We start from the raw sequence: 112,011 nt of genomic DNA on the forward strand, positions 1-112,011 counted from the left end.
GACAGTCATGTCGGAATAAGACCGACCGTCCACTGCGTCCTCGCTGTGTAATTGCCTGCAAGCACCACAGCCGAAGCCGCGACCTCACAGGTCTTTTTCAAAGGAACCTCATCCACCGAAATGGACGGGGTATCAACTTTTGGCGTTGATTTTTGGCACGCTGTTGAGTTCTCAAGGAACGGACGCTTCCTTTGTACTCACCCTCTCGGGCTTTCCTCCGGGCTTTCGTTCTGTTCTGTTCTTGCGTTTCAGACTCTATCAGAGTCTGTCTCGCTTGTTTTTCGCCTTCCGGGTCATCCGCTTTCGCGTTTTCCCTTTCCGGCGATTCCGACTCTATCAGATCCTTTCGGGCCTGACTCCCAGTCAACGGGATTTGCCGTTTGGGCTGTTGGGCCCTTGCGACGAGTGAGACAGTAGCGGATTCCTTGCCCCCGAACCTAATCGGCGGCCGCGTCCGTGGACGCGGATTCCTCATTCGCAAATACGCATGAAAACGGGACGACAAAGTGAGTCGTTCGTTCGAATGTGTAGTGCGGGATGGCTGTCCGGGGACCGACCGGGGTCGGTTGCTCACTTCGGACAACTCGAAGAACCTTACGGATCCGGCACAGGTGTGTCAACCCCAGGCTGACCGGCCTCACCCCGTCTTCATCCCTCAGGGTCTAGCGTCTCTGATCGGCATAGCGATCCCACGTAAGACGTGGTGTCTTGCATAAGTGCTTCCCATCGTGGAGGGGTGGCGTGGGTGTGCAGGTGGAAGCCTGCGCCCAGTGCTGCTCCTCGTGGCCGGTGTCGGCAGGTGGTGGGTGCGCTGATCGTCGTCACGTCCTGGTGCCGGTGGGCTGCGCGGGGCAGCCAGGTCCGGCCCGTTGGTACGTGTCCCTCCGGACGCTTGCCCGTCGGCCCCTGGGAGCCGGCGGGGGAGGGTGCCCTGCGTCGCCTGGGCGCGGGGCGTGTGGTTGACGGCCGGGTGGGCCCGGTCTTGGACCGGTCCCACCGGCTGGTGGTGGCCGTCGCTGTGATCACGGCGCGGGTTTCGAGGATGTCCACGACCGTGCGGATGGCCATGGTGCCGGTGGTGCGGTCGGTGACGGTCCTGGCCTGGTGGGTGAGGCCGCGTGCGGCGATGCGCTGCCACGCGCCGTGGTCGCGGTCACCCTGGTATCCGCAGGATCCGCAGATGGCCCATTTCCATCCCGGGGTGGTGGGCCTGTCCGGGGCCGTGCGGTGCCGCAATGGGAGAAGACACCGCGGGCAGTGCTTGGAGGTGTTCCTCGCGGGCACGGTGACGACAGCGATGCCGCTCTCGGCGGCGAGGTGCCGCATCCGGTCCACGATCCGCCCGCGCACCGCCTGGGAGAGGCGGGTGTTCATCGTGCGGCCCATGCCTCGGGCTTCCATCGAGCGGAGGTCCTCGACGTAGATGACGGATGCTCCGGCGGCCATGGCCTGATCGACAGCCCAGCGTGCGGCCGCCCGGGCGAGCGCGTCGTTGAGGTTCGACCGCCGGGCGCTGACGCGCCGGATCTCCTCGGCCAGCACCGCGTGCTTGGCTGTCAGGGGGTGTCCGGTGCCGCACCCGGTGAGCCTCTCGTAGTGGTCCGCTTTGGTGTGCAGGTGCTCCGACAGACGCCGCAGCCGGTGCTGTTTGGCCAGGACCCCGCCGGTACGGAACATGGCACCGGTTCCGAGGGCGGTGATCCGCCCGTCATCGTGCAGCCGGGCGGCCCCGGCGGACAGCAGGGTGTTCAGGCCCCAGTCCACACCGAGCGCGACCGCATGTCCGGCCAGCCGGGCCTTGGGAACGGAATGGGTGTAGGCGAGATCGGCCCGCACCCTTCCCTGGTGGATGCGCAGGGTGGGCAGGTGCAGTACCGCGCCGGCGGGGATCGTGGGCGACAACGTGATCGGGCAGGCCACCCACGTCCAGTCCCGGTACGACCGGGGGTCGGGCCGGGTGGGGAGCTGCAACCTCAGCATCGCCCGGCCCGGGCCATCCGCCCGCTCGATGGTGGCCTGCTGCCCGTCGCATGCCGACAGCAGCAGCATCCGGCCCGTGTGGGGTGCGGCTTCCAGCTCGAAGACGTCGGCCGGAAGACGGCCATGCTTCCGGAGGAACGCGGCTATCTGCCGGGTCCGGGCTTTGATCACACTGGCCGGCAGGAACTGTCCGCCTGGGACGGCTTCGCGGACCCGTTCCCATTCCTCGGGTGTGCGTTTGCCGGGATCGGCGGGCCAGGACGCGAGGACCCCAGCAGTCAGATCCGCCCGCCACTTCACCGACCGCAACGTCCGCCCAGCCGCCTCTTGCGCCATCCGGACGATCCGGTCGTTGACCTTGACACCCTCGGGGGCCGCGGCGGTCCAGCCAAGGCGGCGCAGTGCCATCCACGCGTTCGACGCAGCTTGCGGCCCCCGCCATCCTGACCGGAGGTAAGCACATCCACATCAGCGGCATTCCAGTGCTCGGCCACCAGCGAGGAGGCCATGGCGGCCACCAGAGCCACGGCCCAACCGACCCGATCCGATCCGCCAGCACAGCGCCGGACAGAAGTTCGCCGGTCTCCTCATCCACACCGGACCGCAATGGGCCACGGGCACAAGCAGTCCGAGCGCTCTGCCCCTCAGCGAGCGACACCTTCCGACTCACGCCCCACCCCCTTACCGCCCGGTCCTGTCATCCGATCCACGACACCCGAGGCGAAAAGTCACCCTTTCGTACCACGAACTCCCATCCGGTATGTGCTCCAGACGGACACCCCGACCAGAGCGCAACTCCACCCAAGGAAAGGCGTAATCTCTACTCCATGACTACGCGTGCGCTCACGCTCGACCTTCGCTGGTGGGCCGCCTGACGGCGGCCGACCATCCACGCGAGCACGCACGCGCTCGACGGCCGCCGATCTCGGCGGCCGTTTCTGTTTCTCCCCTCCCGGGAGTGGCTCGGTCGCCCGACGCGGTGGCGTCGACGCCCACACCGACACGAGCAGGGAGCAGGGACATGACGAGGATCTTCAGTGGGGTCAAGCCGACGGGGCATCTGACGCTGGGGAACTACCTGGGGGCCGTACGGCAGTGGGTCGCCGCCGAGCAGGAGCCCGACGAGGCGCTGTTCTGCGTGGTCGATCTGCACGCCCTGACCGTCGAGCACGATCCGGCCCGGGTGCGCCGGCTCAGTCGGCAGGCGGCGACGCTGTTGCTCGCCGCCGGGCTGACTCCCGAGAAGTGCACGCTGTTCGTGCAGAGCCACGTGGACGAGCACGCCCGGCTCTCGTACCTGCTGGAGTGCACGGCTTCGGACGGGGAGCTGCGGCGGATGGTGCAGTACAAGGAGAAGGCGGCGAAGGCGCAGGGCTCGGGGGAAGGCGTGCGGCTGTCGCTGCTCACCTATCCCGTGCTGATGGCCGCCGACATCTTGGCGTACCGGACCGGTGAGGTGCCGGTCGGGGAGGACCAGCGGCAGCACGTCGAGTTGACCCGGGATCTGGCGGTGCGGTTCAACCAGCGGTACGGGTACACCTTCACCGTGCCCAAGGCCACGCATCCGGTGGTGGCGGCGCGGGTCATGGACCTGCAGGACCCGCGATCGAAGATGGGGAAGTCGGGCGACGCGGGGCCCGGGGTGGTGTTCATCCTCGACGAGCCCGAGGCGGTGCGGAAGAAGGTGATGCGGGCCGTCACCGACAGTGACGGCGGGGTCGTCTACGAACCCGCCGCGCGTCCCGGGGTCGCGAACCTGCTGGACATCCTCGCCGCCTGCACCGGGGGTGAGCCGGCCGCGCTCGCCGACGGGTACACCGGGTACGGGGCGCTCAAGCGGGACGTGGCCGACGCCGTCGTGGAGCTGCTGCGGCCGGTCCGCGTACGGCATGCGGAGCTGGCGGCCGATCCGGGGACGGTGGAGGCGGTGCTGCGTGCGGGGGCCGGGCGGGCGCGTGCGATCGCGCGGCCCGTCGTCGATTCGGCGTACCGGGCCATCGGGCTGCTGGAGCCCTGAGGGGAGAGGGCCGGGCCGTCGTTACGGGGCTGCGCGCGCAGCCCCGTAACGGCCGGCGGGTGTCAGCTGTTGCCGGAGGCGAGTTCGCGGCTGCGGTCGCGGGCCGCTTCGAGGGCGGCGATCAGGGCCGCTCGTACGCCGTGCTTCTCCAGCTCCACGATCGCGTTGATGGTGGTGCCGGCCGGGGAGGTGACGGCCTCGCGGAGCTTGACCGGGTGCTCGCCGCTGTCGCGGAGCATGACGGCGGCGCCGACGGCGGCCTGGACGATGAGGTCGTGGGCCTGGGCGCGGGGCAGTCCGAGGAGGATGCCGGCGTCGGTCATGGCTTCGACGAGGTAGTAGAAGTAGGCCGGGCCGGAGCCGGAGAGGGCGGTGGCCGCGTCCTGCTGGGATTCCGGGACGCGCAGGGTCTTGCCGACGCCGCCGAAGATCTCCTCGGTGTGCGCGAGGTGCTCGGCGGTGGCGTGGCTGCCGGCCGAGATGACGGACATGGCCTCGTCGACGAGGGCGGGGGTGTTCGTCATGACGCGGACGACGGGGGTGCCCGGGGCGAGGCGCTCCTCGAAGAAGGAGGTCGGGATGCCGGCCGCGCCGCTGATGACCAGGCGGTCGGCGGGGACGTGCGGGGCGAGCTCTTCGAGGAGCTTGCCCATGTCCTGCGGCTTCACGGTGAGGATGAGGGTGTCGGCGCGCTTGGCGGCCTCGGCGTTGGTGACGGCCTCGACGCCGTAGCGGGTGCGCAGTTCCTCGGCGCGTTCCGGGCGGCGGGCGGTGACGAGGAGTTTGGAGGCGGGCCAGCCGCCGCGGATCATCCCGCTGAGCAGGGCCTCACCGATCTTGCCGGTACCGAGGACTGCGACTGTCTGGGTCATGCCCGATTCACCTCGCCGAACTGTTCGTGCGTATACGTCGTCTGCGTGGCCATCCTTGCACCCGCGCGGGGAGTGGCGGTGTCGTGTCCGGACTGCGGTCAGGCGGCTCCGGTCAGGGCGTGCGGCGGCGGAGGGTGGCGGCGCCGAGGGTGAGGACCAGGAGGGCGCATCCGGCGACGATGACGGCGTCGCGGACGAAGTCGGCGGTCATGTCGGTGTGGGTGAGGACCTGGCTCATGCCGTCGACGGCGTAGGACATGGGCAGGACGTTCGAGATCGCTTCGAGGACGGGCTGCATGGTGTCGCGGGCGGCGAAGAGGCCGCACAGCAGGAGCTGGGGGAAGATCACGGCCGGCATGAACTGGACGGCCTGGAACTCGGACGCCGCGAAGGCGGAGACGAAGAGGCCGAGCGCGGTGCCGAGCAGGGCGTCGAGGAGGGCGACGAGCAGGAGCAGCCACGGGGAGCCGATGACGTCGAGGCCGAGGACCCAGAGGGCGACGCCGGTGGCGAGCAGGGACTGGACGACCGCCATGGCGCCGAAGGCGAGGGCGTAGCCGGCGATGAGGTCGCCCTTGCCGAGCGGCATGGCGAGGAGGCGTTCGAGGGTGCCGGAGGTGCGTTCGCGCAGGGTCGCGATGGAGGTGATCAGGAACATCGTGATGAGGGGGAAGATCCCGAGGAGGGACGCGCCGATGCTGTTGAAGGTCCGCGGGTCGCCGTCGAAGACATAGCGGAGCAGGACCAGCATCAGTACGGGGACCAGCAGCATCAGCGCGATGGAACGCGGGTCGTGGCGGAGCTGGCGCAGGACGCGGGCGGCGGTGGCGGTGGTGCGGGCGGCGCTCATCGGGTGCTCCCGTGGGGGGCCGGGGTCGTGGCCGGGGTCGTGGCCGGGGTGGTGGCCGCGTCGGCGGCCTTGGCTTCGGCGTCGGCGGCGTCGACGAGGTGGAGGAAGGCCTCTTCGACGGTGTCGGTGTGGGTGCGGGTGAGCAGGGCGTCGGGGGTGTCCTGCGCGAGGATGCGGCCCTCGCGCATGAGGAGGAGGTCGTGGCAGCGCTCGGCTTCGTCCATGACGTGGGAGGAGACGAGGAGGGTGGCGCCGCGGGTGGCGGCGATCTCGTGGAAGAGCTTCCACAGGTCGCGGCGCAGGACCGGGTCGAGGCCGACGGTCGGCTCGTCGAGGACCAGGAGCTCGGGGCTGCCGAGCAGGGCGACCGCGAGGGAGACCCTGCTGCGCTGGCCGCCGGAGAGGTTTCCGGCGAGGGCGGTGGCGTGGGTGGTGAGGTCGACGTCGGCGATGGCCCGGGTGACGGTCTCGCGGCGGCGCTCGGCGGCGGCGGCGCGACCGGGGTCGAGGATCGCGGCGAAGTAGTCGAGGTTCTGCCGGACGGTGAGGTCGTCGTAGACGGATGGCGCCTGGGTGACGTAGCCGATGCGGGAGCGGAGCTCGGGGTGGCCGGCGGGTCGGCCGAGGACGTCGAGGGTGCCGGTGACGTGGGCCTGGGTGCCGACGACGGCGCGCATCAGGGTGGACTTTCCGCAGCCGGAGGGGCCGAGGAGGCCGGTGATGCGGCCGGTGGGGACGTCGAAGGAGAGGGCCTCGAGGACGGTGCGGGGGCTGCGGCCGGTGCCTCGGCGGACGGTGAGGCCGTCGGCGTGGACGGCGGCGGCCGCTCGGTTATTCATCATGTGATGAATAATGCTCCCGGCTTTGCCGCGGCGCAAGGCTCGCGGAGGTGGGGCGGGGGCGGGGGCAGGGGGCGGTGCGTGCGGGGGCCGGTGCCGGGGGGGCTACTTCTTGCGCTTGGGGCGTCGGGCAGACGGGTTGCCGGTGCGGGAGCTGCGCCGGCGGTTGAATTCGGCCGAGGCGCGCTCGTACTCGGTGCGGAGCCGCCTCTCGCCGGGGGCCTCGACGAAGCAGCGCAGGAAGTACGCGATGAGGCTGCCGATGAAACCGATCGCCTTCAGGCCCTTGAGGGCGGTCTCGTCGGAGGACGGGGCCGGCCGGCGGCTGAAGGACTCCCAGGTCTTGACGAAGGCGATGGAGCTGGCGATCGCGAAGAGGATGACGACCGAGATGCTGAGGAAGGGGCCGACGTTGCCGATCTCCAGGCCCTCGTAGGAGAACCGGAGCAGGAAGGCGCTGAGGACGGCAAGGGTCAGCGCGATGAGGGCCGCGCCGACGCGGCGTGCGCCGTAGCCGCCGTCGTGGTTCACCCAGGTGGTGCCGAAGAACCGGATCGGCTCGGGCTCGGGGCCGGTGGGCTGCACGGGGGTCGCCTCGGCGGGGGTCTGGTCTCGCTGGTCGTCGCTCACACCAGCGATTATCCCCCGCCGGGCGGGGTCGGCCCGGGGTGTCTCACGGGGCGGGGCCGCGGGATGGGCCGGATGGCGTCAGCCGCAGCGGCTGGTGATGTAGCCGTCGCTGCCCGTCTTCACGTAGGCGTCGGAGATGAACTCACCGTTGCCGATGTTGTCCCAGATGGACGTCGTGCCGTACGGGCCGGTGACGGTCGTCCCCTCGGTCTGGCAGCGAACGCCGACGGAGGCGCCGAGCGGCAGGACCCGGAGGACCGCGTAACTGGTGCCGGGACCGCGGCGGACGTTCACGTTGTAGCCGGGCGCGACCGGGAACGTCGGGAATCCCGACCCCCCTGCGGCGGCTGCCTCGCTCGCCCCCGCGAGCATGATCGCCGGCACTGCGGCGACTATGGAGCTGCCCAGACCGAGCATGCGGCGTCTGGTGATCATGTCGTTCCCCTTGTTCCTGGTCAGGCGCAGCGGGTGGCGACGTAGCCGTCGCTGCCCGTCTTCACGTAGGCGTCGGCGACGAACTCGCCGTTGCCGATGCAGTCCCAGATGTCCGACGTGCCGTAAGGGCCCGAGACGTTCGTTCCCTCGCACTGGCAGCGAATCGAGACGTACGCGCCGAGCGGCAGGACTCGGATGACCGAGTAATTGGTACCGGGACCTCTGCGGACGTTCACGCGATAGCCGGGCGCGACCGGGAACGTCGGGAATCCCGACCCCGAGGTCAGGCTCTCTACTTGGCTTGAATCGTTCTCAACGGACATGTGAAAACTCCCCCCTTGGACGTTGCCGTGCGCAACCCGCGCAGGGTAGCAAGACCTTGGAGATTCGCACGGGCCATCGACTAGGCTCCGGCGGGGGTGGTGAGCGGTGCGTTCAGCGCGGGCGGACTACGCGGGTTTTCCGGAGTACGCCGGGCAGTACCGGCTTGAGTCCGTGCTCGGTTCGGGCGGCATGGGTGTCGTCCATCTGGCCACCTCCGAGTCGGGGCTGAAACTCGCCGTCAAGATCGTGCATCCGCAGCACGCCGTGGACCCGGAGTTCCGGGCGCGGTTCCGGCAGGAGGTCGCGGCCGCCCGGCGGGTGAGCGGAGCGTTCACCGCGCCCGTTGTCGACGCCGATCCCGATGCCGAACGGCCCTGGATGGCCACCCTGTTCATCGATGCCCCGACGCTCTCCGAGCGGGTACGGGACGAGGTGCTGGAGGCCCGGGAGCTGGCGCGGCTCGCCGCCGGGCTGGCGGAGGCCCTGCGGGACATCCACCGGGCGGGCGTCGTGCACCGGGACCTGAAGCCCAGCAACGTGCTGATGGCCCCGGACGGGGTGCGGGTCATCGACTTCGGGATCTCGCGGCCGGCCGACAGCGATCTGCGCACCGAGACGGGGAAGCTGATCGGGACCCCGCCGTTCATGGCGCCGGAGCAGTTCCAGCGGCCGCGGGAGGTGGGGACCGCGGCCGATGTGTTCGCCCTGGGCGCGGTGCTCGTGTACGCGGCGACCGGGCGGGGGCCCTTCGACTCCGACAGCCACTACCTCGTGGCGTACCAGGTGGTGCACAGCGAGCCCGACCTGACCGGTCTGCCGGAGCGGCTCGTGCCGCTGGTCGCGCAGTGCCTGGCGAAGGATCCGGCGGAGCGGCCGAGCGCGGACGCGCTGATCGTGGCGCTGCGGGCGGTGGCGTACCCGACGGATCTGGATACCCAGGCCTTCATCCCGCGGCCGCGGCAGCCGGTGGCCGACGAGGAGGTCACGCATCGGCGGGAGCGAGTCGCCACCCCGGCCAAGGCTCCGGAACGCAGACGGCGGACCCGCGCGGCCGTCGCGGCGGGGGTCGGTCTGCTGCTGGCGGGTGGGTCCGTAGGCGGCTACCTATGGTCCGCATCCGGCGGCGACAAGCCTGCGAAACAGGCCGTCTCTCCGGGGGTACCCACGCCACAGCGGGTCCTGCCGTGGACAGTGCCGCTGGGCGCATACGGCGCGGCATGCTCCTGGCAGGCCTCGGCCCTGTACTGCTCGGGGCCCGAGTCGGCCGCGATGCGGCTCAGCCCCAAGGACGGGTCGACGCTGTGGTCCGTACGGGCGGCCGTCCCGGGCTCCCGGCCCGCGGCCGACAGCGCACCCCTGCCCGGGAGTGGGCTGGTGCTCGCGGTGGCACCGGGAAGCAAGAGCGAACTGCTCCGGGCACTGGATCCGGCGACGGGCACGGAGCGCTGGAAGCGGACCCTGCCGAGTGGCGCGCATGCCCTGCCCGCCGGCGGGAGCGTACTGATCACGGCGGTGGACGGAACGGTCACCGCGCTGGATTCCGCGACCGGTGCCCCGCGCTGGACGAAGAAGATCGGCGGGGTCGGCTCCGAGTGGTGGAGCGGCCCAGAGGAGTCGGGGGAGCCCGCCGCGCTGTACGTGTCGACGCCCGACAAGGACGGCAGAGCGACGCGGCTCTCGGCGGTGGACCCGGCGACCGGGGTGCCCCGCTGGCAGGTCCGGTCTCCGGGGGTGCTCCATCCCGTCGGTGCGGCGGGCGGCGGAATGTACCTGCTGGACAGCGACGTAGGGGCCAGAACGGACACGGTCGTACGGGTGGACCTGGCCACGCGTGCCGTAGGGCGGGTGCGGCTGGCCTCGCCGCTGTACGAGGCCCAGGCGACCGTGGGGCCGGACGGGATCGTGTACGCGTTCGGGGCCTCGGGCGCGCTGGCGGCGATCGGCGCGGCCAAGGAGGAGTGGCGACTGGAGACGGGTGTGGCGGTGGCCTCCCGGCCCGTGTTCGCCGACGGGCGTGTCTACCTGAGCGCCTCCGACGGGCGGCTGCTCGCCGTCGACGCGGGTGCGGGGCGGCTGCTGGGACAGACCAAACCCCGGATGGGCACCGGGAAGGACACCTTCGCCGCGAGTCTGCCCGCGCCCGTGGTCGGGGACGGGCGGGTGTACGCGTCGGCGCCGGACGGGAGTGTGTTCGCCGTGGCGGCGGGGGATCCCGCCGGGTGGTGAGACGCGGACGGCCCCGCCCGAGGGTGTCGGGCGGGGCCGGTGCCAGAAGTGCTGGGGTCAGCGCTCCAGGAGGCTGACGTCGCGGACCGCGCCCTTGTCGGCGCTGGTGGCCATCGCCGCGTAGGCGCGCAGGGCCGCGGAGACCTTGCGCTCGCGGTTCTTCGGGGCGTAGACGCCGCCCAGGGCCTCGTGGCGGGCGGCCAGCGTGGCTTCGTCGACCAGGAGCTCGATGGAGCGGTTCGGGATGTCGATGCGGATGCGGTCGCCGTCCTCCACGACCGCGATGGAGCCGCCCGAGGCCGCCTCCGGGGAGGCGTGGCCGATGGAGAGGCCCGAGGTGCCGCCGGAGAAGCGGCCGTCCGTGACCAGGGCGCAGACCTTGCCGAGGCCGCGGCCCTTGAGGAACGACGTCGGGTAGAGCATCTCCTGCATGCCGGGACCGCCGCGCGGGCCCTCGTAGCGGATGACGACCACGTCGCCGGCCTTGATCTCCTTGCGGAGGATCTTGTCGACGGCCTCGTCCTGCGATTCGCAGACCACGGCCGGGCCCTCGAAGGTCCAGATCGACTCGTCGACACCGGCGGTCTTCACGACGCAGCCGTCGAGCGCGATGTTGCCGCGCAGGACGGCGAGGCCGCCGTCCTTGGAGTAGGCGTGCTGGACGGAGCGGATGCAGCCGCCCTCGGCGTCGAGGTCGAGGGTGTCCCAGCGCTCGGACTGGGAGAAGGCGGAGGCGGAGCGCTGGCAGCCGGGGCCCGCGTGCCACAGCTCCATGACCTCGTCCGGGGCCGTGCCGGAGCGGGCGTCCCACTTCGCGAGCCAGTCCTCCAGGTTGGCGGAGTGGACCGTGGTGACGTCCTTGTTCAGCAGGCCGCCGCGGTGGAGCTCGCCGAGCAGGGCGGGGATGCCGCCGGCCCGGTGGATGTCCTCCATGTAGTACGTGCCGCCGGGCGCCACGTTCGGCGCGACCTTGGCCAGGCACGGGACCCGGCGGGAGATCTCGTCGATGTCCGTGAGGTCGTACTTCAGACCGGCTTCCTGCGCGGCGGCGAGGAGGTGCAGGATCGTGTTGGTGGAGCCGCCCATGGCGATGTCGAGGGCCATGGCGTTCTCGAAGGCCTGGCGGGTCGCGATGTTGCGGGGCAGGACCGACTCGTCGTCCTGCTCGTAGTAGCGCTTGGTGATCTCGACGATCGTGCGGCCGGCGTCCTCGTACAGGGCGCGGCGGGCGGTGTGCGTCGCGAGGACCGAGCCGTTGCCGGGGAGGGCCAGGCCGATGGCCTCGGCGAGGCAGTTCATCGAGTTGGCGGTGAACATGCCGGAACAGCTGCCGCAGGTGGGACAGGCGTTCTCTTCGATGCGCAGGACGTCTTCGTCGGAGACGCTGTCGTTGGAGGCGTCCACCATCGCGTCGATCAGGTCGAGCTTGCGGACGGTGCCGTCGACGAGGGTGGCCTGACCGGCCTCCATCGGGCCGCCGGAGACGAAGACGACCGGGATGTTGAGGCGCATGGCGGCCATCAGCATGCCGGGGGTGATCTTGTCGCAGTTGGAGATGCAGATCAGCGCGTCGGCGCAGTGCGCCTCGACCATGTACTCGACCGAGTCCGCGATCAGGTCGCGGGAGGGGAGGGAGTACAGCATGCCGCCGTGGCCCATGGCGATGCCGTCGTCGACCGCGATGGTGTTGAACTCGCGGGGGACGGCGCCGGCGGCCAGGATCGCGTCGGAGACGATGCGGCCGACCGGGGCCAGGTGGGTGTGGCCGGGGACGAACTCCGTGAAGGAGTTGGCGACCGCGATGATCGGCTTCCCGATGTCCGCGCTCGCTACGCCCGAGGCGCGCATCAGCGCACGTGCGCCTGCCATGTTGCGGCCGTGGGTGACGGTGCGGGACCTCAGCTCGGGCATCGGGTTCTCTCCCCATGTGTGCGGTGGCGCGAGCGCCGGCCGCGACTGTGGATATGGCTCGGTTACGAGGCTACGCCCCCTGCCCGGGATCCGGACGCGCTGTCCGGATCCCGGGACGGGTGGCTCAGTAATTGAGCACGGGTGCGGGGGGGGGTGCGGAGGGGTGCGGGGCTACGGGGCTGCGCGCGCGGGTGCCGTCATTCCTCGGTGAGGTAGCGCTGGAGGGTGGGGGCCACCAGCTCGATGATGGTCTCCGGGTCCGCGGATGCGAGGGGCTCGACCTGGACGACGTAGCGCAGGATCGCGATGCCGACCATGTGGGAGGCGGCGAGCTCGGCGCGGAAGGTCGGGTCGGGGACGTTGAGGTCGGCCGCGATCCGTTCCAGCAGGCGGTGCAGGATCAGCCGCCGGAGCACTTTCGCGGCGGCCTCGTGGGTGAGGGCCGAGCGGATCACGGCGAGCAGCGGGGTCCGGGTGACCGGGTTCTCCCAGACGCCAAGGAAGTAGCGGGCCAGGCGCTCGCCGATGCCGTCGGGGCCCGCGCCGAGGATCTTCGGGAGGACGAGGGCGGGCTCCATGCTGAGCTCGATCGCGGCGGCGAAGAGGTCGTCCTTGCTGCCGAAGTAGTGGTGCACCAGGGCCGGGTCCACGCCGGCGGCCTTGGCGATCCCGCGGACGGAGGTCTTGTCGTAGCCGCGCGCGGCGAACTCGGCGCGGGCCGCGAGGCGGATGCGCTCCTGGGTGCCGGGGCCGTCGTCGGCCTCGTCCTGGCGGGGGCGGCCGGGGCCGCGGCGGGGCTTCGCGGGGGCGGGGGCGGGGGCCTGGGCCTGGGCGGGGGCCTGGGCCTGGGCCGGTGTGGGGTCCGGGACGGGGTCCGGCAGGGGCTCGGTCACGGGTGCGGGGTTCCGGGTAGCGGGCCGGGGGCGGTCGCGAGGTGGAGGCGGGTGAAGGCCAGGGCCTCGGCGAGGTCGGCCTCGCGCTCGGCGGAGGACATCGCACGGCGGGTGTTGACCTCGATGACGACGTGCCCGTCGAAGGAGGTGGCGGCGAGCCGCTCCAGCAGCTCGGCGCAGGGCTGGGTGCCGCGGCCGGGGACGAGGTGCTCGTCCTTCGCGGAACCGTTTCCGTCGGCGAGGTGGATGTGGGCGAGGCGGTCGCCCATCCGGTCGATCATCGCGGTCGCGTCGGTCCGGGCGGTCGCGGTGTGGGAGAGGTCGACCGTGAAGTGGCGGTAGTCGTCCTTGGTGACGTCCCACTCGGGCGCGTACGCGAGCACCTCGCGGTCGCGGTAGCGCCAGGGATACATGTTCTCGACGGCGAAGCGGATGTCCGTCTCGTCCGCCATCCGCCAGATCCCGGTCACGAAGTCGCGGGAGTACTGGCGCTGCCAGCGGAAGGGCGGGTGGACGACGACCGTGGACGCGCCGAGCTTCTCGGCTGCCGCCTGGGCGCGCTGGAGTTTGGTCCACGGGTCGGTGGACCAGACGCGCTGCGTGATGAGGAGGCAGGGGGCGTGGATCGCCAGGATCGGGACCTGGTGGTGGTCGGAGAGGCGGCGCAGGGCGTCGATGTCCTGGCTGACCGGGTCCGTCCAGACCATGACCTCGACGCCGTCGTAGCCGAGGCGCGCGGCGATCTCGAAGGCGGTCGCCGTTGACTCCGGGTAGACGGAGGCGGTGGAGAGGGCGACTTTCGCGGTCGGGATCCGGACTGGTTTTGCCACGGGGACAGGGTATCGGGGTCGCCGTGGGGGCGTGGCGTCCTACGAAGCCCTGGCCTGGCGGGGGCGGGCCACCCTGCGTGGCCCTGGCCGGGCGGGGCGCGGGCCGTCCCTGCGAAGCCCCGGGCCGGGGGGCGCGGAGCGGGCCGTCCCTACGAAGGCCCGGGCCGGGGGCGGAGCCGGCCGTCCTACGAAGCCCCGGCCCGGCGGGCGGAGCCAGCCGTCCTACGAAGCCCCGGCCCGGCGGGCGGAGCCAGCCGTCCTACGAAGCCCCGGCCCGGCGGGAGCGGCGGACCTGGGACGTGGGGCGGCCGCCCCGGGGGATGCCGCTGCGCGGGGCGAAGTCCCCTACCCGCCCTTCCACCGTTCCCCGGGCCGGCCCGGACCCCCGGTCCTCAAACGCCGGACGGGCTGGGAACGGGTACCGGCTGCGCCCGGACCCCCTGGGGCGAATCCAGCCCCTCCGGCGTTTGAGGAGCGGGGGTCCGGGGGCTGGTCCCCGGCAACGGCGGCGCGCGAGGGGCGGTCAGGGCGTGCGCCGGGCTTCGAGTGGACGGCCGGTCCCGGCGGTCGGGGCGGGCCGCTTCTCACACGCCCGCGGGGCTGGACTTTCCGAGGTGGTCCAGGCGGCGGAGGATGACGCCTTCGCGAAGGGCCCAGGGGCAGACTTCCAGGGAGTCCACGCCGAGGAGGTCCATCGCTCCCTCCGCGACCAGCGCTCCGGCGAGGAGCTGGTTGGAGCGGCCCTCCGAGACGCCGGGGAGGGCGGAGCGCTGGGCGGTGGTCATCGCCGCCAGTCTCGGGACCCACTCCTCCAGGGACTTACGGGTCAGGTCCCGCTGGATGTAGAGGCCTTCACCGGAGCGGGCCGCGCCCGCGATCCGGGCCAGTTGTTTGAAGGTTTTCGAGGTGGCCACCACCCGGTCCGGCGCGCCGAAGCGGCTGAACTCGCCGACCGTGCGGGCGATCTGGGCCCGTACGTGGCGGCGCAGGGCCCGTACGTCCGCCTGGTCCGGCGGGTCGCCCGGGAGCCAGCCCGCCGTCAGGCGTCCGGCGCCCAGGGGGAGCGAGACGGCCGCGTCCGGGTCCTCGTCGATGCCGTACGCGATCTCCAGCGAGCCCCCGCCGATGTCGAGGAGCAGGAGCTTGCCCGCCGACCAGCCGAACCAGCGCCGCGCCGCGAGGAACGTCAGGCGGGCCTCGTCGTCGCCGCTGAGGACGGGGAGGTCCACACCCGTCTCCGCCTTGACCCGGGCGAGGACATCGTCGGCGTTCGTGGCCTCGCGTACCGCGCTCGTCGCGAAGGGGAGTACGTCCTCGCACCCCTTGTCCTCGGCGGCCTGCACCGCGTCCCCGATGACGGAAACCAGCCGCTCGACGCCCTCGGGCGTCACCGCGCCGTATTCGTCGAGCAGCTCCGCCAGCCGCAGCTCCACCTTGTGCGAGTGCGCGGGCAGGGGGCGCGCACCGGGGTGCGCGTCCACCACCAGCAGATGGATCGTGTTCGAACCCACATCAAGGACACCGAGTCTCATGAGGGGAAACGCTACTGGTCCAAAGGCGTAGGGGTGGAGTAAGGGGCGCTTAGGCTGGGGTTTGTGCCAAATACGAAGAAGGCCAACAAGTCCAAGACCAAAGCCGGCAAGGACGCCAAGGGCGCCAAGGGTGCCAAGGCCGCCCCGGCGGACGAGAAGGGGCTCGACTTTCCGCGGGCCTGGGTGGAGTTCCCGGACCCCGCCGACGAGGAGCAGGTCTTCCGCTGCGACCTGACCTGGCTCACTTCCCGCTGGACCTGCATCTTCGGCAGCGGCTGCCAGGGCATTGCGGCCGGCCGCGCGGACGACGGCTGCTGCACGCTCGGCGCGCACTTCTCCGACGAGGACGACGAGAAGCGGGTCGCCGAGAACGTGGCGCGGCTGACGCCGGAGCTGTGGCAGTTCCACGACGTCGGCAGCGAGACCGGGTGGACGCAGCACGACGACGACGGGGAGAAGCAGACCCGCCGCTGGGACGGTGCCTGCATCTTCCTGAACCGGCCCGGTTTCCCGGCGGGGGCCGGCTGTTCCCTTCACATCCTGGCGGTCCGCGCCGGCCAGGAGCCGCTGGAGACCAAGCCGGACGTGTGCTGGCAGCTCCCCATCCGGCGGACCTACGAGTGGATCGACCGGCCCGACGACACCCGCGTCCTCCAGGTGTCGATCGGCGAGTACGACCGGCGCGGCTGGGGCCCGGGCGGCCACGACCTGCACTGGTGGTGCACCTCGGCCACGTCCGCACACGGCGCCGGCAAGCCGGTGTACGTGTCGTACCGCGCCGAGCTGACGGAGCTGATGGGCAAGGAGGGGTACGAGGAGCTCGTACGGCTCTGCGAGGCGCGGCTCTCCTCGCTGCTGCCGATGGCCCCGCACCCGGCCGACCCCGACCCCGGCCCCGTGGCGTAAGCAGTAGGCCGAAGGCCGTATGCCGCACCGGGCTACTCGGCCGGCGCCTGGGTCGGCTCCGGCGTGGCTCCGTCCGAGGGGCTCGGAGTCGGCGTCGGAGTGGGCGTGGGTGTGGGTGTGGGAGTCGGGGTGGGCTCCGGGGTCGGCGTCGGCGTCGGGGTGGGTGTCGGCGTGGGGGGCGGCGTCGGAGTCGGCGGCGGGCCGGGCGGGGTGGGTGCCGGGCGGCCCCGGCCGCGGATGGAGATCACCGCGCCGCCCGGGTCCACCCCGACCCGGGCTCTCCAGGCCCCTACGGGCTGGGCTCCGGAGTCCACGGTGATCCGTAGGGTGACCGATTCTCCTGGCGCCAGCCGGCCCGAGGTCGTACTGGCGCGGAGCCACGGGGCGTCGGACCACAGCCGCCAGTCGACCGGGGCGCCGCCCGACGCGGTGAGGGTGAGCAGGGTGGTCGTTCCGTGGGTGGAGGCGGCCGCGGTCAGCCGGCCCGGGGCGCCGGGTGCGGAGCTCGGCGGCGCGCCGCTGCTGATGACCTCCACGGAGACGTCGGGGGCGGCGGCGGACGGGGCGAAGCCGGGGCCGTCGGTGGTGACGGCGGCGTTGCCCGCGTTCTCGTACGCCGTCAGCGGGCGGCCGTCGGTACGGGCCTGCGGGAGCTCCGCTTCGCTCGCCGAGATGCGCGTGGAGCCGTTGCCGACGGGTTCCCCGGTGCTCGGGGCGCCCCGGTAGGCCGCCCACAGTGCCAGCACCGGGGCCGCGACGACGGTGGCGACGACGGTGGTGGTCACGGCGCGGGCGCGCAGCCGCTCGCGGCGGGCGGCGCGGTCCTTGGGGTCCATCGGGAAGCCGGTGCGGTCGAAGCGCGGGCCGGTGCCGGCGCCCCGACGGCCGCCGGAGCGCAGCATCGCGGCGTGCACGGCGGTGCGCGGGGCCGGGACCAGCGGGAGGGCGGCGGTGTTGACGCCGCCCGAGCCGGGCCAGGGGCCGCCGGCCCCGACGCGTTCGGCGACGCGGCGGCAGCGCGGGCAGTCGTCGACGTGGCGGACGAGCTCGGCGCGCAGGGAGGAGGAGAGGAGGAGGTTCCCGTCTCCTCCTCCGCCCTCCCCGTCGTCTCCGGTGAGCCGGGACACGGTCGGGCAGTTGCCCGTCTCCACGACGGCGAGGGCGGCGCGGGTGCGCTCCACCTCGCAGGCGGCGCCGGTGAGCAGCTCGCGGGCGGCGGCCGGGGGCGTACCGAGGACGGCGGCGAGTTCGGGGACGCCGAGGCGGTGGCGGACGGCGAGTTCGAGTGCTTCACGCTGCTCGGGGGTGGTTCCGGCGGCCTCCGGCCAGGCGAGGCGGGCGAGCTCGGTGCGGCGGTAGGCGTACACGTCAAGACCGCCGGGGCCGGCGGGGCCGGTGGGGCTGCTGTGGCCGGTGGGGCCATCGGGGCCGCCGGGACCCCCGGGGCCGCCCGAGCTGCCCGCAGCCGCGGCGTTTGCGGCGGCGCTCGCCGTCACGGGATCCGGCGCACGGCCGGCGTCCGTGTGCTCCGGTGCACGCCGGGCGGAATGCGCTCCCCCGTACCCGTAGCGCGTACGCCGTCGCTCGGCCAGCCTGCGCAGGCAGGCCCAGCGCGCGAGGGCGTACAGCCAGGCCCGCCGGTCCCCCTCGTCGGGGCAGCGGCCGGGGTGCCGGTCGGCGACGGCGAGGACGTCGCCGAGCACATCGGTGGCGGTGTCGTGGTCGCACAGGACCGAGAGGCAGTACGTGAACAGCCCGTCCAGGTAGGGCTCGTACCGGAACGGTGGCGGCTGCTCCACCCTGGTCCCCTCGGGGGGCGTGCGCCCGTGCGCCCGGTGTGCGCCGGTGCGCGGTGCGGGGTGTCCCTGGTTGCTGCTGGTCACTCGGTGACCGTAGGCGGCGCGCCGGTGGCGCTCCGGAAGCCTTCACCACTTTTAGCCCTTACGGGTGAACAGATCGGCGCCGTGCTGACGGCGGCCCTGACGGTGCACGCCACGGCGTGCGCGCAGGACCGATCGCGGGACCGGTCGCGGGATCGTCCCGAGGCCATCGCGAGGCCGTCGCGAGGCCGTCGCGAGGCCGTCCGGTGAGGGCTGTCGGTGGCGGCGGCTACCGTGGGCCGCATGGCTGCCCGTACATCTCGTTCATCCGCAAAGGACCGGCCGTCCTACCGCTGTACCGAGTGCGGGTACTCCACCGCCAAGTGGCTCGGCCGGTGCCCCGAGTGCCAGGCCTGGGGCACCGTCGAGGAGCTCGGCGGCGCCCCCGCCGTGCGGACCACCGCGGCGGGCCGGGTCACCACGGCCGCCGTGCCGATCGGGCAGGTCGACGTCCGGACGGCGACCGCGCGCAGCACCGGTGTGAGCGAGCTGGACCGGGTGCTCGGCGGCGGGCTCGTCCCCGGCGCGGTCGTCCTGCTCGCGGGCGAGCCGGGCGTCGGCAAGTCGACGCTGCTGCTCGACGTCGCGGCGAAGGCCGCCTCCGACGAGCACCGCACGCTCTACGTCACGGGCGAGGAGTCGGCGAGCCAGGTGCGGCTGCGGGCCGACCGGATCAGCGCGATCAGCGAGCACCTCTACCTGGCCGCCGAGACCGATCTGTCCGCCGTGCTCGGGCACCTCGACGCCGTGAAGCCGTCGCTGCTGATCATGGACTCCGTACAGACGGTCGCCTCCCCCGAGATCGACGGTGCGCCCGGCGGCATGGCGCAGGTCCGGGAGGTCGCCGGGGCGCTGATCCGCGCCTCCAAGGAGCGCGGGATGTCCACGCTGCTGGTCGGCCACGTCACCAAGGACGGGGCGATCGCCGGTCCCCGGCTGCTGGAGCACCTGGTCGACGTGGTCCTGAGCTTCGAGGGCGACCGGCACGCGCGGCTGCGCCTCGTACGCGGGGTGAAGAACCGGTACGGCACCACGGACGAGGTCGGCTGTTTCGAGCTCACCGACGAGGGCATCAACGGACTCGCCGACCCGAGCGGGCTGTTCCTGACCCGCCGCGCCGAGGCCGTCCCCGGCACCTGCCTGACGGTGACCCTGGAGGGCAAGCGCCCGCTGGTCGCCGAGGTGCAGGCGCTGACGGTGGACTCGCAGATCCCCTCGCCCCGCCGCACCACCTCCGGGCTGGAGACCTCGCGCGTCTCGATGATGCTGGCGGTGCTGGAGCAGCGCGGGCGGATCACGGCGCTCGGCAAGCGGGACATCTACACCGCCACCGTGGGCGGGGTGAAGCTGACCGAGCCGGCCGCCGACCTGGCCGTCGCGCTGGCCCTGGCCTCGGCCGCCAGCGACGTACCGCTCCCGAAGAACCTGGTCGCCATCGGGGAGGTCGGGCTCGCGGGCGAGGTCCGGCGCGTGACGGGCGTACAGCGGCGGCTCGCGGAGGCGTACCGGCTGGGCTTCACGCACGCGCTGGTCCCGGTGGACCCGGGGAAGGTCCCGGCGGGCATGAAGGTGACCGAGGTCGCCGACATGGGCGACGCCCTGCGGGCCCTGCCGCGCGGGCGGTCGCGGACGCCGGCGAAGGGGCAGCAGCCCACCGACTAGGACGGCCCAGCCGCAGGTCAGCGGGCCCGGACGGGGTGCTCCCCGGCCCGGCCGGGCCAAGGCACGTCGGGCGCCGGGGCCGCGCCGGTAGACTTCGGGATGGTCCGCCCGGCCGTACGCAGGCGGTACATCCCGCGACCGGAGGAGTGCAGTGGCAGCCAAGGACGGGGCAGCAGCATCCGGAAAGTCGGGCGCGAGCTCCAAGCAGGAGGCCATGATGCGCGCCTCGCTGAGCGCGGTCGCACCTGGTCAGCCCCTGCGCGACGGGCTCGAACGGATCGTTCGCGGCAACACCGGAGGGCTCATCGTCCTCGGCATGGACAAGTCGGTCGAGGCCATGTGCACGGGCGGTTTCGTCCTGGACGTGGAGTTCACCGCGACCCGGCTGCGCGAGCTGTGCAAGCTCGACGGCGCGCTGATCCTGGACAAGGACATCACCAAGATCCTGCGGGCGGGCGTCCAGCTGGTGCCCGACGCGTCGATCCACACGGAGGAGACGGGCACCCGGCACCGGACCGCGGACCGGGTCTCGAAGCAGTGCGGTTTCCCGGTGGTGTCGGTCTCGCAGTCGATGCGGCTGATCGCGCTGTACGTGGACGGCGAGCGGCGCGTGCTGGAGGAGTCCGGGGCGATCCTGTCGCGGGCGAACCAGGCGCTGGCCACGCTGGAGCGGTACAAGCTCCGCCTGGACGAGGTCGCCGGGACGCTGTCCGCGCTGGAGATCGAGGACCTGGTGACGGTCCGCGACGTCACGGCGGTGGCGCAGCGGCTGGAAATGGTGCGGCGCATCGCGACGGAGATCGCGGAGTACGTGGTGGAGCTCGGCACGGACGGCCGGCTGCTCTCGCTCCAGCTCGACGAGCTGACGGTCGGGATCGAGCAGGAGCGGGAGCTCGTCATCCGGGACTACGTGCCGGAGCCGACGGCGAAGCGTTCCCGCACGGTGGACGAGGCGCTGCCGGCGCTGGACGCGCTGACGCATCCGGAGCTGCTGGAGCTGGCGATCGTGGCGAAGGCCCTGGGGTACACGGGCTCGCCGGAGACCCTGGACTCGGCGGTGTCCCCGCGCGGGTACCGGCTGCTGGCGAAGGTGCCGAGGCTGCCGGGGGCGATCATCGAGCGGCTGGTCGAGCACTTCGGCGGGCTGCAGAAGCTGCTCGCGGCGTCGGTGGACGACCTCCAGACGGTCGACGGCGTCGGCGAGGCGCGGGCGCGCAGCGTGCGCGAGGGCCTGTCCCGCCTGGCGGAGTCCTCCATCCTGGAGCGGTACGTCTAAGCTGCGCCGCGGCTCCGGGGGTCTGGCTGAGCGCCGCTCCTGGGGCTCAGCCCCAGACCCCGCTCCTCAAACGCCGGAGGGGCTGGATTTGCCCTGGTGCGCTGCGCGGGCAATGGATTTGCCCTGCGGGCAACCCAGCCGCTCCGATCCGCACAGTGCGCTGCGCGCACGTGCAGGCCCACGTCGGCCAAAATCCAGCCCCACCGGCGTTTGAGGCGCGGGGGTCCGGGGGCAGTGCCCCCGGCAACGGCGCCGCGCCGACTACTCCGGCTTGAGCACGAACGAGGTTCGCGCCACCGGCATGCCGGGGGACTTGACCTCGACCACGTACGTGTCCGCCGCCGCCACCCCCGCCGGAGGCGACTGGCACTGGGTCGCCTCGCTGAAGTGGCGGTCCCACTCCAGGGCTTGCTTGGTCTCGCCCTGCGAGGGCACGCGGTAGAAGACGTTGCCCGCGCCCTCCGGGCAGTCCGCCGAGGACCAGACCGGCTTGGCGTTGCTGGCCTGAGTAATCGTCAGCACCGCCTGCTTCGGGCCGAGATCGACCTTGCAGGTCGTGCCCGAGACATTGCGCGCGACGAGTTCGAGGCGCGGCTTCTCGCTCGCCTCGTACTCGTTCTTCACGCTCTTGACCTCCCACTGCAGCGCACCGGGCGCGCACGTGGGCACCGGCGAGTCCCCCGGGACGATCTGGCCCGCACCGGAAGCACCCGAACCGCCGGAGCCGTTCGTCCCGCCCTGGTCCGCGGCGCCGGGCTCGGCGCCCGGTTCGCCGTTCTTGCCGGTGCCGGGGCTGGCACCGGGATCGGAGCCCGTGCCGGTGCCGGCGCTCGCGCCGGAGCCGCCGGAGCCACCGGAGCCGCCCGAGCCCGACTCCCCGCGCCCGCCCGGGGCCTGACTGATCGCCGGGCCGGAGCCCGAGGGCCCCGGGGTGATCTGGGTGACGGGACCGGAGCCGCCCTGACCCTTGCCGTTGGTACTCGACTTGCCCGCACCGGAACTGACGGTCCATACGGCGAGCATCGCGAGGAGCGCGGCAACGGACGCCAGCACGGCCCTCCGTCGCCAGTAGATGGAGGAGGGGAGCGGCCCGACCGGATTGCGCAGAGATCCCACGGACGGAACCTTACGAGAGTTCCCGGCACGATCAGTGCCCCACATGCCGCGCACTCGGCTTGTTTTGCCGATGATCATCCTGCGGGGTGATCCGGGGCGCCGGAAATCGGCCGGGAGGCTGATGAGGACGTTATTCCGATTTAGGTACCTTCAGTCACCATGGACAGCTCCGGCCTCTACCTCGACGTCACCGATTTCGCCCACTCGACCCCCGCCTGGGTGCAATCGGCGTTCGAGTTCTGGACCGAGTACGGGCTGCTCGTCTTCGGCGCCCTCTTCATAGCCGTGTGGTGGCGATCACGCGGCGCCCGCGACCCCCGCACGGTGGCCCTCGCGGTGCTCGCCCCCTTCGTCACCGCCCTGGCCTACGTCGCCTCCGAGCTGGTGAAGTCCAGCGTCGACGAGGAGCGCCCCTGCCGGGCCGTGGCCGGAGCCGCGGCCTCGCTGATCACGTGCCCGCCCACCGGCGACTGGTCCTTCCCCAGCAATCACGCCGCCATCGCGGGCGCCGCGGCCGTGGCTCTGGCGCTCGCCGCCCGCACGCTGGTGCTGCTGACCCTTCCGCTGGCCCTCCTGATGGCCTTCTCCCGCGTCTTCGTCGGCGTCCACTACCCGCACGACGTGGCCATGGGCCTGCTGCTGGGCGCGAGCCTGGCCGCGCTCGCCGTCCTCGCGCTCGCAGGCCCGGCGACCAGGGTCGTCGCCGCCGTACGGACGAGCGGCGGCCGCACGGCCGTCCTGATCACCGGCCCGGACCCCGCCCGCTGACATCCGCGCCGCCCGGGCCAGGCAAGATCCGAAAGAGACGGCCTGGGCGCCGGGGATCGACACGGCACCCCGCGGGCCCGAAACGTGCCAGGATGCCGTCTGCCATGACTGCAACCATTCCCGCCACCGCGCTGCACTCCCCCGTCATCGCGTGGTTCGAAGCACACGCCCGTGACCTGCCCTGGCGCCGCCCCGAGGCCGGCCCCTGGGGGGTGATGGTCAGCGAGTTCATGCTCCAGCAGACCCCCGTCAACAGGGTGCTGCCGGTCTACGAGCAGTGGCTCGCCCGCTGGCCCCGGCCCGCCGACCTCGCCGCCGACGCCCCGGGCGAGGCCGTCCGCGCCTGGGGCCGCCTCGGTTACCCGCGCCGGGCCCTGCGCCTGCACGGCGCGGCCGTCGCCATAACGGAGCGGCACGGGGGCGACGTACCGCGCGAGCACGCGCAGTTGCTGGCCCTGCCCGGGATCGGGGAGTACACGGCGGCCGCCGTGGCCTCCTTCGCGTACGGGCAGCGGCACGCGGTCCTCGACACCAACGTGCGCCGGGTCTTCGCGCGCACCGCGACCGGGGTCGAGTACCCGCCGAACGCCACGACCGCCGCCGAACGCCGTCTGGCGCGGGCCCTGCTGCCTGAGGACGAGGACACCGCGGCCCGCTGGGCGGCGGCCTCCATGGAGCTCGGGGCGCTGGTGTGCACGGCCAAGAGCCCGGACTGCGGGAGCTGTCCGGTGGCGGGGCTGTGCGCGTGGCGGCTGGCCGGGAAACCCGCTCACGAGGGACCTCCGCGGCGCGGGCAGACGTACGCCGGGACGGACCGGCAGGTGCGCGGCAGACTCCTCGCGGTGCTGCGCGAGGCGGTCGGCGCCGTGCCGCATTCCCTCCTCGACACCGTCTGGGAGGAGCCCGTGCAGCGGGCCCGCGCGCTCGACGGGCTGGTGTCGGACGGGCTCGTGGAGCCGCTGCCCGGACTCATGTACCGGCTTCCGGCCGCCCCCGCGAAGGCCGCCACCGACACCGCGTCCAACACCCCCTGAAGCTGACTCAGGAATTCCGCTTGTCCGGAGAAACCGCAGCTCACGGGCGCTGTTACACAACCTATGGGTGTCCGTGCGCCCACCGAAGGCTGACCCGCACAGGGCCGTGACAACGCCTCCGTACCGTCGAATCCGTAAGGCAGCGGATGAGCGGTTGGTCGGAACGGAGGCGGTCTGAGATGGCGCACGGCGAGGTACTCGAATTCGAAGAGTACGTACGCACCCGGCAGGACGCGCTGCTGCGCAGTGCCCGTCGCCTGGTTCCGGACCCGACCGACGCACAGGACCTCCTGCAGACCGCGCTCGTCCGCACCTACGGCCGCTGGGACGGCATCGCCGACAAGTCCCTCGCCGACGCCTACCTGCGCCGTGTCATGATCAACACCCGCACCGAATGGTGGCGGGCCCGCAAGCTCGACGAGGTTCCCACCGAGCAGCTCCCCGACGCCTCCGTCGAGGACGGCTCGGACCAGCGCGCCGACCGCGCCCTGCTCATGGACATCCTCAAGGTGCTCGCGCCCAAGCAGCGCAGTGTGGTGGTGCTGCGACACTGGGAGCAGATGAGCACCGAGGAGACGGCCGCGGCGCTCGGCATGTCGGCGGGAACCGTGAAGAGCACTCTGCACCGCGCGCTGGCCCGCCTCCGGCAGGAACTGGAGAACCGGGATCTGGACATGCGCGCGCTGGAGCGTGGGGACCACACCATCCGGTACGAGGGGCGTGAGCGGTGCGCGGCCTGATTGGCCAAAGACTGAGCGGCAAGAGCTCGGTGGTACTGATGTCGGCGGGGACGGTCGTCCTCGTCGGCACCGTGCTGTTCGCGGTCGGATGCTCGACGGGGGGCACGGGGCTGCGGGACGGCGGCCCGGCCCGTACCGAGTCGGTGGCCAAGACCGGACCACCCTCCTCGGCGCCGTCCCAGCACGACGCGGACAGCGCCGCTCCCCTCACCCCCCAGGCCTCCGGCAAGCCGTCGGCCAAGGTCGACCCGATCGCCCTGATCAAGGCGGACCCCAAGGTCAGCGCCGAGATCAAGCGGGACCTGAAGCCCTGCTCCGGCAAGGAGTACCCGGTGGACGTCAGCTACGGGAAGGTCACCGGCGGCCCGGCGGTCGACATCGTGGTCAACGTCCTGTCCTGCGCCGACGCGCTGGGCCGCGGTTCGTTCGTGTACCGCGCGGACGGGAGCTCGTACGAGAATGTGTTCTCGGACGAGCAGCCGCCCGTCTACGCCGAGATCGACCGGGGCGACCTGATCGTCACCAAGCCGGTCTACGGGAAGAGCGACGCGCTCTCCTATCCCTCGGGCGAGGACCTGATCACGTACCGCTGGAACGGGGAGCGGTTCACCGAGCAGGACCGGGTGCACACCGACTACAGCAGCGTGGTCGACGGCGGGACTGCCCCCGCCCCGGCCGTCAGCCCGAAGAACTGAGCACCCGAAAGACCGAAGCACCGAGTACCGAGGCGAGGCGAGGCTCCCGATGGCCGAGACCCATGTGCTGTTCGTGGAGGACGACGACGTCATCCGTGAGGCCACGACCCTGGCGCTGGAACGCGACGGGTTCGTGGTCACGGCCATGCCCGACGGGCTGTCCGGCCTGGAGTCCTTCCGGGCGGACCGGCCCGACATCGCGCTGCTCGACGTGATGGTGCCGGGGATGGACGGCGTGAGCCTGTGCCGCCGCATCCGCGACGAGTCCACCGTTCCCGTCATCATGCTGTCGGCGCGCGCCGACAGCATCGACGTGGTGCTGGGCCTGGAGGCGGGCGCCGACGACTACGTCACCAAGCCCTTCGACGGCTCCGTCCTCGTCGCCCGCATCCGCGCGGTGCTGCGCCGCTTCGGCCACGCCGGCGGCCCGCAGGGCGGGGGGTCCGAGGACGACGCCTCCGGCGAGCGCGGGGTGCTGCTCTTCGGCGACCTGGAGGTCGACACCGAAGGCATGGAGGTGCGCAAGGCGGGTACCTCGGTGGCCCTGACCCCCACCGAGATGCGGCTGCTGCTGGAGTTCTCCACCTCCCCCGGCACCGTGCTCTCGCGCGACCGGCTGCTGGAGCGGGTCTGGGACTACGACTGGGGCGGCGACACCCGCGTCGTGGACGTCCACGTCCAGCGGCTGCGCACCAAGATCGGACAGGACCGGATCGAAACGGTCCGGGGATTCGGATACAAGCTCAAGGCCTGATGCCTTGAGAGGAACGAGCACGGGGGACGAGCGCGGGAATGAAAGCTGAATGAAGCGGTTCACCCTGCGGACCGGGATCCGCTGGAAGATCACGCTCGCCATCGCGTCCGTGGGCGCGCTGACCGCCATCGCACTGAGCCTGGTGGTGCACAGCGCTGCCCGCGTCTCGATGCTGGAGAGTGCGCGCGAGGTGCAGCTCGACCGGGTGCAGTTCATCTCCCGCAACGCCGAGGCCGGCCGCAAGCCCCCCATGGGCGCCAAGCTCAACGACCCGGACCTGCCCGGTGAGCTGCGCGAGAAGGCGCGGTCGGGACGGCGCGGCACCTACATCCAGGACAACCCGCGCGGGCTCCCCGAGGTGTGGGCGGCCGTACCGCTCGGCAACGGGCAGGTGCTGTCGCTGCACACGCAGTTCCGGGAGAGCGCCAACATGGTGCGCGACCTGGACCGGGCCCTGGTCGTCGGCTCCCTGGCGGTGGTGGTCGGCGGCTCCGCGCTCGGCGTGCTGATCGGCGGCCAGATCTCGCGCCGGCTGCGCAAGGCCGCGGCAGCCGCGCAGCGGGTGGCGCACGGGGATCCCGGCGTACGGGTGCGGGACGCGGTCGGGGGCGTCGTACGCGACGAGACCGACGACCTCGCGCGGGCGGTCGACGCGATGGCGGACGCGCTCCAGCAGCGGCTGGAGGCGGAGCGGCGGGTGACCGCCGATATCGCGCACGAGCTGCGCACACCGGTGACGGGCCTGCTCACGGCCGCGGAACTGCTGCCGCCGGGCCGGCCGACCGAGCTCGTACGGGACCGCGCGCAGGCGCTGCGTGCGCTGGTCGAGGACGTGCTGGAGGTGGCCCGGCTGGACAGCGCGTCCGAGCGGGCCGAGCTCCAGGAGGTGGCGCTGGGCGAGTTCGTGCACCGCCGGGTCAGCTCGCTGATGCCGGAGGCGAGCGTACGGATCGTCGCGGACGAGATCGTCAGCACCGACCCGCGCCGCCTCGAGCGGATCCTCGGCAACCTCCTCGCGAACGCCGCGCGGTACGGGCGGGCGCCGGTCCAGGTCGATGTCGAAGGCCGGGTCGTACGGGTCCGGGACCACGGGCCGGGCTTCCCCGAAGCCCTGCTCAAGGAGGGCCCGAGCCGGTTCCGGACCGGGTCGACGGACCGGGCCGGGGTGGGGCACGGGCTGGGGCTGACCATCGCGGAGGGGCAGGCGCGGGTGCTGGGCGCCCGGCTGACGTTCCGCAACGTGGCGGGGCCCGGCGGCTCCGTCCACGGCGGCGCGGCGGCGGGGGCGGTGGCGGTGCTGTGGCTGCCGGAGCACGCGCCGACGGCGACGGGGAGCTTCCCGACCGTCCGCCGGGAGGACTGAGCGGTTCCGGGCGGGGGGAAGGGGGGACCGGACCGGCCCGGGCGGGGGGACCGGACCGGCCCGGGGCCGGCCTCCGTACCGCCCGCGATCGGTATCGGTGTCGTATCGCGACCCTCGGCTGTTCGATCGCGGACGCCGATGTTTTAGCATCCGAACCATGACTGACGGTACGGATCGCCCGCACAGCCCCCAGCCCGAGCCCGCCCCGGAGAGCGGTGGCTACGGGTTCCCGCCGGGGATACCCGCGCCGGGCGGCTACGGGTTCCCGCCGGGCCGGCCCGAACAGCACGACCAGACCGCGTCGGGCGACGACCACGGCTCCGGCTCCGGCTCCCCGCAGGGCGGTGGCTACGGCTACCCGCAGGGCGGTGGTGGCTACGGCTATCCGCAGGGCGGCGGCTACGGCTACCCGCCGAGCCCGCCCGAGGCCGGCGTCTTCGGCCCCCCGATGCCGTTCCCCGAGGAGCCCGGCCCGCACGGACCGGGCCCGCACGGACCCGGCCCGGACCTGCCGCCCGTGGCCTTCGGCGAGCAGCCCGACTGGCAGGCGTTGGCCGACCGGACGGCCTCGGAGCGGCGCAGGAAGCGGCTGTGGATGGTGGGCGGAGCGGTGACCCTCGTCCTGCTGCTCGCCGGCGGCGGAACGTTCTTCCTGCTGCGGGACGGCAAGCCGGGCACGAACGACGTGGCCGACAACGCCCCCTCCACGTCCGCGTCCCCGTCGGGGTCGCCCGGCCCCGACAACTCCCCGTCGAAGAGCTACTCCCCCACCGTGTCGAGCGACGTCTCCCTGCTCAGGGACAGCGTCGGCAGCACCAGCATCCGCATGGGCCCCGATGCCTCGGTGCCCAAGGCGAAGACGCGCTACGAGCTGACCTTCAGGGGCACTCCGAACTCGTACGCCCAGGCCACCGAGCAGGGCGTGGACCCGACCAAGAGCTTCACCCTCGCGGCCCGCGTCAAGAACAACTCCACGGCCAAGGGCCCGCACGTCGTGATGAGCCAGGGCACCGGGGATTCGTTCGCCCTGGAGCTCGGCGCCGACGAGGTGAACGGCTCGCAGGCCTGGGTGTTCCGCGTACGGACCAACGAGAAGGGCGCCACGCCCACGATCGTGACGGTCGCCGCCGAGGGGAAGAAGACGGTCAAGAACTGGACGATGCTGACGGCCGTCCACGACGCCGAAAAGAAGATGATCTCCCTCTACGTGGAGGGCGAGAAGGCCGGCGAGGCCCCGATCCCGGGGATCGGGAAGAGCACCGGCCCCCTGAACCTCGGCCGGGCCCGCCACCAGGACGCGTGGGCCGGCGCGTTCAAGGGCGCGATGAACGACATCCGGATCTACGAATCGGCCTTCACGGCCGAGCAGGCCGCCGCCTACCGCAAGGGGGAGCTGGATCCCGCGGGCCGCGCGAGCGCGACCCACGCCTGGGTGATCGGCTGATCAGATGGTGACGCCGACCGTGCGCAGGAAGGACACCGGGTTCACGGCCGAGCCGTAGTTCGGGGTGGTCCGGATCTCGAAGTGGAGGTGCGGGCCGCTCGAATTGCCGGTGTTGCCGGAGAGGGCGATCTGCTCGCCCTTGGTGACCTTCTCGCCGATCTTGACCTGGATCTTCGAGAGGTGCGCGTACTGCGAGTACGTGTTGTTCGCGTGCTTGATCACGATGGCGTTGCCGTAGGCCGGGCCGTCGCCGCCGCCGTTGGGGCCGGCCTTGACCACGGTGCCCGCCGAGACGGCATCGACCGGGGTGCCGACCGGGACGGCGAAGTCCTGGCCGGAGTGCTTGTGCGACCACATGCTGCCGCCCTTGCCGAAGGTCGCGGAGAGCGTGTACTTCGACACCGGCTTCTCCCACAGGGGGGCCGCGGCCGGCTTCGCGGCGACGGCCGCGGCCTGGGCGGCGGCCTGCTCGGAGACCAGCTGGACGGTACCGGTCAGCTCGGCCTGGGGCACCTCGTCGGCGAAGGCGGCGGTCGTTCCGGCACCGAGGGCCAGGGCGGCACCGAGGGCGGTGGCGCCGATGGCTATACGGGTACGACGGATGCTGACGCGCTTCGCGGACATGAAGGAAACCTCCGGGCCGGGGACGGGGAGAGTGCTGCGGGCAAGAAAGGACCCGGCACGCTGAGCAGGTGCCGGGCTTGCTTGCTCATCCTTGGTAACCCGGGCACCCCGGCTTCCCCAAACCTCCCCGTTACTACCCGGGCTCGTAGGTGAGGAGGGGGCTGTCAGCCCTGTTGACCGCCCCACCACTGGGCCGGCGGTGGGGCAAATCGGACATGGATCTCTACGAATGTTCCTAGTAGGTCCGATTTGCCCTGTGCGGCTTGTCACCGGCTCGGGACCTCTGCCGACCCCGGCCGGGACCAAAGTCCTGCGACCGGCGTCACAGGGGAGCTACGCTCCGCCCGGTGGACGCATCCGTGGTGGGGATCCGGCTGGCCTCGGGGGTCGTGACCCCCCTCGTGAAGAAGCTCTTCCGCGGGGAGGGAGCGGGCGCCGGCCTCGTCGACCGGCCCGTGCGGATCTCGTCGTACGTCTCCCTGCGCGAGCAGCGCGTGCTGTCCCGGGACGACCTGCGCCGGCTCGCCGACAAGCTGGTCGAGGAGGCCTTACGCGCCCCCGGCGAGCGGCCCCTGCCGCCGGGCGAAGAGGTGGGCGTGGCCACGGCGCTGGCCGTCACCCTGTACTCCCTCGGAGACCTCGCCCTGGAGGACGCCCAGGCGGTCGAGATGGGTGCGCGCGCCTTCGCCGCCGAACTGCGCAAGGCCGCGCCGGCCACGGGCCTGGGGCGGGACGCGGAGCTCTTCCACGACCGGCTGCTGGAGACGACCTGCCTGCACGTCCTGCACTTCTTCACGACCCGCTCCACCTACATCCCGGCGGCCCTGGTCGGGCAGGCCCACCGCCAGGCCGAGACGATCGCCAAGATCGACGCCCTGCTCGCCCGGATCCCCCGCCAGGACGGCCGGGACGCGGAGTTCGAGGCGAGGTACCTGCAGTACCTGGTCAAGCGGCACAGCACCCTGACGATCTTCGGGCTCGACCTGCCGCCCGGCTCGGCGCGCTGGCCGCTGGAGGCGGCGTACGTGAGCCTGGAGGCGGTCTCCCGTCCCCGGCAGGCGGGAGGCACCGGCCGGGGCGGCCCCGACGGCGGCGCCCCGGTCCCGGCGCAACAGGCCCATGCCTTCCTCACGGGCGACGAAGTGCTGGGGTACATGCCCCGCGCGCTGCTGCGCGGCGAGGCCGGCTCCGGCAAGACCACCCTGATCAAGTGGCTCGCCGTCTCCGCCTCCCGGGACCTGGCCGACGCCGTCCCGTACGTACTGCCCCTGCGGACGCTGACCCGGCACGGGGAGCGGCTGCCCGCCGCCAAGGACTTCCTGGCCGCCACAGCGCTCAGTGGGCAGTCGCCGGAGGGTTGGGAGGACCGGGTCCTGAGCGCGGGGCGCGGCCTGATCCTGATCGACGGCATCGACGAGATCCCGGAGGGCGAGCGGGCCCTCGCCCGTGGCTGGCTCACCGATCTGCTCGCCGCCTACCCCGGCAACCGCTGGCTGGTCACCTCCCGCCCCTCGGCCGTCCGGCAGGACTGGCTCGCCGACGAGGAGTTCACCGAGGTGGCCCTCGTCCCCATGAGCCGGGCCGATGTGGCAGCCTTCGTCACCCGCTGGCACCGTGCGGCCGAGGCCGGTGAGGAGCTCCGCAACCAGCTGCTGGCCTCCCTGGCCGCCAAACCGGAGCTGGCCCGGCTCGCCACCAGCCCGCTGCTGTGCGGGCTGATCTGCGCCCTGCACCGCGAGCGCCGGGGCTTCCTGCCCGCGGGCCGCAAGGAGCTCTACACGGCCGCCCTGTCGATGATGCTGCACGGCCGCGACCGGGAGCGGGAGCTGCGCCTGACCCTGCTGGCCGAGGAGCCGCAGCTCCAGCTCCTGCAACGGCTCGCGTACTGGCTCATCCGCAACGGCCGCACCGAGATCGGCTGGGACCGGGCCACCGCACTGATCGCCGACGCACTGCCCGCCGTACCGGCCGCGCAGGCGTTGGGTGACGCCGAGGCCGTCCTGCGGCACTTCCTGGAGCGGACCGGCCTCCTGCGAGCCCCCACGGAGGACACCCTGGAGTTCATCCACCGCACCTTCCAGGACTTCCTGGGGGCCCGGGCGGCCCTGGACGAGGGCAGCCTCGGCGAACTGACCCGGCAGGCGGACGACGACCAGTGGGAGGACGTCATCCGCATGGCCGTCGCCCAGGGCCGCCCCCGCGACCGGGCGGCGATCATCGGCGACCTGCTGGTCCGCGGCTCCGACCGGGCCGTGCTGCTCGCCCTCGCCTCCCTGGAGTACGCCGCGGAGCTGGAGCCCGAGCTGCGCGAGGACGTCCGGACGGCCGCCCAGCGGCTCATACCGCCCGTGAACAAGGACGCGGCCGACATGCTCGGCCGGATCGGGCCGCTCATCCTGGACCTGCTGCCCCCCGGCGAGGACGCTCACGGCGACAGTGCCGCCCTGTCGGTGACCGCGGCCGTGGAGACGGGGGCCGAGGAGGCCCTCGGCTACCTCGCCGGATACTGCCGGCATAGCGACGAACGGGTCCGGGAAGCACTGGTCCGGGGATGGAGGAGGTTCGACGCCCACCTGTACGCCGCCCAGGTGCTCGCCCACATGGAACCGCCGCCCGACCACGTCGTCGTCGACTCCGAAGCCCGGCTGGCCGCGCTGACCTCCTTCACCGGCCCGCCCGGCCTGTTCTTCGGCCGCGACGTCGGCAGGGAGGCCCTGGCGGGCTTCCTGGCCCGCCAGCCGGTGTCGGGGCTGACCCTGTGGAGCTTCGACGGCGGGACCGACGCGGAGTTCCTGCGCGGGCACACCTCGCTGCGGCGGCTCCAGATCAACGGCTGGCCGGAGCTGGCCGACCTGAGCCCCCTGTACGGGCTGCCCGTGGAGGAGGTCTCCCTCTACCTGGGAAACTCCACCCCGCTCGGCCCGGCCATCGCGAGCTGGCCCCGGCTGCGCATGCTCGTCCTGACCGGCAGCAACGGCCCCTGGTCCTTCCGGGACTTCTCCGGGGAGTGCCGGCCGGAGCGCCTCGAACTGACCGGTGTCGCCCCGGACCTGGCCGGCCTGGGACGCCTGCGGAGCCTGCGGGTCCTGGCACTGGGCTTCGACTGGCGGCCCTCCGGGGCGGCCGCGTGGACGGAGCTCTCGGCCCTGCGGGATCTGGAGGTCATCGAGCTGCACCCCGACGTGCTGGAGGGCCTCGCCGAGTTCGCGGACCTGCCCTCACTGCGGGAGGTGCGCTACTACGACGACGACAAGGAGCTCGATCCGGAGGTCGAGGAGCGGGTGCTCCGCCGCTTCCCGCGGGCGCGGATGCACTTCCTCGCCGCGATGTACGACATCTGACCGCCCGCCGCCCACGGCGAAGGGGCGGCCCCGGAACCTCTCGGTCCCGGGGCCGCCCCTTCGTACCGCTGTGAGCGGCTAGCGCTTACGCACCCTTGGTGAGGTCCGGGCCGGAGCCCGTCGCCTCGATGGGGGGAAGGTCCGAGATCGGAGTCTTCTCCTCACCGCGGAAGGTGAACTTGGCTTCGTCGCCCTCACCCTCCTTGCCGACGACCACGATGTGACCGGGGCGCAGCTCGCCGAAGAGGATCTTCTCCGACAGGATGTCCTCGATCTCGCGCTGGATCGTGCGGCGCAGCGGGCGGGCACCCATGATCGGGTCGTAGCCCTTCTTGGCCAGCAGTGCCTTCGCGTCCGCGCTGAGCTCGATGCCCATGTCGCGGTCCTTCAGGCGGTCGTCCACCTTGGCGATCATCAGGTCGACGATCTGGACGATGTCTTCCTCGGTGAGCTGGTGGAAGACGACCGTGTCGTCGACACGGTTGAGGAACTCGGGCCGGAAGTGCTGCTTGAGCTCTTCGTTGACCTTCGCCTTCATCCGGTCGTATCCGGTCTTGGTGTCTCCCTGGGCCGCGAAGCCGAGGTTGAAGCCCTTCGAGATGTCCCGCGTACCCAGGTTGGTCGTCATGATGATGACCGTGTTCTTGAAGTCCACGACCCGGCCCTGGGAGTCGGTCAGGCGACCGTCTTCCAGGATCTGGAGAAGGGAATTGAAGATATCCGGGTGCGCCTTCTCGACCTCGTCGAAGAGGACGACGGAGAACGGCTTCCGGCGGACCTTCTCGGTCAGCTGGCCGCCCTCTTCGTAGCCCACGTAGCCGGGGGGCGAACCGAAGAGACGGGAAACCGTGTGCTTCTCGCTGAACTCCGACATGTCGAGGGAGATCAGCGCGTCCTCGTCGCCGAAGAGGAATTCGGCGAGCGTCTTGGAGAGCTCGGTCTTACCGACACCGGACGGACCGGCGAAGATGAACGAGCCGCCGGGGCGCTTCGGGTCCTTCAGACCCGCACGGGTACGGCGGATCGCCTGGGAGAGCGCCTTGATGGCGTCCTTCTGGCCGATGACGCGACGGTGGAGCTCGTCCTCCATGCGCAGGAGCCGCGAGGACTCCTCCTCGGTCAGCTTGAACACCGGAATGCCGGTCGCGGTCGCCAGGACTTCGGCGATGAGCTCGCCGTCGACCTCGGCGACGACGTCCATGTCGCCGGCCTTCCATTCCTTCTCGCGCTTGGCCTTCGCCGCCAGCAGCTGCTTCTCCGAATCACGGAGGGAAGCCGCCTTCTCGAAGTCCTGGGAGTCGATGGCCGACTCCTTGTCGCGACGCACGTTCGCGATCTTCTCGTCGAACTCGCGGAGGTCCGGCGGCGCGGTCATCCGGCGGATGCGCATCCGGGAGCCGGCCTCGTCGATCAGGTCGATCGCCTTGTCCGGGAGGAAGCGGTCCGAGATGTACCGGTCGGCCAGGGTGGCCGCCTGCACGAGGGCCTCGTCCGTGATGGAGACGCGGTGGTGGGCCTCGTAGCGGTCGCGCAGGCCCTTGAGGATCTCGATGGTGTGCTGGAGGGAAGGCTCCGCCACCTGGATCGGCTGGAAGCGCCGCTCGAGAGCGGCGTCCTTCTCAAGGTGCTTGCGGTACTCGTCCAGCGTCGTGGCACCGATGGTCTGGAGCTCACCACGGGCCAGCATGGGCTTCAGGATGCTGGCGGCGTCGATCGCGCCCTCGGCGGCACCCGCACCCACGAGGGTGTGGAGCTCGTCGATGAACAGGATGATGTCGCCGCGGGTGCGGATCTCCTTGAGCACCTTCTTGAGGCGCTCTTCGAAGTCACCGCGGTAGCGGGAACCGGCGACCAGGGCACCCAGGTCAAGCGTGTAGAGGTGCTTGTCCTTGAGGGTCTCGGGGACCTCGCCCTTGACGATCGCCTGGGCCAGGCCCTCGACGACGGCGGTCTTGCCGACGCCGGGCTCGCCGATGAGGACCGGGTTGTTCTTGGTCCGGCGGGACAGCACCTGCATGACCCGCTCGATCTCCTTCTCGCGCCCGATGACCGGGTCGAGCTTGGATTCGCGGGCAGCCTGCGTGAGGTTGCGGCCGAACTGGTCCAGGACGAGCGAGGTCGAGGGCGTGCCCTCGGCCGGGCCGCCGGCCGTGGCCGACTCCTTGCCTCCGCCGGAGTAGCCGGAGAGCAGCTGGATGACCTGCTGCCGGACTCGGTTGAGATCGGCGCCCAGCTTCACCAGGACCTGGGCGGCGACGCCCTCGCCCTCGCGAATGAGGCCGAGCAGGATGTGCTCGGTGCCGATGTAGTTGTGGCCGAGCTGGAGGGCCTCTCGGAGCGAAAGCTCCAGGACCTTCTTCGCCCGCGGGGTGAAGGGGATGTGGCCGGAAGGGGCCTGCTGCCCCTGTCCGATGATCTCCTCAACCTGCTGGCGAACAGCCTCGAGCGAAATCCCGAGGCTCTCCAAGGCCTTAGCGGCGACACCCTCACCCTCGTGGATCAAGCCCAGGAGGATGTGCTCGGTGCCGATGTAGTTGTGGTTGAGCATCCGGGCTTCTTCCTGAGCCAGGACGACAACCCGCCGCGCGCGGTCGGTGAACCTCTCGAACATCGTTTATCGCTCCTCAGAGCGGTCGGGCAGTTCGGGGTCGGTCCCCGCCCTGTCCTTCCGCATGCTAGTCCCGCGGGGCGGGACAGCTCATTCCAACTGCCGACATCCGTCCGCGGCTCACCCTCACGTCCGTGGGAAAACCCGGCTGTAAGTGCCGACAACTGCTCCAACCCGATGGTGCGAGACGATGTTCCCGCAGGCCAGGCAGATACCCGTCACACGTCTACGCCGATGGCGAACGGAAGCCGGTCTCGGACCCTGCAAATCAGCGTGTCGCCCCGATCCACTAGGAATGTCTTACCCGTAAGGGCGGACGGCTCACGCCGATGGACGACTGTTCCCTCCGCTACGGGCGAACACGGTTCCGTCCTGAATGTGAGACTCCGGCCGCTCGGACGTTTACGTTCCGCATTGATACGGGTGCCCTGCGTCACCTCGCGCGTCACCTCACGCGTAACTCCGGAGCGTTTCCGCAGTTGCTCCGGACATGGCACTCACCGCGCCGCCCGTCACCGTCCCGGTCCCCCGCGCTCCGATCGGAACCCCCGAGGCCGAAGCCGTGGAAGCCACCGGTGCGCCGGCGGACTGGTACGCCCGCGTGCTCGGCTGGCCCGTGGCCGGCGGACCGCCCGCGCAGCTGGTGACCGGGGTGCGGTTCGACGTACTGGAGCTGCCGGCCGATGCCGGTGCCGCGGTGCTGCGCGGCCCCTGCCGCGGCGCCACGGGTCCGGTGGCCCTCATGGGGCGCAGGATGCGGTTCCTGGTGGCCCCGGGGAGCGCCGACGAGCTGGAGGGGCTGCTCGACTGGCTGGAGTGGGGCGGGGTGGCCCTGGATCTCGCCGCCCTGGGTGCGGGTGGCCGGATCACCGCTCCGACGCCGCCGGGACACCTGGTGGGGCCCGGGGAAAACCCTCGGGGGGCCGCCGTGTGGCTGCGGCCCCCCGAGCAGGGGTGTGAGGCACTGCTGCCCGCCCTGCCCGCTGCGGGGCGGGGCTCCGGGCCCGGTCGTGGCGAAGACGCCGCCGGGCCCGGTCTCGTACGCCTGGTCGCGGCGGCGGCGACGGAATGCCACCGGGCGCGGCTGCGGCGGCGTACGGCCTCTGCACATCGCATCGGCACCGCGGTGGTGACCGGAGGTCAGCCGCGGTTCTCGTAAGCCTCGCGGATGTCCTGCGGAACGCGGCCGCGATCGTTGACGCTCATGCCCTGGGCCTTGGCCCAGGCGCGGATCTCCGCGGTGTCCGGGTTGCCGGACGTCGCGGCGGCGCGGCCGCCCTTGGTACGACCCGCCGCGGCACGGCCACCGGTGCGGCGACCGCCCTTGGTGAACGGGTCGAGGAGGCCGCGGAGCTTTTCAGCGTTGGCGGTGGTGAGGTCGATCTCGTAGGTCTTGCCATCCAGAGCGAACGTCACCGTCTCGTCCGCCTCGCCGCCGTCGAGGTCGTCGACAAGAAGGACCTGAACCTTCTGTGCCACCGGGATTTCCTTTCATCGAAAAGCAGTACGCGGAAAGGAAACCGCTTTTGCCTGGAAAACACAAACCCCCCGTCACGGGTTCGGGTCCGCAACGGGTCGGGAAACGTGCGCGATTCGGACATAGGCCACGGAGCGGGGGCTCCGTGAAATCCCCGCCGCGATCGATCAGAGGTGCAGAAGCATCCGGCTGTTGCCCAAGGTGTTCGGCTTCACTCGTTCGAGACCGAGGAACTCGGCGACGCCCTCGTCATAGGAACGCAGCAGCTCCATGTACACATCGGTCTCGACCGGGGTCTCGCCGATCTCGGTGAAGCCGTGCTTCGCGAAGAAGTCCACTTCGAAGGTCAGGCAGAAAACCCGGCTGACACCCAGCCTCCGGGCGGTCTCCAGCAACTTGTCGAGCACCAGATGACCGACTCCGACGCCCTTCAAGTCCCGGTCGACTGCAAGAGTGCGGACTTCGGCCAGGTCTTCCCACATCACGTGGAGCGCACCGCAGCCGACCACCTGGCCATCGGAGTCGCGTTCGGCGACCCAGAACTCCTGGATGTCCTCGTAAAGGACGACCGGCGCTTTGTCCAGCAGGATCCGCTGCTGCACGTACTGGTCGAGCAGGCGGCGCAGCGCGGGAACATCACCGGTGCGCGCTCGGCGGATCGTCACTGTTTTTGCATGTGCAGCGGAAAACTCACCCATGCCCGGACGTTATCGCCCCGGCTCGGTGCCCGGCGCCGCGGAGTCGCCTCCGGCATCGGGCGGCGCCGCCGGGGAGCCGGCGGTCTCCGGAGCGTCCCCGGAGCCTTCGGGTTCAGCCGGCTGCACGATGCGTACGGCGTCCCTGAGTGCCTCGCGCTGTTCCGCCGACATCATGCCGAAGAAGGCCACGAGGGCGGCTGCGGGGTTGTCGCTCGTCGACCAGGCTTCGTTCATCAGTGCGGCCGAGTAAGCGGCCCGGGTGGAGACCGCCGTATATCGATAGGCGCGGCCTTCCGCCTCGCGGCGGACCCAGCCCTTCTGATGAAGATTGTCCATAACGGTCATGACCGTGGTGTACGCGATGGACCGTTCCTGCTGGAGGTCTTCCAGGACTTCGCGAACGGTGACCGGGCGGTTCCACTGCCACACCCGCGTCATGACTGCGTCTTCGAGTTCTCCCAAGGGGCGAGGCACAGCAGCACGATAGTGCGGGTTGTGGTGAATTGCGCGGCTATCGGGGCGGCAAGGCGCAACAAAATCGGGCGCACGGCCGGGGAGCCGTACGCCCGTCCCCCTCGAGGGGGCCTACTACTGGGGCTGGGACTGCTGAGCGGCCTCGGCGCGGGCGAGCACGGCGTCCACGGCCGCGTCCTCCTTGGCCTTGTTGGCGCCGCCCTGGCTCTTCACGATCGTCACGACGAGCGCGATGAAGAACACGGCCATCACGAAGGGGGGCACGAGCGCGGAAACGTAGTCCATGCCCCCAGCGTCTCAGATGAGCTTAGGTTTTCCTGCGCGGGGGTGGGTGTTCGCCCCGGTGGGAAAATAGTCTCGGGTCGCGCCGTGGCCGCTGTTTGAGCGGGGTGGCGTGGGTGTGCAGGTGGAAGCCTGCGCCGAGTCTGGCCCCGCGTGGCGTGTGCCGGTTGGGGGTGCTCATCGTGTGCGGTGCCTGCCGCCCGCCTCGCCGCCGGGTGCGGTGGGTGGGTGACTGGGGCGGTCGCCCCGCCGGACGCTTTCCACCCGGGCCGGTCGATGCCGGTGTTCCCGGTGGGGCGGGGACCCTGCGTCGCTGCCTGGGCACAGGGCTGCTTCTCATCGGGCCCGCCTTCGTCCGGTCCGCAAAGACACTGCGCGGGCCGAGCTCGGAGGGGCCGGGGTGGGTGGGCTTGGGGTGCCGGACCGGTTGGTCCAGTTCCTGGACGGTGCGCCGGATCAGATAGGTGCCGGTGGTCCGGTCCAGGACGGTCAGGTGCTGATGTTGCAGGCCGCGGGCGCCGATGCGCTGCCAGGCGGCGACGTCCCGGTCCGCGCTGTAACCGCAGTCGGGGTGGGGGCAGGTGGCCCATTTCCAGCCCGGCCGGGTGGAGTCGGGGGCGGTGTGGTGACGGAAAGCGGTCAGGCAGCGGGGACAGTACTTGGAGGTGCCACGCGCGGGGACGATGACCACGGCGATGCCGTGCCGGGCGGCCTGATGCCGTACATCGGCAACGATCTGCCCGCGCACCGAGCCGGAGAGGCGGGTGTTGAGCGTGCGGCCCTTGCCACGGGCCTCCATGTCCCGCAGGTCCTCCAGATAGATCACAGACGCCCCCGTGGCGCGGGCGTGATCGACCATGAACCGTGCGGCTGCCTTGGCGATCTGCATGTTCAGGTGCTGGCGTCGCTTACTGACCCGGGCGTGTTCGGTGCGCAGCAAGGCGAGCTTGGCGGCGGTCGCCGGGTCGAGGCACCGACCCAGAGCCCGTTGGCCGTCCAGGAGTGTCTCCAGGTGTGCGGCCTTCGCCCACAACTGCTCGGCGAGGATGCGGAGCCGGTCGGCTTTGGCCAGTACCCCGTTCATGCGGAGGAAGACGGGCTGCCCGTCGGTCAGGACGCCCGGTTGGATGCCGCCGGTCGGGGTGAGGGTGCCGCCGGTAAGCAGGGTGTTCAGACCGTAGTCGAAGGCCACCGCCCGGCTGTGCCCGGAGCGCCGGGTCGCGGGGACGGCGGTGGTGTGGGCGATATCCAGTCGCAGCCGCCCGCCGCGCAGGCGCAGGGTCGGGGCATGCAGGGCAGCGGTGGCGTCGATGGTGGGCGGCAGGCGGAACCGGATCCGTACCGGACGCCAGTCGGCACGGGTGCGCGGGTCGGGGCGTACCGGGAGCCGTACGGTGAGGACCGCGTAGCGGGCGGGGTCGTCCTCGCACCGGACGAGGGTGGCGAGCTGCTTGTCGGCGGCGGCCAGCACCACCTGACGGCCGCCGCCCGGCGCCGCCTCGAGCTCACACAGATCTGCGGGCAGACGCCGGTGCGCGGTTTCGAAACGCAGTACCTGCCGGGTGCAGGAACGGAAGACGGAAGCGGGCACCGCAGCCCCCTGCGGGCAGGTGTCCCGCAGGGCCGCCCACTCCTCCTCGGTGCGTTTCATCGGGTCAGCGCCAGCCGGCCAGGTGGTCAGGACCGCGTCCACCAGCTCGGCCCGCCATTGGGCCGAGCGCAGCACCCGCCCGGCCTGCTCCTCCGCGACCCGCCGGACCCGGTCAGGCGCATACAGGCCCTCAGGAACGGTCGCGGTCCAACCCAGAGTCCGCAAGGCCATCCACGCGTTCGACGGCAACCGCTCACCCGACGGCGCGATGCCCGAGGAGAGCAGGATCAGCTCCGACCGAGACCAGTGACCGCCGATCACCCCGGCGGCCATCGACTCCACCAGTCCGGTCAGCCAGCCCACCCGCTCACCCAGCGCGGCAGTATTCAGCACCTCACCACTGATCGTGTCCAGGCCCCGGAACGCCATCGCGGGTGCGCACGCCACCCGGCCGGTCTCGCCCTCACCTAGCGCGATCTTCCGCCGCACAGCCACACCCCCGCCCCGCTCGCGACCTACTGTCCGATCATCGGACCCACATACGAAACGAGCCCAACCCGGCAAGGACACGCAACCCGACGAGATCCCGTGCGACACCCAGGAAAACCCGACCAGTCCAACGACTGCGCGCGCGACCCTAGCTACCCGACCGCGCGCCCGGCCTCCGGGGGCGCACTGGGCTTGCGGCGCGGCGGGAAGACCTCGCCCGGGGTCGGGATGGGCCGCGCGGGGCGGTCGTCGGGGCGCGGTTCGGGCTGCGGGCGCGCCGGGTCGTTCTCCTTCTCGGTGCCGCCCTTGCCGGTGCCGCCCGCGTCCGTGCCGCCCGCGAGGGTCAGCAGCCGCGTGCGCGGCGCGGGCGCCGTGGACAGCCTGCGGCGTACGGAGCGCTCCGCGATGGTCTGGGCCCGCTCCAACAGCGCGGCGGCGACCGGGTTGGCGCGCAGCGCCCGCAGGGCCGCGAGGTCGTCCGGCACCGGTTCGTAGCCGGCGGCCAGGGCGTCCTGGAGCAGCTCCAGGTAGCCGGAGAGGCTGCCGGGCAGGGCGGCTCTGTACCGCGCCAGGTCGGCCAGGAGGAACGCTCTGAGCCTCCCCGCCTCCTGGACCGCGTCGTCCACCGACGCCGCGAGGCGCAGGCAGTCCTGGACCTCGACGGCCGTCAGTGGGGCCGTAGAGGACTGAAGGGCGTGAGCGAGCGAGCGCCTGAGCACGTGAAGCTCATCGGCGCCGAACGCCATGCCGCCGCGGGATCCGTAGGGCGTGGGCATGGGCCGAAGATACGCGCTAATCGGACAAAATCCCCTGAGGGGGACACGTACACGGCGCGTGTCCCCGTGGGAACGAACCGGGAAAGGACCGGGGAAGGACTCAGCCCGAGGCTTTGACCACGCGCAGGAAATCGGCCCAGGCGGCCTGGGTGGTGGCGAGGACGAGGTGGGCCGGGTCGGCGCGGTCGGCCACGCGGACCAGGGTGCCGGGGGCGGCGCTGACGTACACGCAGTTGTCCCCCTCGCCGCAGAACGAGGACTTCTGCCAGGCGGGCCGAGCGGTCATGACGTCTCCTCCGGACACAGGCGCTGTAGCGCCGGGGACGGGCTCGCGGTACATGTCGTGGGGCGAAGGTATCCCCGCGGTGGCCGTGGTCCGGCCATTTCCGGGGAAATTGTCATGGCGGGCGTCAGGACGCGGTAAGCGCCGGGCGGTCCCCTGGGGGGCCTGGCCGCCCGTGGGACGCGAGCGGCCCCCGCCTCCGGAGGGAGGGCGGGGGCCGTCGGGGCGGCCGGTTCGATCAGGGCACCCGGTGCGATCGGGTCAGCCGAAGGCGGGTGCGTTGCGCTCGTAGACCAGCCGCAGGCCGATCAGGGTGAGCCAGGGTTCGTGGTCGTCGATGGCCGCGGCCTCGCCGAGGACGATCGGGGCCAGGCCGCCCGTGGCGATGACGCGGACGTCGTCCGGGACGCCGTTCGGGCCGGCCAGCTCCTTGGCCATGCGGTTCACGATCCCGTCGACCTGGCCCGCGAACCCGTAGACCACGCCCGACTGCATCGCCTCGACCGTGGACTTGCCGATGACGTTGCGCGGGCGGGCCAGCTCGATCTTGCGGAGCTGGGCGCCCCGTACGCCGAGGGCCTCCATGGAGATCTCGATGCCCGGGGAGATGACGCCGCCGACGTACTCGCCCTTGGCGGAGACCGCGTCGAAGGTGGTCGCCGTACCGAAGTCGACGACGATCGCGGGGCCGCCGTAGAGCTCGGCGGCGGCGACCGCGTTGACGATGCGGTCCGCGCCGACCTCCTTCGGGTTGTCCATCAGGATCGGTACGCCCGTCTTGGTGCCGGGCTCCACGATCACCGCCGGAACGTCCCCGTAGTAGCGGCGGGTCACCTCGCGGAGCTCGTGCAGCACCGCCGGCACCGTCGAGCAGATCGCGATGCCGTGGATGCCGTCGCCCAGTTCGTTGCCGAGCATCGGGTGCATGCCCATCAGGCCCTGCATCAGCACGGCCATCTCGTCGGCCGTGCGGCGCGGGTCGGTCGAGACGCGCCAGTGCTCGACGATCTCGTCACCGTCGAACAGGCCAAGGACCGTATGGGAGTTGCCCACGTCGATGGTGAGGAGCATCGGTTACACCGCCTCGCGCAGATCGAGGCCGATGTCCAGGATCGGGGAGGAGTGGGTGAGCCCGCCGACCGCGAGGTAGTCGACGCCGGTCTCGGCGTAGGCGCGGGCGTTGTGCATGGTGAGGCGGCCCGAGGACTCCAGGACCGCGCGGCCGTGGACCAGCGCCACCGCCTCCTCGGTCTCGATGGGCGTGAAGTTGTCGAGCAGGATCAGGTCCGCGCCCGCGTCCAGGGCCTCGCGGACCTGCTGGAGGGTGTCCACCTCGACCTCGATGGAGAGGTCGGGGAACTGCTCGCGCACGGCCTTGAACGCCTCGCGGACGCCGCCCGCCGCGATCACGTGGTTGTCCTTCACCAGCGCCGCGTCGGACAGCGACATCCGGTGGTTGACGCCGCCGCCGCAGCGGACCGCGTACTTCTCCAGGCAGCGCAGGCCCGGGGTGGTCTTGCGGGTGTCGCGGACCTTGGCCTTGGTGCCCTCCAGCTCGTCGGCCCAGGTGCGGGTGGCCGTGGCGATGCCCGACATCAGGCAGAGCAGGTTCAGCGCGCTGCGCTCGCCGGTGAGCAGGTCCCGGGTACGGGCCCGTACGGACAGCAGCACCTGGCCGGCCTCGACGCGGTCGCCGTCCTCGACGTGCCGCTCCACCTCGAAGGTGTCGGTGCAGACGACGGAGAGCACGGCCTCGGCGACGCGCAGGCCGGCGACCGTGCCGGCCTCGCGCGCGGTGAAGTCGGCCGTGGCGACGGCGTCCTCGGGGACGGTGGCGACGGTGGTGACGTCGACCCCGCCGTCGAGGTCCTCGGAGATCGCCATGTGCGCGATGTCCTCGACCTCGATCGGGTCCAGGCCCGCGTCCACCAGGAGCTGGGCGAGCGCCGGGTCCAGGCCGGTCTCCTCGCCCTCGCCGCAGGCGCAGTCGTCGCCGCAGCCGCCGCCCTCGCTCTGGTCGAGGATCGGGAGCTCTTCGTGCGGGTGGGTGTGGTCGTGCTCGTGCGTGCTCACGGTTACCGCTCCAGGCTGTCGGTGCTGCGGGTGCTGTTGCTGCTGGCGTTGCTGCTGGTGTTGCTGGTGTCGCTGCTGTTGCTGTTGCTGCTCAAGGGGATCCGTACGGACGGGAAGTCCGCCGAGTCCGTCGGGGTGACGACCAGGGCCCGGCGCTCGGTCTCCGACAGGCGCACGACCAGGTGGCGCCGCCACTCGGTGTCGTCCCGGTCCGGGTGGTCCTCGCGCCAGTGGCAGCCGCGGGTCTCCGCGCGCCGCTGGGCGGCGGCGACCAGCACCCGGGCCACGCACAGGAGGTTGGTGGCCTCCCAGGTCTCGGTACCGGGGACGGCCGTCTTGCCCCGGGTCTCCAGCTCCGTCAGCGCCGTCGCGTACAGGGCTTCGAGCGCGGCGGCGGCCCGGCGCAGCGACTCGGCGGAGCGGAGCACGCCCGCGCCGTCGGTCATGATGCGCTGGATCTCGTAGCGCGCCTCGGCGGGCTGGAGGGGGCCGGTGGCCGGGACGGGTATGCCGGGGCCGGTGCCCGCGGGCGGGTTCCCGATGATGTCGTCGGCGATGCGCTCGGCGAAGACCAGGCCCTCCAGGAGGGAGTTGGAGGCCAGCCGGTTCGCGCCGTGCACTCCGGTGCAGGCGACCTCGCCGCAGGCGTACAGCCCGGGGACGGTGGTGCGGCCGTGCAGGTCGGTCCGTACGCCGCCGGAGGCGTAGTGCGCGGCCGGGGCGACCGGGATCGGCTCGGTGACCGGGTCGATGCCGTGCGAGCGGCAGGCGGCCAGGATGGTGGGGAAGCGCTGCTCCCACATCTCGGCGCCGAAGTGCCGGGCGTCCAGGTACATGTGCTGCGTGCCCTGCTCCTGCATGCGGCGCATGATGCCCTTGGCGACGATGTCGCGGGGGGCGAGCTCGGCGAGCTCGTGCTGGCCGGTCATGAAGCGGACCCCGCCGGCGTCGACGAGGTACGCGCCCTCGCCGCGGACGGCCTCCGACACCAGGGGCTGCTGGCCCTCGGCGTCGGCGCCGAGGAAGAGCACGGTGGGGTGGAACTGCACGAATTCGAGGTCGGAGACCTCGGCGCCGGCGCGCAGCGCGAGGGCCACCCCGTCGCCGGTGGAGACCGACGGGTTGGTGGTCGCGGAGAAGACCTGGCCCATGCCGCCGGTCGCGAGGATCACGGCGGGCGCGTGGACGGCGCCGACCCCGTCGTGCTGGCCCTCGCCCATGACGTGCAGGGTGACGCCCGCGGTACGGCCCTCGGCGTCCAGGAGCAGGTCCAGGACCAGGGCGTTCTCGACGGTCTCGATGCCCGCGGCCTGGACGGCCTCGACGAGCGCCCGGGAGATCTCGGCGCCGGTGGCGTCCCCGCCGGCGTGCGCGATGCGGCGGCGGTGGTGGCCGCCCTCGCGGGTCAGCTCGATCTCGCCGGTCTCGGCGGAGGTGTCGAAGACGGCGCCGGTCTCGATGAGGCGGCGTACGGCGTCGGGGCCCTCGGTGACCAGGAGCCGGACGGCGGCCTCGTCGCACAGGCCCGCGCCCGCGACGAGGGTGTCGTCGAGGTGCTGCTCGGGGGTGTCCCCGTCGCCGAGGGCGGCGGCGATGCCGCCCTGGGCCCAGCGGGTGGAGCCGTCGTCGAGCCGGGCCTTGGTGACCACGACGGTACGGCGGCCCGCGGCGGCGCAGCGCAGTGCGGCGGTCAGTCCGGCGACTCCGGATCCGACGACCACGACATCGGCGTCCACGGACCAGCCGGGCGCCGGGGCGTGGAGCCGTATGCCGGTGCTGGTGCCCGCTGCTGCGGGGCCTCTGCCTGGGGTGCTCACGGTTGTGCTCCGAACTCCAATGGGATGTTGTCGATCAGCCGGGTCGCGCCCACTTTCGCGGCGACGGCCAGCACGGCCTGACCGGTGAAGCCGTGACCGGCCTCGGTGAAGTCCTGTGGGTCCACCAGCGCCAGGTAGTCCAGGACGAGCGGCGGATCGTGACGGCCCGCCTCCTCCAGGACGTGCCGCGCGGCGGCCCGTACGGCCTCCGGCAGCCCGGCGCCCGCCGCGGCGACGGCGTGCGCGTCGGCGGAGGCGCGGATCTCGCCGAGCCGGGCCAGGCCGGTGGCCCGCTCGTCGCCGGCCGGCGGGGCCTGCGCCTCGGCGCGGGCCCGCAGCGCGGCCTGCGCGGCGAGCCGGTCGCGCCCGGCGAACAGGGCGCGGGACAGGGCGAGGGCGGTGCCGCGCTCCTTGGCGGAGAGGTAGCGGTTGCGGGAGGACAGCGCGAGCCCGTCCGTCTCGCGGACGGTCGGTACGCCGACCACCTCCACCGGGAAGTTCAGGTCGGTCACCATGCGCCGGATCAAGGCCAGTTGCTGCGCGTCCTTCTGGCCGAAGAAGGCCAGGTCGGGGCGGGTGAGGTGGAGCAGCTTGGCGACGACCGTCAGCATGCCGTCGAAGTGGCCGGGTCGGGTGGCGCCTTCGAGGCGGCCGCCCATCGGGCCGGCGGTGATCCGGACCTGGGGGTCGCCGCCGGGGTAGACCTCGTCGACGGCCGGGGCGAACACGGCGTCGGCGCCGGCCTCTTCGGCGATCGCCAGGTCGGCGTCGAGGGTGCGGGGGTAGCGGTCGAGGTCCTCGTTCGCCCCGAACTGGAGGGGGTTGACGAAGACCGTGACCACGACCTGGCCGGTGGGGCCGACGTGCTCGCGGGCGGTGCGGACCAGGGTGGCGTGGCCCTCGTGGAGGGCGCCCATGGTCATGACGACGCCGCGGCGGCCGGCCGCCGCGGCGCGGGGCAGGGCGTGCAATGCGTCTGCGGTGTCGAGGAGGATCACAGGTCGCCGCCTTCGCGTCCCTCGGGGCCGGGGCCGGGGATGGTGCCGGGACCGGGGCCGATGCCGTCCGCGCCATCGGCGAGTACACCGAGGAGGTCCTCGGCCAGTTCGGGCTTGAGCAGACCGTGCGCGAGGGCCCGGTCGGCGGTCGTACGGGCCATCGCGAGGTACCCGGCGACCGTGCTCGGGGCGTGCTTGCGCAGCTCCGAGACGTGCGCGGCGACGGTACCGGCGTCACCGCGGGCCACCGGGCCGGTCAGGGCGGCGTCACCGGAGCGCAGGGCGTTGTCGAGGGCCGCGCCGAGGAGCGGGCCGAGCATCCGGTTCGGGTGTTCGACGCCCGCCTTGGCCAGCAGTTCCATCGACTGGGCGACCAGGGTGACCAGGTGGTTCGCGCCGAGGGCGAGGGCCGCGTGGTAGAGCGGGCGGTTCGCCTCGGCGATCCACTCGGGCTCCCCGCCCATCTCGATGACCAGGGCCTCGGCGGCGAGCCGCAGCTCGTCGGGGGCGGTCACCCCGAAGGAGCAGCCCGCGAGGCGCTGCACGTCGACCTCGGTGCCGGTGAAGGTCATCGCGGGGTGCAGGGCCAGCGGGAGCGCGCCCGCGCGGCGCGCGGGGTCCAGCACGGAGACCCCGTACCGCCCGGAGGTGTGCACCAGGAGCTGTCCGGGGCGGACCGCACCGGTCTCGGCGAGGCCCTCCACCAGGGACGGCAGGGCGTCGTCGGGGACGGTCAGCAGCACGAGGTCGGAGACCTGCAGGACCTGCGCGGGGGACACGACGGGCACGTCGGGCAGCATCCGCGCGGCGCGACGGCGCGAGGCATCGGAGACACCGGACACGGCGACGGGCCGGTGCCCGGTCTGCTGCAGGGCACAGGCCAGCGCCGGGCCGACCCGGCCGGCTCCGACGACACCGACGGAGAGCCGGGCGGGGCGCTCCGCCTGGGGGGCTGTGTTCACGCGGGGGAGGCCTTCCGTTCCGTTCCGGTCCGCGGGGGGTACCGGACGATACGTCGCCATGCTAGCCCCTGGTGTGTGGGCCGGTCGGCGATGATCGGGGCATGAACCAGGACACGGAGCGGGCGGCGGCCCCGGGGCCGGACTCGGAGCCCGGCACGGGTACGGGGGCAAGCTCGGGGTCGGACTCCGGCCCGGGGGCGGGGGCGGCCGCGGGGTCGGGGGCGGCCGCGGGGTCGGGCTCCGGCCCGGGGGCGGGGCTGGGTACGGGGGCAGCCGCGGGGTCGGGCTCCGGCCCGGGGGCGGGGCTGGGTACGGGGGCAGCCGCGGGGTCGGGCTCCGGCCCGGGGGCGGGGCCGGGCGCGGGAGCGGAGCCGGGCGCGGGTACGGGGGCGGCCGCGGGGGCGGAGCCACACCCTGGGACGAGTGCGGAGCCACACCCGGGTACGGGTGGCAGCAGGGGCAAGCAGCGGATCGCGGAACCGGACGCAGCAGCGGAACGTGTCGCGGGCCCGGAGCGGATCGCGGAGCCGGACGCGGCGGCGGAACGGGCCGCAGCCGCGCGAGTCCCGGACGGGACCTGGGAACAGACGTCCGGGCGGGTGACGGACGTCAACGGGGAACCGGAGGCCGGGCAGATGACGGAGGCGGACCCCGAGCGGATCCCGGAACCCGACGCCGACCGTGTCGCAGAACCCGACGCGGCGGCCGACCGGACCACAGCCGCGAACCCGGACGCACAGCGGGTCCCAGATGGGGCCGGGGAGCGGGCGGCCGGGCAGGTGACGAGCGCGGACGCCGAGCGGATCCCGGAACCCGACGCGGAGCGGGTCGCGGAACCCAACGCGGCAGCCGACCGGACCACAGCCGCGAACCCGGACGCACAGCGGGTCCCGGACGGGGCCGGGGAGGTGGCAGACGCGGGCGAGGCCGCCGAACCCGACGCGGCGCCGGTACCGAACGAGGCCGGGGCACCCGGCGGGGATGACGTAGCAGAGCGGGCCGCAGACCCGGTGGCGGCACAGGCAGCCGCAGAACGGGCGGAGGCACAGAGCGCGGACGAGGCCGCGGACCAGGTGACGCGGCAGAGCACGGCAGCGGGTGCGGACACGGACACCGCAGCGGACGCGGTAACGGGCACGGGTGCAGGTACGGACACGGAAACGGACGCGGTCACACGCAGGGTCACGGAAGCGGAGCAGGCCGCGGAAGCGAAGCAGGCCGCGGAGCAGGCCGCGGACGACGTTGCGGCGCGGGCCCCCGACGACGTTGCGGCGCAGACCGCGGACGACGTTACGGCGCAGACCGCCGACGACGTTACGGCGCAGACTGCCAACGACGTTACGGCGCAGGCCGCCGACGACGTTACGGCGCGGATGGTGGTTGCCGGGCGGGCGGCCCAGCGAAAGCTGTCGGACAGTCTGCGGGAGGCCACGGTCGGCGAGCTGCTCGCGGAGCTGGGCGGGCTGGCCCCGGACCCCGACGAGCCGGGCGACATCTACGGCAACGGCGTCGTGGAGCGGCTGGAGCAGCGGGTCACGGAGCTGCTCGGCACCGAGGACGCGGCGTTCTTCCCTTCCGGGACCATGGCCCAGCAGATCGCGCTGCGCTGCTGGGCCGGCCGGACCGGGAACCCGGTGGTCGCCCTGCACCCGATGAGCCATCCGGAGCGGTGGGAGGGCGGCGCGCTGTCCGTCGTCTCGGGGCTGCGGACCGTCCACCCGACGGGCGAACCGCGCCAGCCGACCGCGTCGGAGCTCGCCGAGCTGCCGGAGCCGTTCGGGACGCTGATGCTGGAGCTTCCGCTCCGCGACGCGGGCTTCCTGCTCCCGACCTGGGAGGAGCTGTCGGCCCTGGTGGACACCGCCCGCGACCGGGACGCGGTGGTCCACTTCGACGGGGCCCGGCTCTGGGAGTCGACGGTCCACTTCGGCCGGTCGCTGCCGGAGATCGCGGCGCTGGCGGACTCGGTGTACGTCTCCTTCTACAAGTCCCTCGGGGGCCTCAGCGGGGCCGCCCTCGCCGGATCGGCGTCGCTCGTGGCGGAGGCGAGGGTCTGGCGCCACCGGTACGGGGGCCAGATCTTCCGCCAGTTCCCGGCCGCTCTGTCCGCCCTGGCCGGGCTGGAACGGGAGCTGCCGGAGCTGCCCTCCTACGTGGCCAAGGCGCGGACGGTGGCGTCCGCGATGTCCTCGGCGTTCGCCGCGGCCCCGGAGGTGCCCTGGTTCCGGGTCCACCCGGAGGTCCCGCACACCCACCAGTTCCAGGTGTGGCTCCCCTACGACGCGGACCGCCTCACGGAGGCGGGCGTCCGGCTGGCGGAGGAGACGGGCACGGTCCTCTTCCGCCGCTGGTCCCCCGACGGCCCGCCGGGCCTGTCGGTGACGGAGGTCGAAGTCACCCGCCCGGGCCTGTCCTGGACACCCGCCGAAGTCACCACGGCAGTCACAAACTTCGTGGCCCGCCTGTAGCCCGGTAGCCAACCCCCGCCCTCTACTCCGGACGATTGGAAACCCCCTCTGCCACCCCCGTCGGCGGGGCCGGGAGCGGCCCGGGCCGGGGACGGGGGCGGGGTGGGGTGTCGGCCTGGACGTAAAGCGTGATTTGTGGCGCAAGCACACCCCACAACTGTCGAAGCAGAGCACAGGGCGCCTAAATCATGCAGTCCAGGCCGACACCCCACCCCGACCCCGGCACCGGCCCCCACCCGCAGCCACGCCCCCACCGACCACACCCCAGCCCCGCCGGCGTTTGAGGCGCAGGGGCCCGGGGACTGGTCCCCGGCAACGGCGCCGCACGAGGCGGCCGCCCCCGGACCGCCCCCGCATCGGCCGCCCGGGCGAAGGCCGCGTGGCCTGCCAGCCGCAGCCCCACCGCGGCGGCAGAATGATCCGATGAGCGTCACCATCGACATCACCGGGCTCCCCGCGGAGCGGATCGGCTTCGCGCCGTCCCCCCTCGCAGAGCTCTGCATGGCGTTGCACGCGCTCTCCCAGCCCGGCCATCACCCCGGGCTCGCCTCCTGGAGCTCCACCACCACCGCCGCCCTCGACCCCGGCCTCGCGGACCGGCTGCTGGAGGGCGATTTCATGTGGCGCAGCTCCTTCGCCGACCTGTTCATGGCCTTCGCCGGGATTCCCGGCGGCTCCGGCCTGCCGGCCGCCACGCTGGCCGCCGAGCTCGACGTACTCGACCGGCTGGACGACGAGCGGTTCGTGACGGCCGCCCTGGAACACTGCCGGCTGGCCCTCTACAACGACGACGGCGGCCCGTCCCCTCTCTCGGATCCGCTCGCCCGGGCCAAGGCCCTGGAGACGGCCTCCGCGCGCGGTCCGCAGCAGCTGGCCTTCGCCGTACGCGTGCTCGACGACACCGCCGGTGTCCGGGTCTGGCTGCGCCGGCTGCTGGAGGACTGCGACGACGCCTTCTTCGCGGAGACCTGGCGCCGGGTCGAGCCCCGTCAGAGCGCGGACGTCCGGCACAAGACGGAGGTGCTCCGGCGCAAGGGGCTGCCTGCCGTGCTGAAGGAGGTCTCCTCGGCGCTGAGCGTCGACGAGCGGCTGACCACGGTCACGGTGGACAAGATGGTCCACGGGTCCACGACCGCCACCGATCCCCGAATAGGCGACGGCCTGCTGTTCGTGCCCACGAACTTCGGCTGGCCCCACCTGCTGGTGCTGCACGCCCCCGGCTGGCGCCCGGTGATCCACTACCCGCTCGGCTCACCCGAACTGGCCTCCTCCCCGGGGTCGTTGGAGCTGATGCAGCGGCGCATGGAGGCACTGGCCCATCCGATGCGGATGATGCTGTGCCGCAATCTGGCGCGGGCTCCCTACACGACCGGCGAGTTGGCGGCCGCGCACGGGATCACCGCCCCGGAGGTGTCCCGCCACCTGGCGGTGCTGAAGAAGGCCGGGCTGATCCAGACCCGCCGCCAAGGGCGGTACGTCCAGCACCAGCTGGACCTGGCGGCGGTCGCGCGGATCGGCTCCGACTTCATCGAGGGCATCCTGCGGTAGCAGCGGAAGCACCGCGGGAGCGAAGAGCGGGCACTGGCCTGTTTTCGACGGCTCAGATGATCCGATATACGGATTTCACAAACCGGAATCAGTGAAAACTCTGGCCATGGCCGCCACTTGATGTCTAACGTGCGTCCACGCTCCGCTCCTCCCACTCGGTGCAACGCACCCGACCTGCGTCTGCACCGCGTCCCCGCACCCTCGCACCCTCGCACCCCCGCACGCCACAGCCCGAACGCAGTACGCCCTACGCATGCGCACGCGCATCTGCCGTGGAAGGACTTTCATGCCCTCACGCCGTATAGCCGCAGCCACCGCCGCCCTGGCAGCCGCGGCCCTCGTCTCCCCCCTGCTCCTCGCCGGACCCGCCGGAGCCACCGGCAGCCCGCAGAGCGACGCCGCCCGGGGTGACGCGCTGGCCCGAAAGCTGGTCAAGGACTCCACCGGCAAGGGTGCCAACAACCACCTGAAGGTCTTCCAGGCCATCGCCGACTACAACAACGGCACCCGTGTGGCGGGTTCCAAGGGCCACGTCCAATCGGCCCAGTACGTCGAGGCCGTCATGCGCGCGGCCGGATACAAGGTCACCAAGAACGAGTTCGAGTTCGTGTACGTCGATGCGGTCGCCGAGACCCTGAAGGTCAACGGCGCGGCCGGCCGCGACGTCCCGATCAAGCTGATGACGTACACCGCCAGCGGCCCGGCGGACGGCGTGACGGCGCAGATCGCCGCCGCCCCGGTCGACGCCGACGGCACCAACGGCTGCGAGCCCGCCGACTTCGCCGCGGGCGCCTTCACCGGCAAGGTCGCGCTGATCAAGCGCGGCGGCTGCGCCTTCGCGGTCAAGCAGCAGAACGCGGCGACGGCCGGCGCGGTCGGCGCGGTGATCTACAACAACGTCGAGGGCGCCCTGAACGGCACCATAGGTTCGGCGGACGCGGGGAAGATCCCGACCGGTGGCGTCACGCGGGCCGAGGGCGAGCGGCTCGCCGCCGACGCCGCCGCGGGACCGGTCGAGGTCACCCTCGACATCCGCGAGTTCCGGGAGAACCGCAAGACGTACAACGTCGTCGCGGAGACGCGGGGCGGCGACGAGAACAACACCGTCTTCCTCGGCGCGCACCTCGACTCCGTCACGGATGGCCCTGGCATCAACGACAACGGCTCCGGCTCGGCCGGCATCCTCCAGGTCGCGCAGAGGCTCGCGAGCAGCCAGGGCAAGATCAAGAACAAGGTCAAGTTCGCCTGGTGGTCGGCGGAGGAGTTCGGCCTGCTCGGCTCCGAGGCGTACGTCGCCGGGCTGACGGAGGAGCAGAAGAAGCAGATCAAGCTCTACTTGAACTTCGACATGATCGCCTCGCCGAACGCCGCGTACTTCGTCTACGACGGCGACGACTCGGACAAGGTCGGCGCGGGCCCCGGCCCCGAGGGCTCGGCTCAGCTGGAGAAGGGGATCAACGACTTCCTCGACTCCAAGAACATCCCGCGCGAGGGCACCGACTTCTCGGGCCGCTCCGACTACGGCCCGTTCATCGAGGTCGGCATCCCCTCGGGCGGTACGTTCACGGGCGCCGAGGGCATCAAGACGCCGGAGCAGGCGGCGAAGTTCGGCGGTCAGGCCGGGGTCGCGTACGACGTGAACTACCACGGCAAGGGCGACACGATCGCGAACATCGACCAGAAGGCGCTCGACATCAACGTCGACGTCATCGCGGACGCGGTGGGGCACTACGCGTTCGACCTGGCGCCGCTGGGCCGGCCGGTCGTCTCCGAGCCGACCAACGGCGGGGGCAGTGGGGGTGGCCTCCACGAGGGCCACGACCACGACCACGCCACGGAGTAGTCCGTCCGGGGGGCGGGTCGGGGCCGGTGCAGCCGCTGCGCGGCGCCGAGTCCCCTACCCGCCCTTCCTCCGTTCCCCGGGCTTCGCCCGGACCCCCGCTCCTCAAACGCCGGAGGGGCTGGATTGTCGCCGACGTCGGCCATATCCAGCCCCTCCGGCGTTTGAGGAGCGGGGTCTGGGGCGGAGCCCCAGCTGGGGGTCCCCCGGACGGAGTCTGGGGGATGGTGGAAGGGCGGGTAGGGGACAGGCCCCGCGCAGCGGCTGCCGTCATCCCGGCCAGGGGGCCACGCCGACCGGCTGGACCAGCCAGCCGAAGTCGCCCAGCCCACCCCGGGCGGTGAGTTCCGCAGCTTCCCCGGCCAGAGACAGCGCCCGGACGTACGCCGCCGGGTCGGTGGAGGCCAGGGCCAGCGGGGGCCTGGCCCCCGAGACACCGAGGGCGGCCAGCGCGTCCCGCTGCGTCAGCAGCACCGCGCCCGGCCCCGCGCACGCGTCGAGCGCCACGTGCGCGGTGACGTCGCAGCTCCCGTCCGGCACCGGGGCGGTCTCCCGCCCGGCGCGGAACCCGGTCAGCGTCCCGAAGGGCGGCCGGGCGTCCCGGGTGTGGGCGTAGTCGACGGCGACCGCGAGCCCGCGCTCCACGCTCCCGGCTGCCGCCGCCCAGGCCTCGTCGCGCAGCCTCCCGATCTCCGCCCGGCCCCCGCCCGCAAGCCCGCCCGCATGCCCGCCCGCATCCCCGCCCGCGTCCGGCCACCACCGCTCCAGCCAGGCCCGGTCCGGCCCGTCCAGGGCGCCGCCCGGGCTCTGCGTACCGTCCCGCGCGACCTCCACGTAGCGGCCGTCCTCGGCGAGGTCCAGCGGGACGTTGTCGAGCCACTCGTTGGCGAAGAGCAGCCCCCGGGTCCCCCGGGGCGGCTCGCTCACCCACCGGATCCGCCCGTCGAGCCCGGCGGGCCGCCCCGCGCGCTCCACCCCGTACGGCCGCACCCGCGCGGCCGTCTCCGGCGGCAGCGCCGCCAGCACCCCGGCCAGCAGCTCCCCTCGTCCGGCCCCTACGTCGACCAGGTCCAGCTCCTCCGGACGGCCGAGCTCCCCGTCCACCCACAGGAGGAGCCGGGCCACGGCCCGCGCGTAGAGCGGCGAGGCGTGCACGGACGTGCGGAAGTGCCCCGCGGGGCCGGGGCCGCCGGGGCGGACGTAGAAGCCGTCGGGGCCGTACAGCGCCCGCTCCATCGCGGTCCGCCAGCGGACCGGACCCGCCTGCGCCGTGCCTTCACCCTGAGTACTCATCACTGAAAGGTTATGGTCGCCTCCACCTCCGGTAGTACTCGCCCGTCGCATGGATCGCCCCTCTGGTTGACTCCAGCACCTATCGGCTGTCCCTACTCTGGGTTACGTGCAGCGCCTCTACGATTTCCTCCGCAGACACCCGACGGGCGTCGACAGCTTCTGGGCTGTCCTCTTCTTCGGGTTCTCGATGGCCGTCGTCGCCTCGATGCACCAGACCACCGCCTCCGCGCTGCTCGCCACCCCCTGTGTGGTGGCGCTGAGCAGCGCCGTCGCGCTGCGCCGCAAGTGGACCGTCCCGGTCTTCTGGCTCACCGTCGCCACCGGCCTCTACCAGCTGGCCATCGGCGCGGAGGCGAACTTCTACGACTTCGCGATGCTCGTCGTCCTCTTCACGGTCGCCGCCTCCGACGTGCCGCGCTGGGTCTCGCGCACCGCCCTCGGCTGGGGGCTGCTCGCGTCCCCCCTCTACTTCCTGCGCATCGGCGTGGACAAGGGCGCCACGACCTTCGAGAGCGTCCTCTTCGTCATGTTCCTGATGGTCCCCTTCGCCCTCGCCTGGGTGATGGGCGACTCCCTGCGCACCCGCCGGGCCTATTACGCCCAGCTCGTCGAGCGCAACCAGCGCCTGGAGCAGGAGCGCGCGGCGCAGGCCAAGGTGGCCGTCGCCGCCGAGCGGGCCCGGATCGCCCGCGAGCTGCACGACGTCGTCGCGCACAACGTCTCGGTGATGGTGGTCCAGGCCGACGGCGCCGCCTACGTGATGGACGCGGCCCCCGAGCAGGCCAAGGAGGCCCTGCAGACGATCTCCGGCACCGGCCGCCTGGCCCTGGCCGAGATGCGCCGGCTGCTGGGCGTGCTGCGCACCGGCGAGCCGCAGGAGTCCGAGGACTACGTGCCGCAGCCCGACGTGGAGCAGATCGAAGTGCTCGTCGAGCAGGTACGGGCGGCCGGGCTCGCGGTGGACTTCGAGGTCGAGGGCGCCCCGCGCAAGCTGCCCAGCGGCCTGGAGCTGACGGCGTACCGGATCGTCCAGGAGGCGCTGACGAACACGCGCAAGCACGGCGGCCCCGACGCGAAGGCCAGCGTGCGGCTCGTCTACTTCGACGACGGGCTCGGCCTGCTCGTCGAGGACGACGGCCGGGGCGCGGCCCGCGAGCTGTACACGGACGGCGGCGCGGACGGCGCCGGACACGGGCTGATCGGCATGCGCGAACGCATCGGTATGGTCGGAGGGACCCTCGACGCGGGCCCCCGGCCCGGTGGCGGCTTCCGGATCAGCGCCCTGCTCCCCCTGAAGAAAAGGTGACCATGTCCTTCCCCACCGGCCCCTCCATCCGCGTGATGCTGGTCGACGACCAAGTACTGCTGCGCACCGGTTTCCGGATGGTGCTCGCCGCACAGCCCGACATGGAGGTCGTCGCCGAGGCCGGCGACGGCCTGGAGGCGCTGGAGGTGCTGCGCGCCACCAAGGTGGACGTGGTGCTGATGGACGTCCGCATGCCCCGCCTCGACGGGGTCGAGGCGACGCGCCGCATCTGCGAGCCCGAGGAACACCCCAAGGTCATCATCCTGACCACCTTCGACCTCGACGAGTACGCCTTCTCCGGCCTGAAGGCGGGCGCGAGCGGGTTCATGCTCAAGGACGTCCCGCCGGGCGAGCTGCTGGCCGCGATCCGCTCGGTGCACAGCGGGGACGCGGTCGTCGCCCCGTCCACGACGCGCCGGCTGCTGGACCGGTTCGCGCCGATGCTGCCGTCGACCTCGGCGGAGCCGCGGAACAAGGACGTCGAGCGGCTGACGGAGCGCGAGCGCGAGGTCATGCTGCTGGTCGCCCAGGGCCTGTCGAACGGCGAGATCGCCGCCCGCCTGGTCCTGTCGGAGGCCACGGTCAAGACCCACGTGGGCCGCATCCTGACCAAGCTGGACCTGCGCGACCGGGTGCAGGTCGTGGTCCTGGCGTACGAGACCGGGCTGGTCCGCGCGGGCGGCGGCGGGACTCTGTAGACCGTGCGCACCTCTAAGCCGTCCTTCGCACGGGACGGCTCCATACCCGGGGGCCGCCGCCGCCGACGGTGGCCCCTCGTCACCGTGCTGGGGGCGGCCGTCCTGGCCCTGGCGATCCTGTACGCGGCCGGCTGCCGGTCCACCGGACACGACCCGGGAACCGGGCTGGACACGGGCTCGGATCCGGACCTGGGGACCACCGAGACACGGGCCTACTCGGTGTGGCACTGGAACGTGGCGGGGAGCGCCATCCATCACGGCCGGACCGACACCGGCCTGATCGAGAACGCCGCCCGGTCCATCACGGCGGAACGGCCCGACTTCGTCTCCTTCAACGAGATCTGCCAGGGCCAGTACGAGGCGCTCGTCAAGCGGCTCGCCAAGGCCGAGGGGTGGACGGTGCCGTACGCCCACGCCCGGTTCACCCTGACCCGGGCCCCCGGCACCGGCATCTGCGAGGGCGGCGGCTTCGGGAACGCGCTGCTCAGCAGCCACGAGCTCGGGCCGTCCAAGGACTACCTCCTGCCCAAGGACTACACGCCGGCCGAGAAGACCCGGCTGACGGCCGCGGGCCGGGGCGTCGAGGACCGCAAAATGCTCTGCGCCCCGCTACGGGACCAGCCGCGGATGAAGTTCTGCACGGTCCACATCACCGGATCGAACCGTCCCATGCCCAGCGGGGGCGGCGGCTCGGCGAAGAAGAAGATCAACGGGCTGCAGCTGGCCGAAGTGGGCCGGGTGCTCGACTCCTTCGCCAGGAACAGGCAGGTGTACCTCGTCGCGGGCGACTTCAACGCCCAGCCCGACCTCGACCAGTACACCCGGCTGAAGCCCCTGATGAGGAAGCACACCGAGCTCGACGACGCGAACCCCGCCCACTGTCCGGGCTACGGCACGTGGACGGCGCTGCCCCCGCGCGAGGTCAACGGGCCCCCCGCGTGCGGTCCGCACCCGAAGATCGACCTGATCCTCGCCCGCGGCAACCTGCCCGATGGCACCTACTCGGCGCGGGCGCAGAACATCCCGGGCGACTGCGAGGCCGTCGGGCGGGACGACCGGATCGCCCGGCCGGTGACCCGGGTCAACTGCTCCGACCACCGCGTCCTGACGGGCCGCGCCACGCTCCGGGTCCCCACGGGCTGAGCCCCGGGAGCCGCCGGCCCGGATCAGACCGGATCAGACCGGATCAGACCGGACCGGCCCGGTCTCAGGTCATCCAGCGGTCCGGGCGGGCCGCGGCCCGGGAGGTGCGGGAGCGGGCCGCCTGGGCGTGGAGCAGTTCGGCGGCCTGGGCCGCGCCGCGCAGGTGGGCCGTGACCGTACCGTTCGCGCCGGTGTCGACGTGGACGTCGGCCAGGCCGCGGGCGCGCTGCCAGGGGCCCTGGGAGCGGCGCACGCTCTGCACCTTGGCGTGCGGGACGATCTCCGTTCGCCGGCACAGCCGGCCGTGGCGGGCGGCGAACACGTCCGCGGAGACGGCCAGGCCGTACCCCTTCCACCACACCGGGACCACCCAGCGCGACCCGCTCCGGGGCGAGGGCTCGAAGACGAGGCCCCCGAGGTCGACGCCGGGCAGCACCCGCTCGACGACGGCGTGGGCGTCGGCCAGGGTGGCCACCGGGACCAGGACGTCGTTCTTCGAGCCGGCCACCTCCAGCTCCACCCGGACCCAGCCGCGCCGGCGCCACAGCAGCGGCTCGACGATCCGTACGGTCTGCACGCGCCCCGGCGGCACCGTCTCGTGGGCGCGGTCGAGCATCCCGTGGTCGAGCCGGAGCCCGTCCGGGGACTCGGCGACCCGCCAGTCGTACTCGGCGAGGAACCGGCCGGCGCTCGCCGCCCACATCGCGCCCAGGACCGGGAGCAGGGCGACGATGGCCACCCACGGGCTGGAGCTGAACCACCACACCAGCAGGGGCCCGACGATCCCGCCGGCGAGGATCGCCCAGGTGGTCAGGGTGAGCAGCAGGGACACCGCCAGATCGCGCGGCCCCACCCGGAGCAGCTCCCGCTCGGGAGCCTCGCCCAGGAGCGGTGCCTCGGCCGGGGTGAAACCGGCCGCGCGGGCCAGCAGCTCGGCGCGGAGCGAGACGGCGTCCTTCTCCGAGAGGAAGGCCAGCTCGTCCTTGGCCTCGGTGCCGATGACGTCGAGCCGCAGCTTGGCGACGCCCGCGATGCGGCCCAGCAGGGGGCGGGTGACGTCGACCGCCTGGATCCGGTCGAGGCGGATGTGCGCGGTGCGGCGGAAGAGGAGCCCGCTGCGGATGCGCAGTTCGGTGTCGGTGACGGCGTAGTGCGTGAACCACCAGCTGAGGAACCCGTACAGGCCGAAGACCAGGACCAGCGCGGCCAGCGCGAGGACCCGCAGCACGGTGGAGACGGCCGACACCCACTCGGCGACGTTCTCGCCCTGCTGGGCGACGATGCCGATGGTCGCGGCGATCGGCACCCAGGCACGGCGCAGCGGAGTGAGGAAATGCAGCCGCCGCTCCTGACCGGCCGCGGCCGCCGTACCCGTGCCCGTACCCGCACCCGTACCCGCCCCTGCACCCGCACCCGCACCCGCCGACGGAGTCACAGCCCCGCCGACCTTGCCTCGCCGAGCTCCGTCAGCCGGTCGCGCAGCCGTTCCGCCTCCTCGGGCGCGAGTCCGGGGATCGTGGCGTCGGTCGCCGCCGCGGCCGTGTGGAGCTGCACGGTGGCCAGCCCGAAGCGGCGCTCCAGGGGCCCCGAGGTCACCTCCACCAGCTGCATCCGCCCGTACGGCACCACGGTCTGCTCCCGCCACATCACGCCCCGGCTGATCAGCAGGTCGTCCGCGCGCTCCGCGTACCGCCAGGACCGCCAGTTCCGTCCGAGCATCACCCAGCCCCAGGCCAGCACCACCAGCCAGAACCCGCCGACCGCCGCCCACCCCGGGCCGACCGCCATCCCCAGGACGACGGCCGTCACCACCGTGAAGAGGGACATCCACAGCGCCAGCAAGAGCCTGCGCAGAGTCAGCAGCTCTCCCTGCAGCCCCACCCACTCGGGCAGACCCGTCCCACCCTCTGTCCCCGTGTCCATCCCCCCACCCTAGGGCGGTGGCCCGTTCTGCGGGCGGGGCTCGCACCACCCGTCGGCCGCCGCGCCCGATCCGCGATCCGGACCGAGCTACGAGCCACCCCCGCCGGCTGAGACAATGCCGCCATGACGGAGACCACGGTCGGCATCGGCGGCGCGGCGGAGAGCACCGACATGGTGCTCAACATCGGCCCCCAGCACCCTTCCACGCACGGCGTGCTGCGCCTGCGCCTCGTCCTGGACGGCGAGCGCATCGTCAGCGCCGAGCCGGTGGTCGGCTACATGCACCGGGGAGCCGAGAAGCTCTTCGAGGCCCGCGACTACCGCCAGATCGTGATGCTCGCGAACCGCCACGACTGGCTGTCCGCGTTCTCCAACGAGCTGGGCGTGGTCATGGCCGTCGAGCGGATGCTCGGCATGGAGGTGCCCGAGCGGGCCGTGTGGATGCGGACCCTGCTCGCCGAGCTGAACCGGGTCCTGAACCACCTGATGTTCCTCGGCTCGTACCCCCTGGAGCTGGGCGGCATCACCCCGATCTTCCACGCGTTCCGCGAGCGCGAGGAGCTCCAGGCCGTCATGGAGGAGATCTCCGGCGGCCGCATGCACTACATGTTCAACCGGGTCGGCGGCCTCAAGGAGGACCTCCCGGCCGGCTGGCTGGGCCGGGCCCGCGCCGCCATCGCCGACGTCAACACGCGCATGCACGTCTACGACGACCTGGTGCGCGGCAACGAGATCTTCCGCGCCCGCACCCGCGGCGTCGGCGTCCTGTCCGCCGAGGCCGTGCACGCGTACGGGGTCTCCGGCCCGATCGCCCGCGCCTCCGGCGTCGACTTCGACCTGCGCCGCGACGAGCCGTACCTCGCCTACGGCGAGCTCCAGGACGTCCTGAAGGTCGTCACCCGCACCGAGGGCGACTGCCTGGCCCGCTTCGAGGTGCTGCTGGAGCAGACCCACAACGCGCTGGACATCGCGGTCGCCTGCCTGGACCGGATGGCGGAGCTGGCACCCGGCCCGATCAACCAGCGGCTGCCGAAGGTACTGAAGGCGCCCGAGGGCGAGACGTACGCGTGGACCGAGAACCCCCTCGGCATCAACGGCTACTACCTGGTCTCCAAGGGCGAGAAGACCCCGTACCGGCTCAAGCTGCGCTCGGCGTCGTACAACAACATCCAGGCGCTGGCGGTCCTGCTCCCCGGGCAGCTCGTCGCGGACATGGTCGCGATCCTCGGCTCGCTGTTCTTCGTCGTCGGCGACATCGACAAGTGACCGGACGCACGGCCTAGGGTGATCGCATGACCCCCGGCACCTCAGCAGGCTCTGCGTCCCCCGGCATATACGCCGCCTACCTGCGGCGACTCGGCATCGAGGAGCCCGGTGCGCCGTCCGTGGAGGGGCTGTTCGCCCTCCAGCGGGCGCACCTGGAGCGCGTCCCGTACGAGAACGTCGACATCCAGCTCGGCCGCGCCCCCGGCATCGACCCCGAGCTGTCGGCACGCCGCTTCGCCGCCGGGCGCGGCGGCTACTGCTTCCACCTCAACGGGGCCTTCGCGGCGCTCCTCGACCACCTCGGCTACGAGGTCACCCGCCATGTCGGCGGCGTGTACAAGGAGTCCCAGTCCGAAGCCGCCGCCCAGGGCGTGAGCGGCGACCACCTGGCGCTCACCGTCCGCGTGCCCGGGACCGCCGCAACCGATGACTTCTTCGTGGATGCCGGGCTCGGCGACGGCCCGTACGAGCCGCTGCCGCTGCGCGAAGGCTCGTACCGGCAGGGGGCCTTCACCTACTCCCTTGAGCGGCTGCCCGGAACGGGCTGGCTCTACCGCCACCCGGGCAGCTCCACCCCGCTCGTGAACTTCCGCACCGAGCCCGCCGGGGCGGCGGGAGCGGCCGGCTTCGAGGCCGAGCACGTCCGGCTGTCGACCTCCGGGGAATCCGGTTTCGTACGCACCTTCGCGGCCCTGCGGCGCGACGCGGACGGCATCGACGCCCTGCGGGGGCGGGTGCTGAGCCGGACCGACCCGGTACGGGGGAACACGGAGCGCGTACTGGACGGCCCGCAGGAGTTCTACGCCGCCCTGGAGGGCGTCTTCGGCCGCGCGCTCGACGACCTGACCCCGACCGACCGCACGGCCCTGTGGACCCGGGTGGACCGGGCCCACCAGAGCTGGGCCGCCAGCCGGGGCCACTGACCCGGGAGCGGCCGGGCGGGCCGATGTCCGCGGGGCAGGGCAGACTTGGGGGATGCCGTCCCTTTCACCCCGCCGGGCCTGCCCCACCTGCGGCCGCGACTGCGCCGTCACCGCCGGGCGGATCGCCCGCCACGACCCGCCCGCCGGGCGGGTCCGCGGGGACCTCGTCTCCTGCCCCGGCTCCCGCGCCCGCGTGACCCTCGGCGCCGCCGCCCCCACGCTGGACGGCTTCACCCTGTCCCCGCTGCCGGGCCAACTACCGCTGTTCTAGAGCTGTTGCCCCGGTCCGGACGGGACGGTGTGCCGCGCTTGTGCACAGGCTGTGGAAAGCCGAAGCCGGAGCCGGACGCCGGCCACGTCACGCCGACGGTCCGCCCGGCAGCCCGGGCGGTCCGCCGGTTCGGTTCGGTGCGCTAGGAAATCGCGGTGCGCAGCTGCACCACGTCGATCGGCTCGGTCTCGTCGTGAGCGGTGAGGTCGATGACCTGGCCCACGGCGCGGTCCGCAGTCGCCTTGACGGTGCCGACGAGGGCCGCCGGCTCCGCCCCGCCCCGGGCGGACTCCGCCTTGTGGAGCGCGAGGGCCTCCTCGCCGACGACATCGGCGAGGTCCTCGTTCTGGACGGACTCGATGACCGTGCGGGCCTGCGCCGCGGTCTTCGTACCGAAGAAGTCGAAGCCGCCCTCGACGCGGGAGGCCGGCCGGCGCTGGGCGGCGTACGGGGCCACCGCGGCCGCGCGCCTGCGCGCGGGGACGGCGGCCACCGGGCCCACGGGCACCGGGCCGGTGGGCGCGGGACCGGTGAGCGCGGGGCGGGCGTGCGACTCCAGCTCGGCGGGCTTCGCCGGGGCGGCCGGGGCGGCCGGGGCAGCGGAGCCCAGCGGAAGGGCAGGGGCGGCCGGGAGGCCGGGCGGGCCGCTCCGGGCCTCCGGGGCGGGCTCGGCGGCCTTCGCCGCCGTGTCGGCCAGGGCCGCGAGCGCGGCGTGGGCGCGGGCGAAGCCCACCGAGGTGGCGGCGCCGGCGCTGGTGCGCTCCTCGGAGACCGCGGGAAGTTCCTTCGGACCCGCGGCGGCGGATGCGGCCGGGGCCGCGGCCTCGATGGCCAGCAGCCTGCGTCCCTCCAGGGCACTCGCCCGCTCGGTCTCGGCGGTGGCGTACCGGCGCAGCAGCGACGCGTGCTCCCCGCGCAGGCCCGCGAGTTCGACCCGCTTGGCGCGCAGTTTGGCGTCGAGCTTGCCGCGCAGCACCCGGGCCTCTTCGAGGTCGGACTCGAGCTCGGCTATCCGTTCGTCCGTGCGCCACTCGTCCTTGACCCGCTCGCGCCCGAGCTCGTTGACCCGGCGGCCGGCCGACAGGTCCCACGAGCGCATGACGACGGCGCCGACCAGGCCGGCGGCCGCGGTGAGGGCCACGAGCAGGCGCAGCGCCATCGGTTCCGCGAGCAGCCAGGCGGCGCCGGCGCCGGCTACGGACACACCGGCGACGGCCGACGGCGTGAGCAGCCGGTGAAGGGGTTCGGGATTGCGGTGGCGTCCACGGGGCATGGCCTGAAATTTACAGGGCGTGGACAGGATGTGGGGTAGCCGCCCGGAAATCTGTTCCCGAGCAGTTACCGCCCTTGACGCACGAAAGGCGCAACTCCTACTTCTTCAGCGGACTCTGCGTGGACCCCGGGCCTTTATGCCTGGGAGGAATCGATCCCTGACCCGGAGGCGCGGAGGGCCGGAGTGCTCTGAGTGACCGTTCTGGCCTCAGCTTGATCCGCTTTGGCCGGTCCTTCTAGCGTGTTCTGCGTGAAGATTGTTGCGCAGGTGAAGTTGATGCCGGATGCCGTGCAGGCACCCGCGCTGTCAGCGACCCTGCGCATGGTCAACGAACGGGCCAACTGGGTGTCCTCGGTGGCGTTCGAACACGGAGCCCCACGTCAGTACGAACTGCGGAAGCACACCTACGCCGAGCTGAAAGCCTCCGGTCTCGGGGCGCAGGCGGCCCAACACGTGATCAAGAAGACCCGTGACGCCTACACCACGTTGAAGGCGAACATCAGGGCGGGGAACCTGGGCAGGCCCGGATCGAAGCGCAGGGTCAAAGCGGAGTCGAAACCGATCGTCTTCCGCCCCGAGGCCGCGCACCCGTACGACGACCGGTGCCTGTCCTGGCAGTACGACGCGCGGACCGTCAGTATCTGGACCACGGCGGGGCGGCTCAAGAACGTCCGCTTCGCCTGCTCCGCGAACGCGCTCAAGATGCTCCGCGAGTACCGTAAAGGTGAGTCTGACCTGATCGAACGCGACGGCGTGTTCTACCTGATCGCAGTGTGCGAGATCCCAGAAGACCCGGTCAACGAGAACCCGTCCGGGTTCATCGGTGTGGACCTCGGCATCGTCAACATCGCCACCACCTCCACCGGCTACCGGGCCTCCGGGCGCGGTATGAACCGGCACCGAAAGCGCCAGCTGGAACTCCGCCGCAAGCTCCAGGCCAAGGGCACCCAGTCCGCGAAGCGGCGCCTGAAGCACCGCAGCCGCAAAGAGGCGCGGCACGCCGCGAACATCAACCACATCATCTCGAAGAAGATCGTCACCACCGCTGAACGCACCGGTCGCGGTATCGCCCTCGAAGACCTCACGGGCATCCGCGAACGGGTACGGCTCCGCAAGGACCAGCGGACACCACTGCATTCGTGGAGCTTCCACCAGCTCGGCCAGTTCATCGCCTACAAGGCGAAGCGGGCCGGGGTGCCGCTCGTGTACGTCGATCCGGCGTACACGAGCCGGCAATGCTCCGAGTGCGGACACATCGACCGGAAGAACCGAGTCGATCAAGCAACGTTCGCGTGCCGCGCCTGCGGCGTCATCATGCACGCGGACGACAACGCGTCCCACAACATCGACCGCAAGGCCGGAGCCGTGTGGACCGCGGGGCGTGAGTCACGCGTCCCAGCCACCCCATAAGGGTGGTCCGGACGGAGGAGGCCACACCACAGCCAGTGATGCCCTACCTCCAAGCCCGGCCCTCCAAGCCCGGCCCTTCAGGGCCGGGTCAAGTTGACCAGCCCCTTGGACTCCAGATAGGCCTTGGCGACATCCGCCGGCTTGGCGCGCTCGGCGTCGACCTTGCGGTTCAGCTCGATCAGGTCGGCCGTGGTGAGCGCCTTGGTGATCTTGTCGAGGGCGGCCGCGATCTCGGGGGCGCCGGCGTCCTTGGCGTTGACCACCGGGAGCACGTTGTCGGCGTTCTGGAGCTTCTTGTCGTCCTCCAGCAGGACCAGGCCGAAGCTGTCCAGGGTGGCGTCCGTGGTGGTGGTGAGGACGAGCTGGTCGGCGCCGTCCTTCACCGCCTGCTTGGCCTGCGGGGTTCCGACGCCCTTGGGGTCAATACCGGAAACGTCGATTCCGTATGCCGACTTCAATCCGGGTGCGCAGAAGGGCCGCACCGCGCATTCGTCACCGGCCGCGATCTTCACCTTCAGACCGGACGTGCCCAGATCGGAAAGGGTCTTGAGATTGTTCTTCGTGGCGAATTCCTTGCTCACCGCGAAGGCGTTCTGATCGACCGCCGAGCCCGCGGGAAGCGCCTTCAGCCCCAGCGGGGCCGCAAGCTTCTCCAGGGCCGCCACCGTCGCCGTCACATCGCTCGACGCCACCGGCTTGTCCGTCGGCGCCTTGGAGCCGTTCACCTTGGCGTTGAGGAACTCCGCGAGGGTCGCCGCGTACTCCGGGACGATGTCGATCTCGCCCTTCTCCAGCGACGGCTCGTACAGCTCGCGGTTGTTGACCGTGGTGATGGAGGTGCTGTAGCCGGCGTCCTTCAGGATCTGCGCGTACAGCTCGGCCAGCACGTTGGACTCGGTGAAGCCGGCGGCGCCGATCACCAGCTTGCCGCCCTTGCCGCCCTCGGACGACCCGGAGGCGGCGGCGGAGGAGCCCCCGTCCTTGGTCTTCTCCAGGCTGTCGCCGCCGCACGCGGCGAGCGATGCGGTCAGGGCGACCGCACCCAGGGCCGCGCCGAGGGCGCGCGTGGACTTGCTCATCTCAATCTCCTTCAAGGGGTGGGCGAACGTGTCGGGGCAGCACCGCTCAGCGGGTGGCGGCACCCGGCAGCAGCCGGTCGGCCGCCACCAGCGCGCCCTCTACGAGCAGGGCCAGCGCCGCGACCAGCAGGGCGCCCGCGACGACCTGCGGGGTGTTGTACGTGTTGAAGCCGGCGGTGATGATCCGGCCCAGGCCGCCCTGGCCGACCATGGCGGCGATGGTGGCCGTGGCGATGACCTGGACGGCTCCGGAGCGCAGACCCGTCATCACCAGTCCGCGGGCGAGGGGCAGTTCCACCCTCCAGAAGAGCTGGCGGCCGGACATGCCCATGCCCCGCGCGGCCTCCACGACCGATCGGTCGACCTCGCGCATGCCGACGTAGGCGTTGGTCAGCAGCGGCGGGATCGCGAAGAGCACCAGCGCGGCGATGGTGGGCACGTACCCGGCATTGCGCAGCGGGGAGACCATGAACAGCGCCAGCACCGCGAAGACCGGGACGGCCCGCCCGATGTTGGAGACGTTGACGGCGAGGCCGCCGCCCTTGCCGAGGTGGCCCAGCAGCAGTCCGACCGGCAGGGCCACCGCGCAGGCCAGGGCCAGGGCGACCCCGCTGACGTACACGTGCTCCCCGAGCCGGTGCCAGACCCCGCTCTCCCCGGACCAGTTGGCCCCGTCGGCCAGCCAGTCCCAGGCCTGTCCCAGCACTCCCATCAGACGGCTCCCGCAGTGACGTCGGCGCCGCGGGTGGCACGCGGGGCGCGGGGCGCCCGGGTCACACGGGTCCAGGGCGTCAGCAGCCGCTGGAGGCCCAGCAGAGCCAGGTCGGCGACGAGCGCGAGGAGCACGCACAGGACCGAGGCGGTGAGCACCTGGGCCTTGAAGGAGCTGTTCACGGCGGGTGCGATGAGATTGCCGAGGCCGCCCTTGCCCACGATGGAGCCCACGGTCGTCAGCGCGACCGTGGAGACGGTCGCGATCCGCACGCCGGCCAACAGGGCGGGCAGCGCCAGCGGCAGCTCGACCTGCCACAGCAGCCGGCCCGGGCCGTACCCCATCCCGCGCGCGGCTTCCCGTACCTCCTCGGGCACGGCTTCGAGACCGGCCAGCACGTTGCGCACGAGGATGGTCAGCGAATACAGCACCAGGCCGGTCACCACCAGCGCCGCCGAGAGCCCGAAGACCGGCAGCAGCAGGGAGAACATGGCGAGCGAGGGCACCGTGTAGAGCAGCGTGGTGATGCCCAGCACGGGGGCCGCCCAGCGGCGGCCGCGGCGGGCCAGCAGCGCGAGCGGGACGGACACGGCGATGCCGATCAGCACCGACACGCCCGTGATCCACACATGTTCGAGGGTGGCGTCGGTGAGCTCCTGGGAGCGGGACGTGACGTACTCCCAGCAGATCCAGTCGTTCGCCACCAGGCAGCTCTGCCCGGCCATCGCTCCTCACCCCCCGTCACCGACCGTACGTAGGAGCGACCATAACCCCCGGCACCGACAATGGCCGGAATCCTTCGCACGCGGGCAACATGCCCTTCACCTGATTTCCCCCAGGGTGCCCCCGGGAGCCCGGGGAGGAATGGGTCCTTGGGGCGGAGGCGCGGAGCGCCGGAGTTCGGTTCGTAGCTGGTCTGACCTGATCTTTCGGCTGTTGTCAGCGGTCGGGGATAGGTTGTTGGGGTGACGATGACACCAATTGCGGAGGCGGCCGGGCATGCGCGGTGGACGTTCCGTGTGCGTGTGTCGTCCACCGGGCTCGCCGCGCTGCTGGGCGAGTGGGCTCGGTGCCGGTGGGTGTGGAACGAGTGCTGTGCGAAGTCGAAGCAGACGCACGTGTGGAACAAGAACCGTCCCGAAGGCGCGGACCAGCGGACGTGTGGTCCGGCACAGCTCGACAAGATGCTGACCGAAGCCCGGAAGACGAACGGGTGGCTGCGTGAGGGAAGTTCGGTTCCGCAGCAGCAGTTGATCCGGGATTTCGGCAAGTCCAAGGCCAAGGCGCACAAGGACATCCGGGAACGCCTGCCGATGCGGCAGCGGGCCGGGATGCCCAAGTGGAAGAAGAAGCGCGAGGCGCTGCCGTCCCTGAACTACACCCAGCGTGGCTTCCGGTTGAAGGACGGGCGCCTGCACCTGGCGGGCGGCATCGCCTTGACCGTGGTGTGGTCGCGCCGGCTGCCCGCCGATCCGTCCAGCGTGCGTGTCTACCAGGACAGCCTCGGCCACTGGTACGCGAGTTTCGTTGTTCCCACCGAGGTGCAGCCGCTCCCGGAGACGGGCCGCGTGATCGGTATCGACTGGGGTGTGAAGGAGACCGCGACCACCACATCCGACGACCACGACCTGCCGCACGCCGAGCACGGCAAGAGCGCGGCGCGGAAACTCGCGTGCTATCAGCGGATGATGGCCCGCCGTAAGCCGCCGAAGGGCAAGCCCGGGTCGAAGGGATACCAGGCGGCGAAGCGGCAGGCGGCGAAGCTGTACAAGAAGGTGGCCCGGCAGCGGCAGGACGCCGGCCGTAAGTGGGCCAAGCGGGTGGTCCGCGACCACGACGCCCTGGCGGTGGAGGACTTCCGGCCGAAGTTCCTCGCCAAGTCCACCATGGCCCGCAAGGCCGCCGACGCCGCCATCGGCGCCACTAAGACGGCTCTGATCGAGATGGGCCGAAAGCACGGTCGTGCCGTGCACCTGGTACACCCCGCGCACACCACGATGGACTGCGCGCAGTGCGGAGCGAGAACCAAGCACGCACTACCTCTCTCGGAACGAACCTACGCCTGCACCGCGTGCGGAGCCGTGTCCCCCAGGGACAAGAACTCCGCCCGCGTGATGCTGGTCCGGGCTGGTCTCAACCCGGCTAGTGCTGATCGTGGAAGACCAGGTGGGGCGCTGCCCCATCTGGCAGCGTGAGCTAGAAATCCCCGATCAGCCCTGAAGGGCGAGGAATCCCCTCCCTTCAGGGAGGGGAGGATGTCAAAAACGGACCCCGCGGGTAGGGAAAGATGGCCGGGTGATCCGATTCGAGCACGTGACCAAGCGCTACCCCGACGGGACCACGGCCGTCGCAGACCTGTCCTTCGAGGTCGCCGAGGGCGAACTGGTCACCCTGGTGGGGCCGTCCGGCTGCGGCAAGACGACCACCATGAAGATGGTCAACCGGCTCATCGAGCCGACCTCCGGCCGGATCCTCCTGAACGGCGAGGACATCGCCGCCGCCGACCCGGTCGAACTGCGCCGCCGCATCGGCTACGTCATCCAGCAGGTCGGGCTCTTCCCCCACAAGACGGTGCTGGAGAACACGGCCACCGTGCCGCAGCTCATCGGCACCCCGAAGGCCAAGGCCCGCGCGCGGGCCGCGGAGCTCCTCGAACTGGTCGGACTGGACCCGGCCGTCTACGGGGGCCGCTACCCGGAGCAGCTCTCCGGCGGGCAGCGCCAGCGCGTCGGCGTGGCCCGGGCGCTCGCCGCGGACCCGCCGGTGCTGCTGATGGACGAGCCGTTCGGCGCGGTGGACCCGGTGGTGCGCGAGCGGCTGCAGAACGAGTTCCTGACGCTCCAGCGGACCGTGCGCAAAACGATCCTGCTGGTCACGCACGACCTGGAGGAGGCGGTCCGGCTCGGGGACCGCATCGCGGTCTACGGAGCGGGCACCATCGAGCAGTTCGCCCGCCCGGCGCAGGTGCTGGGCGCCCCGGCGACCGACTACGTGGCCGGGTTCGTCGGCGCCGACCGCGGGCTGAAGCGGCTCGCGGTCACACCGGTGGCGCAGGCGGACCTGGCCGACCCGGCCGACCTGACCGACCCGGCCGACCCGGCCGACCCGGCCTCCGCCGACGGAAAGGCCCCCACCGCCGGAGTGGCGCTGGGGGCCAGTCTGCGCGAGGCGCTCGCGCTGCTGCTCCAGGAGGACTCGGGGCGGATCGGGGTCACGGATCCCGACTCCGGCGAGCTGATCGGCGTACTCACCCCGGAAGGGGTGCACCGGGCCCTGCGCCGGGCCCGGTTGCAGGAGGCCTGACCTCTCTGCCGCCTTACGCCTGGATCCTGCCGCTCATCCACACCAGCATCGGCGGGATCTCGCGGCGCCAGGTGTTGAAGTTGTGGCCACCGCTGTCGAGGATGATCGAGGAGACCCGGTCCGGGCCCTTGACCAGCTTGATGAACTTCTTCGTGCCGGCGAGGTTCGGCTCGCCCTTCTCGCTGCTGGTGACCAGGAACGACGTACCGGACGGCTGCTTGGCCTTCACCGACTCCAGCACGTTCGCACGCGCCTTCAGCTTCGCGTCCCCGTGGAAGAGGTCACCGGTCGTCGGGTCGTCCGCGGCCTCGTAGTACGCGGACAGCCCCGCGGCGGCACCGAAGGTCTTCGGGTAGAGCGCGGCGATCTTCAGGGCGCAGTAACCGCCCGTGGAGTTGCCGATGAAGCCCATGTTCTCGGGCTTCTTGCCGACCCGGAAGGTGTTCTGGATGGCGCGGGGAAGGTCCTGGCCGTAGAAGGTCTCGGTCTGCGGGCCACCGGGTATGTCCACGCACTCGGTGTCGCGCGAGCCCGGGGTCGGACGGAGCATGACCAGGATCATCGGCTTCATCTTGCCCGTCTTGGCCTGCCTGAAGGCCGTCATCGGGTAGTCGAGCCCTTTGATCAGGTTCTCCGCCATGCCCGGGTAGCCCGTGAGGACGATGGAGGCCGGGAAGTTCTGGTCCTTGTGCTGCGGCTGGAAGTACTCCGGCGGCAGCCACACGAAGCCGGTCGTCGTTATCTTCGACTTCTGGCCGGTTATCGCCACTTTCAGGATCTGCCCGCCGACGGGCGGCTTGGCGCCGCCGGGCACGTCGAGCTGCTGCTTGTCGACGACCTTGATGTCGGCACTGCTCATCGAGTGGTCGACGACCTTGCCGATCGAGGTCTCCTGGCCGAAGAGGTCGGCCCAGGACCCGTAGAACAGGAACGACTTGTTCGCGCCGAGACCGATCGCCGCGAACAGCGCCAGCTGCGTCGCCAGCAGGAGGGCGATCCGGCCGAGGACCGAGCGCCAGGAGCGGCCCGAGAGCTTCGGCCAGAACCACACCGTGGCCGCGAACAGCAGCACACCGACAAGGACGGCCAGCGCCAGAACCGTATTACTGGTGAGACCCATGAGCAGTCAGTCGACTTTCTATGGCAGGACTATTTTTTTTCTCGAGGAAGAGTGAACCCGCTCCCCTTCGATGTCGTCCTAGTGGACGCACCACCCAACGAAGGCCCAGCGGCCTTCGGCCACATGATCTCTCGCGGAGCAACGGGAAGCGATGTCTAGCAGGATAGATGGCGATAAGTCGGGACAGGTTCCGAAGCCTGTCAGCCGAATCCTCCGAGGCCCACGACCGGAGTCCGTCCCCGGAATCGTCGGCACCGCCGTCACGGTCGTCGGCCTGCTGGACATCGCCGCGGGAGTCTTCCCGCGCTTCCGGCACAGCCGCATCCACGCGGTCACCGAAGTGCTGCCCGGCTCCGTCGGCCCGTTCGCGGCCGCCCTGGCCCTCAGCGCCGGCGTCCTGCTGCTGCTGCTCGCCCACGGGCTCAAGCGCCGCAAGCGCCGCGCCTGGCGGGCCGCGGTGGTACTGCTGCCGGCCGGCGCCGTCGCGCAGTTCACGTACCGCCACTCGATCCTCGGCGTGGTCATCGCGGCGGTGCTCCTGGCGCTCCTGCTGCGCCACCAGAATGAATTCAAGGCACTGCCCGACCCGCGCAGCCGCTGGAAGGCGCTCGCCAACTTCGTGCTGATGAGCGCGGGCTCCATCGGCCTCGGTCTGGTCATCGTCAACTCGCACCCCGGCCGCGTTGTAGGCAATCCGGGTGTTTATGAACAGATCAGCCACGTCGTCTACGGCCTCTTCGGCTTCGAGGGCCCCGTCGACTACGCCGGCCGGGTCTCCTGGACCGTCGGCTACTCGCTGGGCGCCCTCGGCATGCTGACCGCCGTCACCACCATCTACCTGGCCTTCCGCCCCGAGCACCCGGCCGCCCGGCTCACCGCCGACGACGAGGTCAAGCTCCGCGAGCTGCTCGCCCGGCACGGCGGCCGCGACTCGCTGGGCCACTTCGCGCTCCGCCGCGACAAGGCCGTCGTCTTCTCCCCCAGCGGCAAGGCCGCCGTCACCTACCGCGTCGTCTCCGGCGTGATGCTCGCCTCCGGCGACCCGGTCGGCGACGTCGAGGCCTGGCCCGGCGCCATCGAGCGGTTCATGGAGGAGGCCAAGACCCACTCCTGGACCCCCGCCGTCATGGGCTGCAGCGAGACCGGCGGCGAGGTCTGGACCCGCGAGACCGGTCTCGACGCCCTGGAGCTCGGGGACGAGGCGATCGTCGACGTCAAAGACTTCTCCCTCTCGGGCCGGGCGATGCGCAACGTCCGGCAGATGGTGAAGCGCATCGAACGCAACGGCTACACCACCAAGGTCCGCCGGGTCAGCGAGCTGACCGAGACCGAGCTGGAGCGGGTGCGCGGCGCCGCCGACGCCTGGCGCGGCACCGACACCGAACGCGGCTTCTCCATGGCGCTCGGCCGCGTCGGCGACCCCGGCGACGGCGACTGCTACATCGCCACCGCGCACCGCGTCGAGGAGGGCGACACCTCCCCCTTCGGCGACCTCAAAGCCGTCCTGCACTTCGTCCCGTGGGGCAAGGACGGCATGTCGCTGGAGCTGATGCGCCGCGACCGCGCCGCCGACCCCGGCATGAACGAGCTGCTGATCGTCGCCTCCCTGGAGGCCGCCCCGGCGCTCGGCATCGAAAAGGTCTCCCTGAACTTCGCGATGTTCCGCTCGGCCCTGGCCCGCGGCGAGAAGATCGGCGCCGGCCCGGTCCTGCGGATGTGGCGCAGCCTGCTGGTGTTCCTCTCGCGCTGGTTCCAGATCGAGTCGCTGTACAAGTTCAACGCGAAGTTCCGCCCCCGCTGGGAGCCCCGCTTCGTGGTCTTCCGCACCACCCGGGACCTGCCCCGCATCGGCTTCGCCGCGATGCAGGCCGAGGGCTTCGTCACCCTCGCCCTGCCCCGCCTGTTCGCCGGCCGCCGCCGCCCCAAGCCGGTCCGCACCTGCGCCCATCACCGCGTCCACCCCGCAGCCCTCCCCACCCAGGCAGAACGCGAAGCCCAGGCCGCCTGAGCCCTCTCCGGGGCCAAATATCCAGCCCCGCCGGCGTTTGGCGCGGGGGTCCGGGGGCGGAGCCCCCGAAGGGGGTCGGGGCGCAGCCCCGAAGGCGGTCCGGGCGCAGCCCGGGGAACGGAGGAAGGGCGGGGCGGGGAGCAGCCCGCGCAGCGGCACCCCGGCCGGCCACCGCTCGGCCCCGGCCAGGGCAAGGGCAGGGCCCCGGGCCCTACCCTGGGAACCATGGACACGAACCGCGGCCCCGCCCCCAGGGGCCTGGTGACAGGCCTCCCCGACTGGGACCGCTGCGCGGTCATGGGCGTAGTCAACGTCACCCCCGACTCCTTCTCCGACGGCGGCCGCTGGTTCGACACCACCGCCGCCGTCAAGCGCGGCCTCGACCTCGTCGCCCAGGGCGCCGACCTCGTGGACGTCGGCGGCGAGTCCACCCGCCCCGGCGCCTCCCGCGTCGACGAGGAGGAGGAGCTGCGCCGGGTCGTCCCCGTCGTCCGAGGCCTCGCCTCCGAAGGGGTCGTCGTCTCCGTCGACACCATGCGCGCCTCCGTCGCCGCCCGAGCGGTGGCCGCCGGCGCCACCCTGGTCAACGACGTCAGCGGCGGCCTCGCCGACCCCGGCATGATCCCGGCCGTCGCCGCCGCCGAGGTGCCCTTCGTCGTCATGCACTGGCGCGGCTTCAGCGACGGCATGAACAGCCTCGCCGTCTACGAGGACGTCCTCGCCGAAGTCACCGCCGAGCTGCGCACCCGCATCGACGCCGTCGTCGCCGGCGGCATCGCCCCCGAACGGCTCCTGGTCGACCCGGGCCTCGGCTTCGCCAAGAACGCCGAGCACGACCTCGCCCTGGTCGCCCACCTCTCCGAGCTGCGCGCGCTGGGCTTCCCGCTGCTGGTGGCCGCCTCGCGGAAGCGTTTCCTCGGCCGGGTGCTGGCCGGCGCCGGCGACGCCTCCCCGCCGCCGGCCCGCGAACGCGACGCCGCCACCGCCGCCGTCTCCGCCCTCGCCGCCGCGCAGGGCGCCTGGGCCGTACGGGTCCACGAGGTACGGGCGAGCGCCGACGCGGTTCGGGTGGCCCGCGCCGTGGAAGGGGCACTGCGTACCACCCGTAGCAACGAGGAAGGGGCACGGTGAGCCGTACCGACATCGAATCCGTCGAAGAGGTCAACACGGCCTTCTACGAGGCCATGGAGCAGGGGGACTTCGACACGCTGTCGGCGCTCTGGCTCGAGGACGAGATCTCCTGCGTGCACCCGGGCTGGCCGGTGCTGTCGGGACGCGGCGAAGTGCTGCGCTCCTACGCGCTGATCATGTCGCACACGGAGTACATCCAGTTCTTCCTCACCGACACCAAGGTCACCGTCATAGGCGACACCGCCCTGGTGACCTGCACCGAGAACATCCTCAGCGGCGGACCGGCCGAGGACGGCGGAGAACTGGGCCCGCTCGTCGGCCAGCTCGTCGTCGCCACGAATGTGTTCCGACGCACACCGGAGGGCTGGCGGCTCTGGTCGCACCACGGTTCTCCCGTCCTCACGGACTCCGACGAGGACGAGGACGAGGAGCCCTCCTGACCCCTCCGTCGGGGTCCGAGGTATTTCGCAGGTAAATTCGAAGATGGACGACGCCGACCGCACTCGGCTCCGGCCATGGATCCGGGGAGTCCCGGACCGGAAGCACCTACGAAAAGCAGGAGTGATTCGCGTGGATCGTGTCGCGCTGCGCGGCCTCAAGGCTCGCGGGCACCATGGCGTCTTCCCCCGGGAACGCGAGGAAGGCCAGACCTTCATCGTCGACCTGGTGCTCCACCTCGACACCCGTCCCGCGGCGGCGGGCGACGACCTGGCTAAGACCGTGCACTACGGGGTAGTCGCGGAAGAAGTCGTCGACGTCGTCCAGGGCGAGCCCGTGGACCTGATCGAGACCCTCGCCGAACGGATCGCCCAGCAGTGCCTGAAGCACGAGGCGGTCGCCCAGGTGGAGGTCGTCGTCCACAAACCGGACGCGCCGATCACCGTCCCCTTCGACGACGTGACCATCACGATCACCCGGAGCCGCGCGTGAACAACGGAATGAACGCCCAGAGCGACCCCACGGTCCAGCCCGTACCCGCCTCCGTGGTCGAGGCCGTCGACGCGGCGGACGTCACCCTGTCCAACCCCAAGTGGGCCGTCGTCGCGCTCGGCGCGAACCTGGGCAACCGCCTGGAGACCCTCCAGGGCGCCATCGACGCCCTCGGCGACACCCCGGGCCTGCGGGTCAAGGCCGTCTCCCCCGTCTACGAGACGGAGCCGTGGGGCGTCGAGCCGGGCTCGCAGCCCTCGTACCTCAACGCCGTCATCTCCGTGAAGACCACCCTGCCCCCCGGCTCGCTGCTGGAGCGCGGTCACGCCATCGAAGAAGCCTTCGACCGCGTCCGCGAGGAGCGCTGGGGGCCCCGGACGATCGACGTCGACATCATCGCCTACGCCGACGTGGTCTCCGCCGACCCCGTCCTCACCCTCCCGCACCCGCGCGCCCACCAGCGCGCCTTCGTGCTGGCCCCCTGGAACGACATCGACCCCGAAGCGCAGATCCCGGGCCACGGGCCCGTCGCCGCGCTCCTGGCCGCAGTCGGCCACGAGGGGCTCACCCAGCGCACGGACCTGGAACTGCGCCTCCCCGAGTGAGCCGCGCCCGCGGGGCGGGGCCGTCGAACACTTAGGATCACCGGATACGCACGCACGGACAGCGGGCGCTGCGGGAATGGCGGGAGAAGCGCACGTGAAGCAACTGAGGCCGGCGGTCCTGGCGGGCATTTTCGCGATCGCGGCGGTGCTGTCCTGGGCCGGAGCCCGGCTGTGGAACGCCTACGGCACGCTCCCCGGCGTCCCGGTGGCCGCGCCCATCGTGCTCGGCGCCATCGCGGTGGTCCTGCTGGCGACGGCCCTGTCGCTGCGCTCCCGCCTGAAGGCCCAGCGCGACCGCGTGCCCGGCGCCAAGGGCGTGGACCCGCTGATGGCGGCCCGCGCGGTGGTCTTCGGCCAGGCCAGCGCCCTGGTGGCGGCCCTGGTCGCGGGCGCCTACGGCGGCGTCGGCGTCTTCCTGCTCACCACCGCCATGGACGTCCCCGCCCGCCGCGACCAGACCTGGTACGCCAGCTTCTCGGTCCTGGCGGGCGCGGCGGTCGTGGCGGCGGCCCTCTTCCTGGAACACGTCCTCAAACTCCCGGACGACGAAGACCCCGGCAAGGCCACGGCCACCGCCGCCTAGGCTTCCCAAGGCGTCCTGACGAGGTGCCCGTTCACCAGGAAGTCCGGGTGAGGCGACACCCGGAAGCCGTACAGCGTGTACGGCTTGGCGCTCGGCGCTCGTGGCGTGACCGTGCTGACGTCGACCCACGCCGACTCATCGAGTTCTATGTCGTGCTCTTCCGCCCGGAACGTGCCGCGCTTCGGCCAGCTGTCCGCGACCACAAGGTGCGATGACAAGCCATCAGTCCGTGGCGTGAACCGTGCACCGATGATCTCCGCGATATCGGCGAGAAACGGAGCGTTCGAGCTGACGAAGACTCTCGCCGGCCATCGAGTGATCCTGTACCCGTCGCCATCCTCGTAGCCGTCGAGGAAGCCACCGAAGGTCTCCTCGTCTTTGAGTACCACCCGAGGAAAGCTCTGACGCATGTGGTGGGCGTCGCCGCCCGTGTACTGCCGCATGAGGTCGGCGAGGTACGAAGAGACGACACGAACCCGGAAGCCGGGTACGTCCCGCCCGAGGTAGCCGGAAGGCCTCGTCACGGCTTCCAGCCGCGCGGGAAGACCCGTGGCGCCGGTCATAGATCGCGCATACTTCGCGGCGAAAGCCTCGTCATTGACCACCAGGGACACGTAGTTCTTACCCACCGTGCCGTCGGAGCACGTCGCCCCGATCAGGTAGCCGAGCTGGTATCCCGGCTGGATCGAAAGCCGTTCCCGACGCAGCTTGCGCGCGTGAGCCCAGGCCACCACGGTCCCGACGGCATCACGTGCGTGCGTCCATCCGTCGGGCGTCCGGCGAAGCTGGTCCGGAGTCACGGCGAAGGTCGCGTGGTCCGTGCTCACGTCGACGAGGGCACGCGTTTGGGCCACGACCACGTCGACGACCTCCGTCTGCTCGGTGCGTCCGTCCCGGAGCGTCCATAACCGAGTTCCCGGCTGGACATCGCATGCTCGAAGGCGCCCTCCCACTGCGTTGACCGTCTGCCTGCTCGGTAGACCCCAAAGCATCGGTCCCCCTCCTCGAAGTCGTGGAGGGGGACCGTAGCGGACAGCACTGACAATCCGGTTAGCGCGCCAGGATGAGGCTCATCGCCTCGGCTCGGGTGGCCGTGGCACGGAGCTGGCCGCGGACCGCGGACGTGGTGGTCTTGGCTCCCGGCTTGCGGATGCCTCGGACCGACATGCACATGTGCTCGGCCTCGACCACCACGATGGCGCCGCGCGCATCGAGGATCTCCATCAGCGAGTCGGCTATCTGCGTCGTGAGACGTTCCTGCACCTGCGGGCGGCGGGCGTAGACGTCCACGAGGCGGGCCAGCTTCGACAGGCCCGTGATCTTGCCGTTCTCCGCCGGGATGTAGCCGACGTGAGCGACGCCGTGGAACGGCAGCAGATGATGCTCGCACAAAGATACGATTTCGATGTCCTTTACCAGGACCAGCTCATCGTGTCCCAAGTCGAACACCGTCGTCAGGACGTCCTCGGGCTTCTGCCACAGACCGGCCAGAATCTCCCTGTACGCCCGCGCCACGCGCCCCGGCGTCTCAAGCAGCCCCTCGCGGTCCGGGTCCTCGCCGACCGCGATCAGGAGCTCGCGGACCGCCGCCTCGGCGCGCTTCTCGTCGAACTCGCCGATCGTGCCCTCGCCACCGGTCAGGGTCACTGGGTCGGTCATCTCTTCCTCGTTCCTGTCTGTGCAGTCGCCGGCATGTGAAAGTGCCGCGCCCCCCAGGCTAGAACCTGGGGGGCGCGGCATCCATTCCGGGAGGGTCAGGCCTCCGGGAGCTCCTCCGGGGAGGGCTCCGGGGACTTCTCCACCGAGACGGCCGGCGAGGAGATCGCCGACGTGCCGTTCGCCGCGTTCGTCAGCTGGAGCTCCTTGGGAGAGAGCACCGGCGGACGGGTGGACGGCGTGCGGTGGGAGGAGCCGGTCCACGCCGGGCGGGCCGGGCGCTTCACGATCGTCGAGAAGACCTCGGCGATCTGCTCCTTGTTGAGCGTCTCCTTCTCGAGGAGGGCGAGGACGAGGTTGTCGAGGACGTCGCGGTTCTCGACCAGGATTTCCCAGGCCTCGTTGTGCGCGGTCTCGATGAGCTTCTTGACCTCTTCGTCGACCAGTGCCGCGACCTCTTCCGAGTAGTCCCTCGGGTGCGACATCTCGCGGCCCAGGAACGGCTCGGTGGCGTCTCCGCCGAACTTGATCGCGCCGAGACGCTCGGTCATGCCGTACTGGGTGACCATCGCGCGGGCCGTTGCCGTGGCCTTCTCGATGTCGTTCGCCGCGCCCGTGGTCGGGTCGTGGAAGACCAGCTCCTCGGCCGCGCGCCCGCCCAGCATGTACGCGAGCTGGTCGAGCATCTCGTTGCGCGTGGTCGAGTACCTGTCCTCGTCGGGCAGGACCATGGTGTAACCCAGGGCCCGGCCGCGGGACAGGATCGTGATCTTGTGCACCGGGTCGGAGTTCGGGGAGGCCGCCGCGACCAGGGCGTGTCCGCCCTCGTGGTACGCGGTGATCTTCTTTTCCCGGTCCGACATGATCCGGGTCCGCTTCTGCGGACCCGCCACGACGCGGTCGATCGCCTCGTCCAGCGCGTGGTTGTCGATCAGCTTCCCGTCCGAGCGGGCCGTGAGCAGCGCGGCCTCGTTCAGGACGTTGGCGAGATCGGCACCCGTGAAGCCGGGCGTGCGGCGGGCGACAGCGCCCAGATCGACGTCCGGTGCGGTCGGCTTGCCCTTCTGGTGAACCTTGAGGATCTCCAGACGGCCCTGCATGTCCGGACGGTCGACCGCGATCTGGCGGTCGAAGCGGCCGGGGCGCAGGAGGGCCGGGTCGAGGATGTCGGGACGGTTCGTGGCGGCGATCAGGATGACCCCGCCCTTCACGTCGAAGCCGTCCATCTCGACGAGCAGCTGGTTGAGGGTCTGCTCGCGCTCGTCGTGACCGCCGCCCAGGCCCGCACCGCGGTGCCGGCCCACTGCGTCGATCTCGTCGACGAAGACGATCGCCGGGGCGTTGGCCTTGGCCTGCTCGAACAGGTCGCGGACACGCGAGGCACCGACACCGACGAACATCTCGACGAAGTCGGATCCGGAGATCGAGTAGAAGGGGACACCGGCTTCGCCCGCGACGGCACGCGCGAGCAGGGTCTTACCGGTGCCGGGCGGGCCGTACAGCAGCACGCCCTTGGGGATCTTGGCGCCGACGGCCTGGAACTTCGCCGGCTCCTGGAGGAACTCCTTGATCTCGTGGAGTTCCTCGACGGCCTCGTCCGAGCCCGCGACATCGGCGAACGTCGTCTTCGGGGTGTCCTTGGTGATGAGCTTGGCCTTGGACTTCCCGAACTGCATGACCCGGGAACCACCGCCCTGCATCTGGTTCATCAGGAACAGGAAGACGACGACGATGAGGACGAACGGCAGCAGCGAGAGCAGCACGCTCAGGAACGGGCTGGTCTTGTCCGGCGTGACGGAGTATCCGTCAGGGATCTGACCGGCTTCGTACTTGGTCTGGAGGTTCTGGGCGAGCTGTACGCCCTGGTCCCCGATGTAGTTGGCCTGGAACTTGGTGCCGTCGTTGTCGCCGAGCTTCTGGTCCTTCTTCAGCTCGATCTTGATCATCTGGCTGTCACCGGTGGTGAGCTTGGCGCTGTCCACCTGGCCACTGTTGATCGCCTTGATGACCTCGCTGGTCTCCACCGACTTGTAGCCGCCGCCGGAGCCGACGACGTTCATCAACACGACCACGGCGAGGACGGCCAGCACGATCCACATAACCGGCCCACGGAAGTATCGCTTCACGTCCATCCATACGGGGCGCTAGGCACCCCGTCCCTCCTGCCCGTAGGTAAATGCTGCTGTGAGTAAAGACTGTTCTTCGGAATGTACCCCTGCATTGTCACCCGTGGCCTCATGGGACGGCTGACAGACCCGCCTTTCCATGCTCCAACGGCGGGAAACGCTCCAGGGTTCCCCTGTCGGGTGCTGGATCAGCCGCCGTAGACGTGGGGGGCGAGGGTGCCGACGAACGGCAGGTTGCGGTACTTCTCGGCGTAGTCGAGGCCGTAGCCGACGACGAACTCGTTGGGGATGTCGAAGCCGACCCACTTCACGTCGATCGCGACCTTGGCGGCGTCGGGCTTGCGCAGCAGCGTGACGACCTCCAGGGAGGCCGGCTGGCGGGAGCCGAGGTTCGACAGCAGCCACGACAGGGTCAGGCCCGAGTCGATGATGTCCTCGACGATCAGGACGTGCTTGTCCTTGATGTCGGTGTCCAGGTCCTTGAGGATCCGCACCACGCCCGAGGACTGGGTCCCGGCGCCGTACGAGGACACCGCCATCCAGTCCATGGTGAGCGGGGTGGACAAGGCGCGCGCCAGGTCCGCCATCACCATCACCGCGCCCTTGAGGACGCCGACGATGAGCAGGTCCTTGCCCGCGTACTCCGCGTCGATCTTCGCGGCCAGCTCTGCCAGCTTCGCGTCGATCTCTTCCTTGGTGATGAGCACCGACTGGAGGTCGTTGCCCATGTCCTTCTCGTCCACCCGCATCACTTTCGTTGTCGGCTGGGGCTCCGGGGGGTGACCCCGGAGGTCTCAGCCGTGTTTCAGCACCAATCAGCCCTGCCGGATGACCAGTCTGCCACCCTGCCGCTGGGCCTCGACCCGGCCGGGCAGGTTGATGGCTCCCTGACCGCGCCATCCGGTGATGAGCCGGTCGACTTCCTCGATGTGGCGGGCGAAGAGGGAGCCTGCGGGGGAACCGGCGGCGACGACGGCCCGGCGCAGCACGCGGCGGCGGACCGCGGGGGGCAGTGCGTACAGCTTGGCGCATTCCAGACGGCCGTCTTCGTCGCGAACGCCGCGATCGGCCTCGGCGGCCCAGGCGTCCAGGGCGTCGGCGTCGTCGCGGGAGAGCTGGGCGGTGCGGGCGAGCGCCTCCACGACCCCCTTGCCGAGCGCCTTCTCCAGGGCGGGCAGTCCCTCGTGGCGCAGCCGGGAGCGGGTGTAGGCGGGGTCGAGGTTGTGCGGGTCGTCCCAGACCGACAGGGACTGGACCATGCAGGCCTTGCGGGCGGTCTGCCGGTCGACCTGGAGGAAGGGCCGGCGGTAGCGGTGGCTGCGGCCGCGGGCTCCGGGGTCGCCGGGGCCGCCGGAGACTTCGGCCATGCCGGAGAGCGAGCGGATGCCGGAGCCGCGGGCGAGGCCCAGCAGGACGGTTTCGGCTTGGTCGTCGCGGGTGTGGCCGAGCAGCACGGCGACGGCGCCCAGCCGGTCGGCGGCCTCGTCCAGGGCCGCGTAGCGGGCGTCGCGGGCGGCGGCTTCGGGGCCTCCGTCGCGGCCGACGCGCACGGCGACGGACAGGGCGGGGTCCAGGCCCAGCGCGGTCATGCGGGTGACGACCTCGGCGGCGCGCAGGGCGGAGCCGTCCTGGAGGCCGTGGTCGACGGTGATGCCGCCGGCCCGGATTCCGAGTTTGGGGGCCTCGAAGGCGAGGGCGGAGGCGAGCGCCATGGAGTCCGCGCCGCCGGAGCAGGCGACGAGGACGAGCGGGGCGGTGTCGGGGAGGGGGTCGTGGGGGGCGGCACCGGCCGAGGATCCGACGGTGCGGCCGGGGCGGCCGACCCGGGGTGCGGGGGTGGTGGCGGGACGGTCGGTGAGGTCGGTGAGGACGTCGTGGAGTACGCGGCGGACCGCCAGGCGTATCGCCGCGACCGCAGGATGGGGACCCATGTCCGGTGCCCTTCGTGGAGTTCGGATGCCTCGGAGGCGCTGGGGAGGCGTTGGGGGAGGTGGTGTGCCGGTGTGCTGCCCGGCTCCCCCGCGTGCGGGGGGCTGTCACTCAGAGTGCGTCGATGGTGACAGAACCGAGCCGTTCCCCGAGCATTGCACGCCCTTCCACGCCCCACGGTCCCTCGGACGGGTGACGCTGCTTCCCCCAGAGGGACATCTTCACCGGGCTTCTCCCAGGATGCCCCAGGCTTCAGCCTGGGGAGGAATGAGTCCTTGGGGCGTCGCAGCCGAGTGCTCTGCGTAGCGCTCTGGCCTCGGCTTGATCTGCTCCGGCCGGTCCTTCTAGCGTGTTCTGCGTGAAGATTGTTGCGCAGGTGAAGTTGTTGCCTGCGTCTGTGTATGACGCGGACGCGCTGGCGGCGACCCTGCGTGCCTGCAACCGGGCCGCGAACCATGCTTCCGCGGTGGCGTTCGCCGAAGGTCTCAAGCGGCGCAACGTGTTGCAGGAGAAGGTGTACTTCGCTCTCAAGGCGGACTACGACCTGGGGGCCCAGCCCGCTGTACGGGTAGTGAAGAAGGTGTGCGACGCCTACGCCACCCTGAAAGGAAACGTCAAGGCCGGGAGCCTCGGGCCAGAGGGATCGAGGCGGCGCCTGCGGGCGGAGTCGAAGCCGATCGTCTTCCGTGAGGACGCGGCCCAGCCGTTCGATGACCGGATCCTGACGTGGAACCTCGACCGGCAGACCGTGTCGATCTGGACGGTCGCGGGCCGGTTGAAAGGCATCACGTTCGTCTGCTCCCCGAACGCGATGAAGCTGCTGACTTCCCGTAAGGGGGAGTCGGACCTGGTGATGCGCGACGGAATGTTCTTCCTGATCGCCACGATCGAGGTGCCCGAGCCCGAGGCGTACGCGCCGGCGGGCTTCCTCGGCGTGGACCTCGGCATCGTCAACATCGCCACCACCAGCGACGGCGACATCCTGGCCGGGCGCGCGCTCAACCGGTACCGGCAGCGCCACCGCGACCTGCGACGCAAGTTGCAGGCCAAGCGGACCAAGTCCGCCAAGCGGGTCCTCAAACGCGTCGGACGCCGTGAGGCCCGGCACGCCGCGAACACCAACCACATCATTGCCAAGAAGCTCGTCACCACCGCTGAACGCACCTCTCGCGGGATCGCCCTGGAAGACCTGGGTGGTATCCGGCAGAGGGTTACGGCCAAGAAGGACCAGCGGGCACGACTGCATTCCTGGGCGTTCGCCCAGCTCGGCTCCTTCGTGGAGTACAAGGCACGACGGGCGGGTGTGCCCGTGGTCTTCGTAGACCCGCGCAACACGTCCCGGCAGTGCTCGGAATGCCGGCACACCCACCGCTCCAACAGAGTGGCTCAAGCAAGGTTCGTCTGCCGGTCCTGCGGGACCGTGATGCACGCGGACCACAACGGCTCCCGCAACATCGCCCACCGTGGCGAGGCTGCGTGGCAGCGGGGCGCAGTCAACCGCCCCAGAACCAGCACAAGCTGATTCCGGACGCAGGGGAACCACGCAGCAGCCAGCCGCACTCCACTTGCAATCCCAGCCCGCCCGACCGAGCCGACAAGCTCGGTCCCTCAGGGCCAGGAAGTTGACGCCTCTCCGGTCACACCTCTTCGCTTGCCTCGCTCTGCTCGCTCCCCTTGCGGTGGACCCGGGCCACCCAGTCCCCGGGGCTGGCGATCTCGGCCTTGGTCGGCAGTGTGTTCGGGGAGGTCCAGACCCGGTTGAAGCCGTCCATGCCGACCTGGCCGACGACGGCGCGCACGAAGCGTTCCCCGTCGCGGTACTGGCGCAGCTTCGCGTCGAGGCCGAGGAGTTTGCGCAGCGCGGCGTCGAGCCGGCCGGCTCCGCTGGCCCTGCGCTGCTGGAACTTCTCGCGGATCTCGGCGACCGAGGGGACGACCTCGGGGCCGACCCCGTCCATGACGAAGTCGGCGTGGCCCTCCAGCAGGGACATGACGGCGGTGAGCCGGGCCAGCACCTCGCGCTGCTCGGGGGTCTGGACGAGCTCGACGAGGGAGCGGCCCTCGTCCCCGCGTTCCGCGTCGGGGCGGGCGCCGGCGAAGGACTGGGCGGCCTCGCGCAAGCGCTCCAGAACGGTCATCGGGTCCATTTCGGTGGCGCCCAGGAACGTCTGGATTTCGCCCTCCAGGTGTTCGCGGAGCCACGGGACGGCCGTGAACTGGGTACGGTGCGTCTCCTCGTGCAGGCAGACCCAGAGCCGGAAGTCGTGCGGGTCGACCTCAAGCTCCCGCTCGACGTGGACGATGTTCGGCGCGACGAGCAGGAGCCGGCCGCCCGTGGCGGAGCCCGGGAGGTCCAGGCCCGGGGGCGCGAAGGTCTCGTACTGGCCGAGCACGCGGGAGGCCAGGAAGCTGAGCAGCATGCCCAGCTCGACGCCGGTGACCTTGCCGCCGACCGCGCCGAGCACGGCGCCGCCGGGGGTGCCGGCGCGGCGGTCCTGCATCTTGCCGAGGAGGGGGGACAGGAGCTCGCGGAAGCCCGCCACGTTGGCCTTGACCCAGCCGGCCCGGTCCACGACGAGGACGGGGGTGTCGGCCGGGGCCATGCCGTCGGGCATCATCCGCGTGAACTCGCGTACGTGCCGTTCCGAGGTCTTGGCGTGCCTGCGCAGTTCGGCGACGACGGCCCGCGCCTCGTCCCGGCTCACCTCCGGACCGGGCCGCACGAGCCTGGTCGCGGTCGCCACCGCGAGGTTCCAGTCGACCATCTCCGCACCACCGAAGCTCGTCATGCGTCAACCGTACGTGGACCTGCGCGCGTGCGGGATCCCCAAGGGGCGGGCGGGATCCTCAGGAAGCGGTGGCCACGGCCGCCGCGAGCTTGTCGAGGCCCTTCTCGGCGGGGCCGGGCTCCGGGGTGTTCGCGGTCAGGAACGCGAAGGCGAGCAGTCGGCCGGTGGGGTCGACGACGGTGCCGGCGAGGGAGTTCACACCGCTCAGGGTGCCCGTCTTGGCCCGCAGCAGGCCGGCCGCCGGGGAGGCGCCGGAGTTGCGGGTGCGCAGGGTGCCGGTGAATCCGGCGACGGGCAGTCCGGTGAGGACGGGCCGCAGTTCGGGGCGCTGCGGATCGGCGGCCTTGGCGAGGAGGGCGGTGAGGAGGCCGGCGCTGACCTTGTCGGCGCGGGCCAGGCCGCTGCCGTCGGCGAAGCGGGAGCCGGCGGTGTCGACGCCGAGGGCGGCGAGTCTGGCGCCGACGGCCCGGGCGACCCCGTCGAAGCTCGCGGGTGCTCCGGAGGCGAGGGCGGTGTGGCGGGCCAGGGCTTCGGCGATGTCGTTGTCGCTGTGGGTCAGCATCCGCTCGACGAGGCCGGCGAGCGGCGGCGAGAGGGTGGTGGCGAGCGGGACGGCCCCCGTGGCGGCCTTGGCCCTGGCGGGCTCGCCGGTGACCTTGACCCCGCGTTCCCCCAGCAGGGCGGCGAAGGCCCGGGCGGTGTCGCGGGAGGGGTCCTGGCTGCGCTTGACCGGGCCGGAGAAGGAGTTGTCGGGGCGTCCTTCGTCGGCGGTCAGGGCCGTGACGGGCGCGAGGTTGGGGTTGTTGCCGATCTGGTGGAGGACGGGGCCGGTGTAGAGCGAGTCGTCGTAGCCGAGGGCCACGGAGTCGGTGCCGGCGGCCTTGAGGGCCTGCGCGGTGTCCGCGGCCAGCGCGACGAGGCTGCCGCCGGAGCCGGCGGGGGCCTTCTTCTTGGCGGTGAGCGAGGGGTCGCCGCCGCCGACCAGGATGATCCGGCCGGGTTCGGCGCCGGGGGTCACGGTGGTGCGGATCCGGTGGTCGGGGCCGAGGGCCGCGAGGGAGGCCGCCGCAGTGGCGATCTTGATGGTGGAGGCGGGGGTCATGGCTTCCCGGGCCCCGGCCTCGAAGAGGACCTGCCCGGTGGCGGTGTCGATCACGGAGGCGCCGCGGACGGTGCCGAGGGCGGGGTCGGCGAGCAGCGGCCGCAGGGCGGCGGCGAGGGCGGCGGAGTCCACGGCTCCGGCCTGGTCGCCGGATCCGGCTCCGGCCGGGCGCACGCCGGCGAGCACTCCGGGGGCGCTGGGGGCGGCCTGCGGGAGCGCCGCGGGGGCGTCCGTACCGTGATCTGCGCCACCCGTACGGCCCCAGGAGGCGGCCTTGTCCCGCTCGGCCTTACGCTGGCCGGAGTCCCAGGGACCCGCGGCGGCCACCGTCGCGGCCGACAGGGCGAGGCCGGCGACGGCCGACACCGCGATGAGCTGCCAGGTCTTGACCAATGGCACCTCGGACCAGCCCCTTTCGCGATCACACACATGCGTGAGGGACACTTAACCATTGCGTCTTGCCGCGAGCATGGCACCCCACCCGGCAGGGCCGGGTCGGCCACGCACGCAGGCGAATCAACGCAGTCTCGAAGCAATCAAGCTGCTGAAGCTGATCATGGAGGAGCAGGACGTGGAGTTCGACGTCACCATCGAGATCCCCAAGGGTTCGCGGAACAAGTACGAGGTGGACCACGAGACCGGCCGGATCCGTCTGGACCGTCGTCTCTTCACCTCGACCAGCTACCCGGCCGACTACGGCTTCGTCGAGAACACCCTCGGCGAGGACGGCGACCCGCTGGACGCGCTGGTCATCCTTGACGAGCCGACCTTCCCGGGCTGCCTGATCAAGTGCCGCGCGATCGGCATGTTCAACATGACCGACGAGGCGGGCGGCGACGCCAAGCTGCTGTGCGTGCCGGCCTCCGACCCGCGCGTGGAGCACCTGCGCGACATCCACCACGTGTCGGAGTTCGACCGCCTGGAGATCCAGCACTTCTTCGAGGTCTACAAGGACCTGGAGCCGGGCAAGTCGGTCGAGGGCGCGAACTGGGTCGGCCGCACCGAGGCCGAGGCCGAGATCGAGGCCTCGTTCAAGCGCCTCGAGGCCCAGGGCGGCCACCACTGAGCTCCGCTCGGTGACGGGGCGGGCCTGAGGCCCCTCCGACCCCATTGACGCCGCGGGCGGTATCCCTTGAACGGGGTGCCGCCCGTCGTCGTGTCCGGGTGCGGGTGCGTTGCCGGGGGCCGGCCCCCGGACCCCCGCTCCTCAAACGCCGGAGGGGCTGATTTCGGCCCGGAGGTGCTGGATTCGGCCCGGGGTGCCGGGATCCGCCCGGCGAAGCCGGATTTGGCCCGGCAGGGATGGATTCGGCCCGCCTGAGCGGGGGATCCATGCGTTCCGCATACTGATACGGCCGGGCCAGGGACTGGAGGACGCGTGGCGGAGGGCGAGGGATCCGGGGCAGAGGACCGGAAGCCGAAGTCGGACGAGGCGCGCAGCGCGTTCGCCGTGCCGCACGGGGTCGGGGTGGAGCCGGAGGCGGTCGAGGAGGACCAGCCGACCTCGGAGTTCGCCGTCCCCGACGGGCTCGCGTCGGTGGCCGTGGAGCCAGAGGGGTCCGCGTTCGCCACGCCGCACACCTACAGTGCCGCCCACTCCCCACCGGCCTACACCGGCCCTCCGGGCTTGCCCGTCACCCGGTTGAAGGAGTCCCCCTGGCAGGACCGCATGCGCACGGTGCTGCGCATGCCGGTCGACGTCCGGCCGGTGCCGGAGCCCTCGCAGCGGCTGGCCGTGGAGACCGGGCCCGCCGTGGGGCGCGTGCTCGACCTGACGCTGCGCATCGGCGAGCTGCTGCTCTCGGGCGGCGAGGGCGCCGAGGACGTGGAGGCCGCGATGTTCGCCGTGGCCCGCAGCTACGGCCTGGACCGCTGCGAGCCCACCGTCACCTTCACCCTGCTGTCGATCACCCACCAGCCCTCCCTGGTGGACGACCCCGTGTCGGCGAACCGCACCGTCCGCCGCCGCGGCACGGACTACACCCGGCTCTCGGCCGTGTTCGCCCTCGTCAGCGACATCACCGCGCACGAGGTCGACATCTCGCTGGAGGACGCCTACCGCCGGCTCGCCGAGATCCGCCGCAACCGGCACCCGTACCCCGGCTGGGTGCTCACCGGCGCCGCCGGCCTGCTCGCCGGCGCGGCCTCCACGCTGGTCGGCGGTGGCGTGCTGGTGTTCTTCGCAGCCGCACTCGGGGCGGTGCTCGGCGACCGGCTGGCCTGGCTGTGCGCCGGGCGCGGGCTGCCGGAGTTCTACCAGTTCGTGGTCGCGGCGATGCCCCCGGCCGCGATGGGCGTGGCCCTGAAGATGACCGACCTGGACGTGCGCTCCTCGGCCGTCATCACCGGCGGGCTGTTCGCCCTGCTGCCGGGGCGGGCCCTGGTGGCAGCCGTGCAGGACGGTCTGACCGGGTATTACATCACCGCCTCCGCCCGGCTGCTGGAGGTCATGTACCTCTTCATCGGCATCATCATGGGCGTCCTGGTGGTGCTCTACGTCGGCGTCCAGTTCGGCTCCAATCCGCAGCCGGAGGACGTCCTCCAGATCGAGCAGCGGCCGCTTCTCCAGATCGCCGCCTCGATGGTTCTGGTGTTCACGTTCGCGATCCTGCTCCAGCAGGAACGTTCCACCGTGTGGTTCGTGACCCTGAACGGCGGGATCGCCTGGGTGATCTACGGGGCCCTGCACTACGCCGCCAAGATGCCGCCGGTGCCGTCCACCGCGATCGCCGCCGGACTGGTCGGCCTCTTCGGACAGCTCCTCGCCCGGCACCGGTTCTCCTCGGCCCTCCCCTTCGTCACGGCCGCCATCGGCCCGCTGCTGCCCGGCTCGGCCACCTACTACGGGCTCCTGCTGATCGCCGAGAACCGGCTGAACGAGGGGCTGGCCTCGCTGACGAACGCCGCGGCCATCGCCCTCGCCATCGCGATCGGCGTCAACCTCGGCTCCGAGACGTCCCGCCTGTTCATGCGCATCCCCGGCGCGGCCAGTGCGGCCAAGCGCAGCGCGGCGAAGCGCACCCGCGGGTTCTAGGGCCTGGAACGCCGATGCCCCGCCGACCGGTAGTCCTGGTCGGCGGGGCATCGTACGAGGCTTCGGGCAGCTCTAGCGCTTCGCGTGGCGGCCGCTGCGCTGCTGGCCGGGGGCCTGCGGGTCCTCGCCGGCGCCGGGCTCCGTGCCGGCCTCCGCCGCCGCCTTCTTCTGCTTGCGGGACTTCAGCACCTCGATGATCACCGGGATGACCGAGATCAGGACGATGCCGATGAAGATCGGCTCGACGTTGTTCTTGATGATCTCGAACTGGCCGAGCTGGTAGCCCAGGATCGTGACGCCCGCGCCCCACAGGACGCCGCCGATGATGTTGAACGTCAGGAACGTGCGGTACTTCATCGCAGTGGCGCCCGCGACCATCGGCGCGAAGGTGCGGATGATCGGCACGAACCGCGCGAGGACGATGGCCTTGGGGCCGTGCTTCTCCATGAATTCGTGCGCCGCGTCGAGGTTCTCGCGCTTGAAGAGCTTGGAGTTCGGCCTGTTGAAGATCTTCGGGCCGAAGACCTTGCCGATCATGTATCCGACCTGGTCGCCGAGGATCGCGGCGATCACGATCAGGGTGCACACCAGCCACAGCGGCTGGCTGATGGTGCCGCTCGCGATGAACAGGCCCATCGTGAAGAGCAGGGAGTCGCCGGGCAGGAAGGCGAAGAGCCCCGATTCGGCGAACACGATGACCAGGGTGCCGACCAGGCCGAATTGCCCGATCAGATACTCCGGGGAGATCCACTCGGGGCCGAGCGCAAGCGTATTCACGGGTTCCGGGCTCTCCTGGATCAGGTGGGGGGTGTCCGTCCAATTATGAACGCACACCACCCCCTCCTGGTTCCAGGGACGGGCGGCTAGACCTTGCAGACGGCGTTGGCCAGGATCGCGTCCCGCACGAACACCGCCAGCCCCGGCCGCACGGCGTCGTAGTACGCCGTGAACCGCTCGTCCGCGACGTACATCTCGCCGAGGCCGGTGTGGATCTCGTACGTGCAGAAGTAGTGGCTGCCGTTGATCCAGCCGCGGTGTTCCTCGGCCAGGTCCATGGCCTCCTCGGACTCCGCGGATGTCCCGGAGTCCAGCAGGGCGGCGAACCGCCGGTTGATGTCCTCGGCCAGGGCCTGGATCCGCAGCCAGTCCTCCTTGGTGCAGGAGGCGGTCCGGCGGGCGGACTCCCGGTAGGTGTCGCCCCAGCGGCGTTCTGCCTCCTCGGCGTGCTCCCCGGGATCGAAATCGCCGAAGACCTCGAACCGCTCCTCGGGCGTGAGGTTGATGCCCATCTTCTTCGCCTCCATGGCGTGCTCGACGGCCGCGGCCATCTGCTGGAGCCGGGCGATCCGGTCGGTCAGGAGAGCGTGCTGCCGGCGCAGGTGCTCCCCCGGGTCCGATTCCGGGTCGTCCAGCAGGACCGCGACCTCTTCGAGCGGAAAGCCGAGCTCCCGGTAGAACAGGACCCGCTGCAGCCGGTCGAGGTCGGCGTCGTCGTACCGCCGGTGTCCCGCATGGCTGCGGCCGCTCGGGGAGAGCAGCCCGATCTCGTCGTAGTGGTGCAGCGTGCGCACCGTGACTCCGGCGAATCCGGCGACCTGGCCCACGGAGTAGCCCATCGCTTTCCGCTCCTCTTCTCGGGTACGCGGCCCAGCCTGGTCCCTCACGCCGCGTGAGGTGCAAGCCCCGGTACCGGGCCCGGACGCCGGACCCGGTGGTTCAACGACCCGAACCGGAAGCCGGAGCCGGGTCCGCTAGCGGCTCAGTTCCCTGAACCGCTTCACCGCCAGCGGGAAGAACACCGCGATCAGGGCCACCGGCCAGGCCACCGCGAGCAGTTCCGCATGGATAGCGGCCCACGAGTCGCCTGCGGCGCCCGGGTTGCCGAACAGGCCGCGTACCGCGGAGGCCGTCGCCGACATCGGGTTCCACTCCACGATCGCGCCCAGCCAGGACGGCATCGATTCGGGCGAGGCGATGGCGTTGGAGAGGAAGCTGACCGGCCAGACCAGGATCTGCACCGCCTGCACCAGCTCCGGCTTGCCCGCGACCATCGCCAGGTGGATGCCGATCCACAGCATCGCGAACCGCAACAGCAACAGCAGCCCCACCGCTCCCATGAAGGAGGCGAATCCCTCGTGCCAGCGCCAGCCGATCGCGTAGCCGACCGCGAGCATCACCGTCAGGCCGACCACCGACTGCAGCATGTCCGCGACGCTCCGGCCGACCAGGACCGCGCCGGAGTGCATGGGCATCGAGCGGAACCGGTCGATGACCCCCTTTCCGAGGTCCTGGGTGACCGAGAGCATGGTCCCCTCGAGGCCGAAGGCCATGGTCATGGTGAGCATGCCGGGGACGAGGTAGGCCTTGAAGTCTCCCTGGACGCCCGCTCCACCGCCGATCAGGTAGCTGAACATCAGCAGCATCATCACGGGGAAGACCAGCCCGACGACCACCTGCACGGGCTGGCGCGTCCAGTGCGCCAGTTCGCGACGGGTCATCGTCCACGAGTCGGCGGCCGCCCAGCGCAGCTTCGAGCCGGTGTCGTACACCGTATCCACGGGGAGCGCCGTGTTCACGGGGTGCGTCGCGCTCATGCGGCATCCTCCTTCGTCAGGTGTATGAAGACTTCGTCGAGGGTGGGCCGGCGCACCGCGATGTCCTCGGCCTCGATCCCGGCCGCCTCCAGCGCCCGTACGGTCGCGGTCAGGGCGGCCATCCGGTTGCTCACCGCGGCGCTGACCATCCGCCGGTCCTCGTCCACCGTCGCTGCGCCGGGCAGCAGGGAGGCCGCGCGCGCCAGCTGGGCCGCGTCGTGCAGGACCACGTCGATGCGGTCGCCGCCCGTCTTGGTCTTCAGCTCGTCGGCCGTGCCTTCCGCGATGACCTTGCCGTGGTTGATCACCGCGATCTGGTCGGCCAGCTGGTCGGCCTCCTCGAGGTACTGCGTGGTCAGCAGAACGGTCGTGCCGCCGCCGACCAGGGAGCGCACGGCACTCCACACCTCGGTGCGGCCGCGGGGGTCGAGCCCGGTCGTGGGCTCGTCCAGGAAAAGGACCTGCGGCCGGGAGATGAGGGAGGCCGCGAGGTCGAGCCGCCGCCGCATGCCACCGCTGTACTGCTTGACTGCCTTCGTTCCGGTGTCCTCGAGCCCGAACTGGCGCAGGAGTTCATCGGCCCGGACCCCCGCCCTGCGGGCGCCGAGGTGGTAGAGGCGGCCGAACATCTCCAGGTTCTGGCGGCCGCTGAGCTCCTCGTCGACGGCGGCGCTCTGGCCGAGCAGTCCGATCCGCGAGCGCACCTCGTCGGCCCGGGTCCTCGCGTCGATGCCCGCCACCTCCACGCGTCCCTCGTCGGGGCGCAGCAGCGTGGACATGATGCGGACGGCCGTGGTCTTGCCGGCACCGTTCGGGCCGAGGATTCCCTGGACGGTACCGGCCCGGACGGTGAGATCGAGGCCGTCGAGGGCCCGCTTGTCCCGGTACCTCTTCCGCAGTCCTTCGACGACGATCGCCGGATCGTGGTCAGACAAATCGCTCTCCTCGCTTGATGGTCAAACTTGACTAGCCCCCTCAAGGTAGGCCGCCTTCATTGGTTAGTCAAACTTGATTAGAGATAGGGTAGTCAAAATGAGCTAGGAGGGAGAGGCCCGTGTCAGCGATCCGGCTGCTGGTCCTGGGCGCGGTCCGCATGCACGGACGGGCGCACGGCTACCAGGTGCGCAACGACCTGGAATTCTGGGGCGCCCACGAGTGGTCCAACGCCAAGCCCGGTTCGATCTACCACGCGCTCAAGCAGATGGCGAAGCAGGGACTGCTCCTCGCGCACGAGGTCGCGCCGAGCGCCGTCGGCGGCCCGCCGCGCGTCGAGTACGAGATCACCGACCAGGGCACCGCGGAGTACCTCACGTTGCTGCGCCAGGCCCTGACTTCGTACGACCAGAAGATGGACATGCTCTCGGCCGGCATCGGATTCATCGTCGACCTGCCGCGGGCCGAGGCCGTCGCACTCCTCAAGGAGCGCATCAGCGGTCTCGAGCAGTGGCGGGCCGGGGTCACCGCGTACTACACGCCGGAGGAGGGGCCCGAACAGCTCGGGCACATCGGCGAGATCATGAACATGTGGGTGCACTCGGCCGACAGCGAGGCCGCGTGGACACGCAGTCTGATCGGGCGGATCGAGGGCGGCGCGTACACCTTCGCGGGGGAGGGCGAACCCTTCGTGGGGGTGCTCGCGGACGACGAGCCGAACCCGTTCGCGACGGGTCCGCATCCCGAGGACCTCCGCTAGCGGCGCACCCCGGCGGCGGCACCGGTGCCGCCGCCGGGTACACCCCCGCGCGCCGTGGCCCGTGCTGTTGCCGGTCACAGCACTACTAGCCCATGGCGCGGGTGCCGTCGATTGACTCGCGGATGATGTCGGCGTGACCCGCGTGCCGGGCGAACTCCTCCACCAGGTGCAGGAGCATCCAGCGCATCGAGACCTTGGCGTCCGCCGGGAACCACGGGGCCGGAGGCAGCGGGAAGCTCTCGTCGAGGCTGGGTACGGCGGTGATGAACGCCTCCGTCTCCTGCCTGATCCCGTCCCAGTAGGCCAGCACCGAAGGCATGGACTCGTCCCCGACCAGCCGGAAGCCGTCGGCCCAGTCGCCCTCCGGGGGCTCGGTCTCGCCCTGCGCCATCCGCAGCCAGCCCTCCTCGCACTGCGCCGCGTGCTTGAGCAGCCCGGACAGGGAGAGCTCGCTGACACTGGGCCGGCTCGCCGCCTGCTCCTCGGTCAGCCCCTGCGCGGCCTCGCGCAGCGCCGTGCGCTGGGCCTCGACGAAGGCGAGGAGCGTGCCGCGCTCGTCACCGGGGACCTCCATGGAAATCTGAGCCATGACCTGACCGCCTTCTGTTCCGTGTGTCCTGCGTGTCTCTCCTGCTGACGAGAACCACGTTACGAACCCTTGCGGTCAGCTTCCGTCCGCAATCACGGGAATGGCGGGAATCACTGGTTTTCCTGCCGGACCGGCGGGAGCTCCGTCTGCGGCTTGGGCAGCAGGGCCTTCTTCAGGTCCTGGGCGCCCTTCGCGTCCAGGCCGTACATCGCCTCGTAGATCTTGCGGACGGCCGGTCCCGAGGCTCCGGAGCCGGTGCCGCCCTGGGAGATGGTCATCACGATCGCGTAGTCCTCGGTGTAGGAGGCGAACCACGAGGTGGTCTGCTTGCCCTGGACCTCGGCCGTACCGGTCTTCGCGTGCATCGGGATCTGCTTCTGCGGCCAGCCGCCGAACCGCCAGGCCGCGCTGCCGGTGGTGGCCACGTCGGCGAGGGCGCCGTCGATGTCCTTGCGGAGCTTGGCGTTCATCGGGAGCCTGCCCTGTTCCTTCGGGGCGATCTCCTTGACCGAGGTGCCGTCGGCGCTGACCACGGCCTTGCCGATGCTGGGCTGGTGCAGGGTGCCGCCGTTGGCGATGGCGGCGTAGACGGAGGCCATCTGGATCGGGGTGACGAGGGTGTCGCCCTGGCCGATGGAGTAGTTGATCGCGTCGCCCTCGCGGAGCTGGTTGCCCTGGCGGCAGTTCTCGTAGGCGATCTTCTCGGCGTACGAGCCGTTCTTCTTGCCGTCGCGGCACCAGGCGGCCTTGTTCGCCTCGAAGAAGTCCTTCTTCCACTGGCGGTCGGGGACCCGGCCCGGGACCTCGCTGGGCAGGTCGATGCCGGTGCGCTTGCCGAGGCCGAACTCGTGGGCGGTCTTGAAGAACCAGTCGCTCGGCTTGGCCTTGGGCTTGATGCCGCCGTCCTTCTTCCACTCCTGGTCGGCGATGGCGTAGTAGACGGTGTCGCAGGAGACTTCCAGGGCCTTGCCGATGGTGATGTCGCCGTAGCCCTGGGACTCGAAGTTGGTGAAGACCTGGCTGCCGACCGAGTACGAGCTCGGGCAGCCGTAGAGCCGGTTGAAGGGGTAGCCGGCGTTGACCGCGGCCGCCGAGGAGACCACCTTGAAGATCGAGCCGGGGGCCGCCTGGCCCTGGATGGCGCGGTTCAGCAGCGGGTAGTTCGACGCCTTGTCGGTGAGGGAGGCGTAGTCCTTCGCGGAGATCCCGCCGACCCAGGCGTTCGGGTCGTAGGTCGGGTTCGACGCCATCGCGACGACCCGGCCGGTCTTGGACTCCATGACCACGACGGCGCCCGAGTCGGCCTCGTAGTGGCGGCCCGTGTTGTTCTTGTCGATGCCCTTGCGGGCCTCGATCATCGCGTTGTTCAGCTCGCGCTCGGCCACGGCCTGCACGCGCGAGTCGATCGAGGTCACGATGTTGGCGCCCGGCTGCGGCTTGTCGCTCACTCCCTCGCCGATGATCCGGCCGAGGTTGTCCACCTCGTAGCGGGTGATGCCCGCCTTGCCGCGCAGGTCCTTGTCGTAGGTGCGCTCCAGGCCGCTGCGGCCCACCTGGTCGGAGCGCAGGTACGGGGAGTCGGAGCCCTTCGCCTTGGTGATCTCCTCGTCGGTCACCGGGGAGAGGTAGCCGAGCACCTGGGAGGTGTTGGCGCCGTCGGGGCCGGCGTAGCGGCGCAGGGCGGTGGGCTCGGCGGTGATGCCGGGGAACTGCTCGGCGTGCTCCCGTATCTCCAGGACCTGGTCGGTGGTGGCCTCGTCGGTGATGGGGATCGGCTGGTACGGGGAGCCGTTCCAGCAGGGCTTGGGGGTCTTGGCGTCGCACAGCCGCACGCCGTTGACCACGTCCTCGGGGCTGAGGCCCAGGACTCCGGCGAGCTCGGTGAGGACGCCCTTGCCGCGGTCCTTCATCTTGGAGAGCTCGGTGCGGCTGGCGGAGACCACCATGCGGGTCTCGTTGTCGGCGAGCGGGATCCCGCGGGAATCGAGGATCGAGCCGCGCACGGCGGGCTGGACCACCTGCTGGGTGTGGTTGTTCTTCGCCTCGTCCGTGTACTCCTGGCCGTTGCGTATCTGGAGGTACCACAGACGCCCGCCGAGGGTCAGCAGCAGCGAGAACACCACGATCTGGATCATGACGAGCCGGTTCTGGACCCGGGGTGTGCGCCCGGTCTCCGGTATGTTGCTCAACTCGGCTCTCCCCCGGACTGGTCATCGCCTGACCCGCCCGAGTCTAGATCCCCGCGGGGACTAGAACGGGAACCGTGTCCGGCCGTGCTGGACCGAGATCCATTTCTGGGTGGTGAACGCCTCGACGGTGGCCTCGCCGCCCAGGCGGCCCATGCCGGAGGCCTTCTCCCCGCCGAACGCCGCGAGCGGCTCGTCGCCGATGGTGGAGTCGTTGACGTGGATCATGCCCGTCTCGATGCGCTGCGCGAAGCGGACCCCGCGCTCCACGTCCCGGGTGTGGACGGCGCCGCTCAGTCCGTACGGGGTCGCGTTGGTGAGGCGGACCGCCTCGTCCTCGCCGTCGAAGACGACGAGGAGGGCGACGGGGCCGAAGATCTCCTGACCGAGCAGCGGGGAGTCCTCGGGGAGCCCGGCGAGCACGGTGGGCTCGACCAGGTTGCCGCGCGTGGACCCCCGTACGAGGGCCTGCGCGCCGGAGTCGACGGCGCGGTCGACGAGCGCGGTGAGGGCGTCGGCCTGGAAGGAGTTGATCAGCGGGCCGATGTGGGTGTCGGCGTCGTGCGGGTCGCCGGTGTTCAGGGCGCGCACGCGGGTGGTGAACTTCTCGGTGAACTCCTCGGCGACGGAGGCGTCGACCAGGATCCGGTTGGCGGCCATGCAGACCTGGCCCTGGTAGACGAAGCGGCTGAAGACGGCCGCGTCCACCGCGTAGTCGAGGTCGGCGTCGTCGAGGACGACCAGGGCGCTGTTGCCGCTCAGTTCCAGGACGGTCCGCTTGAAGTGGCGGGCGGCGACCGCGCCGACGTGCCGGCCGACCCGGTCGGAGCCGGCGAAGGAGATGACCTTGGGGACGGGGTGGGTCAGGAGCGCGTCGCCTATCTCGGCTATGTCGGTGACCAGGACGTTGAGCAGGCCGGCCGGCAGGCCCGCGTCCTCGAAGATCCTGGCGATGACCCCGCCGCCGACGACGGGCGCGTTCTGGTTCGGCTTGATGACCACCGCGTTGCCCAGCGCGAGGGCCGGGGCGACGGACTTCAGGGTGACCAGGAAGGGGAAGTTGAAGGGGCTGATCACGGCGACGACCCCGACGGGCAGGCGCTGGACCCGGTTCTCCTTGCCCTCGACCGGCGAGGGCAGGATGCGGCCCTCGGGGCGGACGGCCAGCTGCATGGCCTCGCGGATGAACTCCTTGGCGAGGTGGACCTCGTACTCGGCCTTGGGACGGGTCCCGCCGAGCTCGTCGATCATCGCCTCGACGATCTCCTTCTCGCGCTCCTCGGTGATCCGCAGGGCGCGTTCCAGGACGGCTCGTCTGGTGTAGGGGCTGGTGGCGGCCCAGTCCTTCTGGGCCCGCTCGGCGGCCCGGTAGGCCTGGTCGACCTGCTCGACGGTGGCCACGGTGATGGCCGCGAGCTTCTCCCCGTTGTACGGGTTGACGTCGATGATGTCCCACGACCCGGTTCCGGCCAGCCATTCGCCGTCGATGTACTGGTGAGCCAGGTCCTCGAATATGGACATGCCATCCCTTACGTCGAACGCGCGTCCTTGCGCTGCACCGGAGACCCGTGGGTCGTCGTCATGCTCCGATCAAGCATCACGGCCTGATCAGACGTCATAGTACGTGTGAATCAAGACAGTTGAAGCAGACCGCGCAGGAGATCCCGGGTCTTGTCGGGGTCCGGGCAGTCGCTCTGGAGGCGCAGCATCGCCCGCTCGTACTGCCCCACTTCCTCTTCTTTGTCGAGGTAGAGGGCGCTGGTGAGCTGTTCCAGATAGACGACGTCCTGGAGGTCGGACTCGGGGAAGCGCAGCAGGGTGAAGGCGCCGCTCTCACCGGCGTGGCCGCCGAAGGAGAAGGGCATGACCTGCAGGTGCACGTTGGGCCGCTGCGAGATCTCGATGAGGTGCTCCAGCTGACCGCGCATCACGTCCCGGTCGCCGTACGGGCGGCGCAGCGCGGCCTCGTCGAGGACGGCGTGGAAGACGGGGGCGTTCTCGGAGACCAGCACCTTCTGGCGTTCCAGGCGCAGCGCGACCCGGCGGTCGATCTCGGCGCGGCCGGCGCCGGGCATGCCGCGGCTGACCACGGCCTGGGCGTAGGCCTCGGTCTGCAGCAGGCCGTGCACGAACTGGACCTCGTAGATGCGGATGAGGGAGGCGGCGCCTTCCAGGCCCACGTACGTCTGGAACCAGCCCGGCAGGACATCGCCGTAACTGTGCCACCAGCCGGCCACGTTGGCCTCGCGGACCAGCCCCAGGAGGGACTCCCGCTCCGTGCCGTCCGTGACTCCGTAGAGCGTGAGGAGGTCCTCTACGTCTCTGGCCTTGAAGCTCACCCTTCCCAACTCCAAGCGGCTGATCTTCGATTCGGATGCGCGGATCGAGTAACCGGCCGCCTCACGGGTGATGCCGCGGGATTCTCGGAGTCGCCTGAGCTGGGAGCCCAGGAGGATGCGGCGCACCACAGAACCACTGGCTTCTGCGGTCACGAGTCCTGCCCCTCCCCATGCCGTGGATGGATGCGTACGGATACGCGTGATGGCTGCGTCGCAGGGGCCCCCGCGCCCCTCAAAGCCCGCAGTCTGCCACCAAAACGCATCCGCCCGTACTCGTTCTGTAACGGATTTGGCCGCGCTGTAAAAGAAGTCCGTAAGTCTGCGTAGGAAGAAATGAGCAAGAACCATCACGGGACCGGACAGGTCCGGCGCGTGCACGTGCATCTGCCCTTGCATCCGGCTCCGCCATTCGGAACCATGGTCCCGCGCACCTGCGTGCCCCGCAGTTCTTTCGAATCCCGGGAGTGCCTCGCATGGGGACGAATGGATCGACCATGCTCGAGCCGTTACGGCAGGGGCTTCCCCCGGTCGACCCCACGGCTGTCTCCGGGTCCGCGTCCTGCGCCCTGCCCGCCCGCTTCGAAGCGGTGCGCGGAGCACGCACCTTCACGCGTTCCACCCTGGCCCAGTGGGGCCTCGACGACCGGTTCGACGACGTGGCCCTGGTCGTCTCCGAACTCGTCACCAACGCGCTGCGCCATGCCCTCCCGGACGACTCCCGCCCGGCCGCGGGCGAGAGCGAGCCGCCGGTGCGCCTGCACCTGATGCGGTGGAGCACCCGGCTGGTGTGCGCGGTGCGGGACCCCAGCGAGGACCGGCCCGGCGGGAACTTCGCGCCGGACGCGACGGAGCGCAACTGCGACCTGGAGTCGGGGCGCGGGCTCTTCCTCGTCGACTCCTACAGCGACAGCTGGGGCTGGCATCCGCTCGCGGGACGGCTGACCGGCAAGGTGGTCTGGGCGCTGTTCACGCTCCAGGACTGAATCACCACATAGACGGCACACATGCAGCAAGCGGCCGGGACTGATCATGGCGATCATTCCCGGCCGCTGCACGTGCATGGCTGATCTTCAGCTGGTTTCAGCTGATCAGGTGGTCGAACTCGCCGTCCTTGACACCCAGCAGCAGCGCTTCTATCTCGGCCGGCGTGTAGACGAGCGCCGGTCCGTCCGGAAACCGCGAGTTGCGCATGGCAACGTCGCCTCCGGGCAGTTTCGCGAACTCCACACAGGAACCTTGCGAGTTGCTGTGTCTGCTCTTCTGCCAGGTCACCCCGTCAAGCTCTGCAGCTGCCATCCCGTTGTACGCGTGGTCCACAGGAAGCCCCCGATAGTGCAGATGTCAACTGCACCGGATCATAGCTGTGTTCATGAACGCCTGCATGGGCAGATGCACGTGCACGAACGGACGCAAGGCACCACTAAGGGTGACGGCCTTCCCCGGACTCCCGGCGGGGCTCCGGGCGGGGCTCCGGGCGGGGCTCCGGGCGGGGTGGGGCGCGCAGGGCGTCGGAGACCTCCTCCAGGGACTCCAGCAGCTGGAGCGCCGCCCCGCGCAGCACGCCCGGGCCGGGGGTGTCCCCGTCGGCCAGGGCCGCGCGGACCCCCTCCCAGTCGGGCACCCGGCGCTCCCGTACCGCCTTCGCGCCCGCCTCCGTCGCCTCGCGCAGCGCCCGGGCCAGCTCGGCCGCGCCCGGCACCGGAGGCCGGGACCGGTCGGGGAAGTGCGCCTCCAGCAGCATCGCGTGGCGGCCCAGCGCGGCCAGGGCCCGGCCCGCCTCCTCGGCTGCCGCCTGGGAGATCCCGCGGTGGCGCACCGGCTCCCCGGCGGCCCGGTCCACCGCCTCCTGCCAGGCGACCCGGGCGTCGCGCACCTCCAGCAGGGTGGCCCGTACGTCGCCCCGCCGGGCTCCGGCCGGGTCGGCGTACTGCCCGAGCACGGCTGCCGCGTACCGCCCGTTGGCCGCCACCCAGTCCGCCAGGCGGGTCCGCAGCCGAGGGGTCTCCCAGGCCGGGTAGACGGCGTAGGAGATCATCGCGAGGACTCCGCCGACCAGGGTGAGGGTGACGCGGTCCGGCACGGTCTGGTCCCAGCGCAGGCCGCCCATGCCGAGCAGGAAGACGACGTAGGCGGAGACGAAGACCATCGAGACGGCGTACCCGGTGCGCATGAAGGTGTACATCAGGCCCGCGCTGATGACGGCGAGCAGCCCGGACACGTACATCCCCGGGTGCGCGAGCTGGACCACGGCCGTCGCGAGGGCGACCCCGACCAGGGTGCCGCCGAAGCGGGCGACGGCGCGGGTGTAGGTCTGCGTGAAATCGGGCCGCATGACCATGACGGAGGTCATCGGGGCCCAGTAGGCGTGGCCGAGCGGCAGCGCGTGGCCGATGCCGTAGCCGGCGCAGGCCACGGCGGTGACCCGCACGGCGTGCCGCAGGATCGGCGACCCGGGGCGCAGCTCGGCCCGTGCGGCGGCCAGCACCATCGGCGCGAGCGCCGGCAGGGTGGGCCGCAGCATCGACTCGCCGGGATCGGCGGTGCGCCCGGAGCCCGGCTCGGCGGTCTCGAGTACGTCGTCCAGCAGGGCGGCGAGCCTGCGCGCGGCGCGCAGCGCCGCGCCCTGGAACAGATCGGCGGTGTCGGGGGCCCCCAGCACCGCGAGGGCCGGGGCGGGCAGCCGTACCGCCTCCCCGTGCCGGATCGCGGACGCGGCGGCGTCCAGCACCGACCCGGCCGCGGCGAGCAGTTCCCGGACCCGGTCCCGCGCCGGGCCCTCGGCCGGAGCCCCGACCGCCGGGTCGGCCAGCAGGGCCAGCACCGGCCGGATCCGCTCCGCGAGCCCCCGCGCACCGTGCAGCTCGGCGGGGCGGCGGCGGGCCTGGCGCACCGTCACCGTCGCGGCGTCGCGCGCCCTCATCAGCGGCTGCGGGTCGAAGGAGGCGACCGGGTCCTGGCGCAGGCGGCGCGCGTAGTCGGCCTCGGCGGCCAGCGCGTCGGCCAGGGCGTCGCGCTGGGCGCCCCACCGCCGGACGGGGAACAGGACGATCAGCAGGGCCTGGACCACCCCGCCGGCGGCGATCATCGCGGCGTGTCCGGCGGCCTGGGGCACGGAGGTGGGCAGGGTGACGGTGACCAGCATGATCGCGACGTTGCCGGAGGCGATGATGCCGGCGGTGGGGCCGGCCGCCCACATCAGGCCCGCCGCGAAGCTCCACACGGCGAGCAGCAGCATGAAGGCCAGGGTGTGCGAGGACCCGACGAGGTAGCCGATGAAGGTGGACACGGCCAGGGTCAGTCCGGCGGCGAGCGCGAGGACGGGCCGGGGCCGCCAGCTCTTCTGGAAGGTGGCGACGGCCGCCATGTACGCGCCGAAGGCGGAGCTGGCGGCGGAGCCGGGCCCGAGGAAGGCGAGGCCCGCGCCGATGACGATGGCCAGGCCGACGGCGGCGCGGAGCGCGACGAGGGGCTGGAGCCGGGTCCGCTCGACCCTCAGCCCGGCCCGGGCGGTGTCCTTCAGTGCCCGGACCCAGCTCATGCCCCGAGCGTAGCCCTGGCGGGGGCGGAACCCGGGAGCCCGGGCCCGGCGCCGCCTGCGCGTCGGGGCCCGGCCCCGGGTGCATCCCGCTGCGCGGGGCGAAGTCCCGCAGCGACCCTTCCCGCTGCGCGGGGCGAAGTCCCCTCCCCGCCCTTCGCCCGTTCCCCGGGGCTCCGCCCCGGACCCCGCGCCTCAAACGCCGGCGAGGCTGGATGTATTCAGCCCGTCCGGCGTTTGAGGACCGGGTCCGGGCAGCGCCGGGGGAACGGGCGAAGGGCGGGTAGGGGACAGCCCCCCGCAGGGCAGCCGGGGCGCGCGGCCCGGGCCGGTGCTACCGCAGGGCGACCGGGGCGCGCGGCCCGGGCGGGTTACTGCCTGAGGGAGGCGCGGCGGGCGTCAGCCATGTGTGCCCGGTCGGCCGCGGCCGTGCCGTCCTCCCACCCCGCGAGGTCGGTCGCCCCGCGCAGCCGGGTCGTCGTGGTCCGGGGGAACATCTCCTCGGCCCGCGAGGTGACGGCCACGTCCCGGGCGACCAGGGCCGGCAGGTTGCCGGGGGCCTCGGCGACGGTGTCGGCCACCGTGTGCTCGGCCGTCTCGGCGAGCCGCTGGCCGAGCCGGCTCGCGTAGGCCAGGAGGAAGGACTGCCGGAAGGTCTTGGTGCGCTTGCGCCCGCCCGCCCGCTGCCCGGCCTCCGCGCGGGTCATGGCCGCGGTGCCCTGGACCAGCAGGGAGGTGTACAGCAGCTCCACCGCCTCCAGGTCGCTCTCGAAGCCGACGACGGTGGAGAACTCGTAGGCGCTGTTCCACACGGACCGGCAGCGGTTCGCGCTCGCCACCGCGTCGAGCAGCACCGCCTTGGCCTCCTCGTACGGGGCCTCGACACCGATCCGGCAGGCGCCGGGTATCTGGACCGTGCCGGACTTCACCGCGAGCAGGGCCGCGTCCACGGTGTGCCGGGCCATGAGCTCCTGCGCCTTGGCGCTCAGCGCCTCCGCCTCCTCCGGGAAGGTGGTCGCCTCGGCCTTCGCGAGGAGCGCCCGGATCCGGCCGAGCATGCGGGGCTCGATGTGCGCGTGTTCGAGGACGTCGGCGGGGTCCCCCGGCAGCGGGCCGACCGGCTCGATGGACGGCAGCCGGATCAGCAGCCGGAACACCTCCAGGACGGTCCCGGCCAGGCTGAAGCGGTCGGTGCGCTCCCGCTGGACCAGCCGCTCCCCGTACTGGGGGTCGTCCCCCCACCACACCTCGGCCTCGGTCCACCGCTCGGGCAGCCGCGCGTACCGCCGGGCCTCGGCGGCGATCAGGTCCTCGGTGATCCGCAGGTGCGGCTGCTCCAGGTCCCGGCGCACGAGCCGCAGCACGTCGGCAGGCCGCCACCCGCGCTCCCAGGCCTGGCGCAGGTACGCCTCCCCGCGCGCGAGCAGCGCCTGCCCGACCCCGCCCCACCGGTCCCCCTCGGCGACGAGCACCGACGCCCCGGCATCCAGCCCGGCGTCGTCCTGGTTGTACAGCGCGGCCTCACAGGCCCGGTCGACGATGTCTCTCACCCCTTCAGCTTGGCATGCCCGCGTTTCCAGCCCGTCCGGCGTTTGAGGCGCGGGGTCTGGGGCGGAGCCCCAGGGGGTCCGGGCGCAGCCCGGTACACCTCCAGCCCGTCCGGCGTTTGAGGAACGCGGTCCGGGGCCGAGCCCCGGGGAACGGAGGAAGGGGGGTAGGGGACTTCGCCCCACCCAGCGGCGCGCGCACGCCTGTGCGAGCGCGGCGCGCACCGGCACTGTCGGACCCCGGTGGGACACTCGCACTCATGAGCGAGCACACCCCCCGGTGGGCCCTCGCCGAGGACGGCGACGGCCGGTGGCACGCCACGCCACTGGACGGGCCCACGGGCGGAGCCCGTGTCACCACCACCGACCCCGCCGAAGCGATCCGCGCCGCCCCCGCCGGCACCCGCTGGGTCTGGCGGTCCACCCCGGCCGTCTATCCCCGACTCCTCGCCGCCGGCGCCCGCGTAGACCGCTGCCACGACATCGAGGACGCCGAGCTGCTCCTGCTCGCCCACGAGGGCCGCCTCGGCGAACCCCGCTCGGCGGCCGCCGCCTGGGCCCGGCTGACGAACGCCCCCGTACCGCCCGATCCCCCGCAGCGCGCGGCGGAGCCCGGCAGCCAGCACTCCCTCTTCGACCCCCAGCCCGCCCCCGTACCGCTCGACGCCCTCGTCGCCGTCCACGCCGACCAGGCGAAGCGGCTGGAGGCCACCGCCCACCCCGACCGGATGCGGCTGCTCGTGGCCTCCGAGTCGGCGGCCTTCCTCGTCGCCGCCGAGATGAACCGTGCGGGCCTGCCCTGGCGGGCCGACGTCCACCGGGCCCTGCTCACCGAGCTGCTCGGCGAGCGGTACGCGGGCCGCGGCCAGCCCCGCCGGCTCGCGGAGCTGGCGGACGAGGTCTCGGCCGCGTTCGGGCGGCGCGTACGGCCCGAGCTGGCCGCCGACGTCATCAAGGCCTTCGCGGAGGCCGGGATCAAGCTCAAGTCCACCCGCCGCTGGGAGATCCAGGACCTGGAACACCCCGCGGTGGAGCCGCTGCTCGCGTTCAAGAAGCTGTACCGGATCTACACCGCCCACGGCTGGTCCTGGCTCGCCGACTGGGTGCACGACGGCCGCTTCCGCCCCGAGTTCATCCCCGGCGGCACCTACACCGGCCGCTGGGTCACCAACGGCGGCGGGGCCCTGCAGATCCCCAAGGTCATCCGCCGCGCGGTCGTCGCCGACCCCGGCTGGCGGCTCGTGGTGGCCGACGCCGACCAGATGGAGCCCCGGGTGCTCGCCGCGATCTCCCGCGACCCCGCCTTCATGGAGGTGGCCGGCCGCCCCGAGGACCTGTACACCTCCATCTCCCGCCAGGGCTTCTCCGGCGACCGCGACATGGCGAAGATCGCCGTGCTCGGCGCGGTGTACGGGCAGACCTCCGGGGACGGCCTGAAGAACCTGGCCGCGCTGCGCCGCCGCTTCCCCCGGGCCGTCGCCTACGTGGACGACGCCGCGAAGGCGGGCGAGGAGGGGAGGCTCGTACGGACCTGGCTGGGCCGGACCTGCCCGCCGGCGGCCGATCCGGAGGAGGCCGAGGAGGCCCCCGACGGCTGGGTCCCGAGCTACGCCTCCACCGACGCCCGGGCGCGCGGCCGCTTCACCCGCAACTTCGTCGTGCAGGGCAGCGCCGCGGACTGGGCGCTGCTCCTGCTCGCCGCCCTGCGCCGGTCCCTCGCGGAGGCGGGGATGCGGGCCGAGCTGGTCTTCTTCCAGCACGACGAGGTCATCGTCCACTGCCCCGAGGAGGAGGCGCAGGCCGTGGCCGCGGCGATCCGCGAGGCGGGCGACCTGGCCGGCCGCCTCACCTTCGGCGAGACCCCGGTCCGCTTCCCCTTCACCACGGCCGTCGTGGAGTGCTACGCGGACGCGAAGTAGGGACCCGAAGCAGGGAACCGAAGCAGGGACCCGAAGTAGGGACGCCAACCAGGGAGGAGCGGCCGGCCCGCCGGTTTCTCCTACTGTCCGTACTCCGAGGCCCACTTCGAGCTCGTCGCGAGCTCCTTCATCCGCGCCAGCGTCAGCGCCGGCTCCTTGCGGGTCGCCGCCGACGACTGGCTCTCGGCGTTGAACGCGGACACGATCACCCGGGTCCCGTTCGGCCGCAGCGCCTCGGCGCTCCACCAGACCACGCCGGCCCCGCCCTTCTCCCCCGCCTGCTGGCGGGTCAGGACCTTCGTTCCGTCCGGCAGCGTCTCGGCGGATGTGAACAGGTCGGCCCACATCCCCGGGCGCTTGGCACTGTCCGGCTGGATCTGAAGGCTGACCAGCGACTTGCCCTTGCCCTCGTCGAGCACCAGGTAGCCCAGATCGGACCCGTCCTCGTCCCGGCTCACGACCGGGATCCCGTCCTTGCTCAGCATGGCCTCCAGGATGTCCACGGCCTTCGACCCCGTGCGGACGGGCTCCCTCTGCGGCGACTGGCCGGCGGCCGGCAGGTCGTTGAGGGCGGGGTGCCACAGCGGGGAGGTCACGAGTGCCTTGAGCTGCGCGAGCGTCAGCGGCGGCGTCGGACGGGAGACGGGCGCGCCCTTCTGTTCCTCCGCGTTCCACTCCTGGACGTCCACGAGGAACCCCTGGGGGGTCACCACCGTGGCGCGCCAGCACTTCGTGTCCGCCCGTCGGTCGGGGTACTCGTACCCCTTGAAGAGCAGCAGCCGCGAGCCGTCCGGGAGCTTCTCCGAGCTGCAACTGTCGTACTTCACATTGACCTTGGAGGGGCACTTCACCATGTCGTCGGCCATCTCGCCCTTGGGGTCCACCCGGCTGAGGCCGAAGCCGATGCGGCCCTTGCCCTCGCCGTCATCGAAGACCCCGGACACCATGGGGGCGCCCATCCGGTCACCCGTGCCCCTCGACTCGATGCCGCTGAGCCGGCCCTGCGGCAGCAGCTGCTTGAACACCCCGGCCATCTCCTTGGCGGAGACGGCCCCGCTGCCGGTGCGGTCCATGCCCGGCGGCGGCGTCAGGGGCGCGGGCGGCTCCGGCGAGTTCGCCACGACGTCACCCCGGTCGCCTCCGCCGCCCGGGCCGAGCAGCCCGTTCGCGTAGGCCCCGAAGGAGCCGATCAAGGCCAGGGCGAGCGCCGAGCCGCCGGCCACGGCGGCCCGGCGACGGGCCACCATCCGCCGCCCGCGCCGCTCCCCGGCGTCCACGAGGTCGCGGCCCTCGGCCGTGAAGCCTTCGCCCGTACGCCGGAGGGCTTCACCGAGCTCATCTTCAAGGGGCATGCGGAATCAAGCCTTCCGTTCACAGGGGTCGTGGAATGAGGAGAAGCGGAAAGAACAGAGGTGCATACGGGAGAGAGGGGCTCAGCGCCCCGCGAACTCCACGAGCGAGCCGCCCAGTTGCTCCCGCAGCCGGGTCAGCGCCCGCGAGCTGCGGGTCCGTACGGCCGCCGAGCTGACGTTCATCGCGTCGGCGGTCTCCTCGACACTGCGGTCCTCCCAGTACCGCAGCACCAGGACCGCCCGGTCCTTCGGTGCCAGCCGCCCGAGCGCCTCCAGCAGCGTCAGCCGCAGCGCGGGATCGCCGCCGGCCGGGGCGCCCGCGTCGGGGAACTCCCCGACCGGACGCTCCCCCGCCGACCGGCGGCGCTGGTGCGTCAGGAAGGCGCGCACCAGGACGGTTTGCGCGTACGCCGCCGGATTGTCTATCCGGGCGACGCGCCCCCAGAGCAGGTACATCCGCCTGAGGGTCTCCTGTACGAGATCCCCCGCGAGGTGGGTGTCACCGCTCGTCAGCAGACAGGCCGACCGGTACAAATGCGCCGATCTGCCCACCGCGAACTCACGGAACCCATCTCTGCGTCCGTACGCCATCCGCTCCCCCTCGTGCCCGTCTCACACCAATGACGCGACGAGGACCGGGAATGTTTCAGCCGATCTCAAACTGATGCGGATCCGGTCTCGGACCCGGTCCCGGACCCGTTCTCCGAGAGGTCGTGGAAGTACATGTGGAACTCCTCGCGGACGAACCCCTCCGCCTCGTACAGCCCCTGCGCGACGAGGTTGTCGTACGCCGTCTCCAGCTGCACGCCCGAGACCCCGGCCTCCCGCGCCCGGCGCAGCACCTCGCGCAGCAGCGCGCGGCCCGCGCCCGTACGGCGGCCGGCGGGGGCCACGTACAGGTCGCCCAGCAGCCACGCGGGCTTCATGGCCAACGAGGAGAACATCGGGTAGACCTGCGTGAAGCCGACCGTGCCCGCCCCCGGAACCTCGGCGAGCAGGATGAAGGAGTCCCCGCCCGCCAGCCGCTCCGCCAGGAAGGCGCGCGGGCGCTCCGGGTCCTCGACCTCCACCTCGTAGAACTCCAGGTAGCCGCGGAAGAGCTCGGCGGCGGTGTCCAGATCCGCCTCGCCCGCCTCGCGCAGGAGCACCTTGTCCGGGTTTCCCGCCCCCAGGACTTCACCCTGTGTCGTCCGACCGTTCATATCGCTCTCCCTCGTCCACTCCGCGCGCCGATTCCATTGTGCGCGGGGGGTCCCAATCCACCTGCGTCGCCCTACGCTACGGCCGGGCCGGCAGGGGACCGGCCCCGCAACGGGGGCCACACATGACACCGCTCGGCACCATCGTCATCGTCTGCGTCGTGATCGTCCTGCTGGTTCCGGTCTGGCTGACCGTCACCTACAACGGGCTCGTCCGGCGCCGCAACCAGGTCGACAACGCCTGGGCCCAGGTCGACGTCCAGCTCAAGCGCCGCTACGACCTGATCCCCAACCTCGTCGAGACCGTCAAGGGCTACGCCGCCCACGAGCGCGGCACCTTCGAGGCCGTCGTCCGGGCCCGCGACGCGGCTGCCGCCGCGAGCGGTCCCGCCAACAAGGAGCGGGCCGAGGCCGTCCTGCGCACCGGCCTGACCGGGCTGTTCGCCCTCGCCGAGGCCTATCCGGCGCTGCGCGCCGCCGGCACCTTCGACTCCCTGCAACAGGAGCTGGCGACCACCGAGGACCGCGCCGCGTACGCCCGGCAGTACTACAACGACGCCGTGCTGGCCTACAACACCTCCGTCTCCGCCTTCCCGACCCTGCTGATCGCCGGACCCCTGGGCTTCCGCGTCCGCGCGTTCTTCGGCGCGGGAGAGGGCGAAACCGGCCCGGTCCAGGTCAGGTTCTAGGTGACCTGGACCTGGTTCGTCGCGGCGGCCACCCTGGTGAGCACGCTGCTGTGGCTGTCCGCCTTCGGCTGGGCGGTGGCCGCCACCCGGCCCGCGCCCTTGGCCGCCGACGGGCCGACGATGGAGCTGCGGCCTGAGCCGCCCGCGCTGGTGGAGTTCCTGACGGGCGGCTGGGAGTCCGGTCGCGGCGCCCCGCGCGCCACGCTCCTGGACCTGGCCGCGCGCGGGTTCCTCGCCCTGGAGCAGACCGGCCCCGATCCGCGCGACACCCTCGTCCGCATCCGGCCGCCCCGGGGGAAGCCCACCGGTGCCACCGGTACGGCCGGTGCCACCGGTGCCACCGGTACGGCCGCGGAGGACCTGCTCCCCTACGAGGCCCTGGTGCTGGCCCGGGTCACGGCCCTGGCCTCCGGCGGGGTGCTGCCCGTCGGCGCCCTGGCCCGGGGCACCGAGGACGAGGACCGGGGCTGGTGGCGTGCCTTCCGCCGGGCGGTGGCCGCCGATGCCCGGTCCCGCGGACTGGCCCGGGACCGCTACCCGGCGCCGCTGAAGGCCGGGCTGACGCTGGCGGCGGTGCCTCCCGGGGCCCTGGCGGCCGTCCTGTTCGTGTCGCTGGCCGGGCCCGGCGGCTGGTTCATGTCCCTGGCCACCGGCCTGGCCGTCTGGGCCTGCGGCTCGGTGCTGGTCGCCCGCCTCACCGGGGAGCGCGAGACGCCCGCCGGGACCGGGGCCTGCGCGCACTGGCTCGGCGTACGGGAGTGGATGGCCCGCGACGAGTCCTTCCCCGGGCTGCCCCCGGCGGCGGTGGCCGTCTGGGACCGCTACGTCGCCTACGGCGCCGCCACCGGGGTGGCCCGTTCCGCGCTCGCCGTGCTCCCGCTCGGCCCGCGCGACGAGCGGCGCGCCTGGTCCACGTACGGCGGCGGCTGGCACGAGGTCCGGCTGCGCTACGCCCCCGCCCCGGCGCGCGCCCTGCGCCCGCCGCGCGACAGCGTGCGGCTCGCCCTGCGGCGGGCCGGATCCGCGTCGATCGTGCTGCTGCTGGTGGCCTGGTGGCACACGCATCCGCCGGGCGAGATCCGGCTCCCGGTCCCGAGCGTCCCGCTGCTGGTCGTGGAGCTGGTCCTGCTGACCGGCGTGCTGATGGGCGCCCGCTGGCTGTGGACCGGCCGACGGCCCGTGATCCCGCTCGCGGCATACGTGTACGGCGGCCTCCTCGCCTTCGTCGGCTCCACCTGGGGGCTCCAGGCCTCCGGGAGCTGGGAGGTGCCGCCGCAGGCGGCGTGGGCGCAGCTGCCTCCGGTGCTGATCACCGGTCCCGCGCTGCTCTGGTACCTCTTCCTCCTCGCCGCCGCCCTGCTGGACCTGTCCCGGCGGGCCTGGAGCGAGGGCGAGGTGGTGCGGCTGCGCACCGGGAAGCAGGTCCGCCACCTGGCGCTCGACCCGGGCGGCCGGACCACGGTCACGGCCTGGCCCGTACGCAGCGAGCTGTACGGGGCCCTGCGCGAGGGGGCCGTCGTACGGGTGCTGCGGGGACCGGTGCTCGGGCACGTCTACGACGTCGTGCTGGTGACGCCTTCACCGCAGGGCGAGCTGTTCCCGGCGGCGGACCCGTCCGAGCTCTACGACGCGCAGGACTCCGGGTCCGGGGAGGCTCCCGGGCTGCCCGGGCTCACCGTCCCCTCCGCCCTCTCCACGCTCCTGCGGCGGGGCGATCCGGAGGAGTTCCTCCCGGTCGCCGAAGCCGCCCGGATCCTGCGCGCAGAGCTACGGGCGTCCGACACGCTGCCCGGCCTCGGCATCCGTACCTACGTCACCCCGGACGGCCGCACCGCCCTGCTGCTGCAGACCGCTTCGGGGGCCCTCGGCCGACGGCTCCTCGCCACCCACAAGCGGCGTGCCGCCCCGGTCGGCGCGGGTGAGGCCGACGTCGCCTACGCACGGGGGCGGCGGCTGGTGCTGCGGCGCGGCGAGCACGTCCTGATGCTCGAACTGCCGCACGGCGCCGACCCGTCGGCCCTGCCGGCGCTCGCCGAGGCGGCGGCCCGCCGGATGGTCAGTGGTTCTCGTCCCCGGTGACGGGCTGGGCCGGGAGGGTGAAGACGTGCTGCGGGGTCACGATCTTGGTGATCGCCTCGCCGAACAGAGTGCTGGGCTCCTCGCCTTCGGCGGAGATGTCGGTGTTGAGCAGCACCACCAGGGTGGCCTTCGACAGCTGCGGGGCGTAGACGGTCAGCGACTGGTAGCCGGGCAGCGAACCGTTGTGCCCGATCCACCCCTGGACGTTGAAGATGCCCAGCCCGTAGCCGGTGCCCGGCAGGGCCGGTACGACGTCGAGGCGCTCGGCCTGGGTGGCGGGGGTGAGCAGCTCACCGGTGGCCAGCACCTCGGCCCACCGCCGCAGGTCCGTGAGGTCGGAGATCATCGCTCCGGCGGCCCATCCCCAGGAGGGGTTCCAGTCCGCCGAGTCCTCGGTCTTCCCCGAAGCCGTCTGGTCCGTGTAGCCCTGGGCGTGCGGGGTCGGGAACTCGGCGCCCGTCGGGAAGAGGGTGTTCTTCAGCCCGGCGGGCTCGCTGACCTCCTCGTTGATGTAGTCGGCGAGCGTCTGCCCGCTGACCTTCTCCACGACGAGCCCGATCAGGATCAGGTTGGTGTTGCAGTAGGAGAACTCCGCGTTCGGCTCGAAGAGCACCGGGTGCTTGAAGGAGTACGCGAGCAGTTCCTGCGGGGTGAAGGGCCGCTGGGGATCGCTGGTCAGCGCCTTGAAGAAGTCCTCGTCGGCGGAGTAGTTGAACAGCCCGCTGCGCATGCCGGCCAGCTCGCGCAGCGTGATGCGGTCACCGCCCGGCACGCCGTCGACGTACTTCCCTATGGGGTCGTCCAGCCCGATCTTGCCCTCGTCGACCAGCTTCAGCATCGCGGTCACGGTGAAGGTCTTGGTCTCGCTGCCGATCCGCATGTTGAGGGCGTCGGTCATGGGCGCCCCGGTGGCCTTGTCGGCCACGCCGAAGGCCCGTACGTACGCTCCCTTGCCCGGCGCCGACAGGGCCACTTGGACCCCGGGCACCTTGGCCTCGTCCATCACCTTCCGGATGGCGTCGTCCAACTGCCGCGCCACGGCGGGGGTGAGCTGCGCAAACTCATCGGAGACGGCCGGACTGCTCGCCGCCGGAGGTGTCGGCGCATCCACTGCGTACCCGGCACCGGCCCCCACGGGCACCATCAGGAGCCCCGCTGCGGCCGCTCCCACAGCCGCCCTGCGCAACCGTGTCGTGCTCACCCGTCCAACGTAGCCCCGCGCCGGGGGCCGGGCGACCGGAAGGCCGGGGTACCCCAGTACGGTGTGACCGGCCCCCGGCCCAACTGGGCTTTCACCGACGGGAAAGGATTGTTTGCCGGCATGGGATGCGATACGCGCATGCTGGAGCGA

95 protein-coding genes and 2 pseudogenes are annotated in these 112,011 nt (G+C 71.8%); 40 read left to right on the top strand and 57 right to left on the bottom strand.

Annotation, left to right across the window (positions count from 1 at the left end; genetic code table 11):
* Positions 1 to 648: 648 nt before the first annotated feature.
* On the bottom strand, positions 649 to 2,388 hold the full coding sequence (locus tag MTF69_RS32130; protein WP_243339751.1) for a transposase: 1,740 nt from the start codon (positions 2,386 to 2,388) through the stop codon (positions 649 to 651).
* Between the two features lie 613 nt (positions 2,389 to 3,001).
* Here MTF69_RS32130 and trpS point away from each other — a divergent pair.
* A complete protein-coding gene (trpS, locus tag MTF69_RS32135) occupies positions 3,002 to 3,997 on the top strand; it encodes a tryptophan--tRNA ligase (protein ID WP_243339752.1) in 996 nt (331 codons plus the stop codon).
* Positions 3,998 to 4,059: 62 nt separating this feature from the next.
* On the opposite strand, the gene proC is transcribed toward trpS, so the two are convergent.
* The 6 genes from proC to MTF69_RS32165 all read right to left on the bottom strand — a co-directional run bounded on the left by proC (position 4,060) and on the right by MTF69_RS32165 (position 7,946).
* Positions 4,060 to 4,869 (bottom strand): pyrroline-5-carboxylate reductase, encoded by an 810-nt coding sequence (gene proC / locus MTF69_RS32140; RefSeq protein ID WP_243339753.1) that lies wholly within the window; start codon positions 4,867 to 4,869, stop codon positions 4,060 to 4,062.
* 112 nt (positions 4,870 to 4,981) lie between these two features.
* Complete coding sequence (locus MTF69_RS32145; protein ID WP_243339754.1) at positions 4,982 to 5,719, bottom strand: ABC transporter permease; 738 nt, start codon at positions 5,717 to 5,719, stop codon at positions 4,982 to 4,984.
* Positions 5,716 to 6,561 (bottom strand): ABC transporter ATP-binding protein, encoded by an 846-nt coding sequence (locus MTF69_RS32150; protein WP_243339755.1) that lies wholly within the window; start codon positions 6,559 to 6,561, stop codon positions 5,716 to 5,718. The genes MTF69_RS32145 and MTF69_RS32150 overlap by 4 nt, the downstream gene beginning before the upstream one ends.
* A gap of 102 nt (positions 6,562 to 6,663) precedes the next feature.
* Positions 6,664 to 7,197 (bottom strand): hypothetical protein, encoded by a 534-nt coding sequence (locus MTF69_RS32155; RefSeq protein WP_374324653.1) that lies wholly within the window; start codon positions 7,195 to 7,197, stop codon positions 6,664 to 6,666.
* Positions 7,198 to 7,266: 69 nt separating this feature from the next.
* On the bottom strand, positions 7,267 to 7,560 hold the full coding sequence (locus tag MTF69_RS32160) for a peptidase (protein WP_243339896.1): 294 nt from the start codon (positions 7,558 to 7,560) through the stop codon (positions 7,267 to 7,269).
* An 83-nt stretch (positions 7,561 to 7,643) separates the two neighbouring features.
* On the bottom strand, positions 7,644 to 7,946 hold the full coding sequence (locus tag MTF69_RS32165; protein ID WP_243339757.1) for a peptidase: 303 nt from the start codon (positions 7,944 to 7,946) through the stop codon (positions 7,644 to 7,646).
* Between the two features lie 106 nt (positions 7,947 to 8,052).
* Between MTF69_RS32165 and MTF69_RS32170 the strand changes: the two genes are divergently transcribed.
* A complete protein-coding gene (locus MTF69_RS32170) occupies positions 8,053 to 10,173 on the top strand; it encodes a serine/threonine-protein kinase (protein WP_243339758.1) in 2,121 nt (706 codons plus the stop codon).
* Between the two features lie 57 nt (positions 10,174 to 10,230).
* Here the strand turns inward: MTF69_RS32170 and ilvD are convergent, their stop codons facing one another.
* The 4 genes from ilvD to MTF69_RS32190 form a co-directional block, all read right to left on the bottom strand.
* Entirely contained in the window at positions 10,231 to 12,084 is a 1,854-nt protein-coding gene (ilvD, locus tag MTF69_RS32175; protein ID WP_243339759.1) for a dihydroxy-acid dehydratase, read from the bottom strand.
* A 197-nt stretch (positions 12,085 to 12,281) separates the two neighbouring features.
* A complete protein-coding gene (locus MTF69_RS32180) occupies positions 12,282 to 12,977 on the bottom strand; it encodes a TetR family transcriptional regulator (RefSeq protein ID WP_243339760.1) in 696 nt (231 codons plus the stop codon).
* Complete coding sequence (locus tag MTF69_RS32185; protein WP_243339761.1) at positions 12,974 to 13,807, bottom strand: sugar phosphate isomerase/epimerase; 834 nt, start codon at positions 13,805 to 13,807, stop codon at positions 12,974 to 12,976. The genes MTF69_RS32180 and MTF69_RS32185 overlap by 4 nt, the downstream gene beginning before the upstream one ends.
* A 584-nt stretch (positions 13,808 to 14,391) precedes the next feature.
* Positions 14,392 to 15,339, bottom strand: coding sequence for a Ppx/GppA phosphatase family protein (locus MTF69_RS32190; protein WP_243339762.1), 948 nt, complete (start codon positions 15,337 to 15,339; stop codon positions 14,392 to 14,394).
* A gap of 63 nt (positions 15,340 to 15,402) precedes the next feature.
* Here MTF69_RS32190 and MTF69_RS32195 point away from each other — a divergent pair, with 63 nt between their 5' ends.
* On the top strand, positions 15,403 to 16,245 hold the full coding sequence (locus MTF69_RS32195; RefSeq protein WP_243339763.1) for a hypothetical protein: 843 nt from the start codon (positions 15,403 to 15,405) through the stop codon (positions 16,243 to 16,245).
* Positions 16,246 to 16,277: 32 nt separating this feature from the next.
* Here MTF69_RS32195 and MTF69_RS32200 read toward each other — a convergent pair whose 3' ends face one another.
* Positions 16,278 to 18,128, bottom strand: coding sequence for a hypothetical protein (locus tag MTF69_RS32200; RefSeq protein ID WP_243339764.1), 1,851 nt, complete (start codon positions 18,126 to 18,128; stop codon positions 16,278 to 16,280).
* Positions 18,129 to 18,368: 240 nt separating this feature from the next.
* Between MTF69_RS32200 and radA the strand changes: the two genes are divergently transcribed.
* Together radA and disA are read left to right on the top strand one after the other, a co-directional pair.
* Positions 18,369 to 19,787: a DNA repair protein RadA gene (gene radA / locus MTF69_RS32205; protein WP_243339765.1), complete on the top strand. Its 1,419-nt coding sequence runs from the start codon at positions 18,369 to 18,371 to the stop codon at positions 19,785 to 19,787.
* A 151-nt stretch (positions 19,788 to 19,938) separates the two neighbouring features.
* Positions 19,939 to 21,063, top strand: coding sequence for a DNA integrity scanning diadenylate cyclase DisA (gene disA / locus MTF69_RS32210; protein WP_243339766.1), 1,125 nt, complete (start codon positions 19,939 to 19,941; stop codon positions 21,061 to 21,063).
* A gap of 261 nt (positions 21,064 to 21,324) precedes the next feature.
* Here disA and MTF69_RS32215 read toward each other — a convergent pair whose 3' ends face one another.
* Entirely contained in the window at positions 21,325 to 22,179 is an 855-nt protein-coding gene (locus MTF69_RS32215) for a hypothetical protein (protein WP_243339767.1), read from the bottom strand.
* A gap of 159 nt (positions 22,180 to 22,338) precedes the next feature.
* Here MTF69_RS32215 and MTF69_RS32220 point away from each other — a divergent pair, with 159 nt between their 5' ends.
* From MTF69_RS32220 to MTF69_RS32250, 7 genes are all read left to right on the top strand, one after another.
* Positions 22,339 to 22,947 (top strand): phosphatase PAP2 family protein, encoded by a 609-nt coding sequence (locus MTF69_RS32220; RefSeq protein ID WP_243339768.1) that lies wholly within the window; start codon positions 22,339 to 22,341, stop codon positions 22,945 to 22,947.
* 104 nt (positions 22,948 to 23,051) lie between these two features.
* Positions 23,052 to 23,981, top strand: a complete 930-nt coding sequence (locus tag MTF69_RS32225; RefSeq protein WP_243339769.1) for an A/G-specific adenine glycosylase — start codon at positions 23,052 to 23,054, stop codon at positions 23,979 to 23,981.
* Between the two features lie 179 nt (positions 23,982 to 24,160).
* Positions 24,161 to 24,721: a SigE family RNA polymerase sigma factor gene (locus MTF69_RS32230; RefSeq protein ID WP_243339770.1), complete on the top strand. Its 561-nt coding sequence runs from the start codon at positions 24,161 to 24,163 to the stop codon at positions 24,719 to 24,721.
* A gap of 38 nt (positions 24,722 to 24,759) precedes the next feature.
* On the top strand, positions 24,760 to 25,416 hold the full coding sequence (locus MTF69_RS32235; RefSeq protein WP_243339898.1) for a hypothetical protein: 657 nt from the start codon (positions 24,760 to 24,762) through the stop codon (positions 25,414 to 25,416).
* Positions 25,417 to 25,465: 49 nt separating this feature from the next.
* Positions 25,466 to 26,170: a two-component system response regulator CseB gene (gene cseB, locus MTF69_RS32240; protein ID WP_243339771.1), complete on the top strand. Its 705-nt coding sequence runs from the start codon at positions 25,466 to 25,468 to the stop codon at positions 26,168 to 26,170.
* Between the two features lie 49 nt (positions 26,171 to 26,219).
* On the top strand, positions 26,220 to 27,533 hold the full coding sequence (gene cseC, locus MTF69_RS32245) for a two-component system sensor histidine kinase CseC (RefSeq protein WP_243339772.1): 1,314 nt from the start codon (positions 26,220 to 26,222) through the stop codon (positions 27,531 to 27,533).
* Positions 27,534 to 27,690: 157 nt separating this feature from the next.
* Positions 27,691 to 28,977, top strand: coding sequence for a LamG domain-containing protein (locus tag MTF69_RS32250; protein ID WP_243339773.1), 1,287 nt, complete (start codon positions 27,691 to 27,693; stop codon positions 28,975 to 28,977).
* Here MTF69_RS32250 and MTF69_RS32255 read toward each other — a convergent pair whose 3' ends face one another.
* Positions 28,978 to 29,601: a M23 family metallopeptidase gene (locus MTF69_RS32255; protein WP_243339774.1), complete on the bottom strand. Its 624-nt coding sequence runs from the start codon at positions 29,599 to 29,601 to the stop codon at positions 28,978 to 28,980.
* Positions 29,602 to 29,948: 347 nt separating this feature from the next.
* On the opposite strand from MTF69_RS32255, the gene MTF69_RS32260 reads away from it, so the two are divergent.
* On the top strand, positions 29,949 to 32,942 hold the full coding sequence (locus tag MTF69_RS32260; RefSeq protein WP_243339775.1) for an NACHT domain-containing NTPase: 2,994 nt from the start codon (positions 29,949 to 29,951) through the stop codon (positions 32,940 to 32,942).
* 85 nt (positions 32,943 to 33,027) lie between these two features.
* Here MTF69_RS32260 and MTF69_RS32265 read toward each other — a convergent pair whose 3' ends face one another.
* The gene (locus tag MTF69_RS32265) at positions 33,028 to 35,553 is read right to left on the bottom strand and encodes an ATP-dependent Clp protease ATP-binding subunit (protein ID WP_243339776.1); all 2,526 of its coding nucleotides are present in this window, start codon (positions 35,551 to 35,553) and stop codon (positions 33,028 to 33,030) included.
* A 487-nt stretch (positions 35,554 to 36,040) separates the two neighbouring features.
* Between MTF69_RS32265 and MTF69_RS32270 the strand changes: the two genes are divergently transcribed.
* A complete protein-coding gene (locus MTF69_RS32270; protein ID WP_243339777.1) occupies positions 36,041 to 36,709 on the top strand; it encodes an SCO3374 family protein in 669 nt (222 codons plus the stop codon).
* On the opposite strand, the gene MTF69_RS32275 is transcribed toward MTF69_RS32270, so the two are convergent.
* The 12 genes from MTF69_RS32275 to MTF69_RS32330 form a co-directional block, all read right to left on the bottom strand.
* Positions 36,691 to 37,029, bottom strand: a complete 339-nt coding sequence (locus MTF69_RS32275) for an Lsr2 family protein (RefSeq protein ID WP_243339778.1) — start codon at positions 37,027 to 37,029, stop codon at positions 36,691 to 36,693. The genes MTF69_RS32270 and MTF69_RS32275 overlap by 19 nt on opposite strands.
* A 165-nt stretch (positions 37,030 to 37,194) precedes the next feature.
* The gene (locus MTF69_RS32280) at positions 37,195 to 37,725 is read right to left on the bottom strand and encodes an amino-acid N-acetyltransferase (protein WP_243339779.1); all 531 of its coding nucleotides are present in this window, start codon (positions 37,723 to 37,725) and stop codon (positions 37,195 to 37,197) included.
* A gap of 9 nt (positions 37,726 to 37,734) precedes the next feature.
* On the bottom strand, positions 37,735 to 38,199 hold the full coding sequence (locus MTF69_RS32285) for a BlaI/MecI/CopY family transcriptional regulator (protein ID WP_243339780.1): 465 nt from the start codon (positions 38,197 to 38,199) through the stop codon (positions 37,735 to 37,737).
* Positions 38,200 to 38,313: 114 nt separating this feature from the next.
* On the bottom strand, positions 38,314 to 38,484 hold the full coding sequence (locus tag MTF69_RS32290; protein ID WP_243339781.1) for a hypothetical protein: 171 nt from the start codon (positions 38,482 to 38,484) through the stop codon (positions 38,314 to 38,316).
* A gap of 22 nt (positions 38,485 to 38,506) precedes the next feature.
* Entirely contained in the window at positions 38,507 to 40,561 is a 2,055-nt protein-coding gene (locus MTF69_RS43535; protein ID WP_243339782.1) for a transposase, read from the bottom strand.
* Between the two features lie 152 nt (positions 40,562 to 40,713).
* The gene (locus MTF69_RS32300; protein ID WP_243339783.1) at positions 40,714 to 41,337 is read right to left on the bottom strand and encodes a hypothetical protein; all 624 of its coding nucleotides are present in this window, start codon (positions 41,335 to 41,337) and stop codon (positions 40,714 to 40,716) included.
* 100 nt (positions 41,338 to 41,437) lie between these two features.
* Complete coding sequence (locus MTF69_RS32305; protein WP_243339784.1) at positions 41,438 to 41,623, bottom strand: DUF397 domain-containing protein; 186 nt, start codon at positions 41,621 to 41,623, stop codon at positions 41,438 to 41,440.
* Positions 41,624 to 41,881: 258 nt separating this feature from the next.
* A complete protein-coding gene (locus tag MTF69_RS32310) occupies positions 41,882 to 42,691 on the bottom strand; it encodes a type III pantothenate kinase (RefSeq protein ID WP_243339785.1) in 810 nt (269 codons plus the stop codon).
* A gap of 3 nt (positions 42,692 to 42,694) precedes the next feature.
* Positions 42,695 to 43,645 (bottom strand): carboxylating nicotinate-nucleotide diphosphorylase, encoded by a 951-nt coding sequence (nadC, locus tag MTF69_RS32315; RefSeq protein ID WP_243339900.1) that lies wholly within the window; start codon positions 43,643 to 43,645, stop codon positions 42,695 to 42,697.
* Between the two features lie 50 nt (positions 43,646 to 43,695).
* The gene (locus MTF69_RS32320) at positions 43,696 to 45,510 is read right to left on the bottom strand and encodes an L-aspartate oxidase (protein ID WP_243339786.1); all 1,815 of its coding nucleotides are present in this window, start codon (positions 45,508 to 45,510) and stop codon (positions 43,696 to 43,698) included.
* Complete coding sequence (gene panC, locus MTF69_RS32325) at positions 45,507 to 46,508, bottom strand: pantoate--beta-alanine ligase (protein WP_243339787.1); 1,002 nt, start codon at positions 46,506 to 46,508, stop codon at positions 45,507 to 45,509. The genes MTF69_RS32320 and panC overlap by 4 nt, the downstream gene beginning before the upstream one ends.
* Positions 46,505 to 47,530, bottom strand: a complete 1,026-nt coding sequence (locus tag MTF69_RS32330; protein WP_243339788.1) for a Rossmann-like and DUF2520 domain-containing protein — start codon at positions 47,528 to 47,530, stop codon at positions 46,505 to 46,507. The genes panC and MTF69_RS32330 overlap by 4 nt, the downstream gene beginning before the upstream one ends.
* Positions 47,531 to 48,843: 1,313 nt before the next feature.
* On the opposite strand from MTF69_RS32330, the gene MTF69_RS32340 reads away from it, so the two are divergent.
* The 3 genes from MTF69_RS32340 (at position 48,844) to MTF69_RS32350 (ending at position 53,329) form a co-directional block, all read left to right on the top strand.
* Complete coding sequence (locus tag MTF69_RS32340) at positions 48,844 to 49,938, top strand: low specificity L-threonine aldolase (RefSeq protein WP_243339901.1); 1,095 nt, start codon at positions 48,844 to 48,846, stop codon at positions 49,936 to 49,938.
* Positions 49,939 to 50,361: 423 nt separating this feature from the next.
* Positions 50,362 to 51,486 carry a DUF5937 family protein gene (locus MTF69_RS32345; protein WP_243339789.1) on the top strand — a complete coding sequence of 375 codons (1,125 nt, stop codon included), beginning with the start codon at positions 50,362 to 50,364 and terminating at the stop codon, positions 51,484 to 51,486.
* Between the two features lie 286 nt (positions 51,487 to 51,772).
* Positions 51,773 to 53,329 carry a M28 family metallopeptidase gene (locus MTF69_RS32350; RefSeq protein WP_243339790.1) on the top strand — a complete coding sequence of 519 codons (1,557 nt, stop codon included), beginning with the start codon at positions 51,773 to 51,775 and terminating at the stop codon, positions 53,327 to 53,329.
* A gap of 267 nt (positions 53,330 to 53,596) precedes the next feature.
* Here the strand turns inward: MTF69_RS32350 and MTF69_RS32355 are convergent, their stop codons facing one another.
* Positions 53,597 to 54,619: an SAM-dependent methyltransferase gene (locus tag MTF69_RS32355; RefSeq protein ID WP_243339791.1), complete on the bottom strand. Its 1,023-nt coding sequence runs from the start codon at positions 54,617 to 54,619 to the stop codon at positions 53,597 to 53,599.
* Between the two features lie 106 nt (positions 54,620 to 54,725).
* Between MTF69_RS32355 and MTF69_RS32360 the strand changes: the two genes are divergently transcribed.
* Genes MTF69_RS32360 through MTF69_RS32370 form a run of 3 tightly spaced genes read left to right on the top strand, consistent with a single transcriptional unit; the run spans position 54,726 to position 57,766 of the window.
* The gene (locus MTF69_RS32360) at positions 54,726 to 55,925 is read left to right on the top strand and encodes a sensor histidine kinase (RefSeq protein WP_243339792.1); all 1,200 of its coding nucleotides are present in this window, start codon (positions 54,726 to 54,728) and stop codon (positions 55,923 to 55,925) included.
* Between the two features lie 2 nt (positions 55,926 to 55,927).
* Positions 55,928 to 56,623, top strand: a complete 696-nt coding sequence (locus MTF69_RS32365; protein WP_243339793.1) for a response regulator transcription factor — start codon at positions 55,928 to 55,930, stop codon at positions 56,621 to 56,623.
* Between the two features lie 3 nt (positions 56,624 to 56,626).
* Positions 56,627 to 57,766: an endonuclease/exonuclease/phosphatase family protein gene (locus tag MTF69_RS32370; protein WP_243339794.1), complete on the top strand. Its 1,140-nt coding sequence runs from the start codon at positions 56,627 to 56,629 to the stop codon at positions 57,764 to 57,766.
* 64 nt (positions 57,767 to 57,830) lie between these two features.
* Here MTF69_RS32370 and MTF69_RS32375 read toward each other — a convergent pair whose 3' ends face one another.
* Positions 57,831 to 59,201 (bottom strand): PH domain-containing protein, encoded by a 1,371-nt coding sequence (locus tag MTF69_RS32375; protein ID WP_374324603.1) that lies wholly within the window; start codon positions 59,199 to 59,201, stop codon positions 57,831 to 57,833.
* Complete coding sequence (locus tag MTF69_RS32380) at positions 59,198 to 59,689, bottom strand: PH domain-containing protein (RefSeq protein WP_243339795.1); 492 nt, start codon at positions 59,687 to 59,689, stop codon at positions 59,198 to 59,200. The genes MTF69_RS32375 and MTF69_RS32380 overlap by 4 nt, the downstream gene beginning before the upstream one ends.
* 123 nt (positions 59,690 to 59,812) lie before the next feature.
* Between MTF69_RS32380 and MTF69_RS32385 the strand changes: the two genes are divergently transcribed.
* The 3 genes from MTF69_RS32385 to MTF69_RS32395 are packed head-to-tail and all read left to right on the top strand — an operon-like array spanning position 59,813 to position 62,149.
* On the top strand, positions 59,813 to 60,955 hold the full coding sequence (locus MTF69_RS32385) for an NADH-quinone oxidoreductase subunit D (RefSeq protein WP_243339796.1): 1,143 nt from the start codon (positions 59,813 to 59,815) through the stop codon (positions 60,953 to 60,955).
* A 26-nt stretch (positions 60,956 to 60,981) separates the two neighbouring features.
* Complete coding sequence (locus MTF69_RS32390) at positions 60,982 to 61,878, top strand: arylamine N-acetyltransferase (RefSeq protein WP_243339797.1); 897 nt, start codon at positions 60,982 to 60,984, stop codon at positions 61,876 to 61,878.
* Positions 61,879 to 61,930: 52 nt separating this feature from the next.
* Positions 61,931 to 62,149 carry a hypothetical protein gene (locus MTF69_RS32395; RefSeq protein ID WP_243339798.1) on the top strand — a complete coding sequence of 73 codons (219 nt, stop codon included), beginning with the start codon at positions 61,931 to 61,933 and terminating at the stop codon, positions 62,147 to 62,149.
* A gap of 142 nt (positions 62,150 to 62,291) precedes the next feature.
* Here MTF69_RS32395 and MTF69_RS32400 read toward each other — a convergent pair whose 3' ends face one another.
* Complete coding sequence (locus MTF69_RS32400; protein ID WP_243339799.1) at positions 62,292 to 63,422, bottom strand: hypothetical protein; 1,131 nt, start codon at positions 63,420 to 63,422, stop codon at positions 62,292 to 62,294.
* 249 nt (positions 63,423 to 63,671) lie between these two features.
* On the opposite strand from MTF69_RS32400, the gene MTF69_RS32405 reads away from it, so the two are divergent.
* Entirely contained in the window at positions 63,672 to 64,832 is a 1,161-nt protein-coding gene (locus tag MTF69_RS32405) for a transposase (RefSeq protein WP_243339800.1), read from the top strand.
* A 77-nt stretch (positions 64,833 to 64,909) separates the two neighbouring features.
* Here the strand turns inward: MTF69_RS32405 and MTF69_RS32410 are convergent, their stop codons facing one another.
* From MTF69_RS32410 to MTF69_RS32420, 3 genes are read right to left on the bottom strand one after another with little or no spacing between them, the layout of a single operon-like run.
* Positions 64,910 to 65,911 carry an ABC transporter substrate-binding protein gene (locus tag MTF69_RS32410; protein WP_243339801.1) on the bottom strand — a complete coding sequence of 334 codons (1,002 nt, stop codon included), beginning with the start codon at positions 65,909 to 65,911 and terminating at the stop codon, positions 64,910 to 64,912.
* A gap of 46 nt (positions 65,912 to 65,957) precedes the next feature.
* Positions 65,958 to 66,623 carry an ABC transporter permease gene (locus MTF69_RS32415; protein ID WP_243339802.1) on the bottom strand — a complete coding sequence of 222 codons (666 nt, stop codon included), beginning with the start codon at positions 66,621 to 66,623 and terminating at the stop codon, positions 65,958 to 65,960.
* Entirely contained in the window at positions 66,623 to 67,348 is a 726-nt protein-coding gene (locus tag MTF69_RS32420; protein ID WP_243339803.1) for an ABC transporter permease, read from the bottom strand. Before MTF69_RS32420 ends, MTF69_RS32415 begins: the two co-directional genes overlap by 1 nt.
* Positions 67,349 to 67,594: 246 nt before the next feature.
* Here MTF69_RS32420 and MTF69_RS32425 point away from each other — a divergent pair, with 246 nt between their 5' ends.
* Both MTF69_RS32425 and MTF69_RS32430 read left to right on the top strand, forming a co-directional pair.
* Positions 67,595 to 68,818: a transposase gene (locus tag MTF69_RS32425; RefSeq protein ID WP_243339905.1), complete on the top strand. Its 1,224-nt coding sequence runs from the start codon at positions 67,595 to 67,597 to the stop codon at positions 68,816 to 68,818.
* Between the two features lie 100 nt (positions 68,819 to 68,918).
* Positions 68,919 to 69,926, top strand: coding sequence for an ABC transporter ATP-binding protein (locus MTF69_RS32430; RefSeq protein ID WP_243339804.1), 1,008 nt, complete (start codon positions 68,919 to 68,921; stop codon positions 69,924 to 69,926).
* Positions 69,927 to 69,939: 13 nt separating this feature from the next.
* On the opposite strand, the gene MTF69_RS32435 is transcribed toward MTF69_RS32430, so the two are convergent.
* A complete protein-coding gene (locus MTF69_RS32435) occupies positions 69,940 to 71,046 on the bottom strand; it encodes an esterase family protein (RefSeq protein ID WP_243339805.1) in 1,107 nt (368 codons plus the stop codon).
* Positions 71,047 to 71,197: 151 nt separating this feature from the next.
* On the opposite strand from MTF69_RS32435, the gene MTF69_RS32440 reads away from it, so the two are divergent.
* The 6 genes from MTF69_RS32440 (at position 71,198) to MTF69_RS32465 (ending at position 76,303) form a co-directional block, all read left to right on the top strand.
* Positions 71,198 to 73,054: a phosphatidylglycerol lysyltransferase domain-containing protein gene (locus MTF69_RS32440; protein ID WP_243339806.1), complete on the top strand. Its 1,857-nt coding sequence runs from the start codon at positions 71,198 to 71,200 to the stop codon at positions 73,052 to 73,054.
* A 225-nt stretch (positions 73,055 to 73,279) separates the two neighbouring features.
* Positions 73,280 to 74,185 (top strand): dihydropteroate synthase, encoded by a 906-nt coding sequence (gene folP, locus MTF69_RS32445; RefSeq protein WP_243339807.1) that lies wholly within the window; start codon positions 73,280 to 73,282, stop codon positions 74,183 to 74,185.
* The gene (locus MTF69_RS32450) at positions 74,182 to 74,625 is read left to right on the top strand and encodes a nuclear transport factor 2 family protein (RefSeq protein ID WP_308401481.1); all 444 of its coding nucleotides are present in this window, start codon (positions 74,182 to 74,184) and stop codon (positions 74,623 to 74,625) included. The genes folP and MTF69_RS32450 overlap by 4 nt, the downstream gene beginning before the upstream one ends.
* A gap of 130 nt (positions 74,626 to 74,755) precedes the next feature.
* Complete coding sequence (gene folB / locus MTF69_RS32455; protein ID WP_030010912.1) at positions 74,756 to 75,115, top strand: dihydroneopterin aldolase; 360 nt, start codon at positions 74,756 to 74,758, stop codon at positions 75,113 to 75,115.
* An 8-nt stretch (positions 75,116 to 75,123) separates the two neighbouring features.
* Complete coding sequence (folK, locus tag MTF69_RS32460) at positions 75,124 to 75,720, top strand: 2-amino-4-hydroxy-6-hydroxymethyldihydropteridine diphosphokinase (RefSeq protein WP_243339909.1); 597 nt, start codon at positions 75,124 to 75,126, stop codon at positions 75,718 to 75,720.
* Between the two features lie 94 nt (positions 75,721 to 75,814).
* On the top strand, positions 75,815 to 76,303 hold the full coding sequence (locus MTF69_RS32465) for a DUF3180 domain-containing protein (RefSeq protein WP_243339808.1): 489 nt from the start codon (positions 75,815 to 75,817) through the stop codon (positions 76,301 to 76,303).
* Here the strand turns inward: MTF69_RS32465 and MTF69_RS32470 are convergent.
* From MTF69_RS32470 to tilS, 5 genes are all read right to left on the bottom strand, one after another.
* Positions 76,300 to 77,130 (bottom strand): hypothetical protein, encoded by an 831-nt coding sequence (locus MTF69_RS32470; protein WP_243339809.1) that lies wholly within the window; start codon positions 77,128 to 77,130, stop codon positions 76,300 to 76,302. The genes MTF69_RS32465 and MTF69_RS32470 overlap by 4 nt on opposite strands.
* Before the next feature lie 223 nt (positions 77,131 to 77,353).
* The gene (gene folE, locus MTF69_RS32475; RefSeq protein ID WP_243339810.1) at positions 77,354 to 77,962 is read right to left on the bottom strand and encodes a GTP cyclohydrolase I FolE; all 609 of its coding nucleotides are present in this window, start codon (positions 77,960 to 77,962) and stop codon (positions 77,354 to 77,356) included.
* Between the two features lie 95 nt (positions 77,963 to 78,057).
* Positions 78,058 to 80,091: an ATP-dependent zinc metalloprotease FtsH gene (ftsH, locus tag MTF69_RS32480; RefSeq protein ID WP_243339811.1), complete on the bottom strand. Its 2,034-nt coding sequence runs from the start codon at positions 80,089 to 80,091 to the stop codon at positions 78,058 to 78,060.
* 182 nt (positions 80,092 to 80,273) lie between these two features.
* Positions 80,274 to 80,834 carry a hypoxanthine phosphoribosyltransferase gene (gene hpt, locus MTF69_RS32485; protein ID WP_243339812.1) on the bottom strand — a complete coding sequence of 187 codons (561 nt, stop codon included), beginning with the start codon at positions 80,832 to 80,834 and terminating at the stop codon, positions 80,274 to 80,276.
* Positions 80,835 to 80,900: 66 nt separating this feature from the next.
* Positions 80,901 to 82,016, bottom strand: coding sequence for a tRNA lysidine(34) synthetase TilS (tilS, locus tag MTF69_RS32490; RefSeq protein ID WP_243339813.1), 1,116 nt, complete (start codon positions 82,014 to 82,016; stop codon positions 80,901 to 80,903).
* 347 nt (positions 82,017 to 82,363) lie between these two features.
* On the opposite strand from tilS, the gene MTF69_RS32495 reads away from it, so the two are divergent.
* Entirely contained in the window at positions 82,364 to 83,536 is a 1,173-nt protein-coding gene (locus MTF69_RS32495) for an RNA-guided endonuclease InsQ/TnpB family protein (protein WP_374324618.1), read from the top strand.
* Positions 83,537 to 83,651: 115 nt separating this feature from the next.
* On the opposite strand, the gene MTF69_RS32500 is transcribed toward MTF69_RS32495, so the two are convergent.
* Complete coding sequence (locus MTF69_RS32500) at positions 83,652 to 84,803, bottom strand: zinc-dependent metalloprotease (RefSeq protein WP_243339815.1); 1,152 nt, start codon at positions 84,801 to 84,803, stop codon at positions 83,652 to 83,654.
* Positions 84,804 to 84,861: 58 nt separating this feature from the next.
* Positions 84,862 to 86,304, bottom strand: coding sequence for a D-alanyl-D-alanine carboxypeptidase/D-alanyl-D-alanine-endopeptidase (gene dacB / locus MTF69_RS32505; RefSeq protein ID WP_243339816.1), 1,443 nt, complete (start codon positions 86,302 to 86,304; stop codon positions 84,862 to 84,864).
* Positions 86,305 to 86,476: 172 nt separating this feature from the next.
* On the opposite strand from dacB, the gene MTF69_RS32510 reads away from it, so the two are divergent.
* Positions 86,477 to 86,971 carry an inorganic diphosphatase gene (locus tag MTF69_RS32510; protein WP_030756147.1) on the top strand — a complete coding sequence of 165 codons (495 nt, stop codon included), beginning with the start codon at positions 86,477 to 86,479 and terminating at the stop codon, positions 86,969 to 86,971.
* A gap of 312 nt (positions 86,972 to 87,283) precedes the next feature.
* Positions 87,284 to 88,939, top strand: a complete 1,656-nt coding sequence (locus tag MTF69_RS32515) for a threonine/serine exporter family protein (RefSeq protein ID WP_243339817.1) — start codon at positions 87,284 to 87,286, stop codon at positions 88,937 to 88,939.
* A gap of 108 nt (positions 88,940 to 89,047) precedes the next feature.
* On the opposite strand, the pseudogene MTF69_RS32520 reads toward MTF69_RS32515, so the two are convergent.
* The 4 genes and pseudogenes from MTF69_RS32520 to MTF69_RS32535 all read right to left on the bottom strand — a co-directional run.
* A pseudogene (locus tag MTF69_RS32520) lies at positions 89,048 to 89,716 on the bottom strand (DedA family protein); the annotation flags it as partial.
* 86 nt (positions 89,717 to 89,802) lie between these two features.
* Entirely contained in the window at positions 89,803 to 90,555 is a 753-nt protein-coding gene (locus MTF69_RS32525; protein ID WP_243339818.1) for a MerR family transcriptional regulator, read from the bottom strand.
* Between the two features lie 135 nt (positions 90,556 to 90,690).
* A complete protein-coding gene (locus MTF69_RS32530) occupies positions 90,691 to 91,533 on the bottom strand; it encodes an ABC transporter permease (RefSeq protein WP_243339819.1) in 843 nt (280 codons plus the stop codon).
* Positions 91,530 to 92,468: an ATP-binding cassette domain-containing protein gene (locus tag MTF69_RS32535; RefSeq protein ID WP_243339820.1), complete on the bottom strand. Its 939-nt coding sequence runs from the start codon at positions 92,466 to 92,468 to the stop codon at positions 91,530 to 91,532. The genes MTF69_RS32530 and MTF69_RS32535 overlap by 4 nt, the downstream gene beginning before the upstream one ends.
* Before the next feature lie 119 nt (positions 92,469 to 92,587).
* Between MTF69_RS32535 and MTF69_RS32540 the strand changes: the two genes are divergently transcribed.
* Positions 92,588 to 93,226, top strand: coding sequence for a PadR family transcriptional regulator (locus MTF69_RS32540; protein WP_243339821.1), 639 nt, complete (start codon positions 92,588 to 92,590; stop codon positions 93,224 to 93,226).
* A gap of 85 nt (positions 93,227 to 93,311) precedes the next feature.
* Here MTF69_RS32540 and MTF69_RS32545 read toward each other — a convergent pair whose 3' ends face one another.
* The 4 genes and pseudogenes from MTF69_RS32545 to MTF69_RS32560 all read right to left on the bottom strand — a co-directional run bounded on the left by MTF69_RS32545 (position 93,312) and on the right by MTF69_RS32560 (position 98,493).
* Positions 93,312 to 93,815, bottom strand: coding sequence for a DinB family protein (locus MTF69_RS32545; RefSeq protein ID WP_243339822.1), 504 nt, complete (start codon positions 93,813 to 93,815; stop codon positions 93,312 to 93,314).
* A 119-nt stretch (positions 93,816 to 93,934) separates the two neighbouring features.
* A pseudogene (mrdA, locus tag MTF69_RS32550) lies at positions 93,935 to 96,004 on the bottom strand (penicillin-binding protein 2); the annotation flags it as partial.
* A 60-nt stretch (positions 96,005 to 96,064) separates the two neighbouring features.
* Positions 96,065 to 97,522, bottom strand: coding sequence for an aldehyde dehydrogenase family protein (locus MTF69_RS32555; protein WP_243339824.1), 1,458 nt, complete (start codon positions 97,520 to 97,522; stop codon positions 96,065 to 96,067).
* A gap of 110 nt (positions 97,523 to 97,632) precedes the next feature.
* Positions 97,633 to 98,493, bottom strand: coding sequence for a helix-turn-helix domain-containing protein (locus tag MTF69_RS32560; protein WP_374324626.1), 861 nt, complete (start codon positions 98,491 to 98,493; stop codon positions 97,633 to 97,635).
* Between the two features lie 341 nt (positions 98,494 to 98,834).
* Between MTF69_RS32560 and MTF69_RS32565 the strand changes: the two genes are divergently transcribed.
* Positions 98,835 to 99,323, top strand: a complete 489-nt coding sequence (locus tag MTF69_RS32565; RefSeq protein ID WP_243339825.1) for an ATP-binding protein — start codon at positions 98,835 to 98,837, stop codon at positions 99,321 to 99,323.
* A 97-nt stretch (positions 99,324 to 99,420) separates the two neighbouring features.
* Here MTF69_RS32565 and MTF69_RS32570 read toward each other — a convergent pair whose 3' ends face one another.
* The 3 genes from MTF69_RS32570 to MTF69_RS32580 form a co-directional block, all read right to left on the bottom strand.
* Positions 99,421 to 99,657, bottom strand: coding sequence for a DUF397 domain-containing protein (locus MTF69_RS32570; RefSeq protein ID WP_112450436.1), 237 nt, complete (start codon positions 99,655 to 99,657; stop codon positions 99,421 to 99,423).
* Between the two features lie 103 nt (positions 99,658 to 99,760).
* Entirely contained in the window at positions 99,761 to 101,878 is a 2,118-nt protein-coding gene (locus MTF69_RS32575) for an FUSC family protein (RefSeq protein WP_243339826.1), read from the bottom strand.
* Positions 101,879 to 102,246: 368 nt separating this feature from the next.
* Positions 102,247 to 103,425 (bottom strand): DUF2786 domain-containing protein, encoded by a 1,179-nt coding sequence (locus tag MTF69_RS32580; protein WP_243339827.1) that lies wholly within the window; start codon positions 103,423 to 103,425, stop codon positions 102,247 to 102,249.
* Positions 103,426 to 103,682: 257 nt separating this feature from the next.
* Between MTF69_RS32580 and MTF69_RS32585 the strand changes: the two genes are divergently transcribed.
* Entirely contained in the window at positions 103,683 to 105,341 is a 1,659-nt protein-coding gene (locus MTF69_RS32585) for a bifunctional 3'-5' exonuclease/DNA polymerase (RefSeq protein ID WP_243339828.1), read from the top strand.
* Between the two features lie 80 nt (positions 105,342 to 105,421).
* On the opposite strand, the gene MTF69_RS32590 is transcribed toward MTF69_RS32585, so the two are convergent.
* The 3 genes from MTF69_RS32590 to MTF69_RS32600 all read right to left on the bottom strand — a co-directional run bounded on the left by MTF69_RS32590 (position 105,422) and on the right by MTF69_RS32600 (position 107,895).
* Entirely contained in the window at positions 105,422 to 106,693 is a 1,272-nt protein-coding gene (locus MTF69_RS32590) for a hypothetical protein (protein ID WP_243339829.1), read from the bottom strand.
* 81 nt (positions 106,694 to 106,774) lie between these two features.
* Positions 106,775 to 107,284 carry a SigE family RNA polymerase sigma factor gene (locus MTF69_RS32595; protein ID WP_243339830.1) on the bottom strand — a complete coding sequence of 170 codons (510 nt, stop codon included), beginning with the start codon at positions 107,282 to 107,284 and terminating at the stop codon, positions 106,775 to 106,777.
* Between the two features lie 65 nt (positions 107,285 to 107,349).
* The gene (locus MTF69_RS32600) at positions 107,350 to 107,895 is read right to left on the bottom strand and encodes a GNAT family N-acetyltransferase (protein WP_243339831.1); all 546 of its coding nucleotides are present in this window, start codon (positions 107,893 to 107,895) and stop codon (positions 107,350 to 107,352) included.
* 122 nt (positions 107,896 to 108,017) lie between these two features.
* On the opposite strand from MTF69_RS32600, the gene MTF69_RS32605 reads away from it, so the two are divergent.
* Complete coding sequence (locus MTF69_RS32605; protein ID WP_243339832.1) at positions 108,018 to 108,581, top strand: LemA family protein; 564 nt, start codon at positions 108,018 to 108,020, stop codon at positions 108,579 to 108,581.
* The gene (locus tag MTF69_RS32610) at positions 108,582 to 110,660 is read left to right on the top strand and encodes a DUF2207 domain-containing protein (RefSeq protein WP_243339833.1); all 2,079 of its coding nucleotides are present in this window, start codon (positions 108,582 to 108,584) and stop codon (positions 110,658 to 110,660) included.
* Here MTF69_RS32610 and MTF69_RS32615 read toward each other — a convergent pair.
* Entirely contained in the window at positions 110,638 to 111,804 is a 1,167-nt protein-coding gene (locus MTF69_RS32615) for a serine hydrolase (RefSeq protein ID WP_243339912.1), read from the bottom strand. The genes MTF69_RS32610 and MTF69_RS32615 overlap by 23 nt on opposite strands.
* Positions 111,805 to 112,011 lie beyond the last annotated feature (207 nt).

Source organism: Streptomyces sp. AP-93, from assembly GCF_022808175.1.
In the GTDB taxonomy this organism is placed as follows: Bacteria; Actinomycetota; Actinomycetes; order Streptomycetales; family Streptomycetaceae; genus Streptomyces.

Coding starts and splice junctions, on each gene's coding strand:
- MTF69_RS32130 (WP_243339751.1), bottom strand. CDS start 2,388: ATGGCACTGCGCCGCCTTGGCTGGACCGCCGCGGCCCCCGAGGGTGTC.
- trpS (WP_243339752.1), top strand. CDS start 3,002: ATGACGAGGATCTTCAGTGGGGTCAAGCCGACGGGGCATCTGACGCTG.
- proC (WP_243339753.1), bottom strand. CDS start 4,869: ATGACCCAGACAGTCGCAGTCCTCGGTACCGGCAAGATCGGTGAGGCC.
- MTF69_RS32145 (WP_243339754.1), bottom strand. CDS start 5,719: ATGAGCGCCGCCCGCACCACCGCCACCGCCGCCCGCGTCCTGCGCCAG.
- MTF69_RS32150 (WP_243339755.1), bottom strand. CDS start 6,561: ATGATGAATAACCGAGCGGCCGCCGCCGTCCACGCCGACGGCCTCACC.
- MTF69_RS32160 (WP_243339896.1), bottom strand. CDS start 7,560: ATGCTCGCGGGGGCGAGCGAGGCAGCCGCCGCAGGGGGGTCGGGATTC.
- MTF69_RS32165 (WP_243339757.1), bottom strand. CDS start 7,946: ATGTCCGTTGAGAACGATTCAAGCCAAGTAGAGAGCCTGACCTCGGGG.
- ilvD (WP_243339759.1), bottom strand. CDS start 12,084: ATGCCCGAGCTGAGGTCCCGCACCGTCACCCACGGCCGCAACATGGCA.
- MTF69_RS32190 (WP_243339762.1), bottom strand. CDS start 15,339: ATGAGACTCGGTGTCCTTGATGTGGGTTCGAACACGATCCATCTGCTG.
- radA (WP_243339765.1), top strand. CDS start 18,369: ATGGCTGCCCGTACATCTCGTTCATCCGCAAAGGACCGGCCGTCCTAC.
- MTF69_RS32220 (WP_243339768.1), top strand. CDS start 22,339: ATGGACAGCTCCGGCCTCTACCTCGACGTCACCGATTTCGCCCACTCG.
- MTF69_RS32225 (WP_243339769.1), top strand. CDS start 23,052: ATGACTGCAACCATTCCCGCCACCGCGCTGCACTCCCCCGTCATCGCG.
- MTF69_RS32230 (WP_243339770.1), top strand. CDS start 24,161: ATGGCGCACGGCGAGGTACTCGAATTCGAAGAGTACGTACGCACCCGG.
- MTF69_RS32235 (WP_243339898.1), top strand. CDS start 24,760: ATGTCGGCGGGGACGGTCGTCCTCGTCGGCACCGTGCTGTTCGCGGTC.
- cseB (WP_243339771.1), top strand. CDS start 25,466: ATGGCCGAGACCCATGTGCTGTTCGTGGAGGACGACGACGTCATCCGT.
- cseC (WP_243339772.1), top strand. CDS start 26,220: ATGAAGCGGTTCACCCTGCGGACCGGGATCCGCTGGAAGATCACGCTC.
- MTF69_RS32250 (WP_243339773.1), top strand. CDS start 27,691: ATGACTGACGGTACGGATCGCCCGCACAGCCCCCAGCCCGAGCCCGCC.
- MTF69_RS32255 (WP_243339774.1), bottom strand. CDS start 29,601: ATGTCCGCGAAGCGCGTCAGCATCCGTCGTACCCGTATAGCCATCGGC.
- MTF69_RS32265 (WP_243339776.1), bottom strand. CDS start 35,553: ATGTTCGAGAGGTTCACCGACCGCGCGCGGCGGGTTGTCGTCCTGGCT.
- MTF69_RS32270 (WP_243339777.1), top strand. CDS start 36,041: ATGGCACTCACCGCGCCGCCCGTCACCGTCCCGGTCCCCCGCGCTCCG.
- MTF69_RS32280 (WP_243339779.1), bottom strand. CDS start 37,725: ATGGGTGAGTTTTCCGCTGCACATGCAAAAACAGTGACGATCCGCCGA.
- MTF69_RS32290 (WP_243339781.1), bottom strand. CDS start 38,484: ATGGACTACGTTTCCGCGCTCGTGCCCCCCTTCGTGATGGCCGTGTTC.
- MTF69_RS32300 (WP_243339783.1), bottom strand. CDS start 41,337: ATGCCCACGCCCTACGGATCCCGCGGCGGCATGGCGTTCGGCGCCGAT.
- MTF69_RS32305 (WP_243339784.1), bottom strand. CDS start 41,623: ATGACCGCTCGGCCCGCCTGGCAGAAGTCCTCGTTCTGCGGCGAGGGG.
- MTF69_RS32310 (WP_243339785.1), bottom strand. CDS start 42,691: ATGCTCCTCACCATCGACGTGGGCAACTCCCATACGGTCCTTGGCCTG.
- MTF69_RS32330 (WP_243339788.1), bottom strand. CDS start 47,530: ATGGCGACGTATCGTCCGGTACCCCCCGCGGACCGGAACGGAACGGAA.
- MTF69_RS32340 (WP_243339901.1), top strand. CDS start 48,844: ATGGTGGTTGCCGGGCGGGCGGCCCAGCGAAAGCTGTCGGACAGTCTG.
- MTF69_RS32345 (WP_243339789.1), top strand. CDS start 50,362: ATGAGCGTCACCATCGACATCACCGGGCTCCCCGCGGAGCGGATCGGC.
- MTF69_RS32350 (WP_243339790.1), top strand. CDS start 51,773: ATGCCCTCACGCCGTATAGCCGCAGCCACCGCCGCCCTGGCAGCCGCG.
- MTF69_RS32355 (WP_243339791.1), bottom strand. CDS start 54,619: ATGAGTACTCAGGGTGAAGGCACGGCGCAGGCGGGTCCGGTCCGCTGG.
- MTF69_RS32365 (WP_243339793.1), top strand. CDS start 55,928: ATGTCCTTCCCCACCGGCCCCTCCATCCGCGTGATGCTGGTCGACGAC.
- MTF69_RS32380 (WP_243339795.1), bottom strand. CDS start 59,689: ATGGACACGGGGACAGAGGGTGGGACGGGTCTGCCCGAGTGGGTGGGG.
- MTF69_RS32385 (WP_243339796.1), top strand. CDS start 59,813: ATGACGGAGACCACGGTCGGCATCGGCGGCGCGGCGGAGAGCACCGAC.
- MTF69_RS32390 (WP_243339797.1), top strand. CDS start 60,982: ATGACCCCCGGCACCTCAGCAGGCTCTGCGTCCCCCGGCATATACGCC.
- MTF69_RS32395 (WP_243339798.1), top strand. CDS start 61,931: ATGCCGTCCCTTTCACCCCGCCGGGCCTGCCCCACCTGCGGCCGCGAC.
- MTF69_RS32400 (WP_243339799.1), bottom strand. CDS start 63,422: ATGCCCCGTGGACGCCACCGCAATCCCGAACCCCTTCACCGGCTGCTC.
- MTF69_RS32410 (WP_243339801.1), bottom strand. CDS start 65,911: ATGAGCAAGTCCACGCGCGCCCTCGGCGCGGCCCTGGGTGCGGTCGCC.
- MTF69_RS32415 (WP_243339802.1), bottom strand. CDS start 66,623: ATGGGAGTGCTGGGACAGGCCTGGGACTGGCTGGCCGACGGGGCCAAC.
- MTF69_RS32420 (WP_243339803.1), bottom strand. CDS start 67,348: ATGGCCGGGCAGAGCTGCCTGGTGGCGAACGACTGGATCTGCTGGGAG.
- MTF69_RS32425 (WP_243339905.1), top strand. CDS start 67,595: ATGACACCAATTGCGGAGGCGGCCGGGCATGCGCGGTGGACGTTCCGT.
- MTF69_RS32435 (WP_243339805.1), bottom strand. CDS start 71,046: ATGGGTCTCACCAGTAATACGGTTCTGGCGCTGGCCGTCCTTGTCGGT.
- MTF69_RS32440 (WP_243339806.1), top strand. CDS start 71,198: ATGTCTAGCAGGATAGATGGCGATAAGTCGGGACAGGTTCCGAAGCCT.
- folP (WP_243339807.1), top strand. CDS start 73,280: ATGGACACGAACCGCGGCCCCGCCCCCAGGGGCCTGGTGACAGGCCTC.
- folK (WP_243339909.1), top strand. CDS start 75,124: ATGAACGCCCAGAGCGACCCCACGGTCCAGCCCGTACCCGCCTCCGTG.
- folE (WP_243339810.1), bottom strand. CDS start 77,962: ATGACCGACCCAGTGACCCTGACCGGTGGCGAGGGCACGATCGGCGAG.
- ftsH (WP_243339811.1), bottom strand. CDS start 80,091: ATGGACGTGAAGCGATACTTCCGTGGGCCGGTTATGTGGATCGTGCTG.
- hpt (WP_243339812.1), bottom strand. CDS start 80,834: ATGCGGGTGGACGAGAAGGACATGGGCAACGACCTCCAGTCGGTGCTC.
- tilS (WP_243339813.1), bottom strand. CDS start 82,016: ATGGGTCCCCATCCTGCGGTCGCGGCGATACGCCTGGCGGTCCGCCGC.
- MTF69_RS32500 (WP_243339815.1), bottom strand. CDS start 84,803: ATGACGAGCTTCGGTGGTGCGGAGATGGTCGACTGGAACCTCGCGGTG.
- MTF69_RS32525 (WP_243339818.1), bottom strand. CDS start 90,555: ATGGGCTACTCCGTGGGCCAGGTCGCCGGATTCGCCGGAGTCACGGTG.
- MTF69_RS32530 (WP_243339819.1), bottom strand. CDS start 91,533: ATGAGCGCGACGCACCCCGTGAACACGGCGCTCCCCGTGGATACGGTG.
- MTF69_RS32545 (WP_243339822.1), bottom strand. CDS start 93,815: ATGGCTCAGATTTCCATGGAGGTCCCCGGTGACGAGCGCGGCACGCTC.
- MTF69_RS32555 (WP_243339824.1), bottom strand. CDS start 97,522: ATGTCCATATTCGAGGACCTGGCTCACCAGTACATCGACGGCGAATGG.
- MTF69_RS32565 (WP_243339825.1), top strand. CDS start 98,835: ATGCTCGAGCCGTTACGGCAGGGGCTTCCCCCGGTCGACCCCACGGCT.
- MTF69_RS32575 (WP_243339826.1), bottom strand. CDS start 101,878: ATGAGCTGGGTCCGGGCACTGAAGGACACCGCCCGGGCCGGGCTGAGG.
- MTF69_RS32585 (WP_243339828.1), top strand. CDS start 103,683: ATGAGCGAGCACACCCCCCGGTGGGCCCTCGCCGAGGACGGCGACGGC.
- MTF69_RS32590 (WP_243339829.1), bottom strand. CDS start 106,693: ATGCCCCTTGAAGATGAGCTCGGTGAAGCCCTCCGGCGTACGGGCGAA.
- MTF69_RS32595 (WP_243339830.1), bottom strand. CDS start 107,284: ATGGCGTACGGACGCAGAGATGGGTTCCGTGAGTTCGCGGTGGGCAGA.
- MTF69_RS32600 (WP_243339831.1), bottom strand. CDS start 107,895: ATGAACGGTCGGACGACACAGGGTGAAGTCCTGGGGGCGGGAAACCCG.
- MTF69_RS32605 (WP_243339832.1), top strand. CDS start 108,018: ATGACACCGCTCGGCACCATCGTCATCGTCTGCGTCGTGATCGTCCTG.
- MTF69_RS32615 (WP_243339912.1), bottom strand. CDS start 111,804: ATGGTGCCCGTGGGGGCCGGTGCCGGGTACGCAGTGGATGCGCCGACA.